Here is a 115343-nt window from a genome sequence, read left to right as displayed (position 1 = left end):
TTTGCAGAGAAATATAAGTTTATTCACATACAAAGTGGTAATGGCTACCATACTCCTAATATGACTTTCCCTCCTGCCACGCCTAAAAATAAAGGCTCAATCATAAAAATAAGCTCATTTGCAGACTGGAGTAGTAACGTAATCGTCAATAGCGTTGAAAGTAAAATAACTAAAGACAAAATACTATCTTATATTTCGAATGGCCATACTTGGCAAAAAATAGAGAGCCAAGGGATATATAAAAAACCTGATAAACAAGGCGTCCCTATTATTACCTTAACCGGGTTTTATGACCCCGACGGCAAGTTTGAAAGGCAAAGCTGTATACCTCTCTATGGTTCTTTCGGCATGGTTTATCGACCTGATGAACACATTTTCCCTGACTCACCATATTTAGAAGTAATATTACAAGATGGCACAATTAATAAATACCAACTGCATGCCTTTAGAATGAAAGAGGGCCTGATGAATAAATACCATGTCAATATTGAATGGAAGCTTAATCCAGTAAAAGTGAATATTTATGTTAATAATAAAATAGTTCACACTGAAGATATCGAAATAAAAACCCTAAAACACCCAACAACAATTAATGGGGAAATAGTTTAATGTTGATATAAGGTATTAGCATAAAGTAATCTCAAGGCTCAATTAACATTGCTAGCTAATCGAGCCTTGAATAGCATTAATAATTAATGACTTTCGTCTTTAGTTAATTTTAAGCTCGCCTTTCTTGCAACTAAGCCAAAAATACAACCAATTAACATAACTATCGCTAGGGATAGTTTCGGGGCGATAGGTAAAGCAATGGCAAATAACCCTAACCCTGCTCCTCCTGCCATTTGCACAAACCCCACTAACGCAGAAGCCGTCCCGGCTTCGTTACCAAATGGTTCTAAGGCATAACTTGTTGCGGTGCCCATCATAAAGGCAAGGCCGGTACAAGCACATGCGACAGGTAACATATACACAGCCCAATGATTTTGCACTTGTTCAGAGAGTAAAATAAAACCAAGCAGCAACCCTAAACAACCTAATTCCATCATCGTACTGCCCACTAATAAACAAGTTGGCCGGCCAATTTTATGAATAAAGTAATTGGCAATATAGCTGGCAAACATGATCCAAAAACCATTTATTCCAAATACAATAGAAAATTCTAGTGGGGTAAGTTGTGCATCCCCCATTAGAACACTGGGCGCAAGGGAAACATAAGTTAGTGCCATCCCCATAGTCCCTGCATTAACCAAAGCAAAAATGATAAATTGACGGTCACCCAAAATCCGCCAATAGGTTTTAAGTTGGGTCGTTTTTACTGCTGGCAAATTTGTTGGCCGTGTTTCCGGTAATAATATGATAATCAGTACTAATATTACCAACGCATACAGTGCAAGGAACCAAAATGGCGCACGCCACCCCCAAGCCTCCGCCAATAACCCCCCTAATAATGGGGCCAATGCAGGAACAATATTGAGTGTACCATTTAGAAAACCGAAGGCTCGCGCCGCTTCTGTACCATTCATACGGTCGCGCACACAACTAAAAGCCACTACAGAAGTGCAACAAACCGCAACTCCCTGCAATAAACGAGAAGCAATAAATACTGCCGGTGTCGTTGCTACAATCGCAACACCTGCACCGATGATATATAGCACCATACCTGCAATCGCGACAGGTTTTCGTCCATATCTATCCACTAGTGGGCCCGAAATTAATTGCCCTAACCCCAGAACGAGAATGAACAGTGCTATCGTTGACTGGATCACCGACTCACTGCTACCTAAATCCCTCGCAATATCAGGTATTGTCGGCAAATATAAATCAATCCCTAATGGACCAAGTAATACTAATAAAAGCAATAAAATAAGAAAGTTACGCATAAACCATGCCTAGACTCGATAAAATATAATTTAAAAATATTCGCTGTTATAAATTATAAAAAAGCTATATTCGATACCGAATAAGCGATTTACTCATCGTTATAAATTAACCATTTTACGGTGCTTAAAAGTCAAAAAAGGCGCTAAACCTAGCGCCTTTTATGTCATCAATAATCAATGATGACGGATTATTCCATCCATTCTGTGTGGAAAACACCGTCTTTATCCGTACGTTTATAAGTGTGAGCACCAAAGTAGTCACGCTGCGCTTGGATTAAGTTTGCAGGCAATACCGCTGAACGGTAGCTATCATAGTAAGAAATTGCTGCTGAGAACGTTGGTGTAGGTATGCCATTTTGCACCCCATAACAAACAACATCACGCAGAGCTTGTTGGTATTCATCGGCAATTTGTTTGAAATATGGCGCTAACAGCAAGTTGGCAATTTTTGCATCTTGGTTATAAGCGTCAGTGATTTTTTGCAAGAATTGAGCACGAATAATACAACCCGCACGGAAAATTTTCGCGATTTCACCGTAGTTGAGGTCCCAATTATATTCATCTGATGCCGCTTTCAGCTGTTGGAAACCTTGCGCATAAGAAACAATTTTACCTAGATATAACGCACGGCGAATTTTCTCAATAAATGCTTTTTTATCACCATCAACTGCTTTTAATACTGGGCCACTTAATACTTTAGAGGCGGCTACACGTTGGTCTTTCAAGAATGAAATATAACGCGCAAATACAGATTCAGTGATCAGAGTCAGAGGAATGCCTAAATCAAGAGCACTTTGGCTAGTCCATTTACCTGTCCCTTTATTTGCTGCTTCATCAAGGATCACATCAACCAGATATTTACCATCTTCATCTTTTTTCTTGAAGATATCTGCTGTGATTTCAATCAAATAGCTGCTTAACTCACCTTTATTCCACTCTGCAAAGGTGTCTGCCAATTCTTCGTTACTTAAGTTCAATGAGCCTTTTAGCAATGAATATGCTTCTGCAATTAATTGCATATCACCATATTCGATACCATTGTGAACCATTTTGACATAGTGCCCTGCACCATCTGGACCAATATAAGTCACACATGGCTCGCCTTCTGCTTTCGCTGCAATCTCTTTTAAAATTGGAGCAACTAATTCATAAGCTTCTTTTTGACCGCCAGGCATGATTGAAGGGCCTTTCAATGCACCTTCTTCACCACCAGAAACACCTGTACCGATGAAGTTGAAACCTTGTTCAGATAATTCGCGATTACGACGGATAGTATCTTTATAAAGAGTGTTACCACCATCTATTAAGATATCACCTTTGTCCAAATGAGGAGTCAGCGAGGCAATTGTTTTGTCTGTTGCTTCACCCGCTTTAACCATCAACAAGATGCGGCGTGGTTTTTCCAGAGAGTCAACAAACTCTTCAATTGTATAGTTGGGAACTAATTTTTTCCCTGGATTTTCGGCGATAACTTCATCTGTTTTATCTTTAGAACGGTTAAAGATAGACACTGAATAACCGCGACTTTCAATGTTCAGCGCAAGATTGCGCCCCATGACAGCCATTCCGACAACACCAATCTGCTGCTTTGACATGAAAAACTCCTGTCTGATTAGGACCAAGTCAGCCTTGATAGTGCTGACATTCTGTTAACGGGATCACATATTAACCTAGGATTGTGCAGCATGGTAGTTATTGATGCAATCGATGACGTATTCACGACTTTTTTTGTCAAAAAATATCTAACTAAAGTGAATTTTTATTGATATTTAGTTCAACAAACCGCATTATTCACCTGTCGGCATAAGCCGTCATATCAGAAGGTAAAACAAACTGTATGGAATGGATCGCAGATCCTTCGATTTGGGCGGGCCTCGCTACCCTTATCGTTCTAGAAATCGTTCTTGGTATAGATAACCTCGTTTTCATCGCCATTCTAGCTGACAAACTCCCGCCTAAGTTGCGTGATAGAGCCCGTGTAACGGGGCTTATGCTTGCACTTATCATGCGCGTTGTCCTGCTCTTTAGCCTGTCATGGCTAATTACGCTAACGAAACCAATATTGACACTCTTTGAGCATCCTTTCAGCGCTCGAGATCTGATCATGTTGATCGGGGGGCTATTCCTATTGTTCAAAGCAACAATGGAGCTAAACGAACGACTAGAAGGTAAAGACGAGCACACTAATACTCAACGAAAAACATCGAATTTCTGGGCTGTTGTTGCACAAATCATTGTTCTTGATGCGGTTTTCTCTCTTGACTCTGTCATTACAGCTGTCGGTATGGTTGACCATATTGGCGTCATGATTGCCGCAGTCACTATTGCAATGCTGTTGATGATTTGGGCAAGTAAACCGTTGACTAGCTTTGTCAATAACCACCCCACCATTGTCATACTGTGTTTAAGCTTCTTACTTATGATTGGTTTCAGCTTAGTTGCCGAAGGCTTCGGTTATGCCATACCGAAAGGCTACTTATATGCTGCGATCGGCTTCTCTATCATGATTGAAGTTCTTAACCAATTTGCGCAGTTCAATCGCCGTAAATTCCTGACGGGAACAAGGCCTCTGCGCGAACGTACTGCTGAAGCGGTATTGCGTATTTTAAGTGGTAAAGCAGAAAGAGGCGAATTAGACCCTCACACATCAGATCTGATTGCGGATAACCAATCTGTTTTTGACCCGCAAGAACGTTTGATGATTGCGCGTGTCTTAGGTATGGCACAACGTAACGTTGAGAGTATTATGACCTCACGTCATGATGTGGATTACCTCGACATCAATAAATCCTCCGCCGATTTACTGCAATTGATGGAGAAAAACCCGCATTCACGCTTAGTGGTTATAGATGAAACAATTAGTGATGAACCTGTTGGTGTTGTTCATGTAATGGATTTAGTCAAACAACAGCTTCGTGGTAAACCGCTTAATTTGCGTGCATTAATCACGCAACCTCTAATTTTCCCTGAAGGGTTATCACTATTAAAAGCATTAGAACAGTTCCGTAAAGCCCATACACACTTTGCGTTTGTTGTGGATGAATTTGGCTCTATCGAAGGTATCGTCACATTGACCGACGTAATGGAAACAATCGCGGGTAACTTGCCCGTTGGTGATGAAGAAAATGACTCACGCCACGATATTCAAAAACTGGATGATGGTACTTGGATTGCCAACGGCTTTATGCCACTTGAAGACCTGATCATGTTTATCCCAATGGAATTAGACGATAAGCGTGAATATGAAACAATTGCAGGTTTACTAATGGAACACTTACAGCGCGTTCCTGAAGTAGGCGAACAAGTGACTATCAATGGCTGCGTATTCCAACCACTTGAAGTCAACAGTCATCGTGTTAATAAAGTGCTCATTACACCGCCAGCACCTGAAGGTGATGGCTATGAATTTGAAGATGACTAACCTTTAGTTCTAAACAAAATAAATGCCGGCCTCTGAGCCGGTATTTTTTGTTTCACTTTTAGTAAGAAATGGCTATTTAATAGCGGTAAATAAAAACAACATCGTTTTTTAAAAGAATAATCATTGAAATACTGAATAATTTATAGCATTGAATATACCTAATCTTTAATAAAGGTCACACTATGCATATAAAAACTCAGTCTCCAAATATAAATACGTTGCAAACACAGAAGATTAATCAAACTACAAATAAATCATCAGGAAAGGTTGCTGTTACCGCGAATCGACTTCAAAATAATACTGAACAATATCCTATGGCTTCTAAAAAGAAAGTCCGCTTTTTAGAAAACAGCCAAATGAAAGAGTTATCTAGTCAAGAGACCACGAGTAAACTCTCAGAAAATAAATCTATTGATGCCTTAACCAAAAAAGAATTACTGATTACATCAGAGAAAACAATCCATAAGCAAGATATCAAGGATTTAAGAAATCACATATCTAAAAGCTTAGATTTAATTTCTAAACAAATAAAAAAAATAGGCACCTCAGATGGTCGAAGGTGTAAAATTACCCTACCTAAAGATACAATGAATAAGTTTAATAACATATTATTAAACTTAAAAGATAATATTCAACACTATAAGAATGAATTAGGGCGTTCAACTTATCAGCACAATAGTAATAAAGAAAAAACGCTTAGCAAATTAGAAGATAAATTAAATAATACAGCTGGAAAATTTATAAAAAGTGAAGGAAGAAATAACTATTTATCTAGGGATAGTTCAGTTAAGCAGACTAACAATACCTTTGAAAACACAAAACAAAGGCAAGAAGATTATAAAAATGGAAATGGCTACTATTAATGTCCATTTGCACTTATAAAAAACGCCCAATAAAGGGCGTTTTTTTAAGTTAAAGCGCGTTTAATAAATCATTAAGCCCTTTATTTTCTTCTTTTTTTAAGAAATTACCAATGGCTTCTTTAGCTTGAGTTCGTAATTCATTTCGCAAGAGTTTTTCCACATCTAGCTGGTACTGTAAACTATACCAGCTACCGTATATCCGCAGAGGAATTGTCATCTCTTGTAGCTGTTTAACCAAGCGTGAATCCCCTCCCCAACCATTGGCGATATTCACACCTAAATTAACATCTATAGTTTCATTAGGGATATTCATATTCCCTTGACCATTAATATTAACCAAGGCAGAGGTCGCTTGCATGGAGGATATATTTAAATTACCTTTATTCAAAATACCAGCTACCTTGAATAAATCTACTTCCGTATAATTACCAGTATTAACGGGAGCATTTATTTTATTCGTAACACGAGAAACCGACTGCTGAATTAGTTGTGGGATATTCAAGCCTTGTAATTTGGCACTTCTCAATTCAAAGCTAACCGGCCCCTGCCATTGGTTTTTTACCGCATAATCATCATACCCAATACCCGATAAGGTTGCATTTAACGAAATAATACCGCTTATTTTCTGCGGCATATTAAATGCTTTTAGTAATGGTGTTAAATCGATATGGTTAAATTTTGGCTTAGCTGAAACATAAGCAGGAGTTGAGCGGTAATTCAAGGTGACGGGCAATGAGAAATCCCCACCAAACGCTTTCCCTTGCAGTTTAGCAACGCTAAAACGTGGAGCTTGGTTTTGTGCCTCAAAAACCACATCAGTTACTGTCATTCCACGATAAACTAAATGATTAATAGCTAAATTAATATCTGCGGTAAAAGACTGTAAACCAGATAAATCATACTGTTGAGTATTTGAACCTGATATCACAGGTTTAACACCGACACGGTTATTATTTGTCTCAGCCGTTGAATTAGAATCAGCCGCTGCTGTACCAAGTAAGTTATCTAAATCTAATTTATCTGAAACTAACTCAATCGCCACTTTTGGGATATCTGTTAATTGGATACTGATATTGCCCGTTAAGCTACTCTCATTGGCTTTGATCAACAAATTACTCAAACTTGCATTTTCTATTTTCCCTTTTGAATACAGGAAATCGCTGGTAATCTGCCCTTCTATACCGTTTTCGGGTAAATCAACACCACTTAATTTATAGTCAAATTGTGTCAACTTCCCACTAATCTTTTGATTAATATTAGATAAATCTATATCAGCCCGTGTATCAAAAATAAGTTCTTGCTGGTTTTTATTCAAGTTACCACTGAATTTGGCTGCGATTTGTTTTTTATCACTTTTTTTCAATGATAAATTTATATTTCGTAAATTAAATTCGTCTTTAGCAGTTTGCCAGATAACTAAGCTATTGGATATATTGATTTTTTCTATATCTAATAACCAATTAGTTTTTTCTGTTGGAGAGGATGATGGCGCTGTTCCGCCAGGGGCTACTGGGGCATTGGTGTGAATTTTGGGTTCGCTTTCTGGTGTTTTGCGAATGACCGCACCATCAATCACAATTTGCTCAACGGAGAGCTTATGAGAAATAAGCGGCCATAATTCAACATCTAGGCGCATGTTTTCCGCACTAAGAACAGGAGTTGTCGCATTAGGAGCAGTGAGAGATATCGGCCCCGTAATAATACTGAGTGTAGGCCAAACATGCCAACGCATATCCCCATTGAATTCAAGCTGATATCCACTTTTTTTATCTACTTGTTCCACAATGTAATGACGGAAATCGTTGGGGTTTACTAGCATCACAAGTGTTGTCAAACCCGCAACAATGACCACAAGTAAAATAATCAATGTCGTTAAAAAACGTTTCATGCTTCCCTCTCTTAAAACCCACCAGCGCCCATCATAAAGCGAACTTACACCACTGCTATCCCTGAAAATGGGCGGAAATTGCTTCTCATATCCTTCAAGAACAACAAGTTCCGCAAAATTACAGTGCTTAGTCTTCGCTAATCCGGCTACCTACTGCACCTTGTTGGTTTTTATATTTAGCATCTTGACGGCTATTATATGGGCGGTCTGCACTACCAGATAATGGCTCAAAACTTAAAGCACCGATCACCATACCCGGACGTAACGCTAAAGGCAATTTCCCAGAATTATAAAACTCTAACACGATTTGCCCATGCCAGCCGGGATCGATTCGATGTGCTGTTACGTGCACCATCAAACCCAGCCTTGCTAGTGAAGAACGACCATCTAACCAACCAACAAGATTGTCAGGGAGCGTAACAGACTCAAGCGTCACTGCAAGTGCTAATTCCCCTGGATGTAGGAAAAATGGTTCATCTTCACCTAGCACGATTTCATCGCTCATTACACGATCCAACGCGGCATTAACCTCATTTTTGGGACCGCTCAGGTCAATAAATGCAGCGGTATGCCCACGAAAAACACGGAATTGATTACCCAGTCGAACATCAGCGGTTGCACCATTAATCCGTTCAACGGGTGGGCGTGGGCTAATGACTAATTTACCATCATCCATCCATTGAATAATATCGCGGTCACATAGACGCATGGTTGTTTCCCCCTTCATTATTTTAGTCTCTGCGCTAATTTGTTAATCTTGACAGAATTCACCAATTTTTGCTTTCAAGACATCTATCGCAACCCGGTTTTTACCACCGCGAGGTACAATAATATCAGCATATTGCTTAGACGGTTCAATAAACTGCAAAAACATTGGGCGCACAGTTTTATTATATTGTTCGATGACAGAATCAAGTGTTCTGCCCCTTTCATTTACATCACGTTTAATGCGGCGCATCAAGCAAATATCGAGTGGAGTATCAACAAAAATAGAAAAGTCCATCTCACCACGTAAGCGTTTATCAGTTAACAATAAAATGCCTTCAATGATAATGACTTTTTTAGGTTTAAACGTAATGGTTTTTTGTTTGCGAGTATGAGCGACATAGTCGTATTGAGGAATTTCTACTGCTTGACCACTTTTCAGTGATTTAAGATGCTCATAAAGCAAGCTGTGATCCATTGAATTAGGATGGTCATAGTTTACTTTAAGCCGTTCTTCCATTGGAATATCTGCTTGGTCTTTATAATAACAGTCCTCTGGAATAACACCTATATTATGATCACCGACCTTTTCCCTAAGTTCTCGATATAGAGTGCTTGCAATTAAGCTTTTGCCAGATGCAGAGGCTCCCGATATACCTACAATGGTACAGTGATGCGCTATGTCAGTCATAAAATGATAACCTGGTTAAATATTTTAGAAATGAAAATACATAACATAGAAATGTTATGTTGGCGGAATTATAGGGGGTAATGACGTGTTGTTCCAGCATCCCTCGGCAAAGTTTGCTAAAAAAACGCCAATATTTGAAGAAAAGCCGCTAATCAATACTCGCTGTATTTATTTTACTATTAAAATTGCTTTTTACCTTCCAAGACAGCAATGCGGTTTTCAATAGATGGGTGTGTAGAAAAAACTGAATCTCCCTTATTAAAAATATAAGCCGCTTTTCGATAAGCCTGACCAGTACTTCGCTCATCGTACTCATGGGTTTCATGCTTCCCAGATATTTTTTTCAACGCACTGATCATGGCTTGGTTATCAGATGTCAGATCGACTGCGGCTGCATCTGCCATATATTCACGTGTGCGAGATAAGTAAAAATAAAGAATTTGTGTTATCCACGGTAAAACGAAATTAAGGACTAGTAAAATAACTTGAGCCTTATTAGCGGCATTATTTCTGCTTCGCCCAGCCGTGCGAATAAAGATTTGGCTAAATAAATTGGTCACCGTCAAAATAACATTTGCTAAAATACCCACATACAAGGTTAATTTTGAGTCCCCATGGATAATATGCCCCACTTCATGAGCTAAAACGGCCTGAACCTCCTGTCGATTAAGGCTTTGAAGCAAACCTCGGGTCACTCCCACAAGGGCATTACGTTTGTTCCACCCCGCAGCAAAAGCATTCGGCTCGTCAGTATCTAAAATATATAAACGTGGAATATAACCTAAACTAGCGCTCAAACTAAGCTCTTCGATAATATTGAACAGTTGTTTTTCTTCAGAACTTTTTGCATTTTCCTGAGTGATTTCCCTAGCGTTCATTCCCGCTAGCATCATTTTATGCCCTCTAAAATGAATATAAATCAACCCAAGAAATGTCAAACCTAGAACAATAAATGTCGCTATAGGCCACTCTTGAAACGTCACAAACTCCATCGCATTATCAAACAAATCTAGCTGTTCATTTGGGTGCGTTGCAATATCCGCCAGTAAACCAATGACTAACATTAGCAAAATGTAACTCATCACAACTAAACGAGTACGAATATTATTTTTGCGTATGACGTTTCTAAAATCCATAAAATGACCTGTTCTCTACAATAATACAAAACATTGGAATGCTGTCTAGAAGGAACCTCAGCACCCCAATGATTTTTCAATATTATGAATTAAAACGATATTTAATCGAAGTTAATACGACGTGATTCTTCAGATTTAATCGTTTCTTCATCAAGACGCCAGTATTCCTTAGATATTTTTAAGCTCGGAATAATACCAACAATCAGTGCAGCTGGCATTGAGGCTATATAAGCGTTATACGTTTCTAATGAACGGTTATAACCACGTTTGGCAAAAGAAAGTTTATTCTCAGAAGAAACGATTTCCTCTTGCAAATTGGCCATAATCGCATCTGACTTTAACTCTGGATAAGCTTCAACCGCAACATTGATAGCGCCACTAGTCACCATTTTAGACAGCGCATCTTCCGCTTCTCGTGCTTTATCCCCTGTTGCATTTTGTGCTTGGGTTCGTAGTTCAGTAATTTTACTGAAAACTTCGGTTTCATGGCTTAAATATTTTTTAACCGTTGCAAGCAAACTATCAAATACTTTTCCACGGCGATCTAATTGAACTGAAATTTCAGTTTCACTAGAAATAACCGCTTCACGCAATGCCACAATGCGGTTATAAAAGTAAAAAATAATAATCGCTATAACAACAATAAAAATTAAAAATTTCATAATCACCTTTTAGGGCTTACCCGCAGGAAGACAACTGATTAAACAAGATATGCTGCTATTCTACGCGAACATTAAGCAATAAAGAAACGCTAAGCATATAAATCAGAAAAATAGAAAGTTTAGGTAAACATTTTTCCGTTATAAGAGATATAAAAAACAAAAAGAAAAATACAACTCAGAACATTTGCTAATAAAAAAGGGGAAAAGCCGCGCTTACCCCCTATTTCACTTATTAAGCTAGTTTACTTTTAGCGCTCAATAATGGTTTCTATTTTGCGATAACTTAAACCGCACGGAAAGAAATTTCCGTTGGGATTTTATCCCCTTCCCAATACATAAGTGCAGAAATACCTGACGCAATTTCACGGTAAATATCCGCAAACTCACCTTCAGGGTCACGCATAACTGTCGGTTGCCCACGGTCTAAGTCTTCACGTAAAGAGATATGCAGTGGAACCTGCCCTAATAACTTAGTATGGTATTTTTCTGCTAATTTCTCTGCGCCACCAGTACCAAAAATTGGTTCAACATGGCCACAATTACTACAAATATGAGCACTCATATTTTCGACCACTCCCAGTACAGGGACATTCACTTTCTTAAACATCACGATACCTTTCATGGCATCAACTAATGCGATATCTTGTGGGGTAGTAACAACCACTGCACCGGTTACTGGGATATTTTGTGACAGTGTGAGTTGAATATCACCCGTTCCTGGTGGCATATCGATAACTAAATAGTCTAAATCTGGCCATAGTGTATCTTGGAGCATTTGCATTAATGCTTTGCTTGCCATTGGGCCACGCCAAACCATCGCATTATCGTCAGTAACTAAATAACCGATTGAATTCGTTGCTAGACCATAAGCCATTATCGGTGCCATGTGCTGACCATCAGGAGATGTAGGGCGCTCTAGTGTGGTCCCTAACATATTCGGAATTGATGGGCCATAGATATCCGCATCAAGAATACCGACTTTAGCCCCTTCTTGCGCCAAAGCTAATGCTAAGTTTACCGAGGTACTTGATTTACCAACACCACCTTTACCTGAACTCACCGCTAAGATATTACGAACACCATTAATACCGGGCAAATCATTTGCTCGTTTTAACGTCGTAATATCATGACGAAGTTTCCATTCAACTGCGTGTGCGCCGGTTTGTTGTTTTAATTCTGCTGTTTTTTCGCTAATTAATGCTTGAAACGGCCCTTTCCAAACGAAAGGCATCACTAACTCGACATGCAGCACATTGTCCAACATTGCGCAGTGGTGTAATGCTTTAATAGCAATCAAATTACGTTGCAGCGTTGGGTGTGTAAATGAAGCCAAAACCTTGGAGACTTGTTCAGTCAACAGTTCTGGTTTGTTTTGCTCGGGGGATTTATCGTTCATCCCGGCTCCTTTATTTATATTTTTGAACTATGTATATCCTAAATAGCGTCTCTAGGTTTATCAAACTCAGTAAACTACCGAAGATCCGCTGAATATACTTTGACTAAGATTAATCATAACAGAGAACACAAAAAATAGTGAAGCTAAGCTCAGGAAAAGCCACGAAGAGTTAATCTCCCCCCCCTAAAGTGAACTGAATGACAAAGTTTTATGGTGTCTCAGATAACAATTTCTTTTTTAAACAAATTTCCAATTAATATTTTATACCCCTAGCAGCGATGGTTTTGATCGGTTAACATCAAAGACCCTTTTCAAATAATGGAAGTAAGAAAGTTACTATGTCTCAAGTCGCGAATAAATCACTGGTAACCTGTGCGTTACCCTATGCTAACGGTTCAATCCATCTTGGTCATATCCTGGAACATATTCAGGCTGATATTTGGGTCCGTTATCAGCGAATGCGCGGCAAAGAGGTTCACTTTATCTGTGCCGATGACGCGCACGGTACGCCAATCATGCTTAAAGCGCAGCAACTCGGTATTACTCCCGAAGAAATGATTGCAGCAGTGAGCCAAGAGCATCAGGACGATTTTGCTGGTTTTGCCATTAGCTATGATAATTACCACTCAACACATAGTGCAGAAAATAAAACATTATCAGAACTGATTTATGGGAAGCTGAAAAATAACGGTTTTATTAAAAACCGAACCATTTCACAGCTTTTCGACCCAGAAAAAGGCATGTTTTTACCTGATCGCTTCGTTAAAGGCACTTGCCCAAAATGTAAAGCTGAAGACCAATACGGTGACAACTGCGAAGTGTGTAGCGCAACCTATAGCCCAACGGAATTAATTAATCCACGTTCGGTGATTTCTGGTGCTACACCTGTAATGCGTGATTCCGAACACTTTTTCTTTGATCTTCCTGCATTTAGCGACATGCTTCAAGCGTGGACTCGCTCAGGCGCATTACAAGAACAAGTCGCAAACAAAATGCAAGAATGGTTCGAATCAGGCCTACAACAATGGGATATCACTCGTGATGCGCCTTATTTCGGTTTTGAAATTCCTGATGCGCCGGGGAAATATTTCTATGTCTGGCTTGACGCTCCTATCGGCTATATGGGCTCATTTAAAAACCTCTGTGATAAACGCGGTGATCTCGATTTCGATGAATTTTGGAATAAGGACTCAAAAACTGATCTTTACCATTTTATTGGTAAAGACATCGTCTATTTCCATAGCCTATTTTGGCCAGCCATGCTAGAAGGCAGTAATTTCCGTAAACCGACAAATTTATTTGTTCATGGCTATGTCACGGTAAACGGTGCAAAAATGTCTAAATCGCGCGGTACTTTTATTACTGCACGTTCATATTTAGATCATTTAGATGCTGATTGCTTACGCTATTACTATGCAGCGAAGCTATCTTCACGTATTGATGATATCGATTTGAATTTAGAAGACTTCGTACAACGAGTGAACAGTGATATCGTCAATAAAGTGGTTAACCTAGCCTCCCGTAATGCAGGTTTTATCGCTAAACGCTTTGATGGCAAATTATCAGCAAACTTAGCTGAACCTGAGCTATACCAACAGTTTGTCGATGCTGCAAAAATCATTGGTGAGGACTATAACAACCGCGAATACAATAAAGCTATCCGTGAAATTATGGCTCTGGCCGATATCGCTAACCGTTACGTAGATGAGAAAGCCCCTTGGGTGGTCGCGAAACAAGAAGGTAAAGACCAAGAGCTGCAAGATATTTGCTCTATGGGTATTAACTTGTTCCGAATTCTCATGACTTACCTGAAACCCGTTTTACCAGGCCTGACTAAACGTGCGGAAGCATTCTTAAATACGGAACTTGCATGGGATGCGATTAACACCCCATTATTGAACCACAGCGTCGCACCGTTCAAAGCGCTATTTAACCGTATTGAAATGGCAAAAGTAGATGCGATGGTTGAAGCCTCAAAAGAGAGCATCAAACCTATCCAGCAAGTTACTGGGCCTTTGGCTGACGATCCTGTCCAAGACACTATCACTTTTGATGATTTCGCTAAAATAGACCTACGTATCGCGTTAATCAAACACGCTGATTTTGTTGAAGGCTCTGATAAACTTTTGAAATTACAACTAGATATTGGTGGTGAAACTCGCCAAGTATTCTCTGGTATTCGCTCTGCTTATCCAGATCCAAAAGTATTGGAAGGCCGTTTAACCGTGATGGTTGCAAACCTTGCGCCACGTAAAATGCGCTTTGGTATTTCAGAGGGTATGGTAATGGCAGCAGGCCCTGGTGGAAAAGATATTTATCTGCTCAGCCCTGATAACGGAGCACAGCCAGGTATGCAAGTTAAATAACGAGCATATGCAGTAATCCAGTTATTTGTTATAAGTGGGGAGCTAAAAACTCCCCACTTTTTTATTGCCTTTTTATTGTGATCGGTAGCACAATTATAAAGTTAATTGTATGATGAATAGATATTACATAACAGGACCAGTCTCATGTCATTTAAGCAGGTACTGATAACGGGGTGGCAATATTTGCGCGCTTTTGCAATACTTTACCTCTGCCTGATTATCGGAAACCTTATTTCCGCACTACTTCCCTTTTCCATTCCCGGCAGCATTGTCGGTATGTTAATCTTATTTGTATTGCTTGCATTACAAATAATTCCAGCTCACTGGGCCCAACCCGGTTGCAGTATTTTATTGAAAAATATGACCATTCTGTTTGTTCCTATTGGTGTTGGCATAATGAATTACTATGAATTAATCAGTCAACAAATGGTTCCTATCATCGTTTCTTGTGTGGTCAGTACCTTAATCGTCATGGTCGTTGTTGCTATCAGTTCAAACTATATCCATAAAGAACGCCCTGTCGTTGGCGCTAAACCAGATGAAGTTCCGTTACCCCCTGAAGAACCTATTTCTTCGGTTATTAATAATGATAAAACTAAGGGGGAGGACTAATGCTAGCGCATATTTGGTGGTCATTGCCGCTGACTATTGTAGTGTTTTATTTAGCACGCCAGCTGTCAGTAAAATTTAAATTACCAATTTTAAACCCACTATTGGTCACAATAGCGGTGCTTATTACGCTATTAGTTTTAACTAACACATCCTATGAGCACTATTTTGCAGGTAGCAAAATACTCAATGATTTACTGCAACCTGCAGTCGTCGCGCTTGCTTTTCCACTTTATGAGCAAATGCACCAGATCCGCGCTCAGTGGAAATCCTTATTAAGCATTTGTTTTGCTGGTAGCTTAGTGGCTATGTTCAGTGGTGCAGCCATTGCACTCTGGTTAGGTGCAACCCCTGATATCGCAGGTTCTATTTTACCTAAGTCGGTCACTACCCCTATTGCGATGGCTGTTGCTGATTCGGTTGGTGGGGTCCCTGCCATTAGTGCTGCTTGTGTGTTGTTTGTTGGGATTTTAGGCGCCATGTTCGGCCATAGCTTATTTGATGTGCTGCGTATTCGAACCCACGCGTCTAGAGGCCTTGCAATGGGAACTGCTTCTCACGCCTTAGGCACCGCACGTTGCGCTGAAGTGAATTATATTGAAGGGGCTTATAGCTCACTAGCACTAATGACCTGTGGTGTGATCACTTCACTTATTGCTCCGTTTATATTTCCTGTCATTTTACATCTTTTTAGCTAAGCTTAACTCACTAAGAAAATAACTAATCATATGAGTAAGAGGAATTAATCAGCCTCTTACTCACTAGCTCACATTAAAACATGAGATACTTCTCTCAATTCAAGAATTTGTTTCATATGTTTCATTTAAAATAGTGACTTTAGTCACATATTGTTCTACGTATTATTGAATAGAATGAAAACAATTAAATAGGGAGGGTAACTCATGCATTCAAGATTTAAGGCCGCTTGGGCCGAGCTTCCAGAAAAGTTACAGTCTGTACTTAGACCTATCATCGATAAGTCCGATTTTTCGGGGATGTTAACCGCAGAACAAGTTAAAAATATTAAAACACAAAGTGGTATTAACGATTCGGAATTAGCTTTTGCATTGTTACCTTTTGCCGCAGCCTATGCCGTCACACCTATCTCCCATTTTCAAGTTGGTGCAATCGCTTGCGGTGCAAGTGGTAATTTGTACTTTGGTGCCAATATGGAATTTAGCCACGTATCAATGGGGCAAGTCATTCATGCAGAACAATGTGCTGTAACCCATTCATGGATGAAAGGTGAAACACAAATTACCTCAATTACCGTGAATTACACACCATGTGGGCACTGCCGCCAATTTATGAATGAATTACGCGAAGGTGGCAAAATTATGGTGAATTTACCAGGCCGCACACCTGCGGTACTACACCACTATTTACCAGACTCATTTGGGCCCTCTGACCTCAATATTACTACACTACTGCTAGACACTGTTGACCATGGTTATAAAAACCAAAGCCGTGACCGGTTATTAAGTGCAGCAATTGAGGCTGCAAACCAATCCCATGCACCTTATAGCCAATCCCATTCAGGAATTGCGTTACAATTAAAAGATGGCTCACTGTTTACCGGACGCTACGCAGAAAATGCCGCATTCAACCCAAGTTTACCGCCACTGCAAGCCGCTTTAATTATGATTAACCTAGCAGGTAAAGATATTCATGCCATCGACCAAGCTAAATTTGTTGAAAAACAAGATGCGATTATCAAACATTGGTGTGTTACCGAAAATACATTACAGGCACTAGGTTGCCAAAATATTGAATTAGCTTATTTGGATTAATGTTCTCTCATGTTCCATGTATGGTTATTGTCAACAAGCTAATTATTGGCAATAACCATTTTTTATGTTTCATATGTTTTTAATAAATTGATAAAACTTTAATTCAGTAACTAACTAAAAAATGAATTTGATGAATAGCTAGAAAATCGAGAGGGAATATTTGATGCTGTTCTGTCTGAGAAATAGTTATTAAAAGAACTATCGAATGAATTCATTGATGACATATTGTCTCTTAAATTATCAATCATACGATCATAATGATTAATATTAGGTTGGTAATTAATTGATGGTGAGTTAAATAAGCCTGTTTCTGGTAATATATAGTCAGGTCTTTCTAAATAATATTCAGACAATAGATTTTTATGTGTAAATTCCGTTTGACCACGCCAATCTGTTTGTACAGAAAGTCGATTATTATCGCCAGATGGGAAATTCCAAAATGAAAACCTATTAGTTCCTCTATCGATTAATGGATTACCTGTTTCGTACACTAGCGCATTAATATTATCTATATTAGTTTTAATTGTAGGTGTTACAATGGAACCATATGTCTTTTTAAGACTAATGGTTACTCCATCCACAGCATTGTCTATGTCTACAACCCTTCTAAGCCAACGGTGTATTTGAGGTTGCTTACTAGCAGGGGCATCATATAAACTTTCAAACATAATATTTAAAGTTCTTAAACTTAATTCAGTTTCTTTTTCTGTATTACCTACCGCATCCAATGCCTTTTGCCAATACACCTCCCTTATTTCTCCGTTTGATAGTACATCAAAAACAGGTTGTAAGGTCCAGGATTCCGCAGGTAAGCCATATTTACTAAAAACACGTTCATGAAATTTCATTGCTTCTTCATGGGTTATATCACCTTTTATTTCTATGCCTTCCTCAGTGAATCTGTCTCGTAAAATTTTGACATAACCATAAGCCATATCGAATCGTATATTGTTAACTTTATCCTCATTAAATTTTTTACCATTTTCTATTGTTACTTCTTCTAAATAATTTAACGCAAAAGCACCTGAAAAAGAGTCCCCTTTTACCACACTATTAGCTAACGGAGCATATCGATCCCCTTTGCTTTCTAAATATTCATACATCAATTCTGGTTTTTTAGTTAAAATTAATATTTTTAAAGCCTTAGACGTATCAGTCCAATTTAATTTCATATTCCCTTTTCTACTAGTTACATTATTCATTTATCATTTCCTATTTATCATTTTCTGGTTTAAAAATATAACAATATCATTCTTTATTTCTTCCCACATAATTAAATCATCAAAAATCATATTTAACCTAACTTTAACACCAATGTTTTCAATTAAAAAAATAGCATCACAGTCACTATACTCCTGTCTAAATGGAATCCAAATACATTCAAATAAAGTATTTACATCATTATTTTTCAAATCCCAATAGTATCTGTTTTTATAATATTCCGGATCAATATTTTTTTTCATCCTCTTTAATTCAACATCGCTAAAGTAAAGATTTATTTTTTCATCATACAATACCTCGCCTTTTATTTTCTCCTCTCCTCTATCAAGATATAAGTATCTTTTATACTCTAGATAGCCATTAACATCTCCATCTAGTGGTTCAATAGATACTCTAATTATTTTTATATTTTCATTTGAATCAATTGGTTTCATTTCTGGCCATGACATCCTCATTGGCAGAATTCTAAAATTAGCCTCACACCCTTTTTTGTTTTCAACAAACCTTGGATCAAAATAGCTATACCCTTCATATTCAGCAAATGGAAAAACATACTCACTAGGAACTTCGATAATATTCTTATTAAACTGTCCACAAACAAAACCGGGGCGGTTCTCCCCATAAGAAATATGAGAGAATAATAATAACGGTAGAATCAAACCAAAATATAATTTCATAATAATTGAAACCTTAACATTTATATAACATTTAATTTTTAAACTTATTTAAATGAAAACTATGATTTAGCAAAAGATAATGTTTTACTCATACGTTCATACCATTTATTAATAATGATTTTCTGTTTTTTAGTGGCCTTCTTTTCCTTTTCTAACATCACTTTCATTAAGCTGTATATTACCGATAATTCCTGGCCACGGTCTCCGGAAGCTGCCATAATTTTTTGCCAATAAAATTCTTTTTCTTTTTCATCTAATACAGAAAATACCACACCTAAAACCCAAGCTTCTTCCGGTATTTTATTACGTAACATAACCAGATAGTGTATTTCATCTGCTTCTTTATAGGTCATATCATGAGAGACTTTTTCACCTGTACTCTGTTTCCTCGCTTTTCGCTTCAATACTTGAAGCATTTCTAATGCATGGTCATAATTTATTTTGTCTATCAATGTTTTATTAATTGTTTTGTTTTTTTCTTTCATCACCAAATAAAAATAATCTGTTATAACTCGACCAAAAATTGATGAACCATATTTGTTTTCATAGAAATAGTTGTCAATATTCCTTAGTGTTTCTATTGGGTTATAGTCTGCTCTTGAGTGATTCATTCCTCCTAGAAATGCCATAATAAGTAATATATAAATACGCTTATTTCTTAACACCCCATTAATTAAATTCATAAAACTCCTTAGTGAAAAATGAAATATAAAATAAAATTCAACTTATATAAATTTAAAACTTGCAGCAATATATGATGTTTGAAAATATAATTTCGCTTACAGTAAACTAATTTTTTCACTCACTAACTCATTAAAAACAGTGAAAAAAACATTAAGAGAATTTATCCATCAGGAAGTTAAACCATTGTTTAAAAAACCGTTGAGATAAAAAGAATTCATTCATACTTGCCTAACCGTGATCTACCCACCGTAATGAGTACACCATTGACAGCTTTCATTCCCTTTCGCGCTTAAACTCCTTATCATATGCACAATATTTTTCAGTAAATTTTTTAACGCTTTTTTATCATTATTTACTGTACATATTTGCTGTTTAGCTTAGGATCTACCCTGACTTTGTTGATTAATCGTCCGAAGAGTGATATTTCATGGAACATGAATACGAAACAAAACGCCCTCTCTATATACCCTACGCTGGCCCAATTTTGCTTGAGTTTCCTTTACTGAATAAAGGAAGTGCGTTCACCGAAGAAGAACGCGCAAGTTTTAACTTACATGGATTACTGCCTGAACAAGTTGAAACCATCGAAGAACAAGTTGAGCGTGCTTACCGCCAATTAATTGATTTTAAATCAGATATTGATAAGCATATCTATTTAAGAAATATTCAAGACACCAACGAAACCTTATTTTATCGCCTTATTGATGCCCACCTTACAGAGGTCATGCCAATCATCTATACCCCTACGGTGGGTGAAGCCTGTGAGCATTTCTCTGATATTTATCGTCGTGCACGCGGTTTATTTATTTCTTATCCGAACCGTGAATACATCGACGACATGCTACAAAATGCCACCAAACAAAACGTAAAAGTCATCGTTGTAACCGATGGTGAACGTATCTTAGGTCTTGGTGACCAAGGTATCGGTGGAATGGGCATCCCAATTGGTAAACTCTCTTTATATACTGCGTGTGGGGGGATCAGCCCAGCTTATACCCTGCCAATCGTTATTGATGTGGGGACCAATAATCCACAACGCCTGAATGACCCCCTGTATATGGGATGGCGTCATCCACGGATCACTGGCGATGAATACAACGAATTCCTCGAAGAATTTGTACAAGCGGTAAAACGCCGCTGGCCAAATGTATTGCTGCAATTTGAAGATTTTGCACAGAAGAATGCAATGCCGTTGTTAAACCGCTACCGTGATGAGCTCTGCTGTTTTAATGATGATATTCAAGGTACTGCATCCGTCGCACTTGGTAGCTTAATTGCAGCTAGCCATGCTGCTGGTAGTAAGTTAAGCGACCAACGCGTCACTTTCTTAGGCGCCGGTTCAGCCGGGTGTGGTATTGCTGAGCAAATCATTGCCCAAATGAAATCTGAGGGTCTGAGTGACGAAGAAGCGCGTTCGCGCATTTATATGGTTGACCGCTTTGGTCTGTTAACCGATAAACTGCCTAATTTACTCGACTTCCAAGCCAAATTAACCCAAAACAGTGGAAGTTTAACTGATTGGGATGTTAACAGTGACTCAATTTCACTGTTAGATGTGGTGCGTAATGCCAAACCAACCATATTAATTGGTGTATCTGGCCAAGCTGGGTTATTCACAGAAGAAATCATTAAAGAGATGCATAAGCACTGTGAACGCCCTATCGTCATGCCATTATCGAACCCAACTTCGCGGGTTGAAGCTCGCCCTGAAGACATTATCAATTGGACTGATGGCAAGGCCTTAGTCGCAACAGGAAGTCCATTTAGCCCAGTGTCTTACAAAGACCAAGTGTTCCCAATTGCACAATGTAACAACTCCTATATCTTCCCGGGTATTGGTCTTGGTGTGATTGCCTCTGGTGCTAAACGTGTCACTGATGGTATGTTAATGGCTGCCAGCCGTGCGTTAGCAAGCTGTTCTCCTCTGGCAAAAGAAGGGAAAGGGGCGTTATTACCTTTGCTTTCTGATATCCAACACGTTTCTCGTATCATTGCTAAACAAGTTGCAAAAGAAGCACAGATTCAAGGTGTTGCAACCGTAACTTCGGATGAAGCACTTGATGAAGCAATTGAACGTAATTTCTGGAAACCGGAGTACCGCACTTATAAACGAACTTCATTTTAATTCGTAATAAGCGTATGAAAGGGGCTCTTAGTTCTCTATAGTACATAGAACTGTGTAAATTTGATAAAAACCCCCTTAATTGGGGGTTTCTTTTTCCTGAAGACTGCACTATATATATAGTAAATAATGTGTAATTTGTGTAGGATTCAAGGATGTTTGCAACGAAGGTTACAGCCAAGGTAGTTCAGGATAACAGTGGAGTAACCACAGAGATCCCGGTCATTCTGACCGACCAAGGGGTTTTGGGGTCGGTCACAGATTATGTGCTTAGCCTTCACCTAAATGGCATCTCATTTTCAACAATCACCAACCATATTCAGTCGATTAGACTCCTCATCGAGTTCATGGATGCCAACGAAGGCATGTTCGATGAACCCGAAGCGTTGTTCGCGGGCTTCGTCCGACGGCTCTACAGCGGGACCATCGGTGAAGATGGATTGGACCCCTCTGGCCTGTATTGGATACCGGCCAGTAATGGCACGATACATCGACACATCAGCAATCTGACGAATTTCACCAATTGGCTCTCGGACAAAGGTCTGGGCAAGCCTCTCAATACCTTGCGCACAGCCACTCGACATGAGGAACGCATTCAGTACGCCGCTTGGTTTAGGCGTAACCAGAATGATTTCCTCGGGCACATTAAAGACACCTCGGTTAGTACCACGGTAAAAAGAGCCCGCAGCATCAAGGGCAGAACACCTCTGGCAAAAACCAATGACGATGCCATCGCCTTCCCTACGGGAAAGTTTGAAGACTTCTATATGAAGGGCCTGGGAGGAGCCAAAGACCCGCGAGTTGCGCTGCGGGACAAGCTTATCGTGCTCCTGATGCACGCGACCGGATTGAGGGTGAGCGAAGCACTGTTACTCTGGGTCACCGATGTCTTTGAAGACCCCTCCGATCCAGATCGGGCAATCGTGAGGATCTACAACGAGATAGAAGGTAAGGCACCTGAAGGCTGGAAGTCCCGAAAAGGGATAAAAACCCGCAAGGCGTACCTTCAAGAAAAATACGCACGCATCCCGCGCCAGGAGATGCAAAAAACCCCACATCTCGGCTGGAAATCCAAAACCCTAGATGACAAGGATGGCTACCTGGAGGCGCATTTCTTCCCGCAAGAGTTTGCCCAAGTATTCATGTCGCTGTGGCGACAGTATTTGGTTTTCCGTGCATCGGTGGAGTGCCATCATCCCTATGCGTTTGTTAGCTTCGACTCTCGCTATCTGGGCAATCCCTATACCTACAATTCCTTCAACCAAAATTATGCGGCTGGGTTAAGACGAATTGGTCTCGAACCCGACAAGACCGTAGGGTTAGATCCACACGGCCATCGCCACAACTATGGCCGTCGATTGACGGATGCCGGAGTCGATCCGCTTATTCGCAAAAAGTGCCTGCATCACGCAAGCCTGGAGTCTCAGGTTCCTTACACCATGCCCTCCAGCGCGAAAGTCTCGGAAGCGCTGTCCCAGGCAACACAACAACTTCAGTTGGGATCGGATAAGGAAAAGCCCCCCGCATCTTTCGATTGGAAGACGCTTGCAGAACACGGTTTTGAAGACATTGATCCAAACGGCCACTTTACGGGCAAGAATCCACGATTGGGCAAAGGTAAATCATGACAAAAAGAAGGACGAGTAAAGGCTACACCACGGATCTGACGCTGGGGTGGGTGACTAAGGAACTGGGGCACAACTGGCTGCAATGGCAGCAGTACGCCGCCGAATGGCTTGCGGAGCAAAACGTAGGCATTGATCTGCGATTAAAATGCTTAAGACACTTCTTTAACTATCTGAACGCTAAAGCCCCGTACGCCGTTGACGTGGCCACGATGTTCAAGGGCCATCCGGGTGGTCACAAGGTGTCCACGGAAGAGTTTGAGGCCTTTCTGGTTAGCAGTGGATCGATTACTAAAAACTCTAAACACATTTCGTCCACGGTCGATTTATGCAATTACATCCTCAAGCACCATTTGAGCGCCGAGGACGATAACGGCGTTGGGCGGCCCCTATTCCCGAATCCGTTCGAGAAAATCACGAATAACACATCAAACACCGAAACCGTCCACAGCCCCTTGCCCTATCGCTACATCCAGCAACTGAGGCACATCCTCTGCCCCTATCCAACCGACGACCCCGGCAATAAAACGCCGTGGGTAGGCCACCATTTCCGGGACTGGCAATGGGCCATCGATCACCTTCAGTCTGGCAATGGGGCATGGGTGGAAGTGCCGCCCGAGGTCATCGACCCTGATGATCCGGATTGCGTTTTCCGGACTCGGATTGTGCCCAGGAAGGGAGAAAGAGTTGAGGTCCACGAAATCTGGTCGCCGGTCATGGCGATGTTCCTGTTTACCAAGCTGCACCTACCCCTGCGCTCTTTTCAGGTGAGGTTTCTGGACTCCGGCGAAGCCGATACCTGGCGCTATGAAGGTGGGCAATGGGTGGAAAACACCAAGCACCCCTTCAAGTATGGAACGCCCAAGCGACCTTATGAGAAAGGCGTCTTCCGCCGCATATATGACTCCATGACCGAGGGGTACTCGACCGGCCTCTACGTGTCCACCAACAAAACCGCCGATCAAAACAAGGATGAACTTCAGCGGGGATACACCATCCCTTGGCAGCACGAAGAGCTGCTGTATTGGCTGGAAAAGCTCCGCAGTTGGCAGGAAAAATACAACCCGATTAACCGACTGGTCAGTGGCACAGAGCTTAAGCGTAGCCATATTGGCGTCGCTAAATCCAAGCAACAATTGAAACAAATGGGCGAGTTTGCCTTTTTATTCAGGGAGCGTAATTCTGCTTTTCCAATTACCTACACCTCATTGGCTAGTTCGTGGTATCGCCTGTTGTCCAAACTGGAAGAGGATGTCTTCCAGTCGGGCCAAACGATGGCCAACGGGGATCGCCTTCGGTTTGTGAAAGACTACGGCGAGGACTTTGAAGGTACGGAAGCCGCTAAGGTGGCAACGGACTACCCGCTTCACAGCCTTCGGGTCTCCTTGATCACCTGCTACACCATGGACACCGACCTCCCCTTGCCGGTGATCGCGAAGCTTCTGGCCGGCCACACACGGCTTCTGATGACGATCTATTACAACAAGATCACGCCCTCCGTGATGGCCGACAAAATGAAGGAGGCACACGCAGTTCTGTCCGAACGAGGTGAAGGCTCGCTCCGAAACTTCCTGGTGGACGCGGAAATGAGACAGATCCCGCTCCGGGCTGCCTTTCACAACGACCAGCACAATTCCGTCGAGAGCGTGCTTGCCAACCGGAATCCCATCGGCTGGGAGGAACGAGCCACGGGCTTGTGCCTGGTTGGGGGCAACACCGTGCGCTCAGATGAGCTGTCCACCGTAGGCGGGTGCTGGAACGGTGGCCCGATAGTTAGGGGTTCAGAAAGCGCACATTCAAGAGTTTATGGCCCGGTCCCCCTCGGGCCGGAAAACTGTCCCCGCTGTCGCTGGCACATTACCGATGCCACCTATCTTCCGGCTCTCAATTCTGCGTTCAACCAGGTGAGCTACAAGGCGCACCAGGCGGCCGAGCTGTCTGTTCACCTAGAGGGTCAGCTAGAAGCACTAAAGGATGAGCTGTTCATCGCTGAGGAAACCGGTGCAGTGTTTCTCAAGCACAACGAACTTCAGGCGATAGAACGGCGCTACGAGAAGCAGAGGGTGGAGGCGGATGAGTACGCCAAGGATTGCATCGCAATTTTCAACCTGATCAATCGGGTGATCCAGATCGAGAATGGGCGTGAAGAGGACGACGACGGGCAAAAGCTGATCGCGGTCGGCTCTGATGAAGACCTCAAATATAGTATGAAGTTCGTCGAAACTGACTCGGAGTTACTGCACCTGGCACTGCTGTGCGAGGACGCTGAGTTCCACCCCGATCTGCATGATGATCTGCGCAAGACGCCCGCGATAGCCAAGCGTACCAACGCCTTGAGCCGCATGATGGCCCGTTCCGGGTACAAGCCCGTTTTCCTTGAAATGGACGAACAAACCCAGTTGATTGCGGGTAACGCGCTCATGCGCAAGATGGCCAAAATCGCCGCCCCCGAAGATCGGCTTGAGGGCTACCGGATCGCGTCCAATTACATTGAGGCGCAGGAATTCCTGAAAGACGATCGGCTGCTGAAATCCGGGTTTGACGCCGTGAAGAAGATAGCCCCAATCACCTTGCCTACTGAATCCGTGGCGCGGATTCCCGCCCTGGAGGTGGAAGAATGAACATCGATACCAATGCGGTTCTGGAGTCCCTCAAGGACGGTAAAACCGCTAAAACACAGTCGTCCCTGGATACGCTCAACCAGACCCTGAAGGACTACTACGAATCCGGTGCCCGGGACTTCTCCATTACCACCATAGGGCGTGTCTCAGAGGAAAATGACGGCGTTGGCTATCAGTCGATTCGTGCCACCGCGAACAAGCATTACCGGGACCTGATTGAAGCGTGGGCCGCTAAGGCGAAGACCACCACCAAGAAGCCACCGGTAGGGCCTGCCAAGAGACCAACTCAGGACCATCAGTTGCTTGAGCGGATTGATGATACAGCTGTGCGAGCCCTTTTTGGGCAAATCATCCGTGAGCGGGATCGCTACAGGAGCGAAGCCAACATGCTCAAGAACCAAACCCAGATCGTCATCGACAAGCGCCCTACGGTTTACAGTGAACCCCAGTCAGACGCCAGTGTGGAGCTGCTGCCCTCATTGAAGGGAGTCTGCTCTGACAACGAGATTAAAGCCCTGCAAACCGTCTGCACCGATGAGTGGCTCGAAAAGCTCGGGTTCCAGGCGAACGAATTGGGTCAGGTGAAGGATGAGTATGGTGTGGAAATCCTGCCTCGTGGCTTCCTGACCGGGCTCAAGAAGATCCTGGGGGAAATTGATGAGTAATGGTCAGGAAAGAGCACGTCAGAACCTGAGTGCCTTCCAGAGCTGGGTGGCCACCCAAACGGATGACGATTTTAAGCAGATCCTCCATCGGGGCCAGTTAAACCGTGGCGAAGTGGCCAAAGCCATAGGCATCGGAAAGAGCGCGTTGCGCCAGAATCCGGCCATCAAAACGGCATTGGAGAATCTGGAGCAGAACCTGCGTTATCGGGGTGTTCTGCCAGAACTGACCGAAACCGCCAAGGCCCAGCGATCAGAACCCAAACGCTATGATCCCAGCGTTAACAAAAGAGCCATGGAATCGAGAAGGCTCTCAGTGCTGGAGCAGGAAAACATTGAACTAAAGGCCCGGGTGGCAACCCTCGAAGCCAAGCTAAAACGTTACGGTGAACTGTCCGAAGTCCTCACAGAGTTCGGAGTAGCGCCCGATGCATGAAGAGTATTTCCGTGTCACCAGCTGCCAGCATAACGGCTATAAATACACGATCTTCACGGGCGTTCCCCTCAAGACTGACAGTTACAAGATCAACTCGGGCAAATACATCGTCAGCATCCGATGCGAAAACCAGTCCCTGCCTATCAAGCCGTCCGTTGGTCAGCAATGGCGAGTGCGTGGCGTAAGGACGCTGGAGACCGTTCAGGCAGGCGATTATAAGCTTCAGCAACATTTGTATGACGCCCCAGCTGAGATGGAGTGCACGCTGCCGGAAACGGGCGAGGCGCTGATCCGTTTCATTGCCAATGAAAAGGAGTTCACCGGTATCGGTGAGGCCAAAGCACGCGCCCTCTGGAACGTTTTTGGCAGTGACCTGCACCCCATGCTCCAATCCAATACCTCCGAGCACAGAGGCCGTCTCAGGGAGGTTCTTAGCGAGGTTTCAGTAACCGCGCTATACAACGGCTACGCCAAGTACAAAAACCTTGCGCATGCGAATTGGCTGGCTTCTCTGGGAGTGCCGCTGAGCATCCAGCAACGCATTCTAAAGTACCACGATAATCGAACCGTTGAGGTACTCAAGACCAATCCCTACGCATTGCTCGGATTCGGAATGCCTTTTCCCGATATCGATGCGATTGCTGAAAAAATGGGCATGGATAAATCGGCACCGGTGCGGCTCGCAGCTGCGTTAGAAAGCGCGATACGAAAAGAGGTAGAAAAGGGGCACACCTACGCCTCCCATCCGGCGCTCAGGCCCGAGGTGACCAAGCTTCTGGGCGATAAAGCTCTGGTCGCAGAGGCGTTCGCCAGCGGTTATCGCAACGGCCAGTTCATTCTCAGGCCAGAGACCGGCACCTACCACCCTACCGCCCAAATCATGATGGAGTCGGTCGTTGCGAAGCGGCTCAAGGCCCTGGCCGCCATCAAGAATGAAGATGAATCCGTCTTCAAGGCGCTCACCGAGGCCGTTCAGGAGTTGCCCTACGACCTGACCGAGCAGCAGGTCCAAGCGGTCGAGTTGAGCCTTACCAATGCGGTGTCCTGCATTACGGGTGGTGCCGGTACGGGTAAAACCACGGTCCTTCGTGCCGTGCTCAAAGCCTATGCCGCACTAGGCTATCAGGTTCATGCCGTCGCTCTGTCGGGGCGAGCTGCTATGCGACTGCACGAGAGCATCGGATTCTTCACCATGACAATTGCTCGCCTGTTGCGGGAAGAGCCGATCTCGCCGTCACTGGATCAGGCGCAGCATCTCCTGGTCATCGACGAAGCCAGTATGACCGACCTGCCGACCATGTATCGGATTGTTACGCACCTCGATCCTTCGGTACGCATCATCCTGACCGGCGATCCGAACCAGCTACCAGCCATCGGCTGCGGCAAAGTCCTCTCAGACATCGTTGAGTCCGGTGCAATCGCTACGGTTGAGTTGAACATCGTCAAACGCCAGGAAGACTCAACGGGCATCCCGGAATACTCGGCCACCATCAATCGGGGTGAGGTGCCTCCTGCGTTATCGGTTGGCGCAATCACGTTCCACGAGACGCCTCCGCAGAAGATGGTCGATAAGTGCAAATCCTTGTATGCGGAGTCACCCTATAACACTCAGATCATCGGAGCCACCAAGGCTCTAGTTGGCGAGGTGAACCGTGAGTGCCAAAAGCTGATCAATCCCGATGGGGAGTGCTTGCAGTTTAGACTGCATGGCGATGAATTCTTCCTCGATATCAGAGTGGGCGACCCGATCCTCTTCACCAGGAACAAGTACAACATCGGCATTCAGAATGGGTCTCTTGGCGTATTATCCTCAACAGAGCGCGACACCAAGGACGGCCAGGAAACATTTGGTGTCGTGACGCTGGATACCGGCGAAGCCATTTCAATTACGGATGAAGTCTTCGATTGCATGGAGCTTGGCTACGGAATCACGCTCCACAAGGCTCAAGGGAGCCAGTTCCCGAGAATCATCGTGGCAGTCCAGACGGGGCGTATCTCAGACCGTGCGTGGCTTTACACGGCGATTACCCGTGCCGAGGCAGAGATACATATTGTCGGGCAGGCTAGTGATTTTGCGTCCATCGTAAAATCGGTAAGCAATGCCACCAGGCGGGCGAGTTTCTTGAGGGAGCTGCTGCAAGAGAGGGATTCGGGGGTAAGCCATTAATGGCACGCCCCCTCATCGCCGGTCGCGGCCATCGGGACCTCTCCCTGTACCGCAACTTCATCTTAAACGATCATCGCTGGTCGTCAAATACCTCGAAATCAGCTCATAAACAAAAGCGGACATTCGCCGCACTCCCAATTCCAGGCTTTACGCCCCTTAAACGGGTAAGCAACGCCCCATCAAGAACTTGGCAAACGATCAAAAGGGCTGACGGTTCCAGCACGTCGATCGCCAATGACATGCGTGTAGATTTCTGTCGTTCGAATGTCGCTATGCCCAAGAATTTCCTGGACCGTCCTGATATCGCTCCCCGATCTCAATAACTCTGTCGCAAAGGCATGCCGAAAGGTATGAGCCGTCACACGCTTGGTGATTCCCGTGGCCAGAACGGCCTGCCTCAATCGCCGCGAGTACGATGAATGATGAAGATGGTGGCGGCACACATAACCAGCGATGGGATGAACGCATCTTGTTACGGATGGGAACAGGTACTGCCAACCAAAGTCCTTCATGGCCGGTCCATACTTCTTGTGAAGTGAGGCCGGCACTGACGTAAGCCCGAATCCATCGGCCAGATCGGACTCATGTACAGCCCTGACATGGGCGAATTGTCGCTCCATGTTTTCTCTTAGATTGCCTGGAATCAGTGTGTATCGATCTTTTCGTCCCTTACCGTTGAATACGAGCAAACTGCGGCTTTTTAGGTCGATGTCTTTCACGCGAAGCGAAAGAGCTTCGTTGATTCTCAAACCGCATCCATAAAGAAGCGCAGTGATGAGCCAATACTCTGCATCCATGTTTTGAAGAATAGAAGCAACTTCATCGGGACTCAGAACGGTTGGCATGCGTCGAGGCGTTTTCGTCATCTTGTACTGTAGGTTTTCAATCTCCCGCTTCAGCACATGCTTGTAGACAAAAATAATCGCGCATAGCGCCTGATTTTGAGTGCCCGGACTGACTCCCCGATTGACGGCGAGGTGATTCAGGAAACGCTCAATTTCGTGATTACCCATGACTTTTGGGTGCTTCTTGTCATTGAAAAGGATGAACTGACGAACCCAGTAAAGATAGGACTTCTCGGTTCGGTAGCTGTACTGCTTTGTCCTAATTTCTGTGCGGACCGATTGTAGAAACGGTGATTTCGACACGCTCGCCCTCCGTGGCTGAATGCTGTATGTACGTACAGTTATAATAAAAAACACCCAAAAACACCAAAATTCTTGCGGCTTAATTTGCACGGCCCTGCTCACTTTTCACAATGCATCTCTGTAGGTATCTGTTTCAGCATGGGAAAAATTCGACCCACTGGATTTAACGTGCAAAAACGTGCATAAATATCCCGCGTGCACACTTTTCACAGAACCAAAAGCTCAAAAGCCCCCTGAGATGGAGGGGTAATGATCTGAAAAATCGAGGTTATTCAGGTTGTGAAGCAGTATTGGACTGGGTGATGGTGTTGCGGTTTAATAAGAAAGCAAACTAATAAGCTGTTAGCCCTCAGGAGGAAAAATGAAAATATCCATTATGGCAGCTGTTTCCGAGAATGGAGTAATTGGCTCTGGATTGGATATACCTTGGCATGTATATGGTGAGCAGCTCCTGTTCAAAGCTATGACTTACAATCATTGGCTTTTAGTCGGTCGTAAAACTTTCGACTCAATGGGTAAACTTCCGAATAGGAAATATGCTGTGGTTACTCGTACTGAAATGGCCTCGAATGATCCTGATGTTGTTTATTTCACAAGCGTTGAATCGGCATTAGCTTACTTAGACAACACGACAACACATGTCTTTGTTTCTGGTGGTGGTGAAATTTACAAAGCATTAATCGAACAAGCAGATGTTATCCATCTTTCAGTGATTCATAAGCACATCTCTGGCGACGTGTTTTTCCCTTCAGTTCCACAGAGTTTCAAGCAAACATTTGAGCAAAGTTTCAGTTCAAATATTGATTACACGTACCAAATTTGGACAAAGGGCTAACAAACTGTTCAAGAGTGATTCGCAACGCGTGGCATTTTCACTATGCGTTGATTTAAGTGATTAAGGTGGTGTGTGGAGGCTTCGGTATTGCGTTGCTCACACCTTAACAGGGCGTTATGTATCCTGACCTAGGAACTAGATACAGCAGATCCATCATAATGAAGATATTGAGTTGAACATATGACGTACAGAACAATCAGAACGCTCTTACAGCCTTGTAATGTAGATTTCAGTGAGCTTGAAGATCTATCTTCGATGGCGAAATATGCCAGAGTGATAGGGATTGGCGAAGGGGCTCACTTTGTTTCTGAGTTTTCCTTGGCCAGAGCCAGTTTCATCCGATACTTTGTAGAGATGCACGAGTTTAATGCAATTGGGCTGGAGTGCGGGGCGGTTCAGGGTAACCGGATCTCCGAATGGCTCAAATCTTCAGCGAGCACGGATAAGCTAGAGGAAATCACGAACCCATTGACCTTCGCTCTGTATGGGTCGGTGCTGACTTGGCTCAAATCTTATCTTTTAGAGACTGGAAAAAGCATTATGGTGGTTGGCGTTGATTTGCCCAATACGCTGAACCCACTTGACGACTTACAGAGATTGTCCGCGGCTATTGATTTACTGGATCCCATTTTGAAGCCGGACGTCGATGCGTTAATCCAGTCTTTGGAATCCATATGTGGCGATTCCCCCGTGATTTCATCCGCGCAATGGGGTGAACTGGGTACCGCTAAACAGGATCAAGCCTTCTCCCGGATTAGTCGGTTAAAGTTGCGGTTGTCTGGATTGGAACCAATTCTAGTCCAGCGAGGTGGAAAGGAGCTGTTTCAAAGGGCGTCGGAGTGTGTCTGTTCGATTGAACATACGCTCGAAACATTGCGCACCATGAAGATGCTCTTTGATGGCACTTCACTCGATGGTGACACTTCCGTTCGTGAGATGTTCACAGCTACCACTGTTGAGAGATTTCTTCACGCAGATCCAAATTTGAAGATACTTCTACTTGCGCATAACAACCATATCCAGAAGACTTCAGTTTCCTTTTCTGGAGAACTTACGGCTGTTCCTATGGGCCAGCAACTTGCGTATCGGAGGAAAGATTACCGTGCCATTGGAGCAACGCATCTAGGGGGTACTGTGCCGGAGATGCAGTTTCCTTCGCCTGACAGTCCGTTAGGCTTTTCGGTGGAGCCCACAGACGCTGATAAAATCCAAAGAGACAGTGTGGAACAGCATATTATGAGTGCTAGGGGTGTGGCGGGCTCATGTTTAATATTGTCGGACGACGTTAAAGGCGCTAGCCGAGTTAGATCGCAGAGCTCATCTGTTGAGACGAATGTGAGTGATGCCTTTGACGCTATATTCTGCGTTCCTAGCGCCAACCAAGATAAATTAGTGAAATTATAGGCATCGGAAATTGGACTACATAACAATCACATGCACTCGGAGAGCAAAAAGTACCGCTCGTCCCTCGCTTTGCTTTTCGCTCCCGGTGATGTGAGGCGTTATACAGTAGAAGGACCTCAGTCAGATGAGCCTGAAACAACATTTTGAGCTGATGGCCGAATACAACCGGTGGATGAATGAGAGGGTATATGGCGCCGCAGGCAACCTGAGCAAATCGGCTCTTTTAGAAGATCGAAGAGCCTTCTTCGGGTCAATATTGGGTACGCTAAACCATATCGTTGTTGGGGATACGATTTGGCTAAAGAGGTTTGCTGCACAACCAGCAAGCGCTGAACCACTACGTGAAATCACTGAGCTAGCGGCTCCCAAAAACCTCAACCAAATAATTTTCGAAGATCTTGATGAGTTGTATAGCCACCGAAAGTGGCTAGATGAGAAAATCATCAAATGGATTTCAGGGCTCACTGATAGTGATTTAGATTTTATTCTCAGCTATCAGAATACCAAGGGTGTGCCCGCCACCAAACGATTTTCCTCCTTGATCTATCATTTCTTCAATCATCAAACTCATCATCGGGGGCAGGTAACTACGCTACTTTCGCAATCTGGCGAAGACGTTGGGGTAACGGATTTGCTAGCACTGATCCCGAGTCAGAACAATGTATAACCAGGGGCTCCAGCGGACCGGTTTTCCGGCGCGGTGCGCCTCCAAATCGGCCGCTGAGCCCAGGCGTTAAAACGGGGTATGCCCTGGTGATACCATGAACGATGAACAACAACATAAAAAATATCGAGAGATGGATTTTCTGTTACCCGCATGGCTCGAGCGACAATTTAGCCATCAGGAAAATATGGAGCTGGAGCTGAATGGGTGTTGGATTAGGGCTTTAGAGCAAGGTGTTCTCAATCCCATCAATATCGAGCACCAACATTTGTTGGATGTGGTTACGGGAAAGGCAGAACCAAGCACATTGCTTGAGCAAACATGGCTTAAGTATAAAAAGCTCTCAGCAAATGGCTGCCCTTGCGAGGTATGCGCCGGTGTCGGGTATTACGACAACCCGAAAACTGGGGAAAGGGAAACTTGCTATGGCTGCCATGGTGCCGGACGTGTTGGCTGCACTCCGGTACAAATTACAGTAGAGGGGCATTATTCCAAGTGACCCAAGAGGTTTTAACAAGGCCAGTCACGGCGACGTCTACTACATTGCGGCTTCGCCTCCATTCCGTAGCCGCGCATGCTGGCTGGCGTTATGCAATCAAGGAGGACAAGTTACGTGATCACTGACCGAGAAACTGAACTGGCTGAGCGACTAATCAAGCTACATGACGGAAGGAGCTATCGGGAACTCCAAGAAATGTCGGCGCTGCCTAAGGACCCGAATGACGATGGGAAGATCACTGAAGACATGTATCTGGATATGTGTCGGGATATAGAGAACGAAATGGGTGCGTTGGAAAGCATCGAGTCTATAGATTGCCTACCGAGAAATGAGTCCAAGTTGACGTTGTGGAAGGCGAAGTACAGCAAAAGTGATATCAAAGTGTTTTGGGCGATTGGATTCGACTCGGAGACACTGAAAGTTCAAGACGTTTTGGTCCAATGGTAAATGCATAACAAGGCCAGTCACGGCGACGTCTACTACATTGCGGCTTCGCCTTCATTCCGTAGCCGCGCATGCTGGCTGGCGTTAAAACGTAAATACAGGAGGTCACATGCAACGGATCGCAACACAAATTACTCTGCGGGTTAATCTGCTCTTTCTATCCTTGATTCCTAGCATTGCTCTTGCCGACAACTCGGCTCCTGAAGACTATCTCGCCAATAAAACGCTGGTGTTGGAGGTTCGGTATTGTGAGTGTCAGGCTACACAATCGGATAGCTTACCCTCTGATTTATTGCCAAGCTTTCTGGAAGAATCGAGACTTTTAAGGGTTAGCGTATCGAGCAAGGATAAAGGCTTTGCCTCTTCCAGTGAGTTGTCCATAGGTTATGAACTCAAGCCAATCATGGGCTCGTCCGGCCAATTCCAGTTCAACTATGCTGGCAATTACACTACAAGCAATGGGAGCAATGGGAGCAATGGGAGCAGTGTTGGCAACGGGGAGTTGGTGTTGGTTCAGGGGCAGTGGGTCAATCTTTTCGGCTCACAGCATGAGAATGAAACTGGATCGCAACACAGCAACGTTGCGGTGCGGCTGGCTAACCCCGGAGGTTCCTGATGGTAGGTTTTAACCAATGCAGGCACGGCGACGCCTACTACATTGCGCCTTTGGCTCCATTCCGCAGGCGCGCATGCTGCAAGCGTTGTACGAGTAGGTACTGATGAACTTCGAGATTGGACGATCAGAAGATTTTTTAGTCGAGCACTGCTATTCCTGTGCTGTGCCCGGCTATTTGATCGTCTCTCCGTTGGCTTCAGTCGAATCGCTAGATGCTCTACCAAGGCAATCGGTCGAGAGCCTTGGCCCTCTATTGGCCAATGTCACTTCGCTGGTAAAGGAAGCAGTGAATCCCTTGCGCATCTACTGCGCTCAGTTTGGGGAAGAGCAGTCTCGACTTCATTTTCACATTTTTCCCAGGGGAGCCGCCCTTACTGAAGAGTACTTGGAGGCATTTCCCCACCATGCGTCACAAATTCGAGGCCCTATTGTTTTGGATTGGGCCAGGGACCGTTACCGTTGCTCTCACGAGGTGGTGTTTGAAACGGTCGCGGGTGTCATTGGCCAGCTGCGGGAGTCTTGGAACGTACAACAAATCGCTTAAGTACGTTCCCGGCCTGACGGCCGTCCACCGGACGTCCCTGACGGGCCGCCGCTTAGCTTCGCGTTACATGGTGAGGTCGGCCTTATGATTCCAGTGAAGCTGAGGGATCTTCAACAGAAAGATAAGACGGCTGTTATGTCGATGCTTCGAGATCCTGAGGTCATGCGATTTCTTGGGCCGGGTCGCGCCCTGACAGAAGATGAGGCGAATTCTTGGTTCGAGAGTGCTCTCACTAACCCAACTCGCTTTGCTATTGCAGAGGCTGATAAAGATGAATTTATCGGGTTCTGCGGTATTAAGCAGATAGATGGCGTTTTCGACTTCGGCTATTTCATCAGGTCGGAGTTTTGGGGAAACGGGATAGCTGCCAAGGCTTGCGAGTTGGCGGTTGAAAGGCTATCCACAGAGTTCGACCTCGATACCGTTCAGGTCTTCATCGCGGACGATAATGTGGCCAGCAAGAGAGTGGCCCAAAAATTGGGTTGGCAGGCCACGCACAGTGGTTCTAAGGATGGAGAGTATGGCGGATACTATCGAATCACCATGTAACAAGGCGGTCAACCGGACGCCAAAAGCGTGCCGCTTTTGGTTCCCTCCGCTGGCGCTCCGGCGCCGGTTACCTAAGCGTTATTCCGAAATCTGAACGTTCGCTTTGCGACCAAAGCTACGGGCGGCCAATTTATTATGGCATCCTCCAGCTACAGTATGAGTATGGTGGTACGACCATTGCTCACTTTTAAGCATCCCCGAGGAAGTTATCTGTATCTGTGCTCTCACTGGATCACATCGCTGGTCGTGAAATACCTCGGGTGAATCGCCGCTTGCGGCGAGAGGGCAGAGCCCTTGGAGCAAGTGCTCCTATTTTTACACACCAAATTACATACCGTGTAAAAACTAAAAATGCCCCAAAAGCCTTTGCTTATGGGGCATTCACTCACTCACCAACAGAAGTACACAAAATTCACTATATACTCCGTTAGGCCCCTTTTTTGTTTTTACGATTCCCTAAAAAGCTAAAATCTGTATTCTCAGATAATGATAAATTGCGCTAAACAAATCACTTATTTAAGATAACGTCCATGACTGATTAATAGGATATTTACATGACTGGCGACCTCAATGCAGCAACTGTGCAGAAACCTAAATTTTCCCTATGGGCAATAGCCCTGACGCTCTGTATTGCGGTGCTAAATATTGTTGTTTATTTTTATCAGCTCAATTATGCCGCCCCACTCGATTCCCAAGAAAATAATTTATTGCTATTTGGTGCCAATGTTTACCAACTTTCATTAACTGGAGATTGGTGGCGTTATCCAGTCAGTATGGTATTGCACTCAGGCGGTATGCACCTTGCTTTAAATACGTTGGCCTTGTTTGTTATTGGGATTGAATGCGAACGTAACTATGGGAAATTTAGAATGCTCGCGATATACCTATTTTCAGGTATCGGAGCTGCCTTTTTCAGCGCTTATTGGCAATATCAAGAAGCATTAAAAGAAGTGGCATCTCAAGCCTCATTAAATACATGGAGCAGCCTTTATCTACCCGATAATACCGTTTATATCACTGTTAGTATTGGCGCTTCAGGTGCCATTATGGGGTTAGCCGCAGCCTCAGTTATTTACCTTTTAAAAGCCATCAATAACCCTGCTCTTTCTATAGAACAACGAAACCAGTTAAAGCGCCCGTTATACAATATAATGGCCATGATAGGTCTAACTTTGGTAAATGGTTTGCAATCAGGGATTGATAACGCGGCACATATTGGCGGTGCAGTTCTTGGCGCATTTATTAGTGGGGCTTTTGTACTTGCGCCACAGGCAACCAACCGAGGAAAATTTACATCTAGTATATTAATTACTTTAATTGCGGCTATTTTACTGTTTTTTGCACTTAATCAGTATTCATCATCCGAAAATGAAGAACTTAACTATGAGCGTCAATTTATTTATCAAGAAATGGAAAAAGAGCTCAATCAATGGCAAAGCTGAGCCCTAACACGATAAAACTAAAAAGAAAATAAATTCATAGTCATCATCACCGCACTACAGGCAATCAATAACAATGTGACATATTGGAAAGTGCGCTCAGACAAATGAACCAATAAATATTTCGCAAGGGGCATCACCATCAATGCCCCAGCACATAATATCAACGCCAATTTTAAATCGGTATAGCCATCCTGCGCATAAGCCAAAGCTGATGAACCCGATAATAACGTCGTCACAAAAATTGATGTCCCTATTGCCTGTTTAATATTCAGCTGCATATATCGCAATAGCATAGGTAACACAACAACACCACCACCCACCCCCGTTGCACCTAGCACCACGCCGGCTAGAATAGCAGGGAGCGCCATCGCTTTTAGTTGGTTGGTTTCTACCATTTTTTGCTTAATGACTGAAACAAAAAACATTCTCTGAATAAATAAATACAACGAGAAAATAATTGCAGCAGCAACTAAAAGGTTAATCCCCCATTCGACTTGTAGTTGATACCCAGGCAATCCCCCAAGCCAAGTCACTAAAAGACTTGATAAAAAAGTACTCGGCAACATAATGGCTAAAACAATCATCGCCCCTTTAAAAGGAATATTGCCTAACCGAAAATGCATATAGGAAGAAGAGACTTTCATCAACATCGAAAGAAAATTAGCTGTCGCGACAGCCGCTAATGCGTTAAGCCCAAAAAAATAGGTTAATATGGGCAGAACAATCACTCCACCACCAACCCCCGTTGTACTGATAATCAGCCCAATTAGAGCACCTATTGCTAACTCTGTTACAATCATTAACTCTTGCCTTGTATCAGTGCTTGTCGCCCTTTTTGTAATGCTAAGTCTGCATCACTATCCACTAACGTAAGATATTTAAAAAACAACGTATCAAAGATGATCATCTGTAACACTTGGGGGGTAATTATCCCTAACTGTGTATGCTGCTCATCATAAAAATAAGGTAAACTGAAATCAGCTAATTTCACCGCTTCATCTTGCCCGAAACGAGTCAAAGCAACCGTCGGGCAGCCTGTCTCTTTCGCAGCTCGCAACATCTGGTTGATTTCTTGAGTATTCCCACGAGCAGTCACTGCAATAGCTAAATCATCTTGGTTTAAATTAGCAGAATAACTTAACTGAACATGTAAGTCGTAGCTGAATAATGCATGCTTGTTGATACGAATAAGTTTATGGTAAATATCACTGGCAACAATTGCTGATGACCCCACACCAAACAATACAATCCGCTTCGCATTATTCATTTTTTGGGCAACGTCATCGATAACTGACGGCTCTAGTAAATCCAATGACTTTTCAATTGCCGAAATAAACATTTGCCCTGTTTTAGCGATTATCTGCTCCGTTCCATCATTACGGCTCAGATTACCGTATAAGCTTTCCGCTTTATGTTGTTTTTCATCAGACAAATAATCAACTTTAAATTCAGGATAGCCACGGTAACCCATCTGGCGTGAAAAGCGGATAACAGACGCACTACTGACCCCAGCAGCTTGTGCTAATTCTGCGGCATTCATCGCAATCATACTGTCACGATTATCCAACAAAAATGTGGCAATTCGCTGCTCAGTGCCTTTACCTCTAGTTTGTAAGCTTTCCAGTTTTACCGTCAGTGTCGACATGGCTATTCCTTCTAGTTATTTTTCTGGATCAGTGAAGCCTATTATCATACTGGCAATGAACCCGACAATCCATGCGCCTGCAACTGCAATTAGAAAGTCCAGTATTTGCCCATCTCCTACTAATGGGATTAATGATAACCCAGCGGTGCCAAATGGGATGATAATACCAACATGGAAAAAGGCCATTAATGCACCACCAGCAGCACCACCAATACAGCCAGCAATGAAGGGCTTACCTAGCGGTAATGACACACCAAATAACAATGGTTCACCTACCCCAAAAATACCGACCGGCAATGCCCCGACTAGCGTTTTTTTCAACCGTTGATTTTTAGTTTTTAAATACACCCAGAAACAAGAACCTACCTGCCCCATACCGCCCATTGCTAAGATTGGGAATAAATAATTCAGACCAAAGGTTTGTAAAATTTCCGCATGGATAGGTATCAACCCTTGGTGTAGACCCGTTAACAGTAAAAATAAGAAACTACCGCCTAAGACCCCACCTGTCGCTACAGCACCACCACCACTATCCAGTAATGCAACAGAAACACCTTGCGCCAAGATTTGATTCAAATAATGGCCAGCAGGTTGGAATACGATAATGGCAACCATTGCTGATACTAAGATCGTAACAAATGGTGTGACTATCAAATCAAGGCTTTCTTTGATAATACTTCGAAACCACACTTCAAATTTTGACGAAAAAACAACGACCATCAAGACGGCGAATATCCCACCACTATTTGGTACCAGTTTGGAGCCAAATAAAGTAATATCAGCCAATCCCGGCATGGAGAGCAAGCCCGCCATAACCGCACCAATTGAGGTCGATGCGCCGAGTTCCTTTGCCGTATTTACCCCAATCATAATTGATAGATAAACAAATACTGAACTGCCGATTAATTTCAATAATTTGAATAGCTCTGGAAATTGTTCTACAACCCCTGGTGCAACCAAACGAACAATATTGATAAGCCCCATAATAAGGCCGCAACCAATCAGAGCTGGAATAGTAGGAACAAATATAGCAGCCAAGGTGTTTAAAGTACGACGAATAGAAAACGCTTTTTTCTCTACAGGAGCTTGCTCGGCTGTGGTGCCTGATGCACTACCCTGCATTCGCTTATTCATTACTGAAAAAACTTTTGCTGCGGTGCCCATACCAACAATCACCTGCTGTTGCTCACCATTAAAAATAACACCTTTCACACCATCAATTTGCTTCAACGCATCAGCATCAAACTTGCTATTGTCCTTTAACACTAAACGGATACGAGTCATACAGTGAGTTAAAGTTGCCACGTTCTCAAAGCCGCCCGCATATTTTTCTATTTCTCTGGCGAGTACTTCCAGATGTTCTATCTTATTAGCCATATTATTCCCCTGATGTTGGCTGAGCCAATAGCTTGGCTCTCCATCATGCTATACCGGTTTATTAACGGTGAGTTTCTAACATTTTATCCAGTGTTGTATTTGGATGCTGCTGAACTATATCCGTTGCTTGCTGTGCACTAATTTGTAATTCATACATTAAAATTGCGCGTCGTGGGTGGTAATCCACTTGCACTAATAACTCTGCGGCTATTTGTGTATCAATACCGCAAACTTCACTGACAATTCGTTCTGCACGGCGTAATAATTTAATATTACTGGCAACGACATCAATCATTAAGTTAGTGTGGATACGGCCGAGGCGGCCCATAACACATGTACTTAACATACCTAAAATCATTTTTTGGGCGGTACCACTCTTCATGCGCGTTGAGCCTGATAGCACTTCAGGCCCTACATCTGGCGCAATCGCTATTTTTGCAATATGACTTAAGAGCCCGCGGCCCCGGGTCGTGATAGCAACGGTTAACGCACCAAGCCCATTGGCATAGTCAATCCCTGCTAAAGTAAATGGAGTTCGCCCACTTGCAGCGATACCCACAACAACGTCTTTTCCACAAAGCTGGCGCTTTTTCAATTCTTCTATTGCTGCTTCAGGTGAATCTTCAATATTTTCAACTGCCTTTAGCATCGCATCTTGACCACCAGCAATAATTGATTGTACTAATTCTGGTGAGGTACCAAAAGTTGGAGGGCACTCCGCGCTATCTAAGACTGCAAGCCTTCCACTAGTCCCCGCACCGATATAAAACAAACGACCGCCTTGTTTTAAGCACTCAGCAATAGCATCAACCGCCTCTGCAATCGCGGGTAAAACGGTCTGAATAGCCCCTGCAACTGTGCTATCCGCTTGGTTAATGAGTGTAACCATCGATAATGTCTCCAAACGTGAAAACTGTAAGGTTTCCTGATTGAATTCATTTTGTAGACAGTCACTCAGAGTACTTTCGGCTAGAGACATTAAAACACCCCTCATTGCATTTGAAATTTAATTTCAATAAAAATTAATATATATGAATTTTTATTTCAATTTAAATTGCAATAATAAAATCAACTAAAGTGATGATTATGATCTTTCTCACAGTTCATTCATGTTCTAAGGGAAAAAGCGGCAGTGAAATACTGCCGCTAATAGCGTTATTTTACAAATTTACAGGAGCCAAAAGCAGAAGGTATATGAAAATCAGGTTTTACAGAATCAGGTTTGATCCAGCTAATCCACTTACGGACTTGCTTAGGCTCACCAGCACTAAACTCCCCGCGTAAGATAGCGCACATTAGGGTTTTCTTATCTTTGTCTTGCCATAAATTAAGCTTGCTGAACTCATCAAGGTCAATCTTGCCTGTTAATATATAGCCGTTTGGTGTTATTTCACCCACGGTTTGCAGCGTTTCCCAATTCCAACTAGGGTCGACTTCCCGATAAAAATTAGCCTTCGCGTCAAAAATACGCCCTTTAGGGTCCATTTCAGCAGTATAATAAGGCTTTAATTCAGGGCTGGTAGCAAAAAATAGCTCTACACGATCAGAATCTAATACTGCTTGGTCTTTATCAGGGTCATCCCCCAGCTGTATGTCTTTATCTTCGGCAATAAAACGAAAATATAATGCGTCATCACTCCAAAGTGCACGAAAATCTGTTTTCGGAGCGGCTTCTTTTTCCCATGGATAAGTAAAGTCCGTCAATACCTCTGCCTGTTCCCAGATTTCAGCACTTTTAGTCGCATCATTCAGTGATTTCAACTGTTCTGTATGGTTAATTTGGTAATCTTTTGCTGCTACGCTTGAAGTAATCAGTACCGCACTTGCCGCGATTAATGTCGTTAGTTTCATGCTTTTCACCTATCAGGTTACTGTGTTTATTATCAAAGATAGACTACATTTAAAGAAATTTAATTTCACAACAAAATATAAATATAGAATTAAAATTTCATAACAGATAGCCTTATGACATAAAAACTACCGAGATGTGAAACTGCTCACTGTTTATAATGGCAAACTTTCAATTTTTTCATCCAATCGCTGATGTTTTTTCACACAACAATGCGCTTTAATATTCGTCAACCTTATACAAAGGGCTAACATTGACACGACTTTACGTTACGTGACTTGCGCCACTTATTTAACTCAAGTAGCCTAGAAGCTCTGGTCAATTAAGGCTAGCAATCTCATTTATGATTTTTTATTTTCAAGGCTAGGACATGAGGAAACGTCTGATTATTGGTCTTTTTATTCTTGCAGGGATAGCAATAACGACCATTATTTTGCTTGATCGCTGGATAAGCTGGGATACCGCTCCCTATATCTATGAAGATATAGAAAAATTGCCTGCACGCGATGTTGGCATGGTGCTTGGTACATCAAAATATTACACATCCGGTGTGACTAACCTCTACTATTCCTATCGCATTAAAGGTGCAGCAGAAGCTTACCGTAGTGGCAAAGTAAAGTATTTGCTCTTAAGTGGTGATAATGGTGCACATAATTACAATGAACCCATCAATATGCGCAAAGACCTTATTAAAGAAGGTGTTCCCGCGTCAAAGATTGTTCTTGATTTTGCAGGTTTTAGGACTCTGGATTCTGTAGTTCGTACTAAGAAAGTTTTTGATACCGATAATTTTACTATCATTACCCAACGTTTCCATTGTGAGCGAGCGGTCTTTATAGCAAAACATAAAGGTATTGATGCGCAATGTTTAGCGGTCCCCACCCCCGAAGGAATGTATAGAGTCAGGGCTCGGGAAGTGTTCGCACGGCTCGGTGCATTAGCTGATTTATATATTTTAAAGCGCGAACCAAAGTTCTTAGGGGAGCAAGAATCTATACCTGCTCCAATAAAAATGCCGGATGGTATTAAAGGCTACCCAGCGGTTTCACCCGAAGAAATAAATAAATTAAACTAACTGACCTAAGTGAATAAGCCATCATTAAAGCCGATAACCGCTTAACGATACAACTTTTCAGTTAACGTACGCCAGCACCATTCAAGTGGCCCTTGGCGAAATACTCGCAACCAATAATGAGAAAATAATAGGTTTATAGCCCAAATTATTGGAATAAAAAGCAGTAATTCAACACGGCTGAATACCCCAAAATACCCTAGGTGATAAAATATTGTCGTACAAATCAGGGTTTGTAAAATATAGTTACTTAATGCCATTCGCCCCACATTCTGTAGGTAATCAACCAATTTACTAGACTGGATTTTACCCCAAAAGCCATATACTAATGCGATATAACCCAATGATTGAAAAGGGGTAACTAACTCATTAATAATGTACCCTACAATTGAAGTAGCAAAATAGCTCCAATTTAATTGGCTTTGTGCATATAACGCGATAATTTGCACCACCAGCGCAGGAACAATAAATAATTTAGCTATTTTCCGGTAATTTTGTGGACTAAATTGCCCTTTAAGCCAACCATTTTTAATTAATAACGCCCCAATGACCATTAGCGCTAATAATTGCCAGCCATATTGGATGACCAGCATTTCTACCATGATAAACATTTCTGTTGTGCGGTAAATAACCCCTTCGATTCCCCCCGCAATTCTTACCATTTGCTCATCAGCTACCTGTTGCGCTGAAATTTGCCAAAAATGGCTCGGGTCAACGCCACTACCTAAAATAAATAATATAATCAAACCAACTAAATAAATGGTAACAGCGAGGTTTAACAATACTCGGTCACTATAATAATTAATTAGATACACAGCGACTAACCCTGTCAATGCATAAGCAAGAAGAATGTCTCCATCCCAAAAAAGCACACCATGAATAACTCCAAAGATAGCTAAGATAAAAAGCCGGCAATGATTCCATCTCAATGTTCGCGACTGTAATAATGCTAAAGTCGCCCCAAATAAAATAGAAAAAATGGCCAAAACCTTGCCTTGAAACAGCACATTGAAAACAACCCAGATATAGGCTTCTGAAGGAGAGGTCGTTGACGTGTAATAGGGGTTTAAATAAGCTGCTTGTGGCAAAGCAAACCCAAAGATATTCAAAAGAAAAATACCTAGAATTGCCATGCCACGAACAGTGTCAAGCTGCGCTATACGCCTTGACGATGCCGCTGTTACCATAACTTATAAGTGGCGAACAGCACGTAGAAACTCTTGCCTTGTGTTTTGGCTCGACTTAAATAACCCACCTAACGATGTCGTCGTTGTCGCGCTGGTGGCGTCGCGTATACCACGTGCTTTAACACAATAATGCACGGCATCAATGGAAACAGCAACGTTCGTCGTTCCCAACAACGTTTGTAAGGCGACTAAAATTTGCTGAGTTAAACGCTCTTGAACTTGCGGGCGCTGAGAGAAAAACTGCACAATACGATTAATTTTTGATAAACCAATGACTTTATCTTTTGGAATATAAGCAACCGTCGCTTTACCATCAATGGTCACAAAGTGGTGCTCACAAGTACTGGTTAATGTGATATCCCGTACCGTTACCATCTCATCGACTTTCATTTTATTTTCAATCAATGTGATTTTTGGGAAATTAGTATAATCTAAACCTGAAAAAATCTCATCGACGTACATTTTTGCAATACGACGAGGGGTGTCAGCTAAGCTATCATCAGATAAATCCAGATTCAGTAGCTTCATGATCTCTGTCATATGCCCTTCAATCAGTTGCTTACGCTCTTCGCCTGATTTCGGCTGGATACGCAAAGGCGTTTCTAAGCCTCTAGCTTCCAAAGCTGCATGAACTAATTCGGCCTCTTTACTCAGAGATGGCATGGGTTCCTCCACAAATGGTGTAACTATTATTATAAAAATGCAGGTGTGCGCTTTACTCTAAAACAGCAGGTACAGATAATCCAGTATAACCTCAACTGCGGGAGTGAAATATTTGCATGTCCATAGGCAACTTTCTTCACCATAGTAATCCTATGATTTAAAATCACTATCACATATATAATATGCTGAACTAAATATTTATTAACGAAGCTCACGTTTAGGGTAACGATAAACCAATAATCCGCCTACTACCAAGGCGATAAGTGCGATATATAGCGCGGGTTCCAATCGCCCTGTTAAAGACGTGGATATAAATGATAGCGTTGGCCCTATTAATTGCCCAATAGCATAAAATGTTGTCAATAACCCTGCCATAAAACGGTTATGATCAGGTGCAAGTTCACGCCCTAATTGAAGCGCTAACTGCACCGTACACATAAAACCTGAACCGACCAATACCGCAGAAAATGCTAAACCTGAAATGTCGGGAACCACTTCCGCAATCAAAATACCGAGCCCTTGTAACCACAAGCTAATCGCTAAACGATTACGGGTTGTTGACAAATTTCGTAGTAGCATGGCTAATACAATCCCAACAACCGCTGATGCCCCAAAAATAGGCCAAACAAACTGAGCAAATAAGCTATCCGGGAAACGCTGTGCTGCCATTTGCGATAAAAATGTAGCAGGTAAAATATAACCAAAACCAGCCAACCCATAACACCAAACCAAACGTTTAATTTCTGGGGTTAGTATTAATTTTTTTATTTCACCAGAAGGCCTTTCCCACTGCCCTTTGCGGGGTAAATATCGGCTAATATATAAGCTTAAGATCAGCGCTAGTACCCCATAAATAATCCAAGCTTGGCTAGCCGTTAAATGCCAACTTTGGATAGCAACAGCCAGCACACCACTAATAAAAATCCCAGCACCTGTGCCCGCAAAAACAGCAACACTGAGTGCTGGCCTATTTAACCGAGCAAGGGTTTCATTCGCCCATGCTGCGACAAGAACTAATGCTATTCCACTCGCCCAACCAATCACAAAGCGGGCAACGCTGTGTAAAATAGGCCCATTTAACAACGCGCTAAGCAGAGTTATCACTACCGCGCCCCAAACACCTAACCACATGCGCTTTTCAACGTGTGAGCGTGCTCTCATCGCATCAAATGAGCCAAGTAAATAACCAAGATAATTACAAGCAGCAACAACACTGGCAGTCGATAGTGTTAACTGATGTTCTTTGATCATTAAAGGCACTTGAGGGGTTAATGTAAATCGCCCTATCCCCATCACCACGATTAAGGAGAGAAACCCCGTAAATGCGATATGAAAAGCCTTTTCGCTATGGCTTGGAGAAAAAGTTATTGGTTTTATTGACACTATATTCACTCATATTAAGCCTGAATATTATTGTTATATAGAATAATTCAATTTCTAACTTTTAACATCATTTCAACAAATCAAGTATGCTTTTCGTGCAGTTTATTATCGCTTAATTCATTGCTCACTAATATAAATCTAACTAAAAGCTATTTGTAATCAATTTCTATTCATTCACCCAATCAGGTATTTCTGCCATAATATGCATTACCAACACATTTTTAGCCTCAAGGCATATAACAATAATGAGGGTTATTATTTATGGATCAGTGTCATACTAACGATTTGATTTCTCTAGAGCTTGCATTAGAAAAGCTACTCTCTAACACTAAAACCGTGACAGGCACAGAGATCATTCCACTGACCAGCTCAGCTCAACGTATTATCGCCACTGACCTGATTTCCCCGATTAATGTTCCACCATTTGATAATTCTGCGATGGATGGATATGGTTTATGTTTTGCTGATTGGGATGGCAAAACCCCATTGCCAGTTGCCGGTAAATCTTTTGCAGGTAAACCGATGGAGGGGGAGCTTAAAGCAGGTTGCTGTATCCGTATTATGACCGGAGCTCCAATTCCTCAAGGCGTTGATACCGTAGTTATGCAAGAATCAACAGAGCAAACTGAGCAGGGTATTATATTCACACAGCCAATTAAAAAAGGCAGTAATATTCGTAAAGCGGGGGAAGATATTGCCCAAGGTAGCGCAGTGTTCCCTGCGGGCACATTACTGACAACAGCGCAATTACCCCTTATTGCGTCATTAGGCATTTCTGATGTGACCGTCTATCGCCGTTTAAAAGTTGCCGTTTTCTCCACCGGAGACGAGCTACAGGCTGTTGGCCAACCATTAGCTGACGGGCAAATTTATGACACTAACCGTTTTACCGTTCGCCTGATGCTCGAAAAACTCAACTGTGAAATATTAGATTTTGGCGTGATCCCCGACTCCCCAGAGAAACTAAAACAGACTTTTATCGAAGCCGACCAACAAGCAGATTTAGTGATCAGTAGCGGTGGTGTTTCTGTGGGGGAAGCTGACTATACCAAACAAATTTTAGATGAGCTTGGTTCGATTGGCTTTTGGAAGTTGGCAATAAAACCGGGGAAACCTTTTGCTTTTGGCAAACTCAGCTCTTCATGGTTTTGCGGTCTACCAGGAAACCCAGTGTCTGCTGCATTAACCTTTTATCAGTTGGTACAACCGCTGATCGCCCGCCTCTCAGGGCACAGCCAATGGTGTACACCGCTGCGTTTTAAAGTACCAGTCACTACACCACTGAAAAAGACACCGGGCCGCCTTGATTTCCAACGTGGTATTTTAACGGCCGACGAACAAGGGCAATTACACGTCGCCACTACTGGCCACCAAGGGTCGCATGTATTTAGCTCATTTAGCTTAGCGAACTGTTTTATCGTATTAGAAAGAGAACGCGGTCGAGTTGAAGCGGGAGAAATGGTCGAAGTTGAAATGTTTAACTACTTATTGAAAAGCGAATAATTATCGTGCAAGAACTCAGTGATGACGAAATGCTGCGTTACAACCGCCAAATTATCTTACGCGGGTTTGATTTTGACGGGCAAGAAAAACTCAAATCCAGCCATGCGCTCGTTATCGGTCTAGGTGGCTTAGGTTGCGCAGCGACCCAATACCTTGCGGCAGCTGGAGTCGGTCACTTAACCTTGGTTGATTTTGATACGGTGTCATTATCAAACTTGCAAAGGCAAATTTTGCACCGCGATGCAACTATTGGTGAGCCTAAAGTTAATTCAGCTAAATCGCAGCTTAGTGCTATCAATCCGCATATTCGTATTGACACAGTTAATATGCAATTAGATGACCAACAGCTTGATGAATTAATTAAACGCCATGATGTGGTCTTAGACTGCACCGACAATGTAGCCATTCGTGAGCAGTTAAATCGTTTATGTTTACCTCATAAAAAACCATTTATTTCCGGTGCAGCTATTCGCATGGAAGGTCAATTGTCCGTTTTTACTTATCAAGATGATACCCCATGCTATCGCTGCTTAAGCCGGTTATTTGGAGAAAATAGTTTAACTTGTGTCGAGGCTGGTGTGATGTCGCCTTTAGTTGGCACTATTGGTACCTTGGAAGCGATGGAAACGATTAAATTACTGGCTAACTATGGCCAAGTAAATTCGGGGAAAGTGTTGCTATTTGATGCTATGACTATGGATTTTCGCCAATTTAAGCTAACTAAAGATCCACATTGCGAAGTATGCGGTCAACACTAATAATCAAACCAAGTTCAATTAGGCGGGAAGTTTCTCGCCTTTCCATTACACTTGCAGTAAATTAAGAATAATCTGAAAAAATATTTTTTTTGCCCTTTCACCTTATACTATCCCTCTTTTGTGGCATTTACGGCTAGCGCTGTTACCACAGTTTATTATTTTGATAACGTTACTGAGAGTATGAATATGCAATTCCCTCCTTGCCCTAAATGTCAGTCTGAATACACCTATACTGATAATGATATGTATATCTGCCCTGAGTGTGCGCATGAATGGAATGATGCCGAGCCTGAAGCTGATATTGATGAGCTCATTGTAAAAGATGCCAATGGCAACCTATTAGCTGATGGCGATACTGTCACTGTAGTTAAAGACCTTAAAGTCAAAGGCAGTTCTTCAATGCTGAAAATCGGTACCCGTGTGAAAGGGATCCGTTTAGTCGAAGGTGACCATAATATTGATTGTAAGATTGACGGTTTTGGCCAAATGAAACTGAAATCTGAATTTGTTAAGAAGAACTAAGTAAGCATTAGCTTTCTTTAAATAAAAAGCCCCCCAAATGGATTGTCCAATAATTGGGGGGCTTTTTAGTGACTGAGCATACTCAATCGATACTAAAAGTTAAAATATGATTAGAGCACTACGCCTTGGCTAGTTAGATACTCATCATAACTTCCTTTGAAATCAATAACTTTATCTTCTTTGATTTCTAAAATGCGACTTGCTAGTGAACTTACAAATTCACGGTCATGGGAAACAAATATTAGCGTCCCCTTATACATTTCAAGGGCTAAGTTTAATGACTCAATAGATTCCATATCCAAGTGGTTAGTGGGTTCATCCATAATTAACACATTCGGCTGTTGCATCATCAACTTACCAAACAGCATACGGCCTTGTTCACCACCCGATAATACTTTAACTTTTTTCTTAATATCATCTTGAGAGAACAACAAGCGACCTAAAATACTGCGTACCGCTTGCTCATCATCACCTTCATTTTTCCACTGGCTCATCCAGTCAAAAACAGTTAGGTCTGTTTCAAAATCTTCGGCATGGTCTTGTGCATAATAGCCTATCTTACTGTTTTCAGACCATTTAACCACACCACTGGTGGCTGGTTGTTCGCCCATCAGTGTTTTTAAGAAAGTCGTCTTACCAATACCATTGGCACCGATCACGGCCATTTTCTCGCCCACTTCCAACAGTAAATTGACATTTTTGAATAGTGGACCTTGGTCATAACCATTTGTTACTGCTTCTAATTCAAGCGCATTACGGAATAGTTTTTTCTCTTGCTCAAAACGAATGAATGGGTTTTGACGGCTAGAAGCTTTAACTTCATCAAGCTGAATTTTGTCAATTTGACGAGCCCGTGAAGTTGCTTGCTTCGATTTAGAAGCATTTGCACTAAAACGGCTCACAAAAGATTGTAGTTCAGCAATTTGCGCTTTTTTCTTCGCGTTATCAGAAAGTAAGCGTTCGCGAGCCTGTGTCGCAGCAATCATATATTCATCATAATTACCGGTAAATAAACGCAATTCACCGTAATCTAAGTCCGCCATGTGTGTGCACACCGTATTTAAAAAGTGCCTATCATGGGAAATAATGATCATTGTGCAATTGCGGTCATTCAATACTTGCTCTAACCAACGGATAGTATCGATATCCAAGTTATTCGTCGGCTCATCAAGCAATAAAATATCTGGGTCAGAGAATAATGCTTGCGCCAAAAGTACCCGCAATTTCCAACCTGGAGCAACCTCGCTCATTGGCCCATAATGCTGCTCAACAGGAATACCCACACCGAGTAATAATTCGCCAGCTCGAGCTTCCGCACTGTAGCCATCCATTTCACCGTAAGCGACTTCTAAGTCAGCAACTCGATAACCATCTTCTTCGCTCATTTCAGGAAGTGCATAGATTCTGTCGCGTTCTTGCTTCACATTCCACAGTTCGATATGACCCATAATTACTGTATCTAGCACAGTGTATTCTTCGAATGCGAACTGATCTTGGCGAAGTTTACCAATACGTTCATTTGGATCTGTCGTACTCACATTTCCTGAAGTTGGCGTTAAGTCACCACCTAAGATCTTCATAAATGTCGATTTACCTGCGCCATTTGCGCCGATCAAACCATAACGGTTACCAGTTCCAAATTTAACTGAAATATTTTCAAACAGCGGCTTACTGCCAAACTGCATAGTGATATTGTTCGTTGTTAACACTGCTATGCCTTAAATTAAACGGTGTAAAATAACCTGCGATGAATAAGTTTATATGACAACAGCGTAAGCGAACGGAAATCCCCCAAAATGGGTATTTGGATAACAAAATAAATTTCACACGCCAGTCATTTGAGTACATAGATTACAGCAGGTATAAATAGCGGCGCATTATGCCATATTACGCCGCTTAGATCTTGTGCTGTTTTTAGCGGATTAATAACACAGAAGGAAAAGTTGATTTAACACCAAACTAAAGTTTAATCCCCATTGTCCGGCTGATCTCGGTTAATCCTTCTCGTTCATAAAACTTAATGGCTTGGCGATTTTGTGCCAGCACTGAGAGTTCTAGGTGGCTAAATTGTTTGCTCTTCGCCCACGATTTCATGCCATTTAACAATTCTTGACCTGCTTTTTTACCACGAAAATTCGGGGCAACTACCAAATCAAAGATATAACCAAAGTTTCTAGGGACGATGCAATTATAAGGATCGGCAGATTGTTGTTGAGCAATACAAAACCCTTTAATTTCACCTTCAAATTCAGCTACTAACAGATGAAATTTATCATCAGTTATTGCATTCTCAATAAACTCAAGAGCTTGCTGAGCTGGCTTAATCCGTTCAGGGTCAAATGCAGCCATTTCCGCAAATAAAATTTGATAAAGTGATGAAATAGCCCCTACATCGCTTTTTATCGCTAGTCTTATCATCGTTCTTTCCGTTTATTGCATTAAGAAGAGACGTTAGTCGTAAGTTTTAACTGGCGGCGCAATATATGATTCAAAACTATTTAGTATCCTCTCTGGGGAATCATCAACTATTGCCATATGACGATATTTTTCATGTAAAAAACCTTCATCTGCCATCTTATTAGTCATATCAACTAATGGCTGCCAATAATTATTGATATTAAACAGAGCACAAGGCTTAGTATGTAAGCCAATTTGGCTCCATGTGAAGACTTCTGCGTATTCTTCCAAAGTGCCATAGCCCCCCGGTAAAGCAACAAATGCATCCGCAAGCTCAATCATTTTATTTTTTCGTTGATGCATAGTGTCTACTTTATATAGCTGCGTTAAATTTTTATGCGAAATTTCCCGCTCTTCTAATAACGATGGGATCACCCCAACAACATTCCCCCCTAAAGCAAGGATGGTATCAGCAATGGTTCCCATAATTCCTACGCTCGCCCCACCATAAACTAACGTGATATCACGTTTAACCATCTCTTTAGCAAACTCTATCGCTTTTTGCTGATAGATTTCATGTTTTCCCATGCTTGAACCACAATAGACGGCAACGCTTTTAATTTTTCCCATTTGACCCTCATTTCCCTTTTGATTATGACTTTTTTAGAAAAGAGGATTATACGAGCCTAATATAGAAGCTCAACCCTACATTATTTGTCATAATGAAATTATTATAAATTTTTGCTTATAGCATTACTCTTAATCTAAACTTAGCTATAAAGCACTTTATCCCCTAGGGTAGAAGGTTATTGGCAATAAAGAAATATAAAGCCTCTTGTTTTTATGAGATAATCATTAAGAAATTATTTTTCATAACCAAATACTTATTTTCTAAATATTTATTACCAACTCAGTTACGTTTTCCGAGGTTTACTTATTTATGTCTGCCGACACAAAAAAGAGCGCTCTGCCGCTATTGCCTATAGGGTTATTACTGCTTGCAATGGCCTCTATTCAAAGCGGTGCATCTTTAGCTAAAACTTTATTTCCTGTTATCGGCGCTCCCGGTGTTACTGGTTTACGTTTATTGCTGGCTACAATTATACTCTTTATTATTTTCAAGCCTTGGCGCTTAAAATTCAGAAGAAGCTCACTCGTCCCATTGCTCACATATGGTTTATCCTTAGGTACGATGAACTACCTATTTTATCTGTCACTAGAGCGGATTCCATTAGGGATAGCAGTTGCATTAGAATTCACAGGGCCTTTAGCGGTCGCGATGTTTTCATCTCGCCGACCTATCGATTTCCTTTGGATAGCTCTTGTTATAACTGGGTTATTATTCTTACTGCCTATTGGCGATAATATTAATTCCATTGACCCACTAGGTGCTATTTATGCACTAGGAGCTGGTGTTTGTTGGGGGATTTATATTATTTTTGGTCAGCGAGCAGGAGCCGGCTATGGCGCAGCAACTGTAGCTATCGGTTCATTTATCTCGGCCATGATCTTCTTCCCGATAGGTTTAATGCAAACAGGGTTTGAAGTCATGTTTGACCCTTCTATTTTGCCTCTTGCATTAGCGGTAGCCATTTTATCGACCGCATTTCCTTATACATTGGAAATGATTGCACTCACACGCTTACCAGCTCGTACATTTGGTACGCTAATGAGCCTTGAACCTTGTATGGGGGCATTTTTAGGTATTGTTTTCTTACAAGAACACTTAACAATGACTCAATGGCTAGCTTTATTGTGTATCGTTTGCGCTTCGATAGGCTCTACCTCGACCGCTACGCCTAAATCAAAAATTGAGAAAGTTTCTTAGTCTATTGTAAAATAGGCTAATTAGTACATTAGGTTAATAAATACTGTCTTTCCTGTGTTTATTAACCTATTTTGATGTAAAGATTTATTCATCTGTTTGAAATAATCATTTGTTATTTTTATTTTAATATTTAAATATTCATTACTTACATCTATAGCACTTATTGCAAAAAACAATTAATCCTCAACATCCACAATGAATTAAAGCATATCGGATAGACCTATTAAATTAATCGTTTATTACGCTATGACAAATACACTTTAATATTTTATATTTATTAGCAGATGAGGTTATTAAACAAATTCATATTTAAGAGAGGATGAATCATGAGCACAGCTAAATTATTTAAAGCATCTTCAACTGAACTTTTATATACCCGTAATGATATGGAAGATAGCGTAAAATTGGAAACCATTGGTATCCTTAATGTTATGGTAGTCCATTTTACCGATCTCTCTTTGATGACTAAACAAGCACATTGGAATATGCGTGGTCGTAACTTTATTGCTGTTCATGAAATGTTAGACGGCTTTAGGTCAACCCTTGTGGAACACTTAGATGAATTTGCTGAGCGTGCTGTCCAATTAGGTGGCGTAGCAATCGGTACAACCCAAGAGGTTAATCGTTTTACCTCTTTAGAGGCTTACCCTATCAATATTCACAGTGTACAAGACCACTTAAAAGCCTTAGCTGATCGCTATGCTGTTGTGGCAAATGATATCCGTAAAGCCATTGATGAAGTCGAAGATGAAGACACCGCTGATATGTTTACCGCAGCTTCCCGTGATATGGATAAATTCCTTTGGTTCTTAGAAGCAAATATTGAGTAATGTCGTACCCTAGAGTCAATTTTAATTGACCGAAGGCCACAGCAATGTGGCCTTTTATTTTTGCTTAAAAACCAATATTTACTACTTTTATATCACCATTGATATTTTTCTAAAATAGACCAATAGCGATATAAACCGAATGACTTCCCTATGGTTTTTCAGGCATTTTAGGATGCTCAATAGGGAATACAGGCAAAGCATTTAATAAACGCTTTCCATAATTTTTTGTCAGTAAGCGTTTATCATAAATAATTATTTCACCATAACATTCATGACTACGAATTAGCCGACCTGCCTGTTGGATTAAATTAAATGAAGCACTTGGTAAACTTTGTACTTCAAAAGGGTAACGTTTCAATGACTTTAGCCAGTCACCTTCTGTAATAATCACAGGGTTTGTTACCGGAGGAAATGCAATCTTATGAATATGGACTTGGGTAAGATACTCACCTTTTAAATCTAACCCTTCCGCAAAAGATTGCAAACCAACCAAAGCACTGGATAGCCCTTGGTTAATTCTTTCACAATGTGTTTCGACTAACCGATAGCGAGGCTGATCCCCTTGAACTAAAAGCTGTAACCGTAGGTCTTTAACATGCTCAAGGAACCCTTCCATTGCACGTTGGCTGCTAAACAATACCAAGACCCCACGGTGAGTATCTTTTATAAACTGCTCACGGAAAAATGCCGCCATTTCAGCTAAATGCTGAGCTTCATTATGAATAGTTGGCTCATATTCCATTTGAGGAATAATAATTTTCCCTTGCTCAATATGATTAAAAGGCGAAGAAAGGGTGACAAAACGATCATCATTTTTTTCTGATAGCCCTGTCAGTTCCATAAAACGTGAATAACTGTTTAGAGACCTAAGCGTTGCCGAAGTAATCACAATATGTGGCACATTTCGCCACAGTAAATGTTGCAATTGCTCGCTAACGCGGATCCCCGCGCAATGCATAAAGACGCGTGATTGGTTTTTTTCATAGCGCCGACTTAGCCATTTAGATATTGGCGCCCCTGAGCTTTGGTCTAAGGCTGCCAAACGCCAAAGCTTTGCCATATTTTCAAAATAACCCATAGCCCGACTAGTTGTTAAAATAGAGCGATGTAAGCGAACAATGTCTTGCTTTGCCGTTTGTTCAGTTAAATCGTTTAATATCGCTTCTGCTAACCCTTTTAGAGCATCCGTTTGCTTAAAGAGCATTTGGCAACTTAACTGCATTGGCTCTGGTAGTACCCCTAGAGGAAATAAATATTCATTCTCTTTCGACGTTTCAGGTAGTAAAGCATTCGCTAACATAGAAAAATCACGAAATGACTCTCGTAATTTTTCAGCATGTTGTTGTAGCCGCTCCGGATTAGCTAATTTTGGCGGCTTTACTGGCCGAAACTGCCCCATATATTGCCCTACATGATGAATAAAATTATCAAGCTGAGCAGTTAATTGAACTAACGTAATTTCACCTTCAACTTCAAGGGCATCCCTTGCGACATCAGGAACATGGTGCCCTTCATCAAGTACTAGTAATAATTTTTTAGGGTCAGGTAGCACCGACTCGCTTTCCATCGCCGCCATCACTAATGCATGGTTTGCAACCACAACATCTGCATCTTCAATTTCCCGTCTAGCAATAAAAAATGGACAGCGCTGGTAAAATTGGCAATTTCGGCCTAAACAATTCATTTTATCTGTGCTGACTTTACGCCATAAGTTATCACTGAAAGAGCGCTTATGGTGGTCCCTTAGGCCATCCCATGCAAAACTTTGGAAATCATGGCTAAGCTGTTGGCAGATAGCCCGCTCTTCGCTATTTGCGACCTCTGTTTTATCTTCCACTAATAGCATTAAGTCAATTTGCTCGCCTTCTGCCGCACAGATTGCGGCTAAATTGCGAGGGCAAACGTAACGTGCTCGGCCAAATGCGCCAGTGTATTTCAAATCAGGAATAATTTTGCTCAATAACGGCAAATCTTTGCTATAAATCTGGTCTTGCAGCGCCACATTTGCCGTACTGACGACTAGCGTTTTACCTTCGGCTCTTCCCACTGCAATACCGGGTATTAAATAAGACAGCGTTTTCCCCACCCCTGTCGGCGCCTCAATAACAAGGTGGCGACCGTCATCATCTGCCAAATTTTTTGCTACTTCCGCTATCATCTGACGTTGTGGTGCTCGGGGAATAAACCCATCAATTTGTGATGACAGCCCCTTATACCACTGGGTTATTTGTTCTTTAATTTTATTCGACAGGGACATAAGTTATGCAGATGACCAAAGTTAAGATAAAAGATAATGAATCTGAAAACAGAAGGGAACGCCAAAACAATTTGTTTGCCAAGCGCTTCGCAAAACTACTGTATTAAACACCATTATACATAAAAATTGGGAAGCCTTTTGCAAAACACCAACTCATACGCAGAAAAAGCAGCTTTTAACTTGTTTGCAACACTCATCCAGTTATACTTTGTGTTCTTATTACTACTATGATTACGCAGGCCACAGAAAATGAAAAAGGTTGTTATCGCACTTTGCGCATTATGTGCTTTTGGCTCAGTAGGCGGCATTGTTTTAGCTGGCATGAATATTTACACTCGTTCAACGACACCTATTGAACAGGGGCAACAACAATCCCCCTCAGTATTACCAGCACCTAATCAAGTGCAATAATTTAGAGTCATTTATCAAACCAGCATGGAGATAGCTTATGTACAACGACTATTTTGTAACCCCTCAATGGTTAAACGCACATCTGTTTGATGGCAATATCATTGTACTTGATGCCTCATCTCCCCCACCAACCGCTCCTTATGACTGCCGTCAACGTTATCTAGAAGAACACATTCCTAACGCTCAGTTTTTTCATCAAGATGAAATCGCCGATAAATCCTGTGACTTACCTCATATGCTACCAAGCGCTGAAGTATTCAGCCACGCCGTTGGAATGATGGGTATAGGCAATGAGACGCAAGTTATTATTTACTCACAAAATAATTTATTTTCATCGCCTAGAGCATGGTGGACTTTCACCACTATGGGCTGCAATAACGTTAAAATTTTAGCGGGCGGTATCGATGCATGGAAAGCTGCAGGATTTACTGTTCAATCTGGTGAGGTTCCCCCTCCTGAAACTAAAAAATTCACAGCCTCACGTAAAGACAGTAATGCACTGAACCAGCAACAAGTACTTGATATTGTTCATGATGGTAAAATCCAAATTATTGATGCCCGTGCCACTGCTCGCTTTCTAGCTCAAGCACCAGAACCTCGCCCAGGGTTACGTATGGGGCATATTCCCGGCAGCAAAAATGTCCCGTGGGACCTACTGGTTGAAAATGGTATGTTTAAATCCCCAGAACAACTGAAAGCCATTTTTAATGAGCAAGGTGTTGATATTAATGCACCATCAATGACAACATGTGGCTCTGGGATGACCGCAGCTGTAGTGTTGATGGCCCTTACACTTTTGGGTAACCATAATGTACGGTTGTATGATGGTTCATGGGCACAATGGGGGCAGGATAATGGCCTTCCTATAGAGCCATAACTAATCAACCTTTTTCGATACCCCATAAAAGATATAAGCCACTAACTTGTCTGAGTGGCTTATATAATAGATTTTACTAACTAAGAAAGCGTTATTTTACAAATATACCCGCTAAGAACAGCACCACAATTGCCCCGATAACAGCGACAACAAAACTACCAAAGTTGAAGCCGTCAACCTTCCCTTTGCCAAAGAAGGTGCTAATGTACCCACCAACAACCGCACCAACGATCCCTAGCACAGTGGTCATAATAAACCCCATATGGTAAGTACCTGGCATTAGCCACTTAGCTAAGATACCTGCAATTAAACCAAAAATAATCCAAGCAATAACTCCCATCTTACTCCTCCTAGACTAGGTTGTTGCACAGTAATATTCTAAAAATCTTATATAATAGTAGTAAATAAGTTAACTAAACCACTACCATATCAAATAAGTAAAGACCCTATAAGCCAATTTAGCAACTATTAACTCCTGATAATTATTCGTGTTCATCATCAATGGCTAACTATTTCCGTTATGACCTGTGCTATCTGTTGAGCATTTTTTAAAGACCTTACTTGGGAAAATAATTCGTCTGCTTGCCGGTACTCTTTACGTAAATAACCAAGCCATTGCTTGATACGAGCTGCATGGTAATTACCTGTATCCCCTTGTTTTTCTAACTCCGTATATTTTAATAGTAATAACCCAACCTGCTCCCACGGCATTTTTTTATGGTTATGCTTAATCACACGACTCAGGTTCGGGGTGATCAACGCTCCACGCCCAATCATTACTGCATCACAACCTGTAATATTAAGGCAACTCTGAGCACTGGTATAATCCCAAATTTCCCCATTAGCGATAACAGGGATCGTAAGTTTCTGACGAATTTCAGCTATTGCATGCCAATTAATTCGCTCTGCTTTGTAACCATCTTCTTTCGTTCGCCCATGAACAGTTAATTCTGTTGCACCTGCTTGTTGAACCGCATCTGCAATTTCATAAGCAAGGTCACTATTATCCCAGCCAAGACGAACTTTAGCCGAAACCGGTAACGGTTTAGGTACTGCTGTTCTCATCGCTTTGACTGCGTTATAGATTAAATCAGGCTGTTTTAATAATGTTGCTCCACCGCCATGGCCATTCACTGTTTTAGAGGGGCAACCACAATTTAAATCGACACCATATGAACCTAGTTCTATAGCTCTAGCCGCATTTTCAGCTAACCATTGTGGGTGTTGCCCTAATAATTGCACCCGTACTAAAGTCCCAGAAGGAGTTCGGCTTTTATACTTTAGTTCAGGGCATAGGCGATAAAAGGTTTTTGCCGGCAATAAAGTATCAACTATTCGAATAAATTCGGTAATACAAAGGTCATAATCATTAACTTCACTAAGTAAAGTGCGAACTAGAGGATCTAAAACCCCTTCCATCGGAGCTAATAAAACACGCATAAATTACTCACCCAAAAACGCCATAAGGTAAAAAGAAATTTCATACATTTAATTGCCTTAAATAAAGCACCTTTAGAATATTAATATTAACGTGTGACATAAAACTTAACCTAATCAATTGCCGCCTATAATACATTTTCGTTGGTAAATAAGCAGAAGAATTATCATAAGAATGAGCGTCTTAATGGGGAAATGGCAACGAAGAGTTTTAGCGAGGGGAAAGCTATATCAAAATAAGTAGCTCAACCGATGTAATAAACATCGTGCTGAGCCACTTTTTTAATACGACTAGTTAAATCAGTTAACCTTCGTGACGACCTTGTTTAGCTTTTTTCTGTGCATTTTTCCATGGCGAACTCAACGTTTTCCCCGTACTAGGCTTAGCCGTGGATACATTGGTACGACGAGGTTTATTGCTAGAAGCCCCACTCGAACGGCGCTCACCACGTTGTGGTGTTTTTTGAATAGGTTCCGCTTTAATAGAAGGGTCCGGCTCGTAGCCCTCTACAGACATTCTTGGAATCGGCTTTTTAAGTAATTTTTCAATATCTTTAAGCAATTTAGCTTCATCAATACACACTAATGAAACCGCCATACCTGTCGCTTCAGCACGGCCAGTACGACCAATACGATGTACATAATCTTCAGCAACATTAGGCAGCTCAAAATTTACAACATAAGGCAGTTGTTCAATATCTAAGCCCCGTGCTGCAATATCGGTTGCAACTAAGACTCGAATATCCCCCGATTTAAAATCGGCTAAAGCACGTGTACGAGCACCTTGGCTTTTATTACCATGAATAGCCGCAGCCTTAATACCGTCTTTATTCAAATGCTCAGCTAGACGATTAGCCCCATGTTTTGTCCGAGTAAAGACTAAAACTTGTTGCCAATTCTCACGACCAATCATAAAAGAAAGTAATTCCGATTTACGTTTTTTATCAACTAAATGAACATACTGAGTAATTTGTTCAGAAGCTGAATTACGAGGAGCCACTTCAATGGTCACTGGGTTATTCAGTAACTTATTTGCTAACTGCTTAATTTCATCTGAAAAAGTAGCAGAAAATAATAAATTTTGACGTTTTTTAGGTAATTTGTTAATAACTCGGCGGATATCATGAATAAACCCCATATCTAACATGCGGTCAGCTTCATCTAACACAAATACTTCTACTTGAGAAAGATCAACCGCATTTTGATGAGCTAAATCTAACAAGCGCCCTGGGGTCGCGATTAAAATATCCACGCCTCCGCGTAACTTCATCATCTGAGGGTTAATACTTACACCGCCAAAAACCACAAACGAACGAATACGTAGATGACGACTATACTCTTTTACATTTTCAGCAACTTGTGCCGCAAGCTCCCTTGTTGGCGTCAAAATTAATGCGCGAATTGGCTTACGATTATTCCCAGCACGAGGAGTAGTAACCAGTTTTTGTAAAATTGGCAACGTAAAACCCGCAGTTTTACCGGTGCCTGTTTGTGCGCTGGCTAAAAGGTCGCTTCCTGCAAGCACTGCTGGGATCGCTTGTTGTTGAATTGGCGTTGGACTTTCATAGCCTAATTCATTAATGGCAAGCAAGATTTCCTCGTTTAATGCGAGGTCTGAAAAAGTAGTCAAATTAAATTACTCCGGGCTTCACCGCTTTCAATAGATTTTGGCAGTTATGGGGGAAGTGAGTCAGAGGAAAAAGCGCAAACTGCCGTGCGACATCACCAAATTCTAACATTATTTGCAGATGATAAATATATTAATTTAGTTTGGTTAATAAATTAATATAAAATCCCCCCTATATAGTATATATACTTACACAATACTATGAGATGTCGTTTTTTGTCCCTTATAAACATAAAAGCCAATTAAGAGCTTATTGGGTGTTATTTAATTCTGATTTTTAAAAGGAATGTTTATGAATACAGGTTCATCGCAAACTTTGCGGGGAGAAAACGCAAAAACACAACTGCTGCACACAGCTGCTGATGTCTATGGAGAGCAAGGCCTTGATGGCGCAACAACACGGAAAATTGCACAAGCTTCAGGGCAAAATATCGCCGCAATATCTTACTATTTTGGTTCAAAAGAAGGGCTTTACTTAGCCGTTGCCCACCTTATAGCCAAAAATATCAAAGATGATTTCAGTGATGTTTTCTTGGCAATTGATCAATTTTTAGAAAAACCGATAGCAACTCAAAAACCTGAGGATGCTTTAGATTTACTGCAACGGACTGTAATTGCGTATAACTATTTTCAACTCGAAAAGAAAAATTTGAGTTTTTCGCGTATATTAGCGCGCGAACAGCTCAATCCAACTGAAGCATATACCATCATTCATGAACATGCTTTAGGCCCAATACACTCACGATTAAACCGGCTTATCGCCCTCTATATTGGTGCAGACCCCAACCATTTAACGACGCTTATCCACACCCATGCTATTCTTGGTGAAACCCTGTCATTTCGCATTGCACGGGAAACATTGTTACGGCAAACGGGTTGGAAACATATCAATGAAAATGAATTTGAAATTATTAATCAAGTTCTTATTGAGCATACTAATATACTTTTAGCTGGTTTACGTCATCGCAAACAACATGAAAAGTGATATCATTAATTAAAGTGAAATATTCACGTTGATTATCACTAGAGGCTGATGATTTTCGCCGTCTTTCAAACAGAAACCGAGCATCAAAAATCAACAGCCTCTAACACCAATATCCGTTTTTCATATCACAGGCTCTTAAGTAAGGTTAGCTATGAACAATAAAAACCGTTCCGCAGTTGTTCTAATTATTGTCATATTAATCGGTATTGCCGCTGGAGGTTATTACTATTACCAATCTCAGCAAGAGAATACATTGACACTCTATGGTAATGTTGATGTTAGAACCGTTAACCTTAGTTTCCGTGTACCTGGAAAACTGGCGTCTTTAAATGTCGATGAGGGTGCACACGTTGTTGCAGGGGATAAACTAGGTCAACTTGATGATGCCCCTTATATCAACGCATTAAATAAAGCTAAAGGGGTACGTGATAGCGCGAAGGCTCAGTTAGCATTAAAAGAAAGTGGTTACCGTACTCAAGAAATTGCTCAAGTTGAAGCTGAAGTCGCACAGAAACAAGCCGCTTGGCAATATGCGGATAATTTTTATAAGCGCCAGCAAGGGCTAGCAGCTTCACGCGTTATTTCAGCCAATGAGCTAGATAATGCAAAAAATAATCGCAATCAAGCTTTTGCCGCACTCCAAGCCGCACAAGATAAACTCAATCAATATCAAAGTGGTTTTCGCCAAGAAGAAATAGCCGCCGCAAGGGGCGAATGGTTGCAGGCTGAAGCTGCTGTTGCACAAGCTGAATTGGACTTACAAGACACTCTTTTAACCGCCCCCTCCACCGGTACAATATTAACTAGGGCTATTGAGCCTGGCACTATCATTAATTCAGGCAATACCGTATTTAGCGTGACACTCACAAACCCTGTTTGGGTCAGAGCCTATGTCAGTGAACCCCATCTTGGTGAGGCAGTACCGGGCAAAGAAGTACTTTTACGTACTGATAGCCGGCCAGATAAGCCTTACCACGGTACCATTGGTTTTGTCTCGCCGACCGCCGAATTTACCCCTAAAAGCGTACAGACACCTGATTTAAGAACTGATTTAGTCTATCGGCTACGCATTGTTGTCAATGATGCAGATGAGGCATTACGTCAAGGAATGCCTGTAACCATTCAATTCACTGATCATAAGCAATAAGAGTTTGCAATGAGTGATAATTACAGTATTCGCCTAGTCAATGTCGAAAAAACGTTTGTTGGCCTTAGCGCCCCTGCGGTTGAAAGCTTAACAATCGATATTCATGGTGGCTCTGTGACAGGTCTTGTTGGCCCTGATGGCGCAGGTAAAACCACATTAATGCGAATGCTTGCCGGCTTATTAAAACCAGACTCGGGGAAAATTCGAGTTATGGGGCTTGACCCCATTGAAGACAGTATCGCGATGCGTGCAAGTCTTGGTTATATGCCACAAAAATTTGGGCTATATGAAGACTTAACAGTCCAAGAAAATTTGGACTTATATGCTGACCTTAGAGGCATAGTGGGTGAAGAACGCATATCTACTTATCGGCAATTACTTTCTTTTACGAGCCTAGCCCCTTTTACTAAAAGGTTGGCGGGTAAACTTTCTGGCGGAATGAAACAAAAGCTCGGTTTAGCTTGTACATTATTAGGTAAACCTAAAGTGCTGCTATTAGACGAACCGGGGGTTGGTGTAGACCCAATCGCACGACGCGAGTTATGGCAAATGGTGCATACCCTTGCAGATGACGGTATGTTAATCCTTTGGAGCACATCATATTTAGATGAAGCCCAACAATGTAAAAATGTACTGCTTTTAAATAAAGGAAAGCAGCTTTACTCTGGCGCACCTGAAGTATTAACCCAAAAAATGGCTGGGCGTTCCTATTTACTTGATGCCCCAGCTAACCAAAAACGCACAGTGCTACAAAATGCGCTCGTATTACCCGAAACCACCGATGGAGTCATCCAAGGCCGTTATATTCGCCTAATTTTAAAGCCTAACGCATCCCAAGCAAATTTATTAGCAGCTTTAGATATGAGCGATAAAAAGCTGATTGAGGCACCACAACCCCGCTTTGAAGATGCTTTTATTGATTTGCTTGGTGGAGGGCCATCCCATCGTTCCGAATTAGCGGCTATCGTGCCACAAATACCTGCTAACCCGCAGGAAACTGTTATAGAAGCTCGTAATTTAACAAAAAAATTTGGTCAATTTGCGGCAACAGATAGGGTCAACTTTCAGGTCAAACGAGGGGAAATTTTTGGGTTGTTAGGGCCTAATGGTGCAGGTAAATCGACAACATTTAAAATGATGTGTGCTTTAATGAAGCCAACCGATGGCCAAGCATTGGTACTGGGTATGGACTTAAAAACGAGTTCAAATAAAGTTAGGCAACATCTTGGCTATATGGCTCAAAAATTTTCACTATATGGCAATTTAAAAGTTGGGCAAAACCTAAAGTTTTTCTCTGGTGTTTATGGTTTACATCACAAACAACAATCAAGCAAAATTCAAGAGATGGTCGATGCTTTCAATTTTACTCCCATAATTAATCAGGTCACAGACTCTCTTCCCTTGGGTTACAAGCAACGTTTAGCACTGGCCTGCTCGTTAATGCATGAACCTGATATTTTATTTTTAGATGAACCGACTTCAGGTGTTGACCCGTTAACCCGTAGGGAATTTTGGTTACATATTAATGGTATGGTTGATAAAGGCGTCACTGTCATGGTCACCACACACTTTATGGATGAAGCAGAATACTGCGATAGAATTGGGCTGGTTTATCATGGCAAAATTATTGCTGCGGGTACCCCCGACGAGCTAAAACAGCAAGTTGTGACTAACGATAACCCAGACCCATCGATGGAAGATGCGTTTATTGGTTTGATCAACCGTTATGATAAACAGCAGGAGGCTCAATGACTCAATCAGCTTCCCATTTTTCATGGCGTAGGCTCAAAGCGCTATGTTGGAAAGAAACTAAACAAATTGTCCGTGACCCAAGCAGTGCATTAATCGCTGTTGTTATCCCACTAATGTTATTGTTTATTTTCGGTTATGGTATCAATCTAGATTCAAGTAAATTACGCGTTGGTATTTTGCTTGAGCAGCAAACCCCACAAGCACGTGAATTAGTCGATACCTTTACAGGCTCGCCATTTATTGATGCAACTATTAGTAATAATAGAAACTTTTTGATAGACAAAATGCAAGCTGGTGAGATCCGCGGCATTGTCGTGATCCCTGTTAATTTTTCAGCGCAATTATTGCAAGCACAAGGCCATGCGGCTATCCAAGTTATTACCGATGGTAGTGAGCCAAATACCGCGAATTTTGTGCAAGCATACACCAAAGGTATTTGGCATACATGGCAGATGCAACAAGGGGAAAACCAAGGTAAACCCATTTCCCCCTTGATTGAGGTCGATATGCGTTATTGGTTTAATGAGGCGGCCATTAGTCAGCATTTTATTATCCCAGGGGCAATCAGCATTATCATTACTGTTGTCGGGGCTATTTTAACCTCGCTAGTCATTGCTAGGGAGTGGGAACGTGGCACAATGGAAGCGTTACTTTCTACTCAAATTACTAAAACTGAATTATTACTTTCAAAATTACTGCCATACCAAGTGCTTGGCTCATTTGTGATGGTTTTATGCATGTTTGTCACCACTTTTGTGTTAGGTGTGCCTTATCGAGGTTCATTACTGGTGTTATTTGTGATCACCAGTCTTTATCTTGCAACCGCACTTGGAATGGGCTTATTAATTTCTACCATCACTCGTAATCAATTCAATGCTGCTATGGTGGCTCTAAATGCCGCATTCTTACCTGCAATAATGTTATCTGGTTTTATTTTTGAAATTGATAGCATGCCAGCAATCATTCAGGTAGTGACTTATTTTATCCCTGCTCGCTATTTTGTCAGTAGTTTACAAACACTATTTCTTGCTGGGGATGTCTACCTCGTTTTACTGACCGATTTTCTGTTGTTAATCGCATCAGCCATCTTATTTATTGGCTTAACGGCGCTTAAAACCCGTCGTCGTCTTGATTGAGGTGTCACTATGTTTTATCGCTTATACACCTTAATTATGAAAGAACTTCAATCATTACTTCAAGAACCACAGACGCGGATGATTTTGATTTTACCTGTGGTTTTTCAGATGATTTTATTTCCCTTGGCTGCCACATTAGAAGTCACTAATACCACGATTGCTATTTTTGACCAAGACAGTGGTAAACACTCTATAGAACTAACCCAACGGCTCGCCAAAGCCAGTGCTTTTTCTCATATTTTATTAGTGAAAAATGAGAAAGAGGTTCGCAAAGTACTTGATAACCGCCAAGCACTACTCGTCGTTCGTTTTAGCCAAAACTTTAGTGCTGATATTGCGACACAACAAAATGCCAATATGTTATTACTGCTTGATGGACGTAATTCAAATAGTGCGCAAATTGCTGCAAACTATGTTGAACAAATTGTGATGCAATACCAACAAGAATTGGCACAAACACAGGTCTCCCTCAATAACAGTGAATTAGTTGTCCGTAATTGGTATAACCCTAATTTGGATTATAAATGGTTTATCGTTCCATCATTAGTTGCTCTGATAACCACTATTGGCGTTTTGATTGTAACATCGCTGTCAATTGCAAGAGAACGCGAACAAGGAACCCTCGACCAACTATTAGTTTCCCCACTAACAACTTGGCAAATATTTATCGGTAAAGCGGTCCCTGCTTTGATTGTGGCTACCGCGCAAGCAACCCTAGTACTTGTCATTGGTATTTTTTGCTATCAAATTCCGTTTGCTGGCTCCCTGCTGCTATTTTATGCCACCATGTTATTTTATGGCTTGTCATTGGTCGGGTTTGGGCTATTAATTTCGGCATTATGTTCAACGCAACAGCAAGCATTCATTGGTGTATTCGTGTTTATGATGCCAGCAGTCTTGTTGTCAGGGTATATTTCCCCAGTTGAAAATATGCCAATTTGGCTACAAGAAATAACGTGGATTAACCCTATTCGCCATTTCACAGAAATAACCAAGCAAATCTACCTTAAAGATGCAGATTTCTCCGTGGTTTTTCATAGCCTTTGGCCATTATTTATCATTGCGATAATCACCAGTTCAGCGGCTTATTATTTATTTAGGAAAAAAATAGCGTGATCATAAAGATATAACATTACGTTTTAGAAGCACAATTGAACATGCTAGAGACACCAATAACGCCTTGAATTACAAACAAACTAATAATATTCAAATCATATTTTACGATAGTATTTAGATCAAAAAACCCTTGTTACCGAAGTAACAAGGGTTTTGAATTTTTACGGCTAAAGCGACCACATGTTAACTAATGGATAGAAACATGAATTATCGACGGTCACCGAAGATACGCAGTAACATTAAGAACAGGTTAATGAAGTCTAAATACAGAGATAATGCACCCATAATAGAGTACTTACGCATGGTTTCCCTGTCATCTTCATCAATTTGTGAACCCATTTCTTTCAGTTTTTGAGTGTCATACGCAGTTAACGCAGCAAACAGTAGCACACCACCGTAAGTGATCACCCAATACATCATTGTGCTTTGCAGCCAGATGTTAACTAAAGAAGCAACAACGATACCAATTAGAGCCATAAACAGGAAGTTACCCATCCCTGTTAAGCTACGTTTAGTGGTATAGCCGTAGAAGCTTAATGCACCGAACATCACTGCGGTAATTACAAACGTACCCGCGACGGATTCGCCCGTATAAGCAGCGAGGATCACTGAAATAGTTAAACCCGTTAGCAGTGAATAAAGCATAAACATGCCCGTCGCTGCCATTCCGCTAATTTTTTGCAGTAAGAATGATATCCCCATGACCAAACCAAGTTCAGCGATAATCATTCCAAAAAACAATACTTTATTCGTTGCAATGGTGTAATACAAACCACTGCTTACTGAATACCACGCAACAAATGCTGTCAGCAATAGACCGACTGTCATCCAGCCGTATACTTGCGACATAAATGCCTGAACGCCTGTATTGGCCCTCTGGACAAGAGAATCATTACGTTGATCAAACTGACCCATGATGGTTACCCTTTCGCTAAAAGAAAAATCGACCCAGTAAAAATACTGCAATCGGACAAAATTAACCAAAGTCTAACACATTATTTTGACAATACCATTCGGCAAATTCGTATTTTTTAGGGGAAAAAATGCGATTACCAACGGTTTGCAGACGTTTCATCGCTCTCTTTCGCTTCCACCCAGCGCTCGTTTTCTGGCAAGGTTTCTTTTTTCCAAAATGGGGCTTTTGTTTTTAAATAATCCATTATAAATTCAGCAGCTTGAAATGCAGCATTACGATGAGCACTGGTGACGCCAACAAACACGATTTCGTCTCCCGGTTGCAGTGTACCAATACGGTGGATAACACTGACCCTTTGGAGTGGCCAACGGCCTCTCGCCTCGGTGACGATGTTTGTTAAGGCTTTTTCAGTCATGCCAGGATAGTGCTCTAAAGTTAAGGCAGCTACACTGTCCCCTAAATTATGGTTACGAACCTTGCCTGTAAAGGTCACCACCGCGCCATCACTATCACATTCAGCAAGCCATTGATATTGTTCGCCAACACTAAAGTTATCTGTCTGTACTGCGATATGGGTATTTTCCATTTTATCCCCCTGTGACCGGAGGAAAAAATGCCACTTCATCGTTATCAGTAAGCGGATGAGTAAACGGAACAAACGATTGATTAACAGCCGCCAGTAACTTGCCATCCTCAAGTGCCAATGCCCAGCGTTCACCTTTTTGAGAGAGCGCGTAGCGTAAATCTTCAACTGTCTGATAGTGTTCAGTAATGTCTAAACAGTCTACCCCCACTAACTCACGTACTTGCGCAAAAAATAAAACTTTAATCATCATTCCACCTTAAAATGTCCAGACTTCCCGCCTGTTTTTTCTAATAAGCGAACAGGGCCGATGACCATGTCTTTTTGTACAGCTTTACACATGTCATAAATAGTCAGTGCCGCTACCGAAGCGGCGGTTAACGCTTCCATTTCCACACCAGTTTTACCTGTTAAACGACAGCATGTCTCAATACGAACACGGTTATATTGCTGCTCTGCAGTAAGTGTCACTTCGACTTTAGTGAGTAATAATGGGTGACACAAAGGAATAAGCTGCCAAGTATTTTTTGCAGCTTGAATACCTGCGATACGTGCCGTAGCAAACACATCCCCTTTGTGATGGCTTCCATCAACAATCATCGATAACGTTTCGGGGTTCATCGTGACATAAGCTTCAGCACGAGCTTCGCGGATAGTTTCAGTTTTTGCAGAAACATCAACCATATGCGCCTCGCCCGACGCATTGAGGTGAGTCAGTTGGGACATATTTTCTCCTGAAATCTAAAAGGGTTAACCGCCAATAACAGATAAATTTGGTGTAATGCCGCTATCACCCATATGTAGGAAATGAGTTTCACGTTTATGGTGTAACCCACGCTGTATGCGGGCTTTTAGGTCTTCATTTTGGCTATCATCTGCCAACAAATCCCGTAGAGGAACACCATTTTCACCGAATAAACATAAATGTAAATTTCCTAGTGAGGAAACACGTAGGCGGTTACAACTTTGACAAAAATCTTTTTCATACGGCATGATAAGCCCAATTTCACCTTGATAATCAGGGTGACTAAAGACTTGAGCTGGGCCATCGCTACGAGAGCGAGGCAACATATACCAGCCCTCTTCAATCAAGCGAGCACGAACCGTTTCACCGGAAACATGGTAACGTTGGAAGATATCGCTGCCATCCCCCGTTTCCATTAACTCAATAAAACGTAATTGAATTGGGCGATGTTTAATCCAATTTAGAAATGATTTCAACGCAATATCATTGATATTTTTCATCAGTACGGCATTCACTTTGACTTTCTCAAAGCCTGCTTCAAAAGCAGCATCAATGCCTTTCATCACTTGGAAAAATTTATCTTGCCCTGTAATTGCAGCAAATTGACGAGGATCGAGACTATCGACGCTGACATTAATCGCGTTCAGACCAGCCTCTCTCCATGTTTGTACATCCCTCGCCATGCGGTAACCATTAGTCGTCACCGCTATTTTTTTGATGGCGTCATTTTCATTAATTGCGGCAATAATGTCGCTGAAATCTTTACGCATTGTTGGCTCACCACCAGTAATACGCACTTTTTCCGTTCCCAGTTCAGCAAATGCTGTACTGATGCGACGTATTTCATCTAGTGTTAGAAATTCATGGCGGCCACTGGGTTTATAGCCATCAGGTAGGCAGTATGTGCAACGAAAATTGCAAACATCTGTTATAGAAAGCCGAAGATAGTAAAATTTCCGGTCATATTGATCGACGAGTTGTTGCATAATCACACCTTTCCAAATACGGGAGATGCAGACATTTCTATCTTACACCCTGGTGGCTGTATGCCACGGCCAGTGCATCATATTTGTTTATGCAAACTTAGACGCAAAGGCTAGGAGTTTTATTTGGAACTTAGCCGCTGATTTTGAAAAATAAAATTAGCCACTCTGTTCACTTAATTTCTGTATGGATTCTAGCTGATAGAAATTGAAAAAGCGAATCAGAATTCGATATATATTATATTATACAGCGACTTACATAAGATGAGGTAATTGATTCGAAGCCATTATTATTACTGATAATTTTTTGTTTTGAGCTATAACAATGAATACAATTTCTCATAAAATGATTAACACACCTTATTATTTAATTAAACATTTATTGATGTAGATCTAAAATAAGAGCCCAGTTCACCATTAAACCAGTGTAAACAAAACTCACACGGCCATTTAATTGCAATTCAATACCTCAAATGCAGTTGCAATTATGTTATGACTCCCAATACCGAAGCCTATCATTTCCAGTTTAGTACGATTTATAGCAAGATTATCTGGTGTATTTTTCCGCATTAAGCACACTTCAATACGGAATGTTCTCTTTTATTGTTTTTTATCACAGTACTTAAGCTAAGAATGATGTTTTATGATAGATTAATGCCCAATTTATTTAGAACCCTTTTTAAGTGCAGCATAAAAAATAGCAGTGGCATATCGGATGAATTTTGCCGTTGTAAACGATTTGGTTATTTTTTGGTGCTAAAAATTAATTGATATAGGAACACTATGCCGAATTGCAGTCTGGCGGATCTCAGGCATGTTGTCGCTCTCGGTGGCGGGCATGGGCTTGGTCGCGTGATGTCTTCTCTTTCCTCTTTAGGTTCTCGTTTAACCGGCATCGTTACCACCACTGATAATGGCGGTTCTACGGGTCGAATTCGTCGGTCTGAAGGTGGGATCGCTTGGGGAGATATGCGTAACTGTTTGAACCAATTGATCACTGAGCCTTCAATTGCTTCTGCCATGTTTGAATATCGTTTTAGTGGTAATGGTGAGCTATCTGGCCATAACTTAGGTAATTTGATGCTAAAGTCATTAGATCATCTGAGCGTGCGACCTTTGGAAGCCATTAATCTCATCCGTAATATGCTAAAAGTCGATGCGCAGTTAATCCCGATGTCAGAATCGCCTGTTGACTTAATGGCTGTTGATGAGATGGGTAATGAGGTTTACGGTGAAGTGAATGTCGATGCCCTGAGTGAAGTCCCGAAAGAACTTCGTTTATATCCAACAGTCAAAGCGACAGGCGAAGCTTTAGAGGCTATTCACCAAGCTGATTTGATCATCATCGGCCCCGGTAGTTTTTTTACAAGCCTGATGCCACTCTTATTGTTAGAAGAAATTGCAAGTGCATTGCATGAATGTAAAGCACCAATGATTTATATTGGTAACTTAGCAAAAGAAATAAGCTCCCCTGCCGCTAACCTTTCTTTACCTGAAAAGTTACAAATGATGGAGCATTATATTGGCTGTAAAAAAATCGATGCATTGATCCTTGGGCCACGCACGCAAATAGATAATATTAGTGGAGAGCGTAAAATCATCCAACGTGTTCTTGAGGCAGATGACATCCCTTATCGTCACGATAGAAAGCTACTATTACAAGCCATTGAGGCTGCCATCCAATTAATTTAATTAAGCATTTAAGAATTTAGTTCCTCTTTTTAAGGAGGAATTAAATTCTATTCCTAAAAACTTCATAATTATTTTTCTCTTTTCCAAGGTTTTCATCTATATTATTAATATATGATTTTATAAAGATAACTTTTAATATTTATGACTAGCAAAATGTGGTTCCATATAATGCCATTGAGGAACGTAAATGCTAAATGATTATTCAAATATTTTAATTCTTTTTCTGATTGTTGGGATAGGATTTATTTTAGGTAAAATAAAGTGGTTCAATGAAAATAGTAATAGTGCAATGACAAAGTTATTACTTAATATCACATTGCCTATAACGCTCATTTTATCTATCACTACTGACTTTTCAAAAAAAGAATTTTTAACATTAATTCCAGCTATTATACTCCCATTTAGCACTATTTTACTGTTAATGTTAATTTCCTTTATAGTTGCTATTATAATGAAGATCCCAAGGGGAGAACATGGCTTATTTATTGGCCTTTGCTCGATGAGTAGCACTGTTTTTTTTGGTATTCCAATCACAATGGCCGTTTATGGTTCCCATCAATTACCTTATGCATTAATGACATACATAGCACAAACCATTATCTACTGGACATTAGGCATCTATTTACTTAAGAATGATAATAATACCGAAAAATTTAACGTTATAGATACAATAAAAAATATTTTCACACCGCCTCTAATCGCATTTATTATTGGTGTATTTCTATTATTAACTCATATAAAGATACCCAGTTTATTAACATCTTTTTTTGACTATTTAAATGGCATGACTTCACCTCTCGCAATGCTGATTATTGGGGTCATCATTTATCTTACTGGCTTAAAAACATTAAAAATAACCATACCTATTATAGTGATTATTATTTTTAGGTTTATTGTTACACCTTTAGTTGTTTTATTACTTGGCCATTTATTGAATATGCCAATAATGATGATAAAAGTCACAATACTAGTCTGTTCACTACCTATTCCAAATACGACTGTTATCTTAGCTAATAAATATAAAGCCGATATAACACTTGCAACACAAGCTTTAACATTTTCTATTCTTATTTATTTATTATATATCCCTGTTATTTTATATTTTATCCATACAATATAACTGAGCTTAATAATTAACTTATATTTATTAAGGAATAACACTTATGCTAGATCTAAAAAAATGCGCGTTACTGTCGAAGATATTTACCAAGAATTCCGCCATGATACGGAAGGAGCAAATGCAGACTATATTCCATTTTTAGCCAAAATTGATAGTCAACTTTGCGCATTAGCCGTGGTGACGGCTCAAGGGGATATTATTTCAGCAGGTGATACCCAATACCGTTTTGCTATTGAATCGATTTCTAAGGTGTGTACGCTCGCCTTAGCACTCGAAGACTTTAGCCCTGATGTAATTCAAGAAAAGTTAGGGGCATCTGCGACAGGGTTGCCTTTTAATTCTGTGATGGCATTAGAATTACATGGAGATAAACCTTTGTCCCCCTTAGTCAATGCAGGTGCAATTTCAGCGGCAAGTATTATTAAAGCGCAATCAATAGATGAGCGCTGGCAACGTATTTTAGAGATGCAACGAAAATTAGGCTCTAAAGAGATTACTATTTCTGAGGAATTAAACCAGTCCGAACAAGCGACTAATTTTCATAATCGTGGAATTGCTTGGCTATTATATGCCGCTGGCTACCTTTATTGCGATACAATGGAAGCTTGTGATGTATATACTCGTCAGTGCTCAACACTTATTACCACGGTAGAATTAGCCACTATGGGTGCAACTATTGCAACCGGTGGGAAAAACCCAATAACCAAAGAGCAAGTCCTTAACCCTGATAACTGCCCGAAAATACTCGCTGAAATGACCATGGAAGGGATGTACGACAGTTCAGGCAATTGGGCCTATAACGTTGGGCTACCTAGCAAAAGCGGAGTCGGAGGCGGTATATTAACGATAATACCTGGAGTGATGGCAATTGCGGCATTTTCTCCACCTTTAGACCCAATAGGAAACAGCGTTAGAGGGCAAAAGATGGTCGCAAAACTCGCCAAAAGTTTAGGCTATAATTTATACAAATGCCGTTAGCCTATAATACCCCGCCTTGATTGAACAGCCCCGCTGCCAATAAGCGGCGGGGTAATCTTAACAAATTGTTTTTAATCAATATTTATGAGTTAGCAATAAACTGAGAGCGTATCGCTTGCAGTTCATCTCGCACCCTTGCCGCAGCTTCAAACTCCAAATCTTGCGCGTGTTTATACATTTGGGCTTCGAGTTGCGAAATGCGTTGTTCCAACTGTTTTGTCGACATAGATTGCACATCAGCCATAACATCATTTTTGATGTTATCTTTGGCTCGATTCTTGCCCTTGCCCCCCACTTTGTGACCAATTTGCAAGATATCGCCGACTTTCTTATTAAGCCCCTGTGGAGTAATGCCATGCTCTTCATTGAAAGCCATTTGTTTAGCACGGCGGCGTTCCGTTTCGGCAATCGCTTTTTGCATTGAATTTGTGACCCTATCGCCATACAGAATAGCTTTACCATTCAAGTTACGGGCGGCACGGCCAATAGTCTGAATCAATGAACGCTCTGACCGCAAGAACCCTTCTTTATCTGCATCCAGAATAGCGACAAGAGACACCTCAGGCATATCGAGGCCTTCTCTTAATAAGTTAATACCAACCAACACATCAAACTCACCAAGACGCAAGTCGCGAATAATTTCAACACGCTCAACTGTATCGATATCAGAATGGAGATAACGTACTCGCTCGCCATGTTCCTCAAGATATTCGGTTAAATCCTCTGCCATCCGTTTTGTTAGCGTAGTGACTAACACCCGCTCATTTTTCTGTACACGAATACGAATTTCAGAAATTAAATCATCAACTTGAGTTGCAACAGGACGAACTTCAATTATTGGGTCAAGTAACCCAGTTGGGCGAACAACCTGTTCGATAACCTCATGACCAGATTTATCAAGCTCATAGTTACCTGGTGTTGCAGAGACATAGATTGTTTGAGGTGCCAGTGCTTCAAACTCTTCAAAGCGCATTGGCCGGTTATCCAATGCGGAAGGTAGACGAAAACCATATTCAACCAGAGTTTCTTTTCTCGAACGGTCACCTTTATACATCGCCCCAATTTGCGGGATAGTAACGTGAGACTCATCAACCACTAATAAACCGTCAGCAGGGAGGTAATCAAATAAGGTTGGAGGGGCTTCACCCGGTGCTCGCCCTGACAAATAACGTGAATAGTTTTCAATCCCTGAGCAATAACCGAGCTCATTCATCATTTCTAAATCATACTGAGTGCGTTGAGTTAACCGCTGCTCCTCTACTAATTTGTGGTTTTCCAATAGAACTTTACGTCTATCAACTAACTCAACTTTTATCTGTTCCATCGCTTCAAGAATACGTTCTCTCGGCGTAACATAGTGCGTTTTAGGATAGACGGTGAAACGAGGAACACGATGTTGGATTTGACCGGTAAGTGGGTCAAACAAGGATAACCTTTCGACTTCGTCATCAAATAATTCAACACGTAAAGCATATTCATCTGATTCAGCTGGGAATATATCAATAACTTCACCGCGTACACGGAACGTACCACGGGTAAAGGCTTGGTCATTACGTGTATATTGTAGATCTGCCAAGCGACGGAGAATCGACCGTTGATCAATAATCATACCGTCCGTCAAATGCAACATCATTTTTAAATAGCTATCGGGGTCACCTAACCCATAAATAGCAGATACCGAAGCGACAACAATGACGTCTCGACGTTCAAGTAAAGCCTTAGTCGCAGACAAACGCATTTGCTCAATATGTTCGTTAACAGAGGCATCTTTCTCAATAAAGGTATCCGAGCTTGGTACATAAGCTTCTGGCTGATAATAATCATAGTAAGAAACGAAGTACTCAACCGCATTTTCAGGAAAAAACGCTTTCATTTCACTGTAAAGCTGAGCCGCTAAGGTTTTATTATGCGCCATCAACATGGTTGGTCGATTTTCTTTTGCGATGACGTTAGCTATCGTAAAGGTTTTCCCCGAACCTGTTACCCCTAATAGGGTTTGATGAGCGAGACCATCTTGTAGCCCTTCCCTTAATTTTCGAATAGCTTCAGGCTGGTCCCCCCCGGTTGGAAATCAGAATGCAGTTTAAAATCCTTACTCATATTAACGCCCCTTAGCTTATCTCTTGCGTTATAATACTGGATAAAAAACCAGCTTCAAGCCCTGAGATGAAATTTTCTGTAATTAACCATTCCAATAAGTTTATAAAAATGTTATCCCCAAAAAAGTACTTGACCTTTTCTAAACTTTATATTTTATGCTATTGCCTTTTTGCGCCCTATGTTAAATACAAATTGAAGGCTTGATTTTATTTAACCAATTGAATTTAAAATAAATTAATTTCGAGTCCAGATTCACATCAAATAAAGGCAAAGCCGCTTGTCACCTAGCATAGAACTTGTTTTATAACGTTAATACACAAGGTTATCCACAGAAATAGTGGATAACTCTTGAAGCCCTTAGGGCTCATGCTTTCACGCAATATCTAAAATTTGTTAAATGATAGCTAAATGACAATAAGATGGCAGTTCGATGAAAAAATTTTTACGTAGTATCCGCTACGAAAAAGGGATTTTATCTTTTTTACGAAGATCCAGCAGGTATCTCAGGTGAAAAACTTGACAAAATTTAGGTTGATCACGTTAAAAAGATCGCCAATATAATTAACAATTATTACAGCCCACTATCGCTTTCTATATAGGGGCTGATTCATCATTTTAAAATGTTTGATCAAGATGTTAGTAAAGAAAGATCTAAAAATTGCCCTAATGAGCAGCCCATTATATCTTTGCGATGCGGGATCACACCTAAGCAAGGTGCTTTAATCATATGTTTAAGTGTCTCTAAATACTGTTTTTGGTAATCCCCAGGGGTTTCTACCTCATTAGCAACCCAACCAACCACTGATAAGCCTGAAGCGATAATCGCTTTCATCGTTAATAATGCATGGTTAATACAACCTAACTTAACGCCCACCACTAGAATCACTGGTAATTGCTGTTCGATAACCCAATCAGCGTAAGTCTGTTCATGGGATAACGGTGTATACCAACCACCAGCACCTTCAACTAATACCCAATCCGCTTGCGATTGTAGATGCTGTAAGCCTTTATTGATCACTGAAAATTCGATCGGTTGCTGCAATTTATCACTAATTATATGCGGGGATGTTGGTGCTTCAAATACAATCGGATTAACTGCGCTATAAGGTAATGTTAACCCGCTATTTGCTTGCAATAGTAATGCATCACTATTTCGTAAACCATGTGGTGTAATTTCACTGCCTGATGCAACTGGCTTGTAACCTGCTGTTTTAACACCTTGGCAATTTGCAGACTGCAATAAAGCACAGCTTACGACCGTTTTACCAACTTCGGTATCCGTTCCTGTTACAAAATACGTTTTAGTCACGATAAAGTACCCCAAATACCGTATAATAAGTTAAAGGTAACCCTTGTTCTGTTATCGGATATACAGCCGCAAGCTGTTTTAGGCGCTGGCGTGTCATTAACCCCGTTTTGCGCCCAGCGGTTAAATGAGTTGCCCCTATCCCTTTTAATGAATGAAGTAACTCTGTAATTCCAGAAAAATACAATGTATCTTTTTGAATAGTTAGCTGATTTCTCCATCTTTGGCAGCTATTGCGCATTTGCTGAACTCCCAAAAACACATTAACATGAGGAGCATCATCTAATGCTTTCCAAGCGCTCGATAATTCACTTAATGAATGTTCTCCCAGTGTGGTAAATACCACTATTCCCCCACGTTTAGTCACACGGTATAATTCGCTTAATGCTTGAGTGATATCTTGGCACCATTGGAGTGCTAAATTGGAAAACACGACATCAACACTTTGATCCGCTAATGGGATCGTTTCTATATCTGCACAGATATAATGATCCGCAGCACACTTCCCTTCTGCAACATCTAACATCCCTACAGAAATATCTAACGCTGTGACTTGGTAACCTTGAGCTGTAAGTTTTTGACTGAAATACCCCGTGCCACACCCCGCATCCAACACCCGTAATGGTGCTGAATGTGCCATTAATGCTAATTCGGATGTCAATTGCTTCAACAGCTGTTCTCCTGTTGCTTGCTGGTAGCTAGCAACAGAATCGTAATTTTTCGCAGCGCGGCCAAAAGCAGCCGCTATTTTATGCTTTTCACGACATAGAGACGAAATCATCTAAAGTCTCCAATAATTGATCAATATCTTGACGTCTATGGGCGGCACTTAATGTGATCCGTAGCCTAGCACTTCCCACTGGCACTGTGGGTGGGCGGACCCCGTGAACCCAAATATTTCTATTACGCAAAAAATTTGCGAGTTGTTGGCTAGCTTGGTTATCACCAACAATTAATGGTTGGATAGCCGTCTTTGAGTCGGCTAGTTTCATCCCATTGAAATTCGCATTATTTCTAAAGTATTCGATATGTTGGTTAAGATTAAAACGCGCTTCATCTGCTTGCTTGATTTGTTGCATCGCCGATAAAATGGCGACGGCCTGTGCAGGCGGCATTGACGTGCTATAAATTAAGTGGCGTGCAGATTGCACCAAAAAGTCAGCGGTTTGCTGGTCACAAAGTATTGCTGCCCCACTTAAACCGAATGCTTTACCAAACGTCACCACTAAAATTTCAGGCTTAACTCCCTGCTCAAAGCAGCTTCCACGTCCTTGCTCACCTTTAACTCCAATCCCATGAGCATCATCAACCATCAGCCAAGCTTTGTGTTTTGTGGCGATTTGTTGTAATTGTCGCAAAGGCGCACTATCGCCATCCATGCTGAATACCCCTTCAGTGACAGCAAGAGTTTTCCCTGTAATAGGCTTAGTGATTAGATGTTCTAGAGATGATGTATTATTATGATGAAAGCGACGTAATTTAGCCCCTGAATGCATCGAAGCTTCGATGATTGAAGCATGACTTAATTTATCTGCTAAAATACGGTCGTTTTGTGTCATCAACGCCGTGATCACAGCATGGTTGGCAGCAAAACCCGAAATAAACAACAGTGCCTTTGAATACCCCAACCACTCAGCAAGTGCCGTTTCGAGCTCATCATGTGCTTTGGTGTAACCAGTAATATGGCCTGAGCCACCGCTACCGACCCCATATTGATTTGCTCCTCTTTGCCAAGCTGCAACAACCTTAGGATGGTGAGTTAACCCTAAATAGTCATTGGATGAGAAGTTAAGATATTCTTTGTCTGCCAGATAAAGTGACCGGCCATCAGCCCGGTCAATACATTGACGTTGCCGCCAGATCGACGCTTGTTTACGCTGTTCAATCTGTTCTTCGATGAATGATTGCCAAGACATTATACAACAGCGTTATAAAATTGTGGGTTATCTGCGGTTAGCAACGTTTCGGCTAGTTTAGCCGCTTGCTGGTTATCTCCCTCATCCGTTTCAATTCGCTCTGGGTTAATGTTTAGTTTGTTAAACAATGCGAGGTCTTTGTTCTCGTCTGGGTTAGGCGTTGTCAGTAATTTACAGCCGTAAAATACTGAGTTCGCTCCAGCCATAAAACACAGCGCTTGAGTCTGCTCATTCATATATTCTCGACCAGCAGAAAGCCTCACATAGGAGGTTGGCATCATGATCCGAGCCACTGCGATCGTGCGTATAAAATCAAAGGCATCAACATCTTCATTATCCGCCATCGGCGTCCCTTCGACTTTCATCAGCATATTGATGGGAACACTTTCTGGGGGCTTTGGTAAATTGGCAAGTTGCACTAAGAGTGCAGCACGATCACTCACTTTTTCCCCTAACCCTAAAATCCCGCCTGAACACACCTTGATACCCGCATCACGCACATTTTCTAAAGTATCTAAACGGTCTTGGTATGTACGTGTTGTAATAATATTGCCGTAATATTCAGGAGAAGTATCAAGGTTATGATTGTAATAATCCAAGCCTGCTTCTGCTAAACGCTGGGCTTGGGTATTATCAATCATTCCAAGTGTCATACAGGTTTCCATCCCTAACGATTTAACCTCTTTAACCATCATTTCAAGATAAGGCATATCCCGTTCTTTAGGGTTACGCCATGCAGCCCCCATACAAAAACGCGTTGAACCTGCTTGCTTCGCTTTCTTAGCTGATTCTAAAACTTGTTGTACTTCCATTAAACGCTCAGTTTCTAGCCCCGTTTTATAACGAGCACTTTGAGCACAATATTTACAATCTTCGGGACAAGCCCCTGTTTTAATTGATAGAAGCGTACTCACTTGCACTTGTTGGGGATCAAAATTTTGCCGATGAATTTGCTGCGCTTGAAATAACAAGTCAAAAAAAGGCATTGAAAACAGTTCATTAGCTTGTTTTATTGTCCACTGTTTTAATTGGCTCACGGGAACTCTCCAGTTGAAAAAGTTGTTGCCAGTTTAAATATTGCGATTATCATGTCAACTAAAATGATCATAAAAAGTTGACGAAGATAAAAATGAACAATGCTGATATTACTTTTGATGCCAAACATATTTGGCATCCTTACACATCAATGAGCCAACCCATTCCAGCCTATCCCATTGTGGAAGCGCAAGGAGTCGAACTCGTGATGCCTGATGGAAAAAGATTGATTGACGGCATGTCTTCATGGTGGGCTGCAATCCATGGCTATAATCACCCTGAACTCAACCAAGCTGTTACCACTCAGTTGAGCAAAATGTCTCATGTCATGTTTGGGGGGATCACTCACCCACCAGCAGTAAATCTATGCAAACAATTAGTGACTATCACTCCTGAACCACTGGAATGCATATTTCTCGCTGATTCAGGCTCTGTCGCAGTTGAAGTGGCACTAAAAATGGCACTGCAATATTGGCAAGCCAAAGGCGAAAAACGCCAGCGAATTTTGACATTACGCCACGGATATCACGGTGATACCTTTGGTGCTATGGCCGTTTGTGACCCAGATAATTCCATGCATGGACTGTACAAGGGGTATTTGCCCCCCCACGTGTTTGTGGAAGCTCCACAATGTGGTTTTAATGATGAATGGAACCCCGCAGATTTACATCCACTCGAAGCACAATTAGCAGAAAATAGCCATGAAATTGCTGCGATCATCCTAGAACCCATTGTTCAAGGTGCTGGGGGAATGCGCATCTATCACCCTGCCTATTTAAAAGGCGTACGTGATTTATGCGACCATTATGGCCTCTTACTAATAGCAGATGAAATTGCGACAGGATTTGGCCGCACCGGTAAACTATTTGCCTGTCAACACGCAAATATCTCACCTGATATTATGTGTATCGGCAAAGCATTAACTGGGGGTTATATGACGCTATCAGCAACCCTGACAACTCGCCATGTCGCCGAAACCATAAGCAATGGCGAGGCTGGTTGTTTTATGCATGGACCAACATTTATGGGCAACCCCCTTGCCTGTGCGGTTGCAGATGCAAGCCTATCACTATTGCTCAATAGCCCGTGGCAACAAACCATCGCCAATATTGAGCTACAACTCAAAGCTGAATTAATGCCTTTGCGCTCTCACCCTAGCGTCGCGGATATACGCGTCCTCGGTGCCATCGGCGTTATTGAAATGAAGCAGCCAGTGGATACAGCGGCATTACAAAAGGTATTTGTTGAAAATGGCGTTTGGGTTCGCCCGTTCGGCAAACTGATTTATGTGATGCCACCGTATATCATCACTCCCGAGCAACTCAGTAAAGTGACGAATACGATGGCAAAAGTGTTGGGATAACACAATAAATTCAATGATAATCGAAGTGATCCTTACTGAGTTTTTAATTAGATAATCTTCTAAATACTTCGAGTTATAGCAAGGCGGCAATCGAGGGTATCTTGGGGAGCATACATCAGTATGTGACCCAAAAGTAGCCGAGTGAAGCCAACACCGCTATAGCTCGAAGTATGACGAAGATTAAAGGATGACTGAAATAACCCACATAGGGCCTTTCCCAACCGCATACCTTCCTATTTGCGTCAGTTTCCCTGTAATTGGGTCAATTTCAGAAACTGAAATATGGTCTGACTTTTGCCCACTGGAAATTAAAAAGCGGCCGGTGTTATCAATATTAAAACCTCTTGGGTGGGCTTCTGTCGGGTAACGCGCTTCCAAAGTGAGTTCGCAGCCATCATCAGAAATAAGATAGTGGCTAATATAGCTTTCTGACCGTTCACTGGCATACAAATGGCGGCCATCAGGCGTCACATGGATATCAGCGGCCCAACGCTGGCTTTCATTTCCTGCAGGATAGTTTGCTAATGTTTGCATGGTGCGATAACGGGTAAACTTACGGTAAACACCAATGGTTGAGTCTAACTCATTGATACAGTAGATCACTTTCTCACTAGGGTGGAATGCAAGGTGACGAGGCCCTGACTGCGGTGCTGTCGTAATTTGATCCGCGGTCGCTTCAGTTAGATAGCCATTTTCTTGCAAATCAAACAGGCGAATATGATCTTCCCCTAAGCACGGCACCCAAAGCTGTTGATTATCAGTATCAACATGAGATGAATGAGGGTTACGCAACCCTTCAATAACCTGAACAACTTGGCTTGGAATGCCCTCTTTATTGATCGTCAATACAGATAAATTGTGTTGATGATAAGAAGGAACAAAGAGATATTTGCCATTGTTATCAAGTGATAAATGAACCGGTGTACCTGGAATGGATGTTTCCGCTTTTAAACGTAATGTGCCCTTTGGCTCAATTTCATAGGTCACAACACGAAAATTTGGGCGAACACCGATATAAAGGTGTTTTTTATCATGGCTTAATACCATTGGTTGTACCTGACCCGGTGTTTTTACTGTCTGTAAAAGCGTGAGTTCCCCAACTTCGTTCATCGACCATACGTGGATCTGCTGGCTTTCGGGGCTGGCAATATAAACAACCTGATTCATTCTGACTCCTTAATTCATGACAAAATACTAAACAGCATCTATAGTCCACTACATTGGCTTAACTATACCCTATATTAAGTAAATTGCTGCGAGTAAATAGCACCACCGTTTCAGCCAAAAGGATCGATAATAATGGTACTAAAACGGTTCAGTTAACGCTATGATGATAAAACATACTAAGCTAATTATTTTCGAATGGATAATTTATAGCTGTAATTAATTCATCTTCCCTCCTATCTTTATACTTGATTAAGATAGGCAACCTGTAAAATCACGTGGAGCCGTTTATGTCATACCGCGTTATTGCGCTCGATCTTGATGGAACATTGCTAGATCACCAAAAAAAAATCCTACCTGAATCTTTAGCTGTCTTACAGGAAGCTCGACGCCAAGGCGTTAAAGTTATCATAGTAACAGGTCGCCACCATGTTGCGATCCACCCGTTTTACCAAGCCTTAGACCTTGATACCCCCGCGATTTGTTGTAACGGTACATACCTATATGATTATTTGGGTAAAAAAGTGTTAAAGTCTGATCCGATGCCGCTCGACTCTGTCACTCAAATGATCGATAAATTACGTGGAACCGATATTCAACATCTAATGTATGTCGATAATGCCATGCTCTACAACGCACAAACTGAAGGGATTAAACGTACCTTAAATTGGGCGGAGTCATTACCTGTAGCACAACGACCAACTATTGAGTTTGTGGAAGACTTTGCTGATGTTATGCATGACTATGAATCTATATGGAAATTCGCCGTTAGCTACCCAGATACAGAACGATTAAAACAAGTCGTTCATGAAATTGAAACGGACTTTGGCTTAGACTGCGAATGGTCATGGGTTGACCAAGTGGACATTGGTCTCAAAGGTAATAGTAAAGGCCAACGTTTAAAAGAATGGGTTGAATCTCAAGGTATGACAATGCAAGATGTTGTTGCTTTTGGCGATAACTTCAATGACTTAAGCATGCTTACTACCGCAGGTTTAGGTGTAGCAATGGGCAATGCCGTGGATGAAATCAAACAACAAGCAAAACTGGTGACACGTGTAAACACTGAACCGGGTATTGCCGAAGTGATCCGTAAGTACGTTTTATAAGCCATTAGCCGAATAAAAGGAGGCACACCGGCTCTTTTTATTCGGCTAGCTAATAATACGTTAGGCTATTGAGCAAGTAACTCTATTAATGTTTGTTCCAAAACAGGTAAAGCCGCACCATAAATCCGTGAGTTACGGCTAATTTGGCTCATTGAAAGTTCAGGTAATGCCTGACCAAAAAAACGGTTTTGCTGTTGAAAACTATCACAAAATGCAGCCCAAATTTGTGGGTTTTTCACAAATGGCCCTGAAACAATCAGCCGTGAAGGAAAAAATACCCGACAAATATTGGATGCTGCATGTGCCATATGTGAAATAGCTTGCTGCATTGTCGAATTATTTGCTAAATCAGAGGAGGCTAAAATTTCGGCAACATTTTCTTCATCATCATGCGCTTTAAATTTATCGGCAAGAACATCCGTACCGATAGACCATAAAGCAGTGACTGTTTCTAGGCACCCAACTTGCCCACACTGACAAGGCTTCGTTTGGCTGGGAATATTCCAATGCCCTATCTCACCAAAAGCATTCCCACCGATATTGATATAATTATCTGCCGTACTAAATGCAACCCCAACCCCGTACCCCCAATGCAGCAATAACGTACTTTTATTACGTTCAAGAACATGCAACATCAGTTCATCGTCCAGTGTTCTCGATAATACAACCCGATACTCTGGAGGGAATATGCTTTTGATATTCAGATTATTCATTTTCGGCCAGCGAGAGGCGTGTATCCAATGGTAGGTCTGGCGATCAAAGACCCCACCTAAGGAAAAAACACACCCTGTAACTTCGGCTGATTTGGGTATTTTTTGAATAATGTTGTCATAAAGCTGGCGAATTTTGTCCGCTAAAGCTGAATTATCGCACTCTGGTGAAGCTTCAAGTTGTTCATGAGCGATGACATTAGATACTAAATTGATAGCAAACACATGTAATGACAAGCTAATGACTTGAAATACTAAAGTCACTAACCGATTAGGATTAACAACCAATACCATCGAGGGTCGACCTCGACCTGAGTGCTGGCTAATTGTTTCGGTTAATAATCGGCTATCTAAGAGCTGTGTGACCTGCTCAGATACAGTAGTTGAACGGATCTTTAACAGCTTTACTGCTTCACGGCGCGTGGTAATTTGCCCATTTAAAATCGCAAAGAAAATCCGTTCTTTGTCGTGAGTAATAGGTTGAGTAATCGGTAAATGTGATAGAAAGCCTGTCGTTTGTTTAAATATCATAATAAGTAGACATAAAGCTGTCTATTTTAGGCCCTATCAACACTCATCAAACCTGCATGACATATTGAAACAGGCTACCTATATACAGCCTAACCCTTCTCTAGTTAGAAACACGGTAAATAACTATCGATAAAGTATGCCTTAAGGATCGATACTCAATCAATCCTTATTTATTGTAGAAAAAAATGCCATAAGCAGCCGGCAAATAAAGCCCCCAGTAATGAGTTGCTCGATTACTGGGGGAGTTCTATTAATTAAAACGATAAATTGAAATAACTAAATCGTTTATTCATACACAAGTTCTTCGTTGATTACGCTATGAATAACATTAAGTTGCTCATCCCATGTTATCGTCGTGATAGGCGATGTTATGCCATGAAACGCAAAAGCGGGTTGCAAGTAATGCCGTGGATTAACAGTTGCCATTCTTATTGCATCATCAAAACTCACTATCTGGTTGTGTACAACGTTACGTATCGCTTGGTCCAATGTCAGGCTTGAACCTGCTAAATTAGCCTCACCGGGAACACGTACCGTACCATCTTCAGTTCGTTCAATTGACATTGAAGCAAATTGATAATTCCCAGCTTTGACACTACCGGCAGCACTAACAGCATCCGTAACTAAAATGGATCTAGTGATAGTTTTCGCTCTTAATAGATTTTTCAACGCTGGAAATGGAATATGTATACCATCAGCAATAAAGCTTGCGCCTATAGCATCACAACTTAACTGGGCTTGTAGTGTGTTATCTAACTTATGTAACTGCTGAGGAATGCCATTTCCTAAGTGGGTACTCATACAAATACCAATTTTGGCAGCTTCATCCATTTGGCTAAAATTAATATTAGAGTGCCCCACAGCAACGCATTTCCCCGTGTTAACTAACTGCTTGGCAAATTGAAAGTTCTGGTCAAATTCAGGTGCATAAGTCACTAGCAATATTGGTCTAGTGAGCATACTTTCTAAATTAGCAACTAACTGGATATCAGGTTTAATTATATCACTCGGGGGATGACACCCTGCATAACCGCACTTAGGGTTAATAAATGGCCCCTCCAAATGGTAGCCAGGAACCATCAATTCACCAAGACGACTTGTTGATACTGCCTTATCAAGCGCTTGAAAACGCTCAGTCAATACTGACGCAGATGCTGTAATTAACGTCGGTAAACAAGAAGTCACCCCTGTTTTTAGCATTGCTTCTAGCGCATAATCAACCGCTTCCGCAGTAATATTTTTATCATTAAAATCAATGCCTGCAAACCCATTGACCTGAATATCAAATAAACCATCAGTTATCGTCATAGTTTAATCCTTCAATACTTTTCCCTAATCAACCGCTGATAATAATGATGCGGAATCTTTATCCAAAAATAGGTAGCAATTGTTATGCTGTTGCACAATGGATGCAGGTACTTGGTTCGTTATTTCCCCTTCTACCGTGTTTTTAACTGCAATAGACTTGCGTAAGTCAGGTACACTGAGAATTAACGTTTTAGACCTTAAAATTTGCATTATACTCATCGAAATGGCTTGTTTTGGGACGTCTTCCAACTGAGAAAACCATTTCTCTCCTAATTGTTGTTTTCTGCAGGCATCATCAAGGTTCACAACAATATAAGGAGAACTTATACTGAAGTCTGCGGGGGGATCATTGAACGCTAAATGTCCATTTTCCCCGATACCAGCAAAACAGACATCGATTTCATATTGACGAATAACCTGGTTCAAACGTTGGATTTCCTCATCAATGTTTTTGGCTGAACCATTCACACCAATAAATTGATGTAGCGAAGGTAATTTATTCACCAAGCGCTCTTGTAAATATCGACGAAAACTTGCGGGGTGTCCTTCATCAAGTCCGATATATTCATCCAAATGAAAAATGGTAATTCGTGACCAATCAATATCCTCATCAATTAAGTGTTCCAACATTTCAAACTGACTCGCACCAGTGGCGACAATAATCGCAATCTCTGATTTTTCACTTAATGCTTTTTGAATAGCATAAGCTCCTGCTCGACTGGCTTGTTTACCTAAAATCTGCTTATTTTCAGAAATAATAATATCCATACCAACCTCATACTTAATAAATAACCGTTTATTTAGCAAAGTGTCTTACTGGTGTTGCTTCAATTTCTTAGCCATTTGCACAGCAGTTAACGTCAGCACACAACAAAAGATTAAGTAATAAACAACATAGGTGGGTTTCCCATCACCAACAGAAACCAATGCAGCAGCAATAACAGGTGTTGAACCTGCAAAAATGACACTGTTTAGTTCACGAGAGAGCGCAATACCTGAATACCGATATTGCGTTGGGAATAGATTAGCTAAGAACGCGCCTTGAGCCCCTGATGTTGCACCATGCCCAATACCATAAGCAATACACATTCCAAGCGTTGCCAACATTAAGCTGCCGCTACCTAGTAGCCAGAATAATGGAAAAGCAAAAACGCCTAAGAAAATTGCCCCGAATGAGAAAATTGCAGTAGTGCCATATTTATCCGTTAACCGCCCCATGACAGGGGTCATCAGCGTATTAATAAGCACGGCAACCATTAACGCCATCAACCCATCTGACTTTTCCATACCCAACGTATTGGTGAGATAACTAATACTGAATACGCTCAACACATAACCATTAGCTTGGTGACCAGCTAAACTGAAAAAACCACAGAGTAAGTTTTTTCGACTATGAATAAAGAGCTCCTTAATAGGAATTTTTTGTTCTTTTTTCTCTACCTCTGCCTTTTCAACGGATTTAACGTATTCTGGCGTTTCATCTAGTTGTTTACGGATATAAATGGCTACAACAAATAAAACGATAGATAACAAGAAAGGGACGCGCCAGCCCCAGCTCATAAATGCTTCATCAGGTAATTGTGATACGGCAAAAAAAGCGGCTGTAGATAATAAAATGGCAATTCCTGTTGATGCATTAATTAACGAGGTATAAAACCCCCTCTGCTTCATCGGAACATATTCCGCCACAAAGGTTTGCGCTCCTGCAAGTTCAGCACCTGAACCAAAGCCTTGCATTAACCGTATGATAACTAAAGCGATTGTTGCCCAAATACCGATATGATAATAAGTTGGTAATAACCCCAGAGCTAATGTTGCGATCCCCATTAATACAATTGCGAAGATAAGCGCTGGTTTTCGCCCATATCGGTCGCCAATATGGGCAATAATCACCCCACCTAAGGGACGTGAAATAAAACCGACAGCAAAAGTAAGAAATGCTGCTAACGTTGCAATTGTGGGCGATAGATTAGGAAAATAAAGTTTATTAATAACCAATCCAGCTGCTGCACCATATAACGAATAGTCATACCACTCGATTACTGTTCCTGATACGCTTGCCATCATGACTTTTCTAATTGTTTTTTTATCAGCTGCAGGCGTTTCGCTTACAGTTTCTGTAGCTAATTGTTCTGAAATAGTGTCACTCATACTGCCCCCTACATTTTAGGAATACATTATTTAGGTATGTTTTATAAAAAACGGACAAAAAGCGCGCACTATTGAAACTAGCACCGTTAATATTATTTTAGAACATGTTTGTTTTTAAATGATCTAAAAATGGGATCACAATCAAAATTCAATGATAAAATACAATTTGAAATTTGAATTATGTTTGTTTACCTCCTATTAAACTAGACAATTCTCATTAGAAACCACTGCCAGAAAAAATAAATAAAATAATAAAATCAATCAACTAAACAAATTCATGACTGAAGTAATCTCTGATTTATATAATCCAGTAAAAAATAGTTTGTTAAGCCAATATTTTACTTTCCTCTACAATACTGCTATTTTTCACCTAAATTAAAAACCATTTTGTTTTTAATTATAAAGAAACCGAAGCAGCTCTAACCTAAATTACTGTTATTCTCAGGGGGATTATGGCGCCTATGTCTAGTTCAAAAAACAAGCTCCGTAACACAGCTCGACGTAATACATCACAAGTCACCTCACAAATGATACATCTTGGCTGTGGTGCATTTCATCGCGCCCATCAAGCCCTTTATACACATTTATTACTTGAAAAGTTCCAATCTAATTGGGGCTATTGTGAAATTAATTTAATGTCTGAGCGTGGTGCAATATTAATCAACCAATTAAACGAACAGCATTGCAATTATACTTTGCTAGAAAAAGATGAAGAAAAATCAACACTAAGGACTATCAAGGCAATTAAGCAGGCTATGCACCCGCGTATTGATGGTATTAATGCGATTATTGAAAAAATGGCTGCCCCCGAAATTGCCATTATTTCACTAACCGTGACAGAGAAAGGCTATTGTATTTCGCCCTCAACGGATAAGCTGGATTTAGCTAATCCGTTTATACAACATGACCTCACTAACCCTATGGAACCTCAATCTGTTTTAGGTTATATCGTTGCCGCACTTCGTTTACGTTTTCAGAGAAACCTGCCCCCTGTCACCATTCTTTCTTGCGATAATATCCGCAATAATGGAGAAACAGCACGTCAGGCTATTATTGGTTTAGCCATTCAACAAGATAATCAACTAGCACAATGGATTGAAAAAAATATCACTTTTCCAAATACCATGGTTGATAGGATTGTCCCTGCTATGACTGAAAGTTCATACGCCGAAATTAAACAACTCATTGGGAAAGATGACCCATGCGCAGTGATCAGTGAGTCATTTAGTCAATGGGTTATTGAAGATTGTTTTGCTAATGGCAGACCAGATTGGCAACGTGTCGGCGTACAATTTGTACCTGATGTTGCACCTTATGAAATGATGAAACTTAGAATGCTCAATGGGAGCCATTCTTTCCTAGCTTATCTAGGTCATCTAGCAGGGTATGAGTTTATCTCTGACACTATGCAGAACCCTGATTTTAGCCAAGCAGTACACAAATTAATGCTTCATGAGCAAGCGCCAACACTGACAATGCCAAGTGATACAAACCTGAGAAAATATGCACAAGATTTATTAAAACGCTTTAGCAATCGCGCCATTAAACATAAGACAGCGCAAATAGCGATTGATGGCAGCCAAAAATTACCCCAGCGCCTATTAGATTCTATTATGTGGCATCAGCAACAGGGTTCAGACTATACGCTCCTAGCACTGGGTGTTGCTGCATGGATGAAATATGTCAGCGGGGTCAATGAACAAGGTAACCCAGTGAGTATCCAGGACCCATTACGAAACGAGTTTGCGGAAATCTACCAAAAATATGGTTTTAGCCTTGAAACTGTCGACAACTTGTTAAAAATAGGCGCTATTTTCCCACCCCAACTTTCGAGAAACCACCAAGTAGTTAAAAAAATCAAGGCTGCATACCAGCAACTCATCATCTTAGGTGCTCAAAAAACTGTTAAATATTATTTGTAACAAATCGATGAGATATAGCAAACTGACGCAAAATAGCTATATCTCTAATATTTGCCTCACTATAGCTGACGAGAAAGCGAGACACTTTTCACCTGTGCAAACACCTTTCTTCCTTTACGAATAGAAAGCTCATCCCTCGCCCAGCGGGTGATGCGAGCCCATAGATAATGTTCTTCACCTAAATCTAGCTTCACATCAACTTGCTCACCATCTTCAATCCATTCAATAACTTCTGCCGCTAAAATATTACGAATACTACTCACTTGCGGCTTTTCTAAAACCAAAGAAACATCCGAAGCATCGATACGTATACGTACTTCAGCCCCTTGCTGCATTTCAACTCGCGGAACCCATAACTTTTGACCGCCGACAATTACCGCTGTCATATCGTAATCAGGGTGTTGACTATGTACCTTTGCACTCACCACACTGCTCAATGTTTCTTGCTGTAACCAAGGACGTAATGCACTGCTCGCCCAGACGTCTTCTAATGGGCCAAATGCTTTAACTTTCCCTTGAGCCATTACAATGACTTTATCCGCTAGGCGCAATATTTCATCAAGACTATGACTGACATATAAAATAGGGATTTTAACATCTTGAGAAAGCTTTTCTAAATAAGGTAATAACTCACGTTTGCGGGGGAGATCCAAAGAAGCAAGGGGTTCATCCATCAGCAGAATTTCTGGCGCAGTTAATAAAGCACGACCAATCGCAACGCGTTGTTTCTCACCGCCAGATAATGTTATTGGATAACGGTTGAGTAACTTTTCGATACCCAGCAACTCAACGATATCATCAAAGCGTGTTTTCATTTTTGGCGCCATGCCATAACGTAAATTACTTTTGACACGGTAATGTGGAAATAACCGCGCATCCTGAAAAACATAACCTATGTGACGCTGCTCTGGCGGTAAACAAATCCGTTTTTCGACATCAACCAATGTACGACCATTTAACACTATCCGCCCTTTATTTGGCTTAGTTAAACCGCCTATCACATTGATTAAAGAGGTTTTACCTGCACCAGAAAGCCCGAAAACCGCAGTAATGCTTTCTGTTGGTAATTGTGTATTCACTTCCAGCTGTAAGTCCCCTAACTTTTGGGAAAAGTTGAGTTCTAACATATCAGGCTACCCCCAAACGCTTTTTACCCCAACGGGTCAGCCATTCTGAAATTAATAATGAAATTAATGCAAGAACGATCGCGATAATACATAAGCGTGCAGCATCAACCTCTGCACCCGGCGTCTCAATTAAGGTATACATCGCTAATGGAATGGTTTGAGTTTCTCCAGGTATATTTGATACAAATGTAATCGTGGCACCGAATTCCCCTAAAGAACGGGCGAAAGCAAGCACTGTGCCTACAATGATACCCGGCAAAGAAAGCGGAATGGTGATGGTGAGAAAAACGCGCAATGGCGTGGCACCTAATGTTCTAGCCGCTTGCTCTAGCTTTCTATCTACCGCTTCTAATGCTAAACGAATTGCTCGTACCATCAACGGAAAAGCGACCACGGCCGAAGCAAGCGCAGCCCCTCGCCAACTAAAGGTGAAGCTAAAACCAAACCAGTTATATAACCATTCACCAATAAAACCGCGTTTTCCCATACTGATCAATAATAAATAACCCACTACCACTGGTGGCAATACCAGTGGTAGGTGGATAATACTATCGAGCAATGTTTTGCCAGGAAAATTACAGCGAACTAATACCCATGCAACTAATATCCCAAGCGGTAAGCTGAATAATACCGCTACGCTTGATACTTTTAGGCTTAAGTAAATTGCTTCCCATTCATAAGGACTTAACATCTGCAACAATATAATCTCTTAATGTTTATTTGGTACGTGGCTCGAAACCATAACGTTTAAAAACCTCAGAAGCTGCTGGAGTTTTCAGATACTCATAATAATCACGAGTCGCTTTATTATCTTGGTCTTTAACTATTGCCATTGGGTATTCAACAGGTTTATGCGTATCTGCAGGGAATACACCAACCACTTTTACTTTTTGGCTAGCGACCGCATCAGAACCATACACAATGCCTAAAGGTGCTTCTTGGCGTTCAACTAGTGCCATACCACTGCGGACATTGTTAGTACGCGCTAACAGTGGATCAACCGTTTCCCATGCACCTAAATTACCCAATGCTTCTTTAGCATAAATACCAACAGGTACATGGTCAGGATCACCAACGGCTAAACGACCGCCATCTAATAATTTTTTCCAATCTGTTTGCTTATTGATTTCCACTTTATCCAATTTAGAATCTTTTGGTGCAATCAACACTAATTCATTACCTAATAATGTATAACGAGTATCATCCACCATCAATTTTTTATCAATTGCATAATCCATCCACTGCTGGTCAGCAGAAATAAATAGATTAGCAGGTGCTCCTTGCTCAATTTGACGCGCCAATGTTGAAGAAGAGGCATAAGATGCCACAACGTCTACTTTCGCCTCTTTCTTATATTGCTCAGAGATTTCATTCAGCGCGTTAGTTAATGAGGCAGCTGCGAAAACCGTTATTTTATCCGCAGCAAAACTATGGCTAGCCATAGTGAGTGTCAGTGTTGCACCCGCGAGAAGTGATACCAAACCTTTTTTCATTTTTATTCACCATAGTATTAATCAACACGCTATATATATCAGGATACAGCGATAACTTAAAGTCAAACTCGTGATAAAAGTGTGCTGGCTCAAGAAATGATGTAATTTTTCTGCATGTTATCCTAAATGGTAAAGAGACACGCCATGTTTTTAGTTTACGAAGAATCGTTTTTGTATAGTTTATAACTTATTTCCCTTGTAACTTTATCGGCACAAATCGTGTGTCTTTGAATATTTCATTCAACTTTTTACAAGTATATAAAAGCAGAGGAGATAATATGGCAATTCAACCTACAGTACATTCTCCAACTAATGCTCATTACTCAGGCAGCTTAACCACTCAACAATTTTATGGGCTATTTGACAAAGATATTCCCCAAGAAACCTTAGATTCTTTAGCTAAATCGTCTGGAGAAGGGAACTTAAATAGTATTGATTTATTACATAACCTAGCTTTACGACAAGACAGTGTAGGAAAACAAGCACAAAATATCTTGTTTGATTTATTTAGCGGAAAATTGCCAGCGAAGAAAGGTGTAGATAAAGAAATACAAGAAACGAGCAAAGTTTTATATCAATCAGCACATCACCAAGCCGTATTGTCTAAACCATCGAAATTACTGTATATCATTGGCTCCGCATTAAACAATATTGCAGATAAATTAAGCCTAACGCGTTTATTTATGGAACCCGATAATATAAAACCGGCAGCGCCGAAACCACTCGCGGAGAGTAATTTATGGTGTGATAACCGAATGCAGCAAAGTGATGAGCTTTATTCAAACTTAATAAGTGATGATTATTTAGCTTTATTTTCAGTTAACTACCCTTTAGATATCAGCGAGGACAACGCGGCTTTGCTAAAAACAACTATTGAGGAAATAAAAAGACAAAGCAACTTTCTAAATAAGCCCGAAATATTTCCAATAAATACAGGGGCTCATTGGGTGCTATTTATGCTCTATCACGACGTCACTGACAATAAAGTTAAAAGCTTTGTTTTTAATTCATACCATCAATTACCATCGGAAATTAAGCAAACTATAACAGAATGCGCTAAAGAAGCTGGAATACAGAGCGACATTGAATATATTGAAGGGAATATCCAAGAAAATGTGCCAAATGGCTGTGGCCTTTTTGTCATTGAAGCCGTTAAACAACTCGCTGAAACTACAACAAAAAATTATGTCGAAACACTGAAAAATTTCAAAAATAATTTTTTAGCGTTACCTTTAGCAGAACAACAACAATTTAACCAGTCTAGCCGCAGACAACTCTATGGAAATTACCATGATACATTATATCCATAGAGGGGAACTTGATTAAACGAAAAACTCCCTGATAGCTTAATGAGTTATCAGGGAGTTTTATAATCCGTCAGAAAAGAAACTCGCTAAAAGTTACTTGTTCTCTGTATTGTGGTGATGTGGCACATGCGCTTTAGATAACAAGTTAAAAAATGCACCAAGACCATAAATCAGGCCCATGATTAAAAACATCACAACAGGAACCATCATCAGGGCGAAACCTAAACTTTTAATCAGTTCTAACATAAAAAAGCCTCTTCAGTGATACTGTACCCACCAGCCTACAAGATACGCTGACGAGGGAAATTCGACTCTCAATTTTTTGATTATAAATCAAATCAAAATAATAACGCATAATAGCGTTATAATGGAGACTATTTTAGACAAAATATTATACTAACGACATACTAAACGTGCTTTTTACCTCTGTCACCACCAACTAAGCCGGAAGGGAGAAAAATATGCAGGCAGAAATCTTACTCACACTTAAATTGCAAGGCAGTTTATTCGCTGATCCACGCCGTATCGCGCTACTCAAACAAATTAAAGCGACGGGTTCTATCAGCCAAGGGGCCAAACTTGCAGGTATCAGTTATAAAAGTGCTTGGGATGCCATTAATGAGATGAACCAACTCACCGATGATATTTTAGTCGACAGAGCAACCGGTGGCAAAGGAGGCGGCGGTACGACATTAACCCATTATGGTGAAAGACTGCTCCAGTTATATGACTTATTAGCTCAGATCCAACAAAAAGCGTTTGATGTCTTAAAAGAAGATAACCTACCTTTAGACAGCCTGCTGGCAGCGATTTCTCGCTTTTCACTACAAACCAGCGCCCGTAATCAATTTTTTGGCACCCTTATCACTCGCGACCACATGCAAGTTCAACAGCATGTACAAATTCGTTTAGCGGACAATAGTACCGTGATTAATGCAGCATTAACCGAACAAAGTGCTAACCGTTTAGGGTTAGTTGAAGGCAAAGAAGTACTTGCTCTCATTAAAGCGCCTTGGGTAAAACTAAGCAAACAACCACAAGCAACCGAGTTCGATAACTGTTTAGCAGGTAAAATTACCATGTTAGAACGTGGTAAAGATAATAGTGAAGTTATTGTAACCCTGACTGGCGGGGAAACACTCTGCTCAACCCTGCCAAATAGCGAGATTGATACACTGTCACTCAATGTTAATGATGCTATCACTGCCTTATTTAATGCAGACCAAGTTATTGTTGCCACCCTGTGCTAACCACCGCTGCTTACTTACCAAATAAGTAAGTAAGCATTTACCTTTTTTTCATCCTCCCACCTACAGTTGTTGACTTTATCTTCAATCCTGATTATTTGTGATAGATGACAAGGTAAATAAATGATGATAAGGAAGCTTAATGAGCTCAATAACTATACAACATGGCAGCTTTAAGCTCAGTGAAACACAAACACTTGAAATTCAACAACTCAATATTGAAAAAGGTGAAAACTGGGCTTTTATTGGTTCCAATGGCAGCGGTAAATCCTCTTTAGCTCGCGTGCTATCTAATGAACTAAAACCCCTTTCTGGTATTGTCACCAATACCTTTCTTTCCCCTGTCCGCCTTTCCTTTGAACAGTTACAGAAAATTATTACTGAAGAGTGGCAACGTAATAATACGGATATGCTGAGTGAAGACGAAGAAGACACTGGATATACTGCGGCTGAAATTATTCAATTTAACCATAAAGATAATGAATATTGCCTAGAGCTTGCTGCTCGCTTTGGCATCAGTGACTTGCTCTCCCGTCGCTTTAAATACCTTTCAACAGGGGAAACCCGCAAGGTATTGTTATGTCAAACATTAATGGGTAATCCTGACTTATTAATCCTTGATGAACCCTTTGATGGTCTGGATGTCTATTCCAGAAGCAACCTCAGTGAATTACTCTATAGTTTGTCTGAAAAAGGCTTAACTTTAATCTTAATTTTAAACCGTTTTGACGAACTCCCTGAGTTTGTTGAAAAAATGGGGGTCGTCGCGGACTGCAAACTGTCCCTTTCAGGAGATAAAGAGTCAGTACTCGCTAACACGCTAATTAACCAATTACAGCACAGTGAAAAAATAAAATTACTATCGATTCCCGAAACGGAAGATCCGACTGCTGATGAAAAACTAGATGATACTGTTCCTCGTATCATTTTGAAGAATGGGACTGTTAGCTATAGCGACCAACCTATTTTGCATGGCCTAAACTGGCAAGTTAACCCAAATGAACATTGGCAGATTATTGGCGAAAATGGGGCGGGAAAATCCACATTATTAAGCCTAATTACAGGGGATCACCCACAAGGCTATAGTAATGACCTCACCTTATTTGGCCGTCGCAGAGGTACAGGAGAAACAATTTGGGATATCAAACGCCATATAGGCTATGTCAGTAACAGTATCCATCAAGAGTACCGGGTCGCAACCAGTGTACTAAATGTCATTATATCTGGCTTTCATGACTCCATCGGCTTATATCAAGCCCCGTCTGACCGTCAAATTCAATTAGCTAATGAATGGTTAACCTTATTAGGTTTTTCAGCCCAAACTGCACAGCAACCTTTCCATAGCCTGTCTTGGGGGCAGCAACGTTTAGTCTTAATTGCGCGTGCTCTGGTCAAACACCCTGCAATGCTAATTTTAGACGAACCATTACAGGGGCTCGATGGGTTGAACCGCTTGTTAGTCCTTAGGTTTATTGATGTCATGCTAAGCCAAGGCAACACACAATTACTGTTTGTCACTCACCACCAAGAAGATGCTCCAGCCTGTATTACTCACCGGTTAACCTTCGTCCCTGATAGCGGAAAATACCGCTACGAAATTGATGAACTTTAAAATTTGATCACTTCGCCAATAAGCTCTATTTCGGATTTATTGGCGAAGTTAATCTAGTGATTAACCAACCAACTACCAAAATAATAATATAATGAATTGATTATTAATAATATTTTTTATTTTTAATTCTTTACGATTAGCAAACTCATTAAAAATGATTAAACTCTGCCGCCCATAATAGTTTAAAGATTAATATAGGTATTATTTATGGCTTGGTTAATATTAGCCTCTTCACTTGCAACACTTGCTACGTATCGATTGATTTCATTCATACTGTTATTGCTTGGGGTTGTTACCGCAGTATTGTCTGGAATTATGAGTTGGCCGGCCCTTTTACTTTGTATTGTTGTCGCAGCCGTTTCTTTTATTCGCATACACTACCAACACCATTTAGCGCTGAAAATAAGCAGTGAGATTGTGTTAATTGCCTGTGCTATAGGGCTATTTATTCACTTATTTCCTGGGTTTAATAACCTGAAATATCTCGATAAAGTCACCGTAGGCACACATAGCGCCCCTTTTACTATGTATTTTAATTTTGATAAGGCATTAGTCCCTTTTATTTTACTCGCCTGCTTACCAACGTTATTTGTCTGCCATCCAGCCAAGCATGCAACTAAAGTTCAATGGGTACTGCTGGTTATTTCTGTGCCTCTTTTATTGCTGGTCGCGACTACTGCTGGCGGATTAGCCTTTGAATGGCATTTTCCTAGTTGGTTACCTGTTTTTGTGCTCTGTAATCTACTTTTTGTTTCACTAGCTGAAGAAGCGCTATTTCGTGGTTATTTACAACAAAGACTCACCCAATGGTTCGGTTCCCCTTACCTTGCTTTAATACTTACAGCTCTCTTATTTGGTGGGGTGCATTTTGCCGGCGGCCCACTCTTAATTCTCTTTGCGGCCATTGCAGGCTTAATTTATGGCTTAGCATGGATGTGGAGTGGAAAATTATGGCTTGCTGTATCGATTCACTTCGGGTTAAATTTAGTTCATCTGTTATTTTTTACCTACCCTGTAAAAATGGTAACTGGATAATAAAAAGGCAACTTTCCCCTTACAAACCAAATTATGGCTTGAATATTTCCATTGTTTATCCGTTTTTTGATTTGGTTTCGATAAAACGTAAGTTGCTACTAGCGTTCGAGTTGACTATCCCTATAATGTAGGTCAGCAATAATTCATTTTTAATTTGAGTGTACTGATAGGAGTTTTAGCTATGGCTGTAACTAAACTGGTTTTAGTAAGACACGGTGAAAGTGAGTGGAACAAAGAGAACCGCTTCACAGGTTGGACTGATGTAGAACTGTCTGATAAAGGTCGTGAAGAAGCAAAAATTGCAGGCCAACTGCTAAAAGATGAAGGCTTTGTTTTTGATTTCGCTTATACCTCAGTTCTAAAACGCGCTATCCATACTTTATGGAACATCCTTGATCAAGTTGAACAGCAATGGCTGCCAGTTGAAAAAAGCTGGAAATTAAACGAGCGTCATTATGGTGCTCTCCAAGGCTTAGACAAATCAGAAACTGCGGCCAAATATGGTGATGAGCAAGTTAAACTGTGGCGTCGTGGTTTTGCCATCACTCCACCAGATTTAACTAAAGACGATGAACGTTATCCTGGCCATGACCCACGTTACGCAAAACTTTCTGAAAAAGAATTACCGGTTACTGAAAGCTTAGCAACCACTATCGAGCGTGTTGTTCCTTATTGGGAAGAAGTGATCAAACCTCGCGTTGCTGGCGGTGAAAAAGTGATCATCGCAGCTCACGGTAACTCTCTGCGTGCCTTAGTTAAATATTTGGATAACATGGGTGAAGATGAAATTCTGAACTTGAATATCCCAACTGCGGTACCAATGGTTTATGAGTTCGATGAGAACATGAAACCTATCAAACGTTACTACTTAGGTAACCAAGACGAAATCGCGGCTAAACAAGCAGCTGTTGCGAACCAAGGTAAAGCGAAGTAATTACTTACTTTATCTATAGTACGAAAGGGTTAAGCCGTTTGCTTATCCCTTTTTCTTTTCAAAATACCTTTCATTTCCCCCTCTATCAAAAATAAAAAATACAAACAGTTAGTGTTAGAAATAGGAATAACGGATTATCATAGGGAAATACACATAAAAAGGTGCATAGAGCAAAGAAATGAACAAATTTAATATTTACGTGTGGGTAGGGCTGGTTCTTAGCGCGAGTATTTTGGGCTCACTCCTCTATATGATCAATGCAGGAGAGCTCGCCATTGATGGTTCAAATGGTGCAGCAAACCATGAATTAATGAAAACCTTGATGACGATTGCTTGCATCAGCTTTCCTATTCAAATTGTCAGCATGATGGTCATGAAATATAAACCAAGGCTCGCCATTGGCCTTGCTATCATCAGTAGCGTTGCACTCATGCCTATCACAATAGTGTTTGTCATGGGGATGATTTTTTCTGCGATCCGCTGGCGTTATCGCCAATTAGAGCCATTCGATACCACCATCAATATCGACTTTGCAACAAAAATCGAGTTTAATAAACGTAATAATCGTATTGTTGTCATTGCTCTAGGTATTATCAGTGTTGCCTTTATCTTACTTAGCCAAAGTTTAGGTATGTTTCTATTCGTCTTAACCATTTTCCTTGGTTATTTTGGCAAGAAAGCAGCTGATAGCGTTTATTTAGCCATTAAAGATGCACACTTGTATATTCGCCCAAATATTTTCGCTCATTGTTACCGTATTCCACTAAAAGACGTTACTTATACCAAGGGTGAAAAAGGGAAAGTGCATTTTAATGTGCAAACATCAAATGAGGTATTGCAGCTAACCGCTACTCCAGCAAATGCAACCCCTGAAGAGCAAAAGAAACTAGAAGAACTATTAGCCAAAATACCAAAGTAAAAGAGACTGCAATTTATTCGTCCCCTTTACCTACTTTAATATGTAGGTAAAGGGGATAATGACTTAAAATACTTTTATAGGGCTCAAGGGCGTCAGCGTTGATAATCTAGGAACTAAATTATTTATATTCATCGCCTCCATCAAGATAGTATTAGTAGCATTAAACACAGCCACAGCGCAAACTAAGCTCATTGAATCACTAGAAAAATATTTTTCTACAAAAAACATATATTGAGCTTCAATAGAATATCTTTTTAAAGCATTCTCAGTATGAACAACTCTATATTGTAAATCTTCACGAGCCTGTTTCATGGCATTAATTTTACTTTCACTCTCTGTATTTCTTTTTTTACCCTGTGAAACCGCGTTCTCTTTCGAGATTAATTTATTATATTTCTGAATCATTTTTCTGGTGCCATCTAGGTCACTGATAAAATCAACACCATCATATATTTCATTTTCTTCAAACGATTGAATATTATTCAAAAACTCATTTAAGTTATCAACTAGCTCTTTATATGTATTAGTTAATAAATTAACTTCACTATATTCTAACCCTTTTATATTTTCATTAGGTAGAGTTGAGTTAAACTCACCAACCAAATTTTTATCTAGTTCATCAACTACACAAATTGGCTCTTTTTTAATTATCTCATCGACCTCCATTAACTGTTTATACATATCAACTCTATTATCCTTTTCTACAATATATTCCTTCATTGCATAAATCATACTCTGATAATACCCATGAGCCGATTTAAGTTTCTCTATATGTTTATAAACAACTTTTAACGTATTTAGTTTTGATTCCAATTCTTTAGCATTACCCTGAGGATTTTTATTTTTAATCTCATATTTTTTTATCATTAACCCTATTTTATATTTTCTTTCTTTAATGGACTCATAGAGTGAATCTGATTTTTTTAGTGATCTTAACAATTGATAATTTAAGTTAATTTCATAATTTACTTTCTCTATAAAATTATTAGAATTAGAATAACCAAGATCAACCGTGATACCATCTGATTTTTTATACTTAGTCGTTTGATATTTTAATTCTTCTCTAATTTCTTTCTTAATAATCATTTCATACTCCATTATGTTAGTTTTACAGGTGATATCCTTGCATCCATAAAATAACAAGCTATTACTTTACTATAAAAAAAACAAATTTTTATTTTATATAAATAAAAGAATTCAACAGAAAAATCACTTAAAATTAAAAAAAGGAAAAAAATATTAAACAATGAATTAATATAAAATTATATTAATAAAAACATCTATATTGTAATGGTAAGGTGTTTTTTGGTACAACCCTTTGATTCTATCTGCAAAACCGATAGTTTTTATTTAAGGTGCTAACCCAACTTAAATGGATTGATATCATAAAAAAAGCGAGTTTAATAAATAAACTCGCTTTAACTTTATTGAGTGAACGTGGTCTTGATTACTTGTTACGACGGGTAATCACTGCATCTGCTAATTGGCGTAATACTTTTTCTGTATCATCCCATCCAATACAAGCATCAGTGACACTTTTACCATAAATTAATGGCTCACCGGACTCTAAATTTTGATTACCCTCTACAAGGTTACTTTCAATCATAACACCTGTAATTGAGCGGTCACCATGACTAATTTGTTCACTTACATTGGTAGCCACTTCCATCTGTTTTTCAAATTGTTTACAGCTATTCGCATGGCTAAAATCGATCATAATACTGGGTGCTAAGCCGGCTTTTTCTAAACCTGCACAGACTTCTTTTACATGCTTAGCACTGTAGTTGGGTTCTTTCCCGCCACGCAAAATAATATGGCAATCAGGGTTACCACTCGTATTGACTATCGCAGAGTGCCCCCATTTGGTAACTGATAAGAAACAGTGGGCTGAACGGGCAGAGTTTATTGCATCAATCGCAATTTTAATCGTCCCATCTGTCCCGTTTTTGAAGCCAACAGGACAGGATAAACCTGATGCTAATTCACGGTGAATTTGTGATTCAGTGGTGCGAGCACCAATCGCTCCCCAACTCATTAAATCAGCAACGTACTGAGGGCTAATCACATCCAAAAATTCACCTGCGGTAGGTAAACCTTGGTTATTGATCGTTAATAATAATTCACGAGCTATACGTAAACCTTCGTTAATATCAAAGCTATGGTCCATTTTAGGGTCATTAATTAGCCCTTTCCAACCCACAGTTGTACGCGGCTTTTCAAAATACACTCGCATGACAATCTCAAGTGAATCTTTTAATTCTTCGCGTAGCTTACCTAAACGCTCTGCATACTCTAAAGCCGCTTTAGTATCATGAATAGAACAAGGGCCAATCACCACCACTAAACGATCATCTTTACCCGCTAAAATATTGTGGATTGCAAGTCGTGCTTCATGAACGGTAAACGCAGCTTTATCAGTTGCTGGAAATTTTTCAAGTAAAGCAATTGGTGGTAATAATTCTTTTATTTGTTTAATTCTGACGTCATCGTTCTGATAGTTCATACCCGTATATCCAATGTTTATTATTTTTTACTGTCGTTGATTTGCATGCCAAGTTTCTTCAAGTTACCCGCGCTAGAGCAAAGCATTAAGCAAGCAGATGAAAGCCTTCACTGCGCTTCAAAAGTTAACTGAAAATTGAAAAGATAATTAGCATCGAATTTTTAATCTAACTGTTCAACCGACGTCTGTAAACAGGCAAACGCACGATAAAACCATGGTTTTACCGTGGGCTGATTATAAAATGAGGTTTAATGTTGATATTTAGCACGATAAATAGGTTAAATACCGATTTTACAGAGCAAAAAATAACTAAAACGGCTAAACGACGATAATGTCACTTTAGCCGCTTTAAGCGATTTTTTCTGGTTAAGTTCGTGATATTGGTGAGGAGCCGTTCTCTTTGGCTGATTTTATCCAAAGTCTAGAGCCATTAACCGCGATACCTAATAAAATTAAGTATTCTAAAGACATTGCATAAACACCCTGAATAAAGAAAATCACGATACTAATCACGTTAATAATGACCCACAATAACCAGTTTTCAACATACTTACGCGTCATCAAGATCATTGCTACAACCGAAAGTACTGTCATTGCAGAATCCCAAAATGGAAATGCATCTGGTTCTATGGCTGGCATTGCTAAGTTTGCGCCAAATAAATTCAATAATTCAACAGCCCATATCGCTAACACACCAAATACAGCATCAATATTAAATGTTAAGTAAACGATAGCTAAAATAGAAACCACGAGTGTAACCATGGCTTTTGGGAAGCTCAACCAGCGAATTTTTAACTCCGCTTGTTGTGAGCTGGTCACTCGGGTCCATGCGTACCAACCATAAATATTCGCAACAAAGAAAAATATCTGTAAGAGCAGGTTTGCATATAATTGGATTTGAAAAAATATGACAGCAAACAATGAAACATTAATTAAACCAAATAGATAGTTAATCGTTTTTTCAAAACTAGCCAGTAAGATACAGAGCAGCCCTGCAACCGTCCCCACCGCTTCAATATAAGACAAATCATAAACAGAACCCCAAAGTGGGATTTGCACTAATGTATTGGCTGTACTAAAGAAATCCATCCCAAAACCCTTTATGATTGATAGTTAATGTTGTATTGCTCAGTACTGAATTAGAATATAGCTAACATATCACGCTAACTTATTTTTATTTTAGACTCTCGGCAAACTCTAGCATCTTATTCAAAGGCAGCAATGCTTTTTCGCGTAAACTTGCACTTACCTCAATTTGATGATTTTGAGTATGGCCTTCTAGAGCCTCTGCAATTGCCTGTAACCCGTTCATCGCCATCCATGGACAGTGTGCACAAGTACGACATGTTGCGCCTTCACCAGCAGTTGGAGCAATATATAGCGCTTTATCAGGGCATGCTTGCTGCATTTTATAAAAAATGCCTTTATCCGTCGCTACAATCATTGAAGGGTTAGGTAGTGCTTGTGCCGCTTTGATTAATTGACTTGTTGACCCGACAGCATCAGCAAGGTCAACAATAGCTTGTGGGGACTCAGGATGAACTAACACTGCTGCTTCTGGGTAAAGCGCTTTCATTTTTTCCAATGACTGTGTTTTAAATTCATCATGAACAATACACGCACCTTGCCAGCACAAAATATCAGCCCCTGTTTGTTGCTGTACATAGCGACCTAAATGACGATCTGGAGCCCAAATTATTTTTTCACCTAAGCTATCAAGATGCTCAATCAATTCTACCGCAATACTGGATGTAACCACCCAATCGGCACGCGCTTTGACCGCTGCTGAAGTATTTGCATAAACGACAACAGTTCTGTCCGGATGTGCATCACAAAAACGAATAAACTCCTCTTCTGGGCAGCCAATATCAAGAGAACATTGGGCATCTAGAGTTGGCATTAATACGTGTTTTTCAGGGCTGAGTATTTTAGCGGTTTCCCCCATAAACTTTACCCCAGCCACGACTAAAGTTGAAGCTGGGTGCTTAGCCCCAAAACGAGCCATTTCTAATGAATCAGCAACGCAGCCCCCCGTTTCTTCCGCTAACGCCTGGATTTCTGGGTCTGTATAGTAGTGCGCAACAATAACTGCATTTTTTTCAACCAAAAGAGATTTGATCCGTTGGCGATAAAATGCTTTTTCATCCGAGCTTAATAGTGCCGGTTTTGCTGGAAATGGATATACTGACTGATCAAAATCGATAAACACGCTCATTTCTTGCCTCTGTTTAGCATAAAGCGATTTTAATGCTTCAAATAAGTTAATACCGCAAAATTAGCCGCTTTTTGTTTTATATACTAAACAAGATACCCCACTTTACGAAAGAAGTCTCCACCCTTTTTCAGTTATCAAGCATCATTTTCCCCTTACGGTTGCTTTTCTTTAAAAGATATAAAAGTGAAAATTATTCTTTAATTAGATAGAAGCCGATAACGCCCTACTTGATTGGTCATTACACTTGTACTTTTGGTAAGAATTGCAGTGAACTATAAAATTCGACTACAGTTTTAGCATATCGCAAAATAATCGTTCTGATTCATCAGTTTTAAACTGCCATTATATTGAAGTAACTAGAACTCATTGCTTCACTTGATACTCTAATATGATGATACTGACGCATTTTTGGGATATCTAGAATGGTTCAGGGCTGCCATCCCCATTTATCTGTGATTGATTTACCAACGCTGATGTTATGAGCACAGGCAAATCAACCGCAGAAAGTTGTGGTAATGATTAGTTAGGCGGCTTTAAGTTTTAATTTACTTTGCCATAATATTACTATAAACCCTTAGGTGTATAATACCTCCTCTATTCAGGAGGCTAAATTAGCTATGTGACTTCAATACCACGACAAGTAGAGTAAAAATTTATTTTCACCACCCGCCGAGTTACATTGTAGGTAGAAATGAAATTAGTACTTTAGCACCATTACTAATATTTATATTATCACTTATTTTATTTAACAATGCTTGTTCACTGCTATATAAACTAACAATATTTTCTATCAATTTAATTCCTTCATTATAAAAACCTAAATTCTCCATATCTTTATCTTTGATTGATTTGTCTTGTTTTAATGATTCTTTTTTTAAACTATCATTTGGCGTATCAGTATTACCCAAATTTTCAGTCATTATTTTAGGCTTATATTCAACAAACTCACCAACTTCCCCTCCTGTTTCTTCATAATCTTTTATTTCATTTATTTTTCTAGATATTAATGCTACTGGCTCCCTTATTTTGGCCAAAGAGGTATGGAAATCTAATGTATAACCTTTAGCTTGATTTGTTTTTTTTGGGGAGTTTTGTTTAAACTTAGATGGCAGCCTATACAAAGAATAGTTAATAGTAGGATAATTACGAATACTTAATGCCACATTACTATAGATTCCTGTTATCTCTGATGGAATATTTTTTATTTTCACTGGTTCATCAAGATAAGGTTCCAACTTACCTTTTAGTTCCATATATGTGTCCAATCCCCCCTTAACTCTATCAATATATTCATTAACCCTATCAATATATTCATTAGCTACATCATGTTTATCGATTGTTTTTTTTAGATTTGATATTTCTTCAGTTAATGATTTTAGTTCTTTATAATAAGCTGGTATTTTTTCATAGATATATTCAAAATTTTCCTTCAATTCTAAATAACTTTTATTCCTTCCACGAATACCCTCTTTACGCTCTTCCTGAGTATTACTCCCCTGAAAAATAGCATTCATTTCAATTCCTTTTGAAAAAAAACATGATACTGATTAAATTATATTAACCTAAAATAAAATACAAATTTTATTTTATTATGTTAAATAAAGAAGAATAATTCTAAATTATATGCATGACTTAAATTCAATTTAAGTCATGCATTATCCTAATGTAAATTTTTCTCGTAAAAATGCGAATAGTCGAGAAAAACCATATCACTTTTTTAACAAGTCCACGTTAATACTTGAGATGACTATACAATAAGGTCTCCTCTACTTTGCTCTATAACCTTCGTTTTTCACTTACTAAGCAGAGACTTTAATCATTTTCGTGCCTTTTCTACACTTTTTACGTTTGTCCTTTAGCTTTTCACTCATTTTATCGGTATCGTAGCCATTCTTATCAAATTTAATTAGGCCAGTTATGGAATTACCTGTATCTATTATAAATAAAATTATATCCATTTCATTACTCGACCCAAGAATCGAAGCTGTGGTACTCACAGGCTCACGAGGAAGAGAGCAAGATGTTGATAATTACTCCGACATTGACATTGAGTTAATCGGTCACGGTGTGACAGAAATATTTAACCAAAAACATTGGGTTGACCATTTTGGCTCCTCTTTAGCAGTTCTACATTTACTCAATCAAGAAGAGGACGCACCAGATTGGCCGACATGTTTAGTTATATACGAGGAAGGTCGCAAAGTTGATTTCACATTTGCTGAGCCTGAACGCTTATATAAAATGAAACGTGAGGGGTTAGATGCGACATTCTCTCGCGGGTTTATTGTTTTGTTAGATAAAACTGGGATCACTGAAGGGCTACCAAAAGATGCCAATTTGCTATCTTTAGCACCAACACCATTAACAGAGACTGAGTTTTCACAAACCGTTACAGACTTTTGGCACGAAGCCCATCAAGTCGCCATAGCATTAACTCGTGAAGAATTATGGGTGGCATGGTCAAGAAGTACCGATATGAAGCACTATTTCTTAACGCTACTTGAGCACCTTGTAACCATACAAGGTAAGCATGTTTGGTATAATGGCCGTAAGTACCATGAATGGATGCCACAAAAGTACATACAGGCACTAGAAATCATTTTTAATTGCAGTACCTCAGAAAAAGCTGCCTTGTCATTGCAATGTTTAATGCGTTGTTTTGATGAGGTGAGTATCGACCTTGCCAAGTTACAGGGCTTTTCTCCTGCGCATAATTTAGCAAAAAAAATGCAAATGTTAGTCATTGGCTTTTTACAAGATAATGGCTTGCTACCTGAAGGATTATAATTAATTAGCGTAGAGTACAGCGAAAAAAGGCGATTTAATGACTATCTTTACAAAACAATGAGTTCTTTTATTTTGACTTTCAAAAGATGACTCATTTAACGGTATAACTGTATACAAGAGTTACCCTCAGTTAAATAAACCATCCCTTTTGAGCCCCAACACCAGGGGCTATTTTTTTATCTTGTCACTTTTCAGTTTATCTCAGTCATATTTAAGTCACTAACTAATTCATGCACTTTTTAAAGGTATGCTTAGAACCATTGCGCGCTTGCCGAGGTATGGATTGGTGACTGAGTATTTACGGGGTAGTGAATTGGCTTGAATTGCTGTTGAGATAGTGGGTCGTGCAGGATTTAAATTCTGCGAATTTAGCCTACGGCCTGAACCTGCAACCAGCTTGCCGAGGTATGGATTGCCGACTGAGTATTTACGGGGTAGTGAATTGGCTTGAACTGCTGTTGAGATGGTGGGTCGTGCAGGATTTAAATTCTGCGAATTTAGCCTACGGCCTGAACCTGCAACCAGCTTGCCGAGGTATGGATTGCCGACTGAGTATTTACGGGCCGGTGAATTAGCTTGAACTGCTGTTAAGATGGTGGGTCGTGCAGGATTTAAATTCTGCGAATTTAGCCTACGGCCTGAACCTGCAACCAGCTTGCCGAGGTATGGATTGCCGACTGAGTATTTACGGGGTAGTGAATTGGCTTGAATTGCTGTTGAGATGGTGGGTCGTGCAGGATTTAAATTCTGCGAATTTAGCCTGCGGCCTGAACCTGCAACCAGCTTGCCGAGGTATGGATAGCCGACTGAGTATTTACGGGGTAGTGAATTGGCTTGAACTGCTGTTAAGATGGTGGGTCGTGCAGGATTTAAATTCTGCGAATTTAGCCTGCGGCCTGAACCTGCAACCAGCTTGCCGAGGTATGGATTGGCGACTGAGTATTTACGGGGTAGTGAATTGGCTTGAACTGCTGTTGAGATGGTGGGTCGTGCAGGATTCGAACCTGCGACCAATTGATTAAAAGTCAACTGCTCTACCGACTGAGCTAACGACCCATCTGAATTGCTTGAATTGTTTGTTTCTTTTAGATGGTGGGTCGTGCAGGATTCGAACCTGCGACCAATTGATTAAAAGTCAACTGCTCTACCGACTGAGCTAACGACCCATCTATATAACTTTTCTAACTAATCACAGCTTCTTACCCTTCGGGTTGAACCTGCAACCATCTTAATAAAACTCAATCATCTACCGACTGAGCTAACACCCCATCTAAAACTATATTTCTTCTTTGTATCTCGAGGTTTTCGGCTAACCGTATTCTCGTATCAACGGCGGCTTATATTACTGATTTCTGACGATGGTGCAATGTTTTTTTTACTAAAATAGATTGAATGCGCACTTATCATACTGATAACCCCGAAATATTCGGCAATATTGCTTCGGGGTTAGTAATTAAAGTGTACTCAACTTTTTTTCTGCTAATTTTGAGCCTGCACTGTTTGGATATTGCTTTAACACCTGTTGGTAAACAGCCTTTGCTTTATCCTTTTGCCCTTTGTCTTGCATGATCAGCCCAACTTTATATAAAGCTTCACTGCTTTTCTGAGATTTAGGATATTGCTTAACTACAGTTGCAAAGTAAAAAGCCGCGTCATCTTTGCTGCCTTTGTTGTAGTTTAACTGCCCCAACCAATAGTTGGCGTTAGATTGATACCCAGACTTAGGGTAGGTTTTGATAAACCCTTGAAGCGCATTAATAGCCCCATCAATTTGGGCTTTTGATTTGCTTTCCATTGCAAGCTTAACTGCCGCATTATAATCATCTTTCTCATTTCCACCTGTATTAGCTGATGCAGCAGGTGTAGTTGAAGAAGATGCATTTGATGCACTAGTGTCAGGTGTTTCACCTGTATTGGCAGAATTGCCGTCACCCGAGCCATTTAATTGCATATACAAATCTTTTTGACGCTCAATAACTTGATTCAATTTATATTCACTTTCTTGAATCTGACCACGTAACATATCTATGTCGCGTTGGTTATCGGCAAGCTGTTGCTGGATTTGATACATGATTTGGCCTTGAGAATTAACCGCAGTCTCAAGTTGGGTAAGACGGTCTGTTGTTGAACCAGATCCGACATTGTTGATTGGCGCTTGGGCAATAGCGGCCCAAGGGGCCGCTACGCCAACCAATAACGACAGACCTACAATTAGATGTCTGAAGTTACTGTTCATAATAGATAATTTCTCTTATCTATTAGTATGCAATGACTGCACGACGGTTTTTCGCGTAGTCTGCTTCAGTGTGACCTAACACAGCTGGTTTTTCTTTACCGTAAGAAACCAGTGAAACTTGGTCACCAGAAACACCTTTGCTTTGCAGATACATTTTAACTGCATTAGCACGACGCTCGCCCAGCGCGATGTTATATTCTGGAGTACCGCGCTCATCCGCATGACCTTCAACAACAACACGTACAGATGGGTTGCTACGTAGGAATGCTGCATGCGCATCTAACATTTCCGCATACTCTGGAGATACGTTGTATTTATCGAAACCAAAGTAAACAGTGTTGTTTTGTTGCAGCTGTTCCATTTGCTGACGTGCCAGCTCTTCCGCAGACAGACCAGTGTTAGTTTGGTTAGTAGAAGTATCTACGCCATCTTGGTCATTGTTTTTGTTAGAGCTACAAGCTGCGACTGCCATGATTGGTAATGCGATCATCAGCCCTTTAAGCACTTTATTCAGTTGCATCGTTTTGATCCTTAATATTTTTTTGCCACACATTATTATTATGCATCACAGATACGGCGACCAGGCAGGGAATTTTACCTGTCCATCGGTAGCCGGAAGACGCGCTTTGAAACGCCCGTCGGTCGAAACTAGCTGCAATATAGTCCCCAAGCCTTGAGAGGAGCTATAAATTACCATAGTGCCGTTAGGTGCGATACTCGGCGTTTCATCTAGGAACGTTTTCGTTAAAAATTCAACGTTGTTCGTTGCCAGATCTTGTTTGGCGACATGTTGCTGACCGCCGCCGGAGCTGACCATCACTAAGAAAGTACCATCCGGACTAACATCAGCGTCCTGATTTTGTGTTCCTTCCCAAGAAACACGTTCAGGGCTGCCACCATTAATATTCATTTTATAAATCTGCGGACGTCCCGCCTGATCTGAAGTATAGACTAAAGTTTGGCTATCCGGCATCCAGCTTGGTTCAGTATTATTGCTACGACCATCTGTTACTTGACGAATTTGCCCACTCGCTAAGTCCATAACATATAAATTCAAGCTGCCTGTTTTAGACAGTGCGAATGCCAGTTTTGTCCCATCAGGAGAGAATGCAGGTGCCCCATTGTGACGTGGGAATGATGCAACCTGACGGACTGCTCCTGTAGAAAGAGTTTGAATAACAAGCGCTGAACTACCGCTTTCAAAAGTGACATACGCGAGTTTTTCGCCATCTGGTGACCATGCTGGCGACATTAAAGGTTCTGGTGAACGATGAACTGTAAACTGGTTAAACCCATCGTAGTCAGAAACTCGTAATTCATATGGATACTGACCGCCTTTGTTAACCACAATATAAGCAATACGCGTGCGGAATGCACCACGAATACCGGTTAGTTTTTCAAAGACTTCGTCACTTGCAGTATGAGCTGCATAACGTAACCATTCTTTAGTGACTTTATATTGGTTCTGAGATAAAACAGCACCTGGGTTAGCTGCAACATCAACCAGTTGATAGCTGACAACAAAGCTACCATCTGCGGCTGGCTGCACTTGCCCTACAACCACTGCATTAATACCCAATGCAGTCCATGCTTCTGGAGTTACTTCAGAGGCTGTACCGGGTTGCTGAGGCATACGACTTGGTTCAATAGGGTTAAATTTCCCGCTATTACGTAAATCAGAACCTACGATTTGGCCTACTTCCTGTGGGGGTGCTCCAGCACCTGTCCATTTAAAGGGTACGACACCAATCGGTTGAGCTGAATTAACACCTTCAGTGATCTCAATACGTATTTCAGCCTGAGCCACTGTCGCCCATAGCATTAGGAACCCTAAAACTACTTTAAAAGCCTGCTTCATTCTTGTCTCCCTTACTACGGATTGTTTACCACCGCAATAATTCGCTGAATTTTAACAAAGGTATAATAACAAAACTAGATACCACACAAACTATTTATTCTAATGCGGTAGATTTTTCAATACAGATAGCTCTGACTTACTTAAATCAAGGTTTAAAATCGACGACGATACCTTCCCTCTTAACCCTTTCAAAAATTTTATCTGAATCGGGTCTTGGCATCGAAGCTAACTTCGCAGCTCGAATTGCCGCATCACATAACGCAGCGTCGTTCGTCGGGTTATTTTTAGGTTTAATCCCCATCAAAGCGCCATCCCGTGCGAGCACCAATTGCAATTCGCAAGTCCGCCCACGATAAGTATCTGAATCATAGAACTTACTTTGGATTGCCGCTTTTACCTTACCTGCATAGTTATCAACATCTGCGTTTGAGGCCCCTGATTTTTTACCGCCACCAGTTCCAGCAGAAGCTTGGCCGCCCTGTTTACTTGGCCCAGATGCAGTTAAATCGCCGAGTAAATCATCTACAGAAGCCGCATTTTTTGCCGCCTCTGCTTTCGCTTTCGCTGCTTTAGCTTTCGCTTCTTTATCCGCTTTAGCCTTAGCTTCCTTGTCTGCTTTTATTTTAGCTTCTTTATCAGCCTTTTCTTTGGCTTCTTTTTCTGCTTTTTCTTGAGCTTCTTTCTCTGCTTTAGCTTTAGCCGCTTCGGCTTCTTTTTTAGCTTGAGCTTCAGCTTTCGCCTTTTCAGCTGCCTGCTCTTTAACTAATTTTTCCTTTTCAGCTTTCGCTTTCGCGGCAGCTTCTTCCGCTATTTTTTGCTCTTCCTTGGCTTTTTTAGCGGCTTCTAATGCTTTTTTCTGTTGCTCTTCAGCTTGTTTTTGTTGCTTAGCGGTATCTCGTTCAGTTTTGATACGCTCTTGTTCAAGCTGTTGCAGGCGTTTTTGTTCCTTTTCTTGCTGCTCTCTTAGCTCAGCCTCTTGTTTTTGTTCTTGCTCTTTACGCTCTTTAGCTGCTTGTCTGACCATGTTTTGTTGTTTTTGCATTTGTTCATATTGCTCAACAACCACGCCAGGGTCGACCATCACCGCATCGATGACAGTCCCTTCTTCCCCGCCACCACCAAGTTTGACGACGGAAACTAAAGAGCCTATAACAATCAAGCCAATCAATATGATGTGCAATACAACAGACATCACTAATGAACGGTTTAGGTTATCTTTTTTCTCTTTTGACTTTCCCACTCTGGTATCCAAAAAAAGAATTGTGACTTATTCAAACCACAACAACCCAGCCTAGATAGGCTGAGTCATCAAGCCGACAGATTTTATCCCTGCACTGTGCAAAATATTCAGAGCCTTAATAACTTCTTCATAAGGCACCTCTTTTGCACCACCAATTAAGAAAATCGCTTTTGGGTTTTTCTCTAATTGTGATTTCGCTTCAGCAGCAATCTGTTCTGGTGGAAGCAATTCTAATACCTCACCATCGAGCCGCATATTATACTGCCCAACACCCGACACCTCTAAAATTATAGGTGGGTTGTCACTTGATGATACGGTTTGTGTATCTGTTGCATCCGGTAATTCAACTTCCACACTCTGGGAAATAATGGGTGCCGTTGCCATAAATATCAGTAACAGCACCAACAAAACGTCCAGCAGTGGAACGATGTTGATTTCGGATTTCAGCTCACGTCTGCGACTAGTGCGCGCCATTCGCTTATCTCCTCAACTTATTTCTTATCAGCAGAGAATGCTTGACGATGCAAGATGGCTAAAAATTCTTCCATAAAGTTATCGTAAGTTTGCTCTAACTTATTGACTCGTAAGTTCAAGCGGTTGAAAGCCATAACCGCAGGAATCGCTGCAAACAAACCTATCGCGGTTGCGATAAGTGCTTCGGCGATCCCCGGAGCAACCATCTGTAATGTTGCTTGTTTTACCGCACCCAAAGCAATAAACGCATGCATAATTCCCCATACTGTCCCGAATAAACCAATATATGGGCTAATCGAACCAACAGTACCTAAAAATGGGATATGTGCTTCTACTGACTCTAATTCACGATTCATTGATATACGCATCGCGCGTGATGCACCAGTAACCACCGCATCTGGTGCGTGAATATTTGCCTGATGTAAACGAACAAACTCTTTAAAACCGGAGTGGAAAATTTGTTCAGCTCCGCTCAATTCATCACGGCGAGCTTGGCTTTCTTTATATAAGCGCGATAGCTCAATACCTGACCAAAACTTATCCTCAAATGCCTCCGCCTCACGGGTTGCAGCATTTAAAATTTTCGTTCTTTGAATAATAATGGCCCATGATGCAATAGAAAAACCGATCAAAACGAACATAATGAGCTGAACCAAAAGGCTCGCTTTAAGGAATAAATCCAGGATATTCATGTCAGTCACTGTTTAAACTCCGCGACAATAGACTTAGGAAGCGCAATCGGCTTCATTTTTGATGTGTCCACACAAGCAATTAGGGCATTAGCCCCACAAAGCAGGTTACCTTGTGAATCAACTAACCTTTGATGAAAAGTTAATGAGGCACGTTTCATTTCAACAATTTGCGTCTCAACCTCCAACAGATCATCTAGCTTTGCCCCTTTTACAAAATCAATTGTCATGCTACGCACAACAAAACCAAGGTTATCAGCAAGCATACTTTGTTGGTTGATTCCTTTATTTCGCAACATTTCGGTTCTTGCTCGCTCAAAAAATGCTAAATAACGTGCATGATAAACTACACCGCCCGCGTCTGTATCTTCATAGTACACGCGAACTGGCCAGCGAAATAACATAACAACCACTCCGTCTTAGGTTAAATTAACTAACGGTGCCACTATACGCAAGACAGTGCCAGTTTGGAATCACTTTGAAAGTAAAGATATCAAAAATAATTATGG

Annotated in this window: 105 protein-coding genes, 2 tRNA genes, 1 pseudogene and 1 riboswitch (1 of these 109 only partly in view); of the genes and pseudogenes, 47 read left to right on the top strand and 61 right to left on the bottom strand. The window is 41.1% G+C overall.

Annotated features, from left to right (window positions below):
• Positions 1–609 carry the final stretch of a M66 family metalloprotease gene (locus tag RB151_RS06200; protein WP_071547872.1) on the top strand. The gene continues 2553 nt to the left of window position 1, outside the view, so 609 of the gene's 3162 nt are visible here — the last part of the coding sequence; its start codon lies off the left edge, out of view; it ends in the stop codon at positions 607–609.
• 83 nt (positions 610–692) lie between these two features.
• Here RB151_RS06200 and RB151_RS06195 read toward each other — a convergent pair whose 3' ends face one another.
• Both RB151_RS06195 and gndA read right to left on the bottom strand, forming a co-directional pair.
• On the bottom strand, positions 693–1880 hold the full coding sequence (locus RB151_RS06195; RefSeq protein ID WP_071547871.1) for a multidrug effflux MFS transporter: 1188 nt from the start codon (positions 1878–1880) through the stop codon (positions 693–695).
• A gap of 188 nt (positions 1881–2068) precedes the next feature.
• Positions 2069–3475, bottom strand: a complete 1407-nt coding sequence (gndA, locus tag RB151_RS06190) for an NADP-dependent phosphogluconate dehydrogenase (RefSeq protein WP_042846554.1) — start codon at positions 3473–3475, stop codon at positions 2069–2071.
• A gap of 242 nt (positions 3476–3717) precedes the next feature.
• Between gndA and RB151_RS06185 the strand changes: the two genes are divergently transcribed.
• A complete protein-coding gene (locus tag RB151_RS06185) occupies positions 3718–5301 on the top strand; it encodes a TerC family protein (RefSeq protein ID WP_042846555.1) in 1584 nt (527 codons plus the stop codon).
• 182 nt (positions 5302–5483) lie between these two features.
• Complete coding sequence (locus RB151_RS06180; protein ID WP_071547870.1) at positions 5484–6164, top strand: hypothetical protein; 681 nt, start codon at positions 5484–5486, stop codon at positions 6162–6164.
• 49 nt (positions 6165–6213) lie between these two features.
• Here the strand turns inward: RB151_RS06180 and asmA are convergent, their stop codons facing one another.
• The 6 genes from asmA to apbC form a co-directional block, all read right to left on the bottom strand.
• Positions 6214–8052, bottom strand: coding sequence for an outer membrane assembly protein AsmA (gene asmA, locus RB151_RS06175; protein ID WP_048606515.1), 1839 nt, complete (start codon positions 8050–8052; stop codon positions 6214–6216).
• Between the two features lie 127 nt (positions 8053–8179).
• Entirely contained in the window at positions 8180–8761 is a 582-nt protein-coding gene (dcd, locus tag RB151_RS06170) for a dCTP deaminase (RefSeq protein ID WP_042846558.1), read from the bottom strand.
• 42 nt (positions 8762–8803) lie between these two features.
• Positions 8804–9448 (bottom strand): uridine kinase, encoded by a 645-nt coding sequence (udk, locus tag RB151_RS06165; RefSeq protein ID WP_042846559.1) that lies wholly within the window; start codon positions 9446–9448, stop codon positions 8804–8806.
• A gap of 179 nt (positions 9449–9627) precedes the next feature.
• Positions 9628–10584 (bottom strand): zinc metalloprotease HtpX, encoded by a 957-nt coding sequence (gene htpX / locus RB151_RS06160; protein WP_042846560.1) that lies wholly within the window; start codon positions 10582–10584, stop codon positions 9628–9630.
• A 101-nt stretch (positions 10585–10685) separates the two neighbouring features.
• Positions 10686–11246 (bottom strand): LemA family protein, encoded by a 561-nt coding sequence (locus tag RB151_RS06155; protein WP_042846562.1) that lies wholly within the window; start codon positions 11244–11246, stop codon positions 10686–10688.
• A gap of 283 nt (positions 11247–11529) precedes the next feature.
• Positions 11530–12642 (bottom strand): iron-sulfur cluster carrier protein ApbC, encoded by a 1113-nt coding sequence (apbC, locus tag RB151_RS06150; protein WP_042846563.1) that lies wholly within the window; start codon positions 12640–12642, stop codon positions 11530–11532.
• A gap of 338 nt (positions 12643–12980) precedes the next feature.
• On the opposite strand from apbC, the gene metG reads away from it, so the two are divergent.
• The 4 genes from metG (at position 12981) to cdd (ending at position 17407) form a co-directional block, all read left to right on the top strand.
• Complete coding sequence (metG, locus tag RB151_RS06145; RefSeq protein WP_042846564.1) at positions 12981–15008, top strand: methionine--tRNA ligase; 2028 nt, start codon at positions 12981–12983, stop codon at positions 15006–15008.
• 144 nt (positions 15009–15152) lie between these two features.
• Positions 15153–15620 carry a CidA/LrgA family protein gene (locus RB151_RS06140; protein ID WP_042846565.1) on the top strand — a complete coding sequence of 156 codons (468 nt, stop codon included), beginning with the start codon at positions 15153–15155 and terminating at the stop codon, positions 15618–15620.
• Positions 15620–16315, top strand: a complete 696-nt coding sequence (locus RB151_RS06135) for a CidB/LrgB family autolysis modulator (RefSeq protein WP_042846566.1) — start codon at positions 15620–15622, stop codon at positions 16313–16315. Before RB151_RS06140 ends, RB151_RS06135 begins: the two co-directional genes overlap by 1 nt.
• A 204-nt stretch (positions 16316–16519) precedes the next feature.
• Positions 16520–17407, top strand: a complete 888-nt coding sequence (gene cdd, locus RB151_RS06130; RefSeq protein WP_071547869.1) for a cytidine deaminase — start codon at positions 16520–16522, stop codon at positions 17405–17407.
• 110 nt (positions 17408–17517) lie between these two features.
• On the opposite strand, the gene RB151_RS06125 is transcribed toward cdd, so the two are convergent.
• The 3 genes from RB151_RS06125 to RB151_RS06115 are packed head-to-tail and all read right to left on the bottom strand — an operon-like array spanning position 17518 to position 19988.
• Complete coding sequence (locus RB151_RS06125) at positions 17518–18609, bottom strand: serine protease (protein WP_071547868.1); 1092 nt, start codon at positions 18607–18609, stop codon at positions 17518–17520.
• A 3-nt stretch (positions 18610–18612) separates the two neighbouring features.
• Entirely contained in the window at positions 18613–19305 is a 693-nt protein-coding gene (locus RB151_RS06120; RefSeq protein WP_071547867.1) for a hypothetical protein, read from the bottom strand.
• 59 nt (positions 19306–19364) lie between these two features.
• The gene (locus tag RB151_RS06115; RefSeq protein ID WP_042846570.1) at positions 19365–19988 is read right to left on the bottom strand and encodes a hypothetical protein; all 624 of its coding nucleotides are present in this window, start codon (positions 19986–19988) and stop codon (positions 19365–19367) included.
• 428 nt (positions 19989–20416) lie between these two features.
• On the opposite strand from RB151_RS06115, the gene RB151_RS06110 reads away from it, so the two are divergent.
• The 6 genes from RB151_RS06110 (at position 20417) to RB151_RS06085 (ending at position 29622) form a co-directional block, all read left to right on the top strand.
• The gene (locus tag RB151_RS06110; RefSeq protein ID WP_071547866.1) at positions 20417–22114 is read left to right on the top strand and encodes an NAD-dependent malic enzyme; all 1698 of its coding nucleotides are present in this window, start codon (positions 20417–20419) and stop codon (positions 22112–22114) included.
• Between the two features lie 152 nt (positions 22115–22266).
• A complete protein-coding gene (gene gmtY, locus RB151_RS06105; protein WP_071547865.1) occupies positions 22267–23739 on the top strand; it encodes a gamma-mobile-trio recombinase GmtY in 1473 nt (490 codons plus the stop codon).
• The gene (gene gmtZ / locus RB151_RS06100; RefSeq protein WP_071547864.1) at positions 23736–26357 is read left to right on the top strand and encodes a gamma-mobile-trio integrase GmtZ; all 2622 of its coding nucleotides are present in this window, start codon (positions 23736–23738) and stop codon (positions 26355–26357) included. The genes gmtY and gmtZ overlap by 4 nt, the downstream gene beginning before the upstream one ends.
• Positions 26354–27022: a gamma-mobile-trio protein GmtX gene (gene gmtX / locus RB151_RS06095; RefSeq protein ID WP_071547863.1), complete on the top strand. Its 669-nt coding sequence runs from the start codon at positions 26354–26356 to the stop codon at positions 27020–27022. Before gmtZ ends, gmtX begins: the two co-directional genes overlap by 4 nt.
• The gene (locus RB151_RS06090) at positions 27015–27455 is read left to right on the top strand and encodes a VPA1267 family protein (protein ID WP_071547862.1); all 441 of its coding nucleotides are present in this window, start codon (positions 27015–27017) and stop codon (positions 27453–27455) included. Before gmtX ends, RB151_RS06090 begins: the two co-directional genes overlap by 8 nt.
• On the top strand, positions 27448–29622 hold the full coding sequence (locus RB151_RS06085) for an AAA family ATPase (protein WP_071547861.1): 2175 nt from the start codon (positions 27448–27450) through the stop codon (positions 29620–29622). The genes RB151_RS06090 and RB151_RS06085 overlap by 8 nt, the downstream gene beginning before the upstream one ends.
• A gap of 179 nt (positions 29623–29801) precedes the next feature.
• Here RB151_RS06085 and RB151_RS06080 read toward each other — a convergent pair whose 3' ends face one another.
• Positions 29802–30770, bottom strand: a complete 969-nt coding sequence (locus RB151_RS06080; RefSeq protein WP_008169685.1) for an integron integrase — start codon at positions 30768–30770, stop codon at positions 29802–29804.
• Positions 30771–31131: 361 nt separating this feature from the next.
• Here RB151_RS06080 and dfrA46 point away from each other — a divergent pair, with 361 nt between their 5' ends.
• The 8 genes from dfrA46 to RB151_RS06030 all read left to right on the top strand — a co-directional run bounded on the left by dfrA46 (position 31132) and on the right by RB151_RS06030 (position 37767).
• Positions 31132–31605, top strand: coding sequence for a trimethoprim-resistant dihydrofolate reductase DfrA46 (gene dfrA46, locus RB151_RS06075; protein WP_071547860.1), 474 nt, complete (start codon positions 31132–31134; stop codon positions 31603–31605).
• Positions 31606–31785: 180 nt separating this feature from the next.
• Positions 31786–33009, top strand: a complete 1224-nt coding sequence (locus RB151_RS06070; protein WP_071547859.1) for an erythromycin esterase family protein — start codon at positions 31786–31788, stop codon at positions 33007–33009.
• A gap of 124 nt (positions 33010–33133) precedes the next feature.
• The gene (locus RB151_RS06065; protein WP_071547858.1) at positions 33134–33676 is read left to right on the top strand and encodes a DinB family protein; all 543 of its coding nucleotides are present in this window, start codon (positions 33134–33136) and stop codon (positions 33674–33676) included.
• Positions 33677–33770: 94 nt separating this feature from the next.
• Positions 33771–34172: a DUF413 domain-containing protein gene (gene maoP, locus RB151_RS06060; RefSeq protein ID WP_071547857.1), complete on the top strand. Its 402-nt coding sequence runs from the start codon at positions 33771–33773 to the stop codon at positions 34170–34172.
• A gap of 553 nt (positions 34173–34725) precedes the next feature.
• The gene (locus RB151_RS06050) at positions 34726–35232 is read left to right on the top strand and encodes a hypothetical protein (protein WP_071547856.1); all 507 of its coding nucleotides are present in this window, start codon (positions 34726–34728) and stop codon (positions 35230–35232) included.
• A 103-nt stretch (positions 35233–35335) separates the two neighbouring features.
• The gene (locus tag RB151_RS06045) at positions 35336–35776 is read left to right on the top strand and encodes a hypothetical protein (RefSeq protein ID WP_071547855.1); all 441 of its coding nucleotides are present in this window, start codon (positions 35336–35338) and stop codon (positions 35774–35776) included.
• A gap of 84 nt (positions 35777–35860) precedes the next feature.
• Positions 35861–36325: a GNAT family N-acetyltransferase gene (locus RB151_RS06040; protein WP_071547854.1), complete on the top strand. Its 465-nt coding sequence runs from the start codon at positions 35861–35863 to the stop codon at positions 36323–36325.
• A gap of 554 nt (positions 36326–36879) precedes the next feature.
• Complete coding sequence (locus RB151_RS06030) at positions 36880–37767, top strand: rhomboid family intramembrane serine protease (RefSeq protein ID WP_071547852.1); 888 nt, start codon at positions 36880–36882, stop codon at positions 37765–37767.
• Between the two features lie 17 nt (positions 37768–37784).
• Here RB151_RS06030 and RB151_RS06025 read toward each other — a convergent pair whose 3' ends face one another.
• From RB151_RS06025 to RB151_RS06005, 5 genes are all read right to left on the bottom strand, one after another.
• Entirely contained in the window at positions 37785–38567 is a 783-nt protein-coding gene (locus RB151_RS06025) for a sulfite exporter TauE/SafE family protein (RefSeq protein WP_042846573.1), read from the bottom strand.
• The gene (locus RB151_RS06020; protein ID WP_042846574.1) at positions 38567–39412 is read right to left on the bottom strand and encodes a MurR/RpiR family transcriptional regulator; all 846 of its coding nucleotides are present in this window, start codon (positions 39410–39412) and stop codon (positions 38567–38569) included. Before RB151_RS06020 ends, RB151_RS06025 begins: the two co-directional genes overlap by 1 nt.
• A 15-nt stretch (positions 39413–39427) precedes the next feature.
• Positions 39428–40789, bottom strand: coding sequence for a PTS transporter subunit EIIC (locus RB151_RS06015; RefSeq protein ID WP_071547851.1), 1362 nt, complete (start codon positions 40787–40789; stop codon positions 39428–39430).
• A 61-nt stretch (positions 40790–40850) separates the two neighbouring features.
• Positions 40851–41768, bottom strand: a complete 918-nt coding sequence (gene murQ, locus RB151_RS06010) for an N-acetylmuramic acid 6-phosphate etherase (protein ID WP_042846576.1) — start codon at positions 41766–41768, stop codon at positions 40851–40853.
• Positions 41769–41944: 176 nt separating this feature from the next.
• A complete protein-coding gene (locus RB151_RS06005; protein ID WP_071547850.1) occupies positions 41945–42640 on the bottom strand; it encodes a carbohydrate-binding family 9-like protein in 696 nt (231 codons plus the stop codon).
• A gap of 368 nt (positions 42641–43008) precedes the next feature.
• Here RB151_RS06005 and sanA point away from each other — a divergent pair, with 368 nt between their 5' ends.
• Positions 43009–43713: an outer membrane permeability protein SanA gene (gene sanA / locus RB151_RS06000; protein ID WP_042846578.1), complete on the top strand. Its 705-nt coding sequence runs from the start codon at positions 43009–43011 to the stop codon at positions 43711–43713.
• 41 nt (positions 43714–43754) lie between these two features.
• Here sanA and yeiB read toward each other — a convergent pair whose 3' ends face one another.
• From yeiB to RB151_RS05985, 3 genes are all read right to left on the bottom strand, one after another.
• Positions 43755–44897: a DUF418 domain-containing protein YeiB gene (yeiB, locus tag RB151_RS05995; protein WP_071547849.1), complete on the bottom strand. Its 1143-nt coding sequence runs from the start codon at positions 44895–44897 to the stop codon at positions 43755–43757.
• Positions 44898–44900: 3 nt separating this feature from the next.
• Positions 44901–45560, bottom strand: coding sequence for a GTP cyclohydrolase I FolE (gene folE / locus RB151_RS05990; protein ID WP_042846580.1), 660 nt, complete (start codon positions 45558–45560; stop codon positions 44901–44903).
• A gap of 201 nt (positions 45561–45761) precedes the next feature.
• Positions 45762–46853: a YbfB/YjiJ family MFS transporter gene (locus tag RB151_RS05985; RefSeq protein WP_094301199.1), complete on the bottom strand. Its 1092-nt coding sequence runs from the start codon at positions 46851–46853 to the stop codon at positions 45762–45764.
• A gap of 351 nt (positions 46854–47204) precedes the next feature.
• Here RB151_RS05985 and moeA point away from each other — a divergent pair, with 351 nt between their 5' ends.
• The 3 genes from moeA to RB151_RS05970 all read left to right on the top strand — a co-directional run bounded on the left by moeA (position 47205) and on the right by RB151_RS05970 (position 49726).
• Positions 47205–48446, top strand: a complete 1242-nt coding sequence (moeA, locus tag RB151_RS05980; RefSeq protein WP_042846582.1) for a molybdopterin molybdotransferase MoeA — start codon at positions 47205–47207, stop codon at positions 48444–48446.
• A 29-nt stretch (positions 48447–48475) separates the two neighbouring features.
• Complete coding sequence (gene moeB, locus RB151_RS05975) at positions 48476–49204, top strand: molybdopterin-synthase adenylyltransferase MoeB (protein WP_208292477.1); 729 nt, start codon at positions 48476–48478, stop codon at positions 49202–49204.
• A 186-nt stretch (positions 49205–49390) separates the two neighbouring features.
• Complete coding sequence (locus RB151_RS05970; protein WP_042846644.1) at positions 49391–49726, top strand: zinc ribbon domain-containing protein YjdM; 336 nt, start codon at positions 49391–49393, stop codon at positions 49724–49726.
• Between the two features lie 110 nt (positions 49727–49836).
• Here the strand turns inward: RB151_RS05970 and RB151_RS05965 are convergent, their stop codons facing one another.
• The 3 genes from RB151_RS05965 to RB151_RS05955 form a co-directional block, all read right to left on the bottom strand.
• Positions 49837–51411, bottom strand: coding sequence for an ABC-F family ATPase (locus RB151_RS05965; protein ID WP_208292030.1), 1575 nt, complete (start codon positions 51409–51411; stop codon positions 49837–49839).
• 274 nt (positions 51412–51685) lie between these two features.
• The gene (locus RB151_RS05960) at positions 51686–52144 is read right to left on the bottom strand and encodes a GNAT family N-acetyltransferase (RefSeq protein WP_042846585.1); all 459 of its coding nucleotides are present in this window, start codon (positions 52142–52144) and stop codon (positions 51686–51688) included.
• Positions 52145–52177: 33 nt separating this feature from the next.
• A complete protein-coding gene (locus tag RB151_RS05955) occupies positions 52178–52753 on the bottom strand; it encodes a TIGR00730 family Rossman fold protein (protein WP_042846586.1) in 576 nt (191 codons plus the stop codon).
• Positions 52754–53063: 310 nt separating this feature from the next.
• Between RB151_RS05955 and rhtA the strand changes: the two genes are divergently transcribed.
• Together rhtA and dps are read left to right on the top strand one after the other, a co-directional pair.
• Positions 53064–53951: a threonine/homoserine exporter RhtA gene (gene rhtA / locus RB151_RS05950; protein WP_042846587.1), complete on the top strand. Its 888-nt coding sequence runs from the start codon at positions 53064–53066 to the stop codon at positions 53949–53951.
• Between the two features lie 326 nt (positions 53952–54277).
• On the top strand, positions 54278–54781 hold the full coding sequence (gene dps, locus RB151_RS05945; protein ID WP_042846588.1) for a DNA starvation/stationary phase protection protein Dps: 504 nt from the start codon (positions 54278–54280) through the stop codon (positions 54779–54781).
• A 148-nt stretch (positions 54782–54929) separates the two neighbouring features.
• On the opposite strand, the gene dinG is transcribed toward dps, so the two are convergent.
• Entirely contained in the window at positions 54930–57038 is a 2109-nt protein-coding gene (gene dinG / locus RB151_RS05940) for an ATP-dependent DNA helicase DinG (RefSeq protein ID WP_042846589.1), read from the bottom strand.
• Positions 57039–57287: 249 nt separating this feature from the next.
• Between dinG and RB151_RS23450 the strand changes: the two genes are divergently transcribed.
• Together RB151_RS23450 and sseA are read left to right on the top strand one after the other, a co-directional pair.
• On the top strand, positions 57288–57449 hold the full coding sequence (locus RB151_RS23450) for a hypothetical protein (RefSeq protein WP_164975526.1): 162 nt from the start codon (positions 57288–57290) through the stop codon (positions 57447–57449).
• Between the two features lie 37 nt (positions 57450–57486).
• Complete coding sequence (gene sseA, locus RB151_RS05935) at positions 57487–58326, top strand: 3-mercaptopyruvate sulfurtransferase (protein WP_042846590.1); 840 nt, start codon at positions 57487–57489, stop codon at positions 58324–58326.
• Positions 58327–58417: 91 nt separating this feature from the next.
• Here sseA and RB151_RS05930 read toward each other — a convergent pair whose 3' ends face one another.
• From RB151_RS05930 to rhlE, 3 genes are all read right to left on the bottom strand, one after another.
• Complete coding sequence (locus tag RB151_RS05930; RefSeq protein WP_042846591.1) at positions 58418–58666, bottom strand: GlsB/YeaQ/YmgE family stress response membrane protein; 249 nt, start codon at positions 58664–58666, stop codon at positions 58418–58420.
• A gap of 158 nt (positions 58667–58824) precedes the next feature.
• Positions 58825–59766: a tRNA dihydrouridine(16) synthase DusC gene (gene dusC / locus RB151_RS05925; RefSeq protein ID WP_042846592.1), complete on the bottom strand. Its 942-nt coding sequence runs from the start codon at positions 59764–59766 to the stop codon at positions 58825–58827.
• Positions 59767–60067: 301 nt separating this feature from the next.
• Entirely contained in the window at positions 60068–61393 is a 1326-nt protein-coding gene (gene rhlE / locus RB151_RS05920) for an ATP-dependent RNA helicase RhlE (protein WP_042846593.1), read from the bottom strand.
• 283 nt (positions 61394–61676) lie between these two features.
• Between rhlE and cecR the strand changes: the two genes are divergently transcribed.
• From cecR to RB151_RS05895, 5 genes are all read left to right on the top strand, one after another.
• Entirely contained in the window at positions 61677–62375 is a 699-nt protein-coding gene (cecR, locus tag RB151_RS05915; RefSeq protein ID WP_173424819.1) for a transcriptional regulator CecR, read from the top strand.
• Between the two features lie 151 nt (positions 62376–62526).
• Entirely contained in the window at positions 62527–63522 is a 996-nt protein-coding gene (gene hlyD / locus RB151_RS05910) for a secretion protein HlyD (protein ID WP_042846595.1), read from the top strand.
• A gap of 9 nt (positions 63523–63531) precedes the next feature.
• Positions 63532–65274, top strand: coding sequence for an ATP-binding cassette domain-containing protein (locus RB151_RS05905; protein ID WP_071547848.1), 1743 nt, complete (start codon positions 63532–63534; stop codon positions 65272–65274).
• Positions 65271–66410 carry an ABC transporter permease gene (locus RB151_RS05900; protein WP_042846597.1) on the top strand — a complete coding sequence of 380 codons (1140 nt, stop codon included), beginning with the start codon at positions 65271–65273 and terminating at the stop codon, positions 66408–66410. The genes RB151_RS05905 and RB151_RS05900 overlap by 4 nt, the downstream gene beginning before the upstream one ends.
• Before the next feature lie 9 nt (positions 66411–66419).
• On the top strand, positions 66420–67526 hold the full coding sequence (locus RB151_RS05895) for an ABC transporter permease (protein ID WP_042846598.1): 1107 nt from the start codon (positions 66420–66422) through the stop codon (positions 67524–67526).
• 207 nt (positions 67527–67733) lie between these two features.
• Here the strand turns inward: RB151_RS05895 and RB151_RS05890 are convergent, their stop codons facing one another.
• From RB151_RS05890 to moaA, 5 genes are all read right to left on the bottom strand, one after another.
• Positions 67734–68441: a Bax inhibitor-1/YccA family protein gene (locus RB151_RS05890; RefSeq protein ID WP_042846599.1), complete on the bottom strand. Its 708-nt coding sequence runs from the start codon at positions 68439–68441 to the stop codon at positions 67734–67736.
• Positions 68442–68575: 134 nt separating this feature from the next.
• Entirely contained in the window at positions 68576–69028 is a 453-nt protein-coding gene (moaE, locus tag RB151_RS05885) for a molybdopterin synthase catalytic subunit MoaE (RefSeq protein ID WP_042846600.1), read from the bottom strand.
• 1 nt (position 69029) lies between these two features.
• Positions 69030–69275 (bottom strand): molybdopterin synthase sulfur carrier subunit, encoded by a 246-nt coding sequence (moaD, locus tag RB151_RS05880; RefSeq protein ID WP_042846601.1) that lies wholly within the window; start codon positions 69273–69275, stop codon positions 69030–69032.
• Positions 69275–69751 carry a cyclic pyranopterin monophosphate synthase MoaC gene (gene moaC, locus RB151_RS05875; RefSeq protein WP_042846602.1) on the bottom strand — a complete coding sequence of 159 codons (477 nt, stop codon included), beginning with the start codon at positions 69749–69751 and terminating at the stop codon, positions 69275–69277. The genes moaD and moaC overlap by 1 nt, the downstream gene beginning before the upstream one ends.
• A gap of 24 nt (positions 69752–69775) precedes the next feature.
• Complete coding sequence (gene moaA, locus RB151_RS05870; protein WP_042846603.1) at positions 69776–70756, bottom strand: GTP 3',8-cyclase MoaA; 981 nt, start codon at positions 70754–70756, stop codon at positions 69776–69778.
• Positions 70746–70885, bottom strand: a riboswitch (molybdenum cofactor riboswitch). It overlaps the preceding gene by 11 nt.
• 651 nt (positions 70886–71536) lie before the next feature.
• Here moaA and RB151_RS05865 point away from each other — a divergent pair.
• The 3 genes from RB151_RS05865 to glsA all read left to right on the top strand — a co-directional run bounded on the left by RB151_RS05865 (position 71537) and on the right by glsA (position 74543).
• Entirely contained in the window at positions 71537–72445 is a 909-nt protein-coding gene (locus RB151_RS05865) for a gluconeogenesis factor YvcK family protein (protein WP_042846604.1), read from the top strand.
• Positions 72446–72632: 187 nt separating this feature from the next.
• Positions 72633–73565, top strand: a complete 933-nt coding sequence (locus RB151_RS05860) for an AEC family transporter (protein ID WP_048606496.1) — start codon at positions 72633–72635, stop codon at positions 73563–73565.
• A 60-nt stretch (positions 73566–73625) separates the two neighbouring features.
• On the top strand, positions 73626–74543 hold the full coding sequence (gene glsA / locus RB151_RS05855) for a glutaminase A (RefSeq protein WP_071547847.1): 918 nt from the start codon (positions 73626–73628) through the stop codon (positions 74541–74543).
• Positions 74544–74625: 82 nt separating this feature from the next.
• Here glsA and uvrB read toward each other — a convergent pair.
• The 5 genes and pseudogenes from uvrB to bioB form a co-directional block, all read right to left on the bottom strand.
• Positions 74626–76643, bottom strand: a pseudogene (uvrB, locus tag RB151_RS05850) (excinuclease ABC subunit UvrB).
• 628 nt (positions 76644–77271) lie between these two features.
• Positions 77272–77952 (bottom strand): dethiobiotin synthase, encoded by a 681-nt coding sequence (bioD, locus tag RB151_RS05845; protein ID WP_071547846.1) that lies wholly within the window; start codon positions 77950–77952, stop codon positions 77272–77274.
• A complete protein-coding gene (gene bioC, locus RB151_RS05840; protein WP_071547845.1) occupies positions 77945–78730 on the bottom strand; it encodes a malonyl-ACP O-methyltransferase BioC in 786 nt (261 codons plus the stop codon). Before bioC ends, bioD begins: the two co-directional genes overlap by 8 nt.
• On the bottom strand, positions 78708–79865 hold the full coding sequence (gene bioF, locus RB151_RS05835; protein ID WP_042846610.1) for an 8-amino-7-oxononanoate synthase: 1158 nt from the start codon (positions 79863–79865) through the stop codon (positions 78708–78710). The genes bioC and bioF overlap by 23 nt, the downstream gene beginning before the upstream one ends.
• Complete coding sequence (gene bioB, locus RB151_RS05830) at positions 79865–80902, bottom strand: biotin synthase BioB (RefSeq protein WP_042846611.1); 1038 nt, start codon at positions 80900–80902, stop codon at positions 79865–79867. The genes bioF and bioB overlap by 1 nt, the downstream gene beginning before the upstream one ends.
• Positions 80903–80994: 92 nt before the next feature.
• Here bioB and bioA point away from each other — a divergent pair, with 92 nt between their 5' ends.
• Positions 80995–82263 (top strand): adenosylmethionine--8-amino-7-oxononanoate transaminase, encoded by a 1269-nt coding sequence (gene bioA / locus RB151_RS05825; RefSeq protein ID WP_048606487.1) that lies wholly within the window; start codon positions 80995–80997, stop codon positions 82261–82263.
• A 180-nt stretch (positions 82264–82443) separates the two neighbouring features.
• Here bioA and pgl read toward each other — a convergent pair whose 3' ends face one another.
• Positions 82444–83430, bottom strand: a complete 987-nt coding sequence (gene pgl, locus RB151_RS05820) for a 6-phosphogluconolactonase (RefSeq protein WP_042846613.1) — start codon at positions 83428–83430, stop codon at positions 82444–82446.
• 287 nt (positions 83431–83717) lie between these two features.
• Between pgl and RB151_RS05815 the strand changes: the two genes are divergently transcribed.
• Positions 83718–84536, top strand: a complete 819-nt coding sequence (locus tag RB151_RS05815; RefSeq protein ID WP_042846614.1) for a pyridoxal phosphatase — start codon at positions 83718–83720, stop codon at positions 84534–84536.
• Between the two features lie 65 nt (positions 84537–84601).
• Here the strand turns inward: RB151_RS05815 and RB151_RS05810 are convergent, their stop codons facing one another.
• The 4 genes from RB151_RS05810 to RB151_RS05795 form a co-directional block, all read right to left on the bottom strand.
• A complete protein-coding gene (locus RB151_RS05810; RefSeq protein ID WP_042846615.1) occupies positions 84602–85777 on the bottom strand; it encodes an ROK family protein in 1176 nt (391 codons plus the stop codon).
• A 285-nt stretch (positions 85778–86062) separates the two neighbouring features.
• Positions 86063–87085 carry an N-acetylglucosamine-6-phosphate deacetylase gene (locus RB151_RS05805; RefSeq protein WP_048606483.1) on the bottom strand — a complete coding sequence of 341 codons (1023 nt, stop codon included), beginning with the start codon at positions 87083–87085 and terminating at the stop codon, positions 86063–86065.
• 24 nt (positions 87086–87109) lie between these two features.
• On the bottom strand, positions 87110–87892 hold the full coding sequence (locus tag RB151_RS05800) for a glucosamine-6-phosphate deaminase (protein WP_225832871.1): 783 nt from the start codon (positions 87890–87892) through the stop codon (positions 87110–87112).
• A 6-nt stretch (positions 87893–87898) separates the two neighbouring features.
• Complete coding sequence (locus RB151_RS05795; protein WP_042846618.1) at positions 87899–89236, bottom strand: MFS transporter; 1338 nt, start codon at positions 89234–89236, stop codon at positions 87899–87901.
• Positions 89237–89697: 461 nt separating this feature from the next.
• On the opposite strand from RB151_RS05795, the gene RB151_RS05790 reads away from it, so the two are divergent.
• Positions 89698–91158 (top strand): mannitol dehydrogenase family protein, encoded by a 1461-nt coding sequence (locus RB151_RS05790; protein WP_071548827.1) that lies wholly within the window; start codon positions 89698–89700, stop codon positions 91156–91158.
• A gap of 59 nt (positions 91159–91217) precedes the next feature.
• Here the strand turns inward: RB151_RS05790 and modC are convergent, their stop codons facing one another.
• From modC to modA, 3 genes are read right to left on the bottom strand one after another with little or no spacing between them, the layout of a single operon-like run.
• Complete coding sequence (gene modC, locus RB151_RS05785) at positions 91218–92285, bottom strand: molybdenum ABC transporter ATP-binding protein ModC (RefSeq protein ID WP_071547844.1); 1068 nt, start codon at positions 92283–92285, stop codon at positions 91218–91220.
• A 1-nt stretch (position 92286) separates the two neighbouring features.
• On the bottom strand, positions 92287–92976 hold the full coding sequence (modB, locus tag RB151_RS05780) for a molybdate ABC transporter permease subunit (RefSeq protein WP_042846620.1): 690 nt from the start codon (positions 92974–92976) through the stop codon (positions 92287–92289).
• 25 nt (positions 92977–93001) lie between these two features.
• On the bottom strand, positions 93002–93778 hold the full coding sequence (modA, locus tag RB151_RS05775) for a molybdate ABC transporter substrate-binding protein (protein ID WP_042846621.1): 777 nt from the start codon (positions 93776–93778) through the stop codon (positions 93002–93004).
• A 278-nt stretch (positions 93779–94056) separates the two neighbouring features.
• Here modA and RB151_RS05770 point away from each other — a divergent pair, with 278 nt between their 5' ends.
• Positions 94057–95088 (top strand): ElaD/SseL family deubiquitinase, encoded by a 1032-nt coding sequence (locus RB151_RS05770; protein ID WP_042846622.1) that lies wholly within the window; start codon positions 94057–94059, stop codon positions 95086–95088.
• Between the two features lie 90 nt (positions 95089–95178).
• On the opposite strand, the gene RB151_RS05765 is transcribed toward RB151_RS05770, so the two are convergent.
• The gene (locus RB151_RS05765; protein WP_004256731.1) at positions 95179–95331 is read right to left on the bottom strand and encodes an AcrZ family multidrug efflux pump-associated protein; all 153 of its coding nucleotides are present in this window, start codon (positions 95329–95331) and stop codon (positions 95179–95181) included.
• A gap of 215 nt (positions 95332–95546) precedes the next feature.
• Here RB151_RS05765 and modE point away from each other — a divergent pair, with 215 nt between their 5' ends.
• The 5 genes from modE to RB151_RS05740 all read left to right on the top strand — a co-directional run bounded on the left by modE (position 95547) and on the right by RB151_RS05740 (position 100832).
• A complete protein-coding gene (gene modE, locus RB151_RS05760) occupies positions 95547–96335 on the top strand; it encodes a molybdenum-dependent transcriptional regulator (RefSeq protein WP_042846623.1) in 789 nt (262 codons plus the stop codon).
• Positions 96336–96474: 139 nt separating this feature from the next.
• Complete coding sequence (gene modF, locus RB151_RS05755; RefSeq protein WP_071547843.1) at positions 96475–97944, top strand: molybdate ABC transporter ATP-binding protein ModF; 1470 nt, start codon at positions 96475–96477, stop codon at positions 97942–97944.
• Positions 97945–98151: 207 nt separating this feature from the next.
• On the top strand, positions 98152–98979 hold the full coding sequence (locus tag RB151_RS05750) for a CPBP family intramembrane glutamic endopeptidase (RefSeq protein WP_071547842.1): 828 nt from the start codon (positions 98152–98154) through the stop codon (positions 98977–98979).
• A 181-nt stretch (positions 98980–99160) separates the two neighbouring features.
• Positions 99161–99913: a 2,3-diphosphoglycerate-dependent phosphoglycerate mutase gene (gene gpmA / locus RB151_RS05745; RefSeq protein WP_071547841.1), complete on the top strand. Its 753-nt coding sequence runs from the start codon at positions 99161–99163 to the stop codon at positions 99911–99913.
• Positions 99914–100091: 178 nt separating this feature from the next.
• Positions 100092–100832, top strand: a complete 741-nt coding sequence (locus RB151_RS05740) for a hypothetical protein (RefSeq protein ID WP_042846627.1) — start codon at positions 100092–100094, stop codon at positions 100830–100832.
• 63 nt (positions 100833–100895) lie between these two features.
• On the opposite strand, the gene RB151_RS05735 is transcribed toward RB151_RS05740, so the two are convergent.
• From RB151_RS05735 to RB151_RS05715, 5 genes are all read right to left on the bottom strand, one after another.
• Positions 100896–101918 carry a hypothetical protein gene (locus tag RB151_RS05735; protein WP_071547840.1) on the bottom strand — a complete coding sequence of 341 codons (1023 nt, stop codon included), beginning with the start codon at positions 101916–101918 and terminating at the stop codon, positions 100896–100898.
• Positions 101919–102279: 361 nt separating this feature from the next.
• Entirely contained in the window at positions 102280–103335 is a 1056-nt protein-coding gene (gene aroG, locus RB151_RS05730; protein WP_048606384.1) for a 3-deoxy-7-phosphoheptulonate synthase AroG, read from the bottom strand.
• A 366-nt stretch (positions 103336–103701) separates the two neighbouring features.
• The gene (gene pnuC, locus RB151_RS05725; protein WP_042846630.1) at positions 103702–104424 is read right to left on the bottom strand and encodes a nicotinamide riboside transporter PnuC; all 723 of its coding nucleotides are present in this window, start codon (positions 104422–104424) and stop codon (positions 103702–103704) included.
• 85 nt (positions 104425–104509) lie between these two features.
• On the bottom strand, positions 104510–105550 hold the full coding sequence (gene nadA / locus RB151_RS05720) for a quinolinate synthase NadA (RefSeq protein WP_042846632.1): 1041 nt from the start codon (positions 105548–105550) through the stop codon (positions 104510–104512).
• Positions 105551–106224: 674 nt separating this feature from the next.
• The gene (locus RB151_RS05715; protein ID WP_071547839.1) at positions 106225–107064 is read right to left on the bottom strand and encodes a hypothetical protein; all 840 of its coding nucleotides are present in this window, start codon (positions 107062–107064) and stop codon (positions 106225–106227) included.
• A 403-nt stretch (positions 107065–107467) separates the two neighbouring features.
• Between RB151_RS05715 and RB151_RS05710 the strand changes: the two genes are divergently transcribed.
• The gene (locus RB151_RS05710) at positions 107468–108337 is read left to right on the top strand and encodes an aminoglycoside 6-adenylyltransferase (protein WP_071547838.1); all 870 of its coding nucleotides are present in this window, start codon (positions 107468–107470) and stop codon (positions 108335–108337) included.
• Between the two features lie 228 nt (positions 108338–108565).
• Here the strand turns inward: RB151_RS05710 and RB151_RS05705 are convergent, their stop codons facing one another.
• The 10 genes from RB151_RS05705 to ybgC form a co-directional block, all read right to left on the bottom strand.
• A complete protein-coding gene (locus RB151_RS05705) occupies positions 108566–109351 on the bottom strand; it encodes a hypothetical protein (RefSeq protein ID WP_071547837.1) in 786 nt (261 codons plus the stop codon).
• Positions 109318–109393: transfer RNA gene (locus RB151_RS05700), tRNA-Lys, on the bottom strand. Before RB151_RS05700 ends, RB151_RS05705 begins: the two co-directional genes overlap by 34 nt.
• A gap of 34 nt (positions 109394–109427) precedes the next feature.
• Positions 109428–109503, bottom strand: a tRNA-Lys gene (locus RB151_RS05695).
• A 287-nt stretch (positions 109504–109790) separates the two neighbouring features.
• Complete coding sequence (gene cpoB, locus RB151_RS05690; protein WP_042848272.1) at positions 109791–110573, bottom strand: cell division protein CpoB; 783 nt, start codon at positions 110571–110573, stop codon at positions 109791–109793.
• 22 nt (positions 110574–110595) lie between these two features.
• On the bottom strand, positions 110596–111093 hold the full coding sequence (gene pal / locus RB151_RS05685; RefSeq protein ID WP_004909091.1) for a peptidoglycan-associated lipoprotein Pal: 498 nt from the start codon (positions 111091–111093) through the stop codon (positions 110596–110598).
• Positions 111094–111138: 45 nt separating this feature from the next.
• Entirely contained in the window at positions 111139–112431 is a 1293-nt protein-coding gene (gene tolB / locus RB151_RS05680; protein WP_042848275.1) for a Tol-Pal system beta propeller repeat protein TolB, read from the bottom strand.
• Between the two features lie 145 nt (positions 112432–112576).
• The gene (gene tolA, locus RB151_RS05675; protein WP_071547836.1) at positions 112577–113671 is read right to left on the bottom strand and encodes a cell envelope integrity protein TolA; all 1095 of its coding nucleotides are present in this window, start codon (positions 113669–113671) and stop codon (positions 112577–112579) included.
• A gap of 51 nt (positions 113672–113722) precedes the next feature.
• The gene (tolR, locus tag RB151_RS05670; RefSeq protein ID WP_004256786.1) at positions 113723–114145 is read right to left on the bottom strand and encodes a colicin uptake protein TolR; all 423 of its coding nucleotides are present in this window, start codon (positions 114143–114145) and stop codon (positions 113723–113725) included.
• Between the two features lie 17 nt (positions 114146–114162).
• Positions 114163–114846, bottom strand: a complete 684-nt coding sequence (gene tolQ, locus RB151_RS05665; RefSeq protein WP_042848280.1) for a Tol-Pal system protein TolQ — start codon at positions 114844–114846, stop codon at positions 114163–114165.
• On the bottom strand, positions 114843–115238 hold the full coding sequence (gene ybgC / locus RB151_RS05660; protein WP_042848281.1) for a tol-pal system-associated acyl-CoA thioesterase: 396 nt from the start codon (positions 115236–115238) through the stop codon (positions 114843–114845). Before ybgC ends, tolQ begins: the two co-directional genes overlap by 4 nt.
• Positions 115239–115343 lie beyond the last annotated feature (105 nt).

The organism is Providencia rettgeri, from assembly GCF_001874625.1.
Taxonomy (GTDB): Bacteria; Pseudomonadota; Gammaproteobacteria; order Enterobacterales; family Enterobacteriaceae; genus Providencia; species Providencia huashanensis.
Note: the sequence above shows the minus strand (reverse complement) of the source record. Positions and strands in the feature narration are given on the sequence as shown.

Excerpts from the sequence above, each read along its gene's own strand:
- modC (WP_071547844.1), bottom strand. The coding sequence starts at position 92,285 with ATGTTAGAACTCAACTTTTCCCAAAAGTTAGGGGACTTACAGCTGGAA.
- RB151_RS05740 (WP_042846627.1), top strand. The coding sequence starts at position 100,092 with ATGAACAAATTTAATATTTACGTGTGGGTAGGGCTGGTTCTTAGCGCG.
- RB151_RS05895 (WP_042846598.1), top strand. The coding sequence starts at position 66,420 with ATGTTTTATCGCTTATACACCTTAATTATGAAAGAACTTCAATCATTA.
- RB151_RS05765 (WP_004256731.1), bottom strand. The coding sequence starts at position 95,331 with ATGTTAGAACTGATTAAAAGTTTAGGTTTCGCCCTGATGATGGTTCCT.
- RB151_RS06180 (WP_071547870.1), top strand. The coding sequence starts at position 5,484 with ATGCATATAAAAACTCAGTCTCCAAATATAAATACGTTGCAAACACAG.
- modE (WP_042846623.1), top strand. The coding sequence starts at position 95,547 with ATGCAGGCAGAAATCTTACTCACACTTAAATTGCAAGGCAGTTTATTC.
- RB151_RS06120 (WP_071547867.1), bottom strand. The coding sequence starts at position 19,305 with ATGAAATTATATTTTGGTTTGATTCTACCGTTATTATTATTCTCTCAT.
- RB151_RS05955 (WP_042846586.1), bottom strand. The coding sequence starts at position 52,753 with ATGGGAAAAATTAAAAGCGTTGCCGTCTATTGTGGTTCAAGCATGGGA.
- folE (WP_042846580.1), bottom strand. The coding sequence starts at position 45,560 with ATGCCATCTCTGAGTAAAGAGGCCGAATTAGTTCATGCAGCTTTGGAA.
- bioF (WP_042846610.1), bottom strand. The coding sequence starts at position 79,865 with ATGTCTTGGCAATCATTCATCGAAGAACAGATTGAACAGCGTAAACAA.
- gmtZ (WP_071547864.1), top strand. The coding sequence starts at position 23,736 with ATGACAAAAAGAAGGACGAGTAAAGGCTACACCACGGATCTGACGCTG.
- metG (WP_042846564.1), top strand. The coding sequence starts at position 12,981 with ATGTCTCAAGTCGCGAATAAATCACTGGTAACCTGTGCGTTACCCTAT.
- udk (WP_042846559.1), bottom strand. The coding sequence starts at position 9,448 with ATGACTGACATAGCGCATCACTGTACCATTGTAGGTATATCGGGAGCC.
- RB151_RS06090 (WP_071547862.1), top strand. The coding sequence starts at position 27,015 with ATGAGTAATGGTCAGGAAAGAGCACGTCAGAACCTGAGTGCCTTCCAG.
- tolB (WP_042848275.1), bottom strand. The coding sequence starts at position 112,431 with ATGAAGCAGGCTTTTAAAGTAGTTTTAGGGTTCCTAATGCTATGGGCG.
- cdd (WP_071547869.1), top strand. The coding sequence starts at position 16,520 with ATGCATTCAAGATTTAAGGCCGCTTGGGCCGAGCTTCCAGAAAAGTTA.
- dusC (WP_042846592.1), bottom strand. The coding sequence starts at position 59,766 with ATGCGTGTTTTATTAGCTCCGATGGAAGGGGTTTTAGATCCTCTAGTT.
- gpmA (WP_071547841.1), top strand. The coding sequence starts at position 99,161 with ATGGCTGTAACTAAACTGGTTTTAGTAAGACACGGTGAAAGTGAGTGG.
- tolR (WP_004256786.1), bottom strand. The coding sequence starts at position 114,145 with ATGGCGCGCACTAGTCGCAGACGTGAGCTGAAATCCGAAATCAACATC.
- dps (WP_042846588.1), top strand. The coding sequence starts at position 54,278 with ATGAGCACAGCTAAATTATTTAAAGCATCTTCAACTGAACTTTTATAT.
- moaE (WP_042846600.1), bottom strand. The coding sequence starts at position 69,028 with ATGGAAAATACCCATATCGCAGTACAGACAGATAACTTTAGTGTTGGC.
- gndA (WP_042846554.1), bottom strand. The coding sequence starts at position 3,475 with ATGTCAAAGCAGCAGATTGGTGTTGTCGGAATGGCTGTCATGGGGCGC.
- modB (WP_042846620.1), bottom strand. The coding sequence starts at position 92,976 with ATGTTAAGTCCTTATGAATGGGAAGCAATTTACTTAAGCCTAAAAGTA.
- gmtY (WP_071547865.1), top strand. The coding sequence starts at position 22,267 with ATGTTTGCAACGAAGGTTACAGCCAAGGTAGTTCAGGATAACAGTGGA.
- RB151_RS05970 (WP_042846644.1), top strand. The coding sequence starts at position 49,391 with ATGCAATTCCCTCCTTGCCCTAAATGTCAGTCTGAATACACCTATACT.
- RB151_RS06005 (WP_071547850.1), bottom strand. The coding sequence starts at position 42,640 with ATGAAACTAACGACATTAATCGCGGCAAGTGCGGTACTGATTACTTCA.
- RB151_RS06050 (WP_071547856.1), top strand. The coding sequence starts at position 34,726 with ATGCAACGGATCGCAACACAAATTACTCTGCGGGTTAATCTGCTCTTT.
- dcd (WP_042846558.1), bottom strand. The coding sequence starts at position 8,761 with ATGCGTCTATGTGACCGCGATATTATTCAATGGATGGATGATGGTAAA.
- RB151_RS06140 (WP_042846565.1), top strand. The coding sequence starts at position 15,153 with ATGTCATTTAAGCAGGTACTGATAACGGGGTGGCAATATTTGCGCGCT.
- RB151_RS05965 (WP_208292030.1), bottom strand. The coding sequence starts at position 51,411 with ATGCAGTTTGGCAGTAAGCCGCTGTTTGAAAATATTTCAGTTAAATTT.
- RB151_RS06155 (WP_042846562.1), bottom strand. The coding sequence starts at position 11,246 with ATGAAATTTTTAATTTTTATTGTTGTTATAGCGATTATTATTTTTTAC.
- RB151_RS06125 (WP_071547868.1), bottom strand. The coding sequence starts at position 18,609 with ATGAATAATGTAACTAGTAGAAAAGGGAATATGAAATTAAATTGGACT.
- RB151_RS06020 (WP_042846574.1), bottom strand. The coding sequence starts at position 39,412 with ATGTCGACACTGACGGTAAAACTGGAAAGCTTACAAACTAGAGGTAAA.
- RB151_RS05865 (WP_042846604.1), top strand. The coding sequence starts at position 71,537 with ATGCCGAATTGCAGTCTGGCGGATCTCAGGCATGTTGTCGCTCTCGGT.
- nadA (WP_042846632.1), bottom strand. The coding sequence starts at position 105,550 with ATGAGCGTGTTTATCGATTTTGATCAGTCAGTATATCCATTTCCAGCA.
- RB151_RS05860 (WP_048606496.1), top strand. The coding sequence starts at position 72,633 with ATGCTAAATGATTATTCAAATATTTTAATTCTTTTTCTGATTGTTGGG.
- aroG (WP_048606384.1), bottom strand. The coding sequence starts at position 103,335 with ATGAACTATCAGAACGATGACGTCAGAATTAAACAAATAAAAGAATTA.
- cpoB (WP_042848272.1), bottom strand. The coding sequence starts at position 110,573 with ATGAACAGTAACTTCAGACATCTAATTGTAGGTCTGTCGTTATTGGTT.
- RB151_RS05735 (WP_071547840.1), bottom strand. The coding sequence starts at position 101,918 with ATGATTATTAAGAAAGAAATTAGAGAAGAATTAAAATATCAAACGACT.
- gmtX (WP_071547863.1), top strand. The coding sequence starts at position 26,354 with ATGAACATCGATACCAATGCGGTTCTGGAGTCCCTCAAGGACGGTAAA.
- maoP (WP_071547857.1), top strand. The coding sequence starts at position 33,771 with ATGAACGATGAACAACAACATAAAAAATATCGAGAGATGGATTTTCTG.
- bioC (WP_071547845.1), bottom strand. The coding sequence starts at position 78,730 with ATGATTTCGTCTCTATGTCGTGAAAAGCATAAAATAGCGGCTGCTTTT.
- hlyD (WP_042846595.1), top strand. The coding sequence starts at position 62,527 with ATGAACAATAAAAACCGTTCCGCAGTTGTTCTAATTATTGTCATATTA.
- RB151_RS05790 (WP_071548827.1), top strand. The coding sequence starts at position 89,698 with ATGTCTAGTTCAAAAAACAAGCTCCGTAACACAGCTCGACGTAATACA.
- glsA (WP_071547847.1), top strand. The coding sequence starts at position 73,626 with ATGCGCGTTACTGTCGAAGATATTTACCAAGAATTCCGCCATGATACG.
- RB151_RS06135 (WP_042846566.1), top strand. The coding sequence starts at position 15,620 with ATGCTAGCGCATATTTGGTGGTCATTGCCGCTGACTATTGTAGTGTTT.
- RB151_RS06025 (WP_042846573.1), bottom strand. The coding sequence starts at position 38,567 with ATGATTGTAACAGAGTTAGCAATAGGTGCTCTAATTGGGCTGATTATC.
- RB151_RS06030 (WP_071547852.1), top strand. The coding sequence starts at position 36,880 with ATGACTGGCGACCTCAATGCAGCAACTGTGCAGAAACCTAAATTTTCC.
- sanA (WP_042846578.1), top strand. The coding sequence starts at position 43,009 with ATGAGGAAACGTCTGATTATTGGTCTTTTTATTCTTGCAGGGATAGCA.
- pgl (WP_042846613.1), bottom strand. The coding sequence starts at position 83,430 with ATGAATCAGGTTGTTTATATTGCCAGCCCCGAAAGCCAGCAGATCCAC.
- moaC (WP_042846602.1), bottom strand. The coding sequence starts at position 69,751 with ATGTCCCAACTGACTCACCTCAATGCGTCGGGCGAGGCGCATATGGTT.
- RB151_RS05770 (WP_042846622.1), top strand. The coding sequence starts at position 94,057 with ATGGCAATTCAACCTACAGTACATTCTCCAACTAATGCTCATTACTCA.
- bioA (WP_048606487.1), top strand. The coding sequence starts at position 80,995 with ATGAACAATGCTGATATTACTTTTGATGCCAAACATATTTGGCATCCT.
- RB151_RS06110 (WP_071547866.1), top strand. The coding sequence starts at position 20,417 with ATGGAACATGAATACGAAACAAAACGCCCTCTCTATATACCCTACGCT.
- murQ (WP_042846576.1), bottom strand. The coding sequence starts at position 41,768 with ATGTCTCTAGCCGAAAGTACTCTGAGTGACTGTCTACAAAATGAATTC.
- pnuC (WP_042846630.1), bottom strand. The coding sequence starts at position 104,424 with ATGGATTTCTTTAGTACAGCCAATACATTAGTGCAAATCCCACTTTGG.
- modA (WP_042846621.1), bottom strand. The coding sequence starts at position 93,778 with ATGAAAAAAGGTTTGGTATCACTTCTCGCGGGTGCAACACTGACACTC.
- RB151_RS05810 (WP_042846615.1), bottom strand. The coding sequence starts at position 85,777 with ATGATATTTAAACAAACGACAGGCTTTCTATCACATTTACCGATTACT.
- RB151_RS05715 (WP_071547839.1), bottom strand. The coding sequence starts at position 107,064 with ATGAATGCTATTTTTCAGGGGAGTAATACTCAGGAAGAGCGTAAAGAG.
- RB151_RS06085 (WP_071547861.1), top strand. The coding sequence starts at position 27,448 with ATGCATGAAGAGTATTTCCGTGTCACCAGCTGCCAGCATAACGGCTAT.
- pal (WP_004909091.1), bottom strand. The coding sequence starts at position 111,093 with ATGCAACTGAATAAAGTGCTTAAAGGGCTGATGATCGCATTACCAATC.
- sseA (WP_042846590.1), top strand. The coding sequence starts at position 57,487 with ATGTACAACGACTATTTTGTAACCCCTCAATGGTTAAACGCACATCTG.
- RB151_RS23450 (WP_164975526.1), top strand. The coding sequence starts at position 57,288 with ATGAAAAAGGTTGTTATCGCACTTTGCGCATTATGTGCTTTTGGCTCA.
- RB151_RS05890 (WP_042846599.1), bottom strand. The coding sequence starts at position 68,441 with ATGGGTCAGTTTGATCAACGTAATGATTCTCTTGTCCAGAGGGCCAAT.
- rhtA (WP_042846587.1), top strand. The coding sequence starts at position 53,064 with ATGTCTGCCGACACAAAAAAGAGCGCTCTGCCGCTATTGCCTATAGGG.
- moaD (WP_042846601.1), bottom strand. The coding sequence starts at position 69,275 with ATGATTAAAGTTTTATTTTTTGCGCAAGTACGTGAGTTAGTGGGGGTA.
- RB151_RS05900 (WP_042846597.1), top strand. The coding sequence starts at position 65,271 with ATGACTCAATCAGCTTCCCATTTTTCATGGCGTAGGCTCAAAGCGCTA.
- RB151_RS05960 (WP_042846585.1), bottom strand. The coding sequence starts at position 52,144 with ATGATAAGACTAGCGATAAAAAGCGATGTAGGGGCTATTTCATCACTT.
- RB151_RS05985 (WP_094301199.1), bottom strand. The coding sequence starts at position 46,853 with ATGGGGATAGGGCGATTTACATTAACCCCTCAAGTGCCTTTAATGATC.
- yeiB (WP_071547849.1), bottom strand. The coding sequence starts at position 44,897 with ATGGTAACAGCGGCATCGTCAAGGCGTATAGCGCAGCTTGACACTGTT.
- moeA (WP_042846582.1), top strand. The coding sequence starts at position 47,205 with ATGGATCAGTGTCATACTAACGATTTGATTTCTCTAGAGCTTGCATTA.
- RB151_RS05750 (WP_071547842.1), top strand. The coding sequence starts at position 98,152 with ATGGCTTGGTTAATATTAGCCTCTTCACTTGCAACACTTGCTACGTAT.
- RB151_RS06115 (WP_042846570.1), bottom strand. The coding sequence starts at position 19,988 with ATGAATTTAATTAATGGGGTGTTAAGAAATAAGCGTATTTATATATTA.
- RB151_RS06070 (WP_071547859.1), top strand. The coding sequence starts at position 31,786 with ATGACGTACAGAACAATCAGAACGCTCTTACAGCCTTGTAATGTAGAT.
- RB151_RS06040 (WP_071547854.1), top strand. The coding sequence starts at position 35,861 with ATGATTCCAGTGAAGCTGAGGGATCTTCAACAGAAAGATAAGACGGCT.
- RB151_RS05795 (WP_042846618.1), bottom strand. The coding sequence starts at position 89,236 with ATGAGTGACACTATTTCAGAACAATTAGCTACAGAAACTGTAAGCGAA.
- asmA (WP_048606515.1), bottom strand. The coding sequence starts at position 8,052 with ATGAAACGTTTTTTAACGACATTGATTATTTTACTTGTGGTCATTGTT.
- dinG (WP_042846589.1), bottom strand. The coding sequence starts at position 57,038 with ATGTCCCTGTCGAATAAAATTAAAGAACAAATAACCCAGTGGTATAAG.
- cecR (WP_173424819.1), top strand. The coding sequence starts at position 61,677 with ATGTTTATGAATACAGGTTCATCGCAAACTTTGCGGGGAGAAAACGCA.
- RB151_RS05815 (WP_042846614.1), top strand. The coding sequence starts at position 83,718 with ATGTCATACCGCGTTATTGCGCTCGATCTTGATGGAACATTGCTAGAT.
- RB151_RS06195 (WP_071547871.1), bottom strand. The coding sequence starts at position 1,880 with ATGCGTAACTTTCTTATTTTATTGCTTTTATTAGTATTACTTGGTCCA.
- RB151_RS05930 (WP_042846591.1), bottom strand. The coding sequence starts at position 58,666 with ATGGGAGTTATTGCTTGGATTATTTTTGGTTTAATTGCAGGTATCTTA.
- RB151_RS06015 (WP_071547851.1), bottom strand. The coding sequence starts at position 40,789 with ATGGCTAATAAGATAGAACATCTGGAAGTACTCGCCAGAGAAATAGAA.
- RB151_RS06065 (WP_071547858.1), top strand. The coding sequence starts at position 33,134 with ATGAGCCTGAAACAACATTTTGAGCTGATGGCCGAATACAACCGGTGG.
- RB151_RS05710 (WP_071547838.1), top strand. The coding sequence starts at position 107,468 with ATGGAATTACCTGTATCTATTATAAATAAAATTATATCCATTTCATTA.
- moeB (WP_208292477.1), top strand. The coding sequence starts at position 48,476 with ATGCTGCGTTACAACCGCCAAATTATCTTACGCGGGTTTGATTTTGAC.
- moaA (WP_042846603.1), bottom strand. The coding sequence starts at position 70,756 with ATGCAACAACTCGTCGATCAATATGACCGGAAATTTTACTATCTTCGG.
- htpX (WP_042846560.1), bottom strand. The coding sequence starts at position 10,584 with ATGGATTTTAGAAACGTCATACGCAAAAATAATATTCGTACTCGTTTA.
- RB151_RS06185 (WP_042846555.1), top strand. The coding sequence starts at position 3,718 with ATGGAATGGATCGCAGATCCTTCGATTTGGGCGGGCCTCGCTACCCTT.
- apbC (WP_042846563.1), bottom strand. The coding sequence starts at position 12,642 with ATGAACGATAAATCCCCCGAGCAAAACAAACCAGAACTGTTGACTGAA.
- ybgC (WP_042848281.1), bottom strand. The coding sequence starts at position 115,238 with ATGTTATTTCGCTGGCCAGTTCGCGTGTACTATGAAGATACAGACGCG.
- modF (WP_071547843.1), top strand. The coding sequence starts at position 96,475 with ATGAGCTCAATAACTATACAACATGGCAGCTTTAAGCTCAGTGAAACA.
- RB151_RS06045 (WP_071547855.1), top strand. The coding sequence starts at position 35,336 with ATGAACTTCGAGATTGGACGATCAGAAGATTTTTTAGTCGAGCACTGC.
- RB151_RS05805 (WP_048606483.1), bottom strand. The coding sequence starts at position 87,085 with ATGACGATAACTGATGGTTTATTTGATATTCAGGTCAATGGGTTTGCA.
- RB151_RS05905 (WP_071547848.1), top strand. The coding sequence starts at position 63,532 with ATGAGTGATAATTACAGTATTCGCCTAGTCAATGTCGAAAAAACGTTT.
- dfrA46 (WP_071547860.1), top strand. The coding sequence starts at position 31,132 with ATGAAAATATCCATTATGGCAGCTGTTTCCGAGAATGGAGTAATTGGC.